This window comes from Haemophilus haemolyticus (assembly GCF_003493685.1).
Classification (GTDB): domain Bacteria; phylum Pseudomonadota; class Gammaproteobacteria; order Enterobacterales; family Pasteurellaceae; genus Haemophilus; species Haemophilus haemolyticus_O.
This window is the reverse complement of sequence record NZ_QQJW01000001.1, coordinates 173,014-288,356: the sequence shown is the minus strand read 5'-3', so window position 1 is coordinate 288,356 and position 115,343 is coordinate 173,014. Positions and strand designations below refer to the sequence as shown.

Sequence of the window (115,343 nt, the reverse complement as noted above, 5' to 3'; positions counted from 1 at the left end):
AGGCAAAACTAGCGATAAGATCATCATCAAAAACTGTGATGTAAACGCAAAAGCAACTAAAAAAGCAAATTTATAATTCATCAAAATGGCTAGCGTAATTGCTAGCCATTTTTCTATCTTAAATAGTTCTTAACTTGCATCACCTCAATAGATAAATAAAAAATTTTAACTATGAATAGAAGATTAGATTTTTATTTTTTCTTGAGATTATCCCCGATTCAAACTAGACTTACCGCCTATTTTATTTAACCTAAACTTTATTATGCGTGTTTCAGATTTTAATTTCGATTTACCTGATGAACTTATTGCTCGCTATCCAAAAGAAGATAGATCATCTTGCCGTTTATTACATTTGAATGGAGAAAATGGCGCGGTAATTGACCGCACTTTTTCAGATGTATTGGATTTAATTGATGAAGGCGATTTATTGATTTTCAATAATACTCGCGTCATTCCTGCAAGAATGTTTGGGCGTAAAGCTAGCGGTGGAAAAATTGAAATTTTAGTTGAGCGCATGTTAGATGAGCATCGTTTCTTAGCGCATATCTGTTCATCAAAATCACCCAAAGAAGGGGCGGAATTATTTTTAGGTGAAGATAAATTAGGCGAAAATAATGGAATTAAAGCGGTGATGACTGCGCGCCATGGTGCATTGTTTGAAGTGGAATTAAGTGATAAATCAACCGCTCTTTTAGATGTGTTGCAAACCATTGGACATATGCCATTACCGCCTTATATTGACCGTCCCGATGAAGAAGCCGATCAAGAATGTTATCAAACAGTTTATAGTAAAGTACCGGGTGCTGTAGCAGCACCAACAGCAGGCTTACATTTTGATGATCCCTTGCTTGAAAAACTTAAAAAGAAAGGTGTGAATTTTGAATTTGTCACATTACATGTAGGAGCGGGAACATTCCAGCCTGTTCGAGTCGAAAATATTGAAGATCATGTGATGCATGCAGAATACGTAGAAGTTTCTCAAGAAGTTTGCAATGCTATTATTGCAACAAAAAAAGCGGGTAAACGTGTTATTGCAGTAGGAACTACTTCTGTTCGTTCTATTGAAAGTGCGGCGCTTTCTGCGGAAGAATTTGGTAATCCAGATTTAATTGAGCCTTATTTTTCTGATACCTCTATTTTTATTTATCCTGGTAAAAAATTCCGAGTGGTGGATTGTTTAATTACTAATTTCCACTTACCTGAAAGCACATTGATAATGTTAGTTTCCGCTTTTGCTGGTTATAAAAATACCATGAATGCGTATAAGCATGCAGTACAAGAAAAATATCGTTTCTTTAGTTATGGCGATGCGATGTTTATTAATAAAAATTCTAATGTAAGAGGATTGGAATAAGTTGTTTGACTTGTAATTAGTCAGCACCTACAATAAAGAACAAGAGATGGCGGTAACCATCCCTTGTCGGCATCAACTACTAATAGCCAGTGCTACTTTTCAATAACAGGCAAAGTAGAATAATGATGACCAACTTAATCATAAATTTAGTCATATTTTATCCTTAGTATGATTAACAAACTCAGGATCTACGAAATAGCCCGACAGCGGCAACTGGCGGACTATCTTAGTAGATCCGCCTCTGCTCAAAGAGCATTAGAAATATGATAGCACAAAGCCTGTATTTTTTAACAGGCTTTTTTGTTTAAAAAATCTTCGAACTGTTTATTCGTTGAGGAAAGAAAATGAAATATGAATTAGATAAAACCAGCGGCAGTGCACGTCGTGGTCGCTTGGTGTTTGAACGCCCACAAGGCACGTTCAGCGTAGAAACCCCTGCATTTATGCCAGTGGGCACTTATGGCACCGTAAAAGGCATGACACCGGAAGAAGTGCGTGCGACAGGTGCAGAAATTTTACTGGGTAACACCTTCCATCTATGGCTTCGTCCAGGTCAAGAAGTCATGCGTAAACACGGTGATTTACATGACTTTATGCAATGGAATCGCCCAATTTTGACTGACAGTGGCGGTTTCCAAGTATTTAGTTTAGGTAAATTACGTAAAATCACCGAAGAAGGCGTGAAATTCCAAAATCCAATTAACGGTGAGCGCATTTTCCTTTCGCCTGAAAAATCCATGGAAATTCAATATGATTTAGGGTCTGACATCGTGATGATTTTCGATGAATGTACGCCTTATCCAGCGACTTTCGATTATGCGAAAAAATCCATGGAAATGTCTCTTCGTTGGGCAAAACGCAGCCGCGATCGTTTTGATGAATTAGGCAATAAGAATGCCCTATTCGGTATTATTCAAGGTGGCGTATTTGAAGAATTACGCAAAGTATCACTAGAAGGCTTAGTCAATATTGGCTTTGACGGTTATGCGGTGGGCGGTTTAGCGGTAGGCGAACCGAAAGAAGATATGCACCGTATTTTGGAATATATTTGTCCACAAATCCCGGCTGATAAACCGCGTTATTTAATGGGTGTGGGTAAACCGGAAGATTTAGTGGAAGGCGTACGTCGTGGTATTGATATGTTCGACTGTGTAATGCCAACCCGCAATGCACGTAACGGTCATTTATTCGTGACAGACGGCATTGTCAAAATCCGTAATGCAAAATACCGTGATGATACCAGCCCGTTGGATCCAGAATGTGATTGCTACACCTGTAAAAACTACACCAAAGCCTATTTATATCATTTAGATAAATGCGGTGAAATTTTAGGTGCACGCTTAAATACCATTCACAATTTACGCTATTATCAACGTTTAATGGCGGAAATTCGTCAAGCGATTGAAGACGATCGTTTTGATGATTTTGTGGTGGAATTTTATGCTCGCATGGGCAAACCTGTTCCACCATTACAATTAGCGGATAAATCATAATTGATGAAAGTGCGGTAGAAAAATGAAACGTTTTTTGACCGCACTTTTTAACAAAGGAAACCTTATGCAAATTCTTGAACCTCAACAATTCGCCACCTGGAATGAACCTATTGAAATGCTTTATGCCTGTCATAGTAAGGTAAAACGTTTTTGTCGCCAGTTAAGCATTTTGCCTGATTATCTAGAAAAACACGGCTATACTCAGGCTGTATTAAATGATGTTGAGCAGATTTTAACTTATTTTAATCGTGCCGCGCCGTTACATCATGAGGATGAAGAACTAGATTTTTTCCCTCAATTAGTCAAAGTGGCTCCGCAAGCGCAAAGCTCCATTGATGAATTAGAAAAACAGCATGAATATTTGCATGAAAATTGGAATGCACTATCTGCGCAGTTAGAAGAGCTTATTTCTGAACAACGTCAGAATATTGATGAACATTTAATTGAACGCTTTATTCAAGGTTATGATCGTCATATTGCGTTAGAAGAACCGCTATTTGAAATGGGGCGTGAATACTTAAGTGCGGATATTTTGGCTGAAATGGGCAAGAACATGAGTGCTCGTCGTCAAGTTAAAGAATGAAATATCAGCTCAATTTAACCGCACTTCGATGCCCCATTCCTCTTTTAAGTGCCAAAAAAGCCTTAAAAAATTTAGATAAAAATGATGAGCTAATGTTGATCTTAAACCTTGAAAGTGCGGTGGAAAATTTTTCTATTTTTGCAGAAGAAAATTCGGTTGCTTTGATCGAGCAATATTACGCTTCGGAAAAAGAATTTATAGTTATCTTGAAAAAATAAAATTAATCGCCATAACGTAGGATATTGGGCGTGGTTCATCTTTCCCAATGAGCCAATTTATGGTATTTTAAGCGCAATTTTTAACTTAAATTAACAAGGAAAACATACAATGGAAGCACAAAACCCGATGTCCACGTTATTTATTTTCGTGATCTTTGGTTTAATTTTTTACTTTATGATTTATCGCCCGCAAGCTAAACGCAATAAAGAACACAAAAAATTGATGTCTGAGCTTGCAAAAGGTACTGAAGTTTTAACTGCTGGTGGTTTAATCGGCAAAATTACTAAAGTAACCGAAGGTAGCGATAGCATCGTGATTGCGTTAAACGACACGACAGAAATTACGATTAATCGTAACTACATTGTGAGCGTTCTTCCTAAAGGTTCATTAAAATCACTTTAAGAGTAACGTTAAATTATTTTCCAGAGCCACGAATTGTGGCTCTGTGCGTTAGAAAAGAAAAGGAAAACTATGTTAAACCGTTATCCATTATGGAAGAATTTGATGGTTATTTTTATTGTAGCCATCGGGACTTTATATTCTCTTCCAAATATTTATGGTGAAGATCCTGCGGTGCAAATTTCCGGTACGCGCGGTCAAGAAGCGAATACTAGTGTGCTTGGACAAGTTCAAGATGTGCTTAAAACCAACAATCTTCCAACCAAATCTATCGTGCTTGAGAATGGCTCAATTCTAGCTCGTTTCACTAATACCGATGATCAACTCCTTGCTAAAGATAAAATTGCTGAACGTCTTGGCAATAATTACACCACCGCATTAAATCTTGCGCCTGCCACTCCAGCTTGGTTAAGTATGTTTGGTGCTAACCCAATGAAATGGGGATTAGACTTACGCGGTGGGGTTCGTTTTTTGATGGAAGTTGATATGAATGCTGCACTTGTAAAACGCCAAGAGCAATTACAAGACAGTTTACGTAACGAACTTCGTAAAGAAAAAATTCAATATACGGCAATTAAAAATACTGAGCATTTTGGTACTTCTGTCACGTTGGCCGATGCAAGTCAACGCTCTAAAGCTGAACGTATTATTCACCAGTTGCATCCAACCTTAGATATAACAGAGTTGGATAACTATAGTATCAATTTAGGTCTTTCAACTTCAGCATTAAATGAAGCACGCGACTTAGCAATTGAGCAAAACTTAACGATTTTACGTAAACGTGTTGCTGAATTAGGGGTATCTGAGGCGGTTATTCAACGTCAAGGTGCTGAACGTATTGTAATTGAATTACCAGGTGTTCAAGATACTGCTCGCGCAAAAGAAATTTTAGGGGCAACTGCAACGCTTGAGTTTCGTATTGTAAATCAAAATGTTACGGCCGATGCAATTTCTCGTAATATGTTACCAGCTGATTCGGAAGTTAAATATGATCGCCAAGGTCATCCTGTTGCATTATTTAAACGCGCGGTATTAGGTGGTGAGCATATTATTAATTCAAGTTCTGGTTTAGATCAGCATTCAAGTACCCCGCAAGTGAGTGTAACCTTGGATGGTGAAGGTGGTGAGATTATGTCTCAAACTACCAAAAAATATTACAAGAAACCAATGGCAACGCTTTATGTTGAATATAAAGATAACGGTAAAAAAGACGAAAATGGTAAAACTATTTTAGAAAAACATGAGGAAGTCATTAATGTGGCGACGATCCAAGGTCGTTTCAGTTCTAATTTCCAAATTACTGGTGTTGATAGTATCGCGGAAGCGCACAATCTTTCTACCTTGTTGAAATCTGGCGCATTAATTGCACCAATTCAAATTGTTGAAGAACGCACAATTGGCCCATCATTAGGTGCGCAAAACGTAGAGCAAGGGATTAATGCAAGTCTTTGGGGATTAGTTGCTGTTATTGTCTTTATGTTGTTTTACTACAAAATGTTTGGTGTGATTGCAAGTTTTGCACTTGTTATTAATATCGTATTACTTGTGGGATTAATGTCTATTTTACCCGGAGCGACACTTTCAATGCCAGGTATTGCGGGTATCGTTTTAACTTTAGGTATGTCGGTGGATGCAAACGTGTTGATTTTTGAACGTATTAAAGAAGAAATTCGCAATGGTCGTCCAATTCAACAAGCAATCAATGAAGGTTACAACGGGGCGTTTAGCTCTATTTTTGATGCGAATTTAACGACAATTTTAACCGCAATTATCTTGTATGCTGTGGGGACAGGCCCAATTCAAGGATTTGCGATTACGCTTTCACTTGGTGTGGCAATTTCAATGTTTACCGCAATTACAGGAACACGCGCATTAGTTAATGCGCTTTATGGCGGCAAACAACTTAAGAAATTATCAATTTAGGTAGGGAACGATGAAAATTTTTGCAAAAGATAAAGACGGACATTTTATCCGTGAAATCAATGGGATTAAACTCCCGTTCCCATTGACCGAATTTATGAAAGTGCGTAAATGGGGCTATGTTTTTTCCGCACTTTTAATGGCCGTTTCGCTATTTTTTATCGTATCAAAAGGCTTTAACTGGGGATTGGATTTTACCGGCGGGGTTGTTTTTGATACCCATTTTTCACAATCTGCAGACTTAGAAAAAATCCGTGGTAAGCTCCATGAAAATGGTATTGAAAGCCCAATTGTGCAGACAACAGGTTCTGTTCAAGATGTCATGATTCGTTTACCAGCGACGGATAATGATTCAGGCATTGGAGATCGCGTAAAAGGAATGCTCCAAGAAGTAGATTCTGGTATAAAGATTCGTAGTGTTGAATTCGTTGGACCAAACGTAGGGGAAGAATTGGCACAAGGTGCGGTGTATGCGACATTAGCGACATTAGCCATGATGCTAGTTTATGTAGGTTCTCGCTTTGAATGGCGTTTAGGTTTCGGCGGTATCGCATCCCTTGCGCATGACGTAATTATTACTCTTGGCGTGTTTTCAGCGTTACAAATCGAAATTGATTTAACCTTCGTTGCAGCGATTTTATCTGTTGTGGGTTATTCTATTAACGATAGTATCGTGGTCTTTGACCGTGTGCGTGAAAACTTTAGAAAAATAAGACGTCTAGATACGATTGATATTATTGATGTTTCTTTAACGCAAACTTTATCAAGAACTATCATGACCTCTGCGACAACGTTAATTGTTGTTATTGCATTGTTCTTTTTCGGCGGTCCATCAATTCATAACTTCTCTTTAGCGTTACTTGTGGGTATTGGATTTGGTACATATTCTTCAATCTTTATTGCAATCGCAATTGCATACGATGTTGGATTACGCCGTGAACATATGATCCCGCCTAAAGTAGATAAGGAAATTGATGAATTACCTTAGTTAAATTCTATTCTTAGAATAAACTTCAATAAAAAATAGTTAACCAAAAATTCATGGTTAACTATTTTTTTATTTGTATAGCTTTTTAATTTAGACTTTTAATCTTGAGGTAACGCATTTATCACGGATTTCACTAAAGTCGCTAAGGGAATGGCAAAAAATACGCCCCAAAATCCCCATAAACCGCCAAAAATTAATACTGAAATGATAATAATCAATGGATGTAAATTCACTGCTTCAGAAAATAAATAAGGAACGAGTAAGTTTCCATCTAAGAGCTGGCTCACAGCAAAAGCGATGATGATATACCAAAATGTTGGGCTGATTCCAAATTGGAATAATGCAACCAATGCAACAGGAATTGTGACAATTACTGCGCCAATGTAAGGAACGAGAACTGAGAGACCCACCGCAAAAGCTAATAAGAGAGAGTAATTTAGCCCGAATATTAAGAAAATAATGTAGGTGATGAGCGTAACAATCAGTATTTCTAATAATTTTCCATGGATGTAGTTGGAGATTTGCTGTTGCATTTCTTTCCATACTTTGAAAGCCAAGTTTCTATTTTTCGGTAAGAAACGGCTCACCCCTTGTAAAAGTTCTGATTTATCCTTCAGCATAAAAAACATCATTAATGGCACTAAAAAGGCATAAATCCCTAAAGAAACCAAGTTCATGATGGAGGCTAAAGAAAGTTTTACAGCAGATTCACCAAAACCAAGGATTTTTTCTCGCACAGAATTGAAAATAGAATCTACCATTGAATAGTCGATGAGCTCAGGATAATGCTCAGGTAAGTTTAGTAACCATTCATTGAGCTTATTAAACATTGCGGGCAAATCACTTAATAAGGAAATAGTTTGATTCCATAGCATTGGCATGAGGATTAAAAAGAAGATTGTCGCTAGTCCAATAAAGCCACCAAAAATGATGATTGTGGCTAGCATTCTTGGGCATTTTAAATGTTGATGCAAAAAATTGATCGGCATTTCTAGTAAATAGGATAGTACTAGAGCAATCAACAACGGCGCGATTAAATTTCCAAAAAAATAAATGGAGATAAAGCCAAATAATAATATTGCTAATAGTCCCATCGCTTGTGGATCGCTTAAGCGACGCGAGTACCAGCTTTTCAACATTTCTAGCATAATTTCTTTTCCTGTAAGTATTTTTCGCCATTATAAGTTAAAATTTATAGTGTTTATAGCTACTAAGAGGAAATCCTATGTCTGTTATTATTTATCACAACCCACGTTGCTCAAAAAGCCGTGAAACACTAGCATTATTAGAAAATCAAGGTTTTCACCCAATAGTTGAATTGTATTTGCAAAAGCAGTATTCCATTGATGAATTACAAAGCATTGCCCAAAAATTAGGGATTGATGATGTGCGTCAAATGATGCGTACGAAAGATGATTTATACAAAAGCTTAAATTTAGATAATTTAGAGCTCTCTCAAGCTGAATTATTAAAAGCCATGAGTGAACATTCAGCACTCATTGAACGCCCAATTGTGATCAATGGTAATCAGGCTAAAATCGGGCGTCCGCCAGAAAGTGTACTTGAGATTTTGTAATTTAAACGTTTGCGCGTATAATACTCCAGCCGTGGAAATCCTTCCACGGCTTTTTTAAGGAAAAATTATGGGAAAGAAACAAAAAAGTGCGGTTGAAAATGAAACCGTTTATTTGCACACTCGAGGAGTGATAAAAGATAATGCTGTGATGGCATTATTGCATGATAAATTATTTCGTCAACGTGTTGAGAAAAAACGCAAAGGGAAAGGGAGTTACCAACGTAAAGGGAAACACGCAGGGAAAATGTTTGAAAAGCCCGATTATAAATTTTTTGATTACAGAAACTTTATAATCGGGTTTTTCTTAGGCTAAAAATAGTAAAAAGGAGTATAAAAATGTCAAATCAGCCTCAAGTCCTATTTAATAATACATGGAATGTACGCATTAGCGATCCTGGTGAAGAGGGGGCTAAAAGCCATTTTTTTGAAACTATCTATCTAACTTTAACGGCATATTTTGAAGAAAATAGAATACGTTATGAGTTTGTTCGTAAAGTAGAAGATCAAATAAAAATTCAACGCTCTTTTACAGAACTAAATGAATTATTCAAATTTCTAGGTGATTATTTCGATCCTGTTTTTATTGGATTATTAGGCGTAAAAATTGGGAATCTTAGTGTGAAATCAGAATAATAACTTGACTAATCCATAAAACATTCTAGTATTCTACCCATATTTTGTTATATCGACAAAATAGGGATCGCACTTTAAATTGTATAAATAATGGCATAAAAGTGCGGTTATTTTTTCTTTACTTTTATTGGAGAGCAAAATATGTCAGGTATTTTTACTCAAAGTCCAGCAAACCGTCGTCGTTATGGTGTGGCAGTATTTGTTGGTATCGTTGCAGGGATTATTTCTGCTTTTGTTAAATGGGGTGCAGAGCATCCATTTCCACCACGTAGTCCAATCGATTTCTTTGCGGCTGCTTGTAAAGTGGATATTACAGGTTTAACACAGGATCAAGTGCTGGCAGTATGTTCCCGCGCGTTTTTAAATCCACCACATGTGTTCTTACGTGATTATTTAGGTATTGATCCAACAGATGCTGCATTTACCTTTGCGGATCATGTATTCAATTGGATTGGTGTTACGCATATAATCTTTTCTTTAGTTTTTGCGATTGGTTATTGCTTAGTCGCAGAACGTTTTCCAAAAATTAAATTTTGGCAAGGTATTGGCGCAGGGATTATTGCTAATATTTGCGTGCACTATATTACTTTCCCAGCACTAGGTTTAACCCCACCAGTTGCAGAATGGCCGCTATATGAACATATTTCAGAACTAGTTGGTCATATTTTCTGGTTCTGGACTATTGAGATTATTCGTCGCGATTTACGTAATCGCTTAACTGGCGAGCCAGATGCAGAGATTCCTTTAGCTTAAGCTAAACAGTATAAATTTTGATAAGAAACGGGTTAAGACTAATAAGTTTTAACCCGTTTTTTGTTGGATAGAGATGCTTTAATTAGCAACAAATTTCTTGTACGACAAATTGTAATGAATGTCTCGCAAATTGCTGCTGTTTACGGTGTTTCAAGCGTCTCAAACGTAGATTACGTGATAAAGAGGTTTGTTGTAAATTGGTTTTCTTTTTAAGAAAAGTTTTGCGTTTTAACATTTTATTTATCCTTTTTTTCTTTTATTTCTTCTGAATTCCCAACCGCACTTTCGTTGTTTGCATTATCATTCGTTGTTTGATTTTCTTGGACCCGATGATAATTCACTATGCTATTCATATAGCGGCGAATATTTTCTACATATTGGTGCGCTTCATAGCCTCGCGCATAGCCGTATTTCAGTTGGGAATAATAGCGTTTTTCTGCTAATAAAGGCAGATTTTTTTTCACATCTAGCCAATTATCTGGATTTCCGCCAAGATTTTTAGTTAAACGACGCGCATCAATTAAGTGGCCTAGTCCCATGTTATAGGCGGCCAAGGCAAACCAAATTCTTTCTTCTTTTTCAATAGTTTCTGGAATTTGACTAATTAGCCAATGTAAATATTCTGATCCCGCTTTAATGCTTTGTTCAGGATCTGTTCTATCGCTGATTTTCATATGTTGTGCGGTATCTTTAGTTAACATCATTATTCCACGCACGCCCGTAGGTGATGTTGCATCTGGATTCCAATGAGACTCTTGGTAAGCGACTGCTGCGAGTAATCGCCAATCTAATTCACCTTTATATTTTTCAAAGAGCGGTGAAAATTGTGGCAATATATTTTCAATCGCGTTCATATAAGAGCGCGTATCCACGTAATCAAATTGTGAAATATGCCCTAAATATTTTTCTTTTAAATTATCGACTAGCCCTGTTTCTTGTGCATTATTCATAAAATTGAGTAAGGCAGCTTGCAGATCATTGTAGGCATTACTCGGTAAATACCAGTGAATGTTTGCTTCATCAGTAATATCAAAGGCAATGGCTAATTCTGGTTTGATTTGTTGTATCGCCGCGATATCAATAGAATTAGCAATAACGTAAGGAATTTTGCCTTCAGACAGTTGTAGCAATAGTTCTTCTTGAGTAAACGCTTGATTTCTTTTCCAAGTTAATTGTGGATATTGTTTTTGTAATTCTTTTAGTGTTTCTTCCAATGATGAATTGTTAGCGATATAAATTTCTTTCTTGATATCGCCTAGATTTTTAGGGCGTTGTTCATCTTTTCGATAAGCTAATTGCCATGAAGCTGAATGATATGCTGGGCCAATTTGGAAACGTTCTACATGATTAGGATGATATAAAAGGTGAGCCGCAGCTAAATCAATATTATGCTTATCTAGCTCATTAAATAATTGTTCTTGATTATCGAAAGTTTTAATTTCGAGTTCTACACCCAGTGAATCAGCAAATGCTTTAGCCAATTCATATTCAAAGCCTCGTTCGCCGTCTTTATTTATAAAATAAGAAATAGGGTTGTTCATTGTGCCCACCATGAGTGAGCCTCGTTCTTGAATTGCTGTATAGTGGTTTTCTTCAGCATGGCGTAGAAATTGCCATGGGAATACCATATCAATAGCCCAAAGCAACAAAGCCAAGGCAGTAATAATACGTAAAAAGAGACCTTTCAATGATTTTTCCTATATAAAAAGCTTGCTGGATTGTAGCTAGAATTTAAGCAATAGACAATAAAAAGCCCCTTGAGGTTCAAGGGGCTAAGTTTTGTTCACCGAGTAGTGCTAAATTTTAAATGATGCAAAAACATTAGGAAACAGCACTATTCTTTATATCGCAAGGATCTTATCCTCGGCGATCACGGCGTGGTTTATCGCTAAAAGAGCGGTTACTTTTTTCATTAAATTTACGATTTCCACGATTGTCACCAGTGCGTTCATTACGTCCGCGTTCTCCACGGAAATCGCCACCACGGCCTTTACGTTTACCGTTAAAATCATCGCTACCACGGGAACTATCAGACTTCACAGCACCTAAGAAAGACATTTGCATTTGTTTATTCAATACGCGTGTTTTACCGAATTGTTGCAATAATTCTTTTGGCATACCTTGTGGCAATTCAATGGTAGTGTAGTCATCATAAAGTTTGATATGACCAATATAGCGGCTATTGATATCACCTTCGTTAGCAATCGCACCAACGATATGGCGAACTTCTACACCATCCGCACGACCGACTTCGATACGATATAAATCCATTGGTTGTGGATTTCCATAGCCTTTACGTTCGCCACGACGTTCAGCTGAACGTGGATTTTCACGGCGATCACCTCGTTCATTACGTTCACGACGACGTTTTTCCATTGGTGGATCAGGTGGAAGAATTAATTTTTGTTTGCCTTGTAGCAACATTAACATTGCTGCTGCAATATCTTCTTGATCCTGATCGGCTGTGAATAAGTCTTCTAATAAACTACGATATTGTTCTAAATCGTGATGCTCGAGTTGTTTCGTAATTTTTGCAACGAATTTTTTTCGGCGGCATTCTTGTAACACAAGATGATTTGGCAATTCTACTTCATTGATACCTTTTTTCATTAGGTGTTCAATATTACGAAGTAAGCGACGCTCGCGAGGCTCAACGAATAATAAAGCACGACCAGAACGACCTGCACGACCAGTACGGCCAATTCGGTGTACATAAGATTCTGCATCAAGCGGAATGTCGTAGTTCACCACAAGGCTGATACGTTCAATATCAATACCGCGTGCGGCTACATCGGTTGCCACAACAATATCTAAACTGCCGTTACGTAAGCGATCGAGGGTTTGTTCGCGGAGTTGTTGTGTCATATCACCATTAAGTGCGGCAGAACGGAAACCATTTTTTTCAAGTAGTTCTGTAATGTCTAAAGTACCTGTTTTAGTGCGAGCAAAGATAATCGCTGCATCAAAATCTTCCACTTCTAAGAAACGAAGAAGGGCTTCATTTTTACGAACGCCGTGCACATACCAACAACTTTGGTCGATATCTGGGGCATTTTCGTTATTAACCTTAATCTTCACTTCTTTCGGATCATTCATAAAACGTTTCGTAATACGACGGATCGGTTCAGGCATTGTTGCAGAGAATAATGCTGTTTGGTGATTTTCTGGTAATTCTGCCATGACGGTTTCTACATCATCAATGAAACCCATACGTAGCATTTCATCTGCTTCATCTAATACGATAAAACGAAGTTCTGAAAGATTTAATGTTCCGCGACGAATATGGTCAAGAATACGACCTGGTGTACCCACAACCACTTGTGCGCCTTGTTTTAATGCACGAAGTTGGATGTCATAACGTTGGCCACCATATAAGGTAACAATGCGAGTGCCGTGTGCATATTTAACAAATTGTTCGCACGCATCGGCAACTTGAATAGCAAGTTCGCGAGTTGGAGCCATCACTAACATTTGTGGATGTTTTTCACTTGGATCGATTTGCGCTAATAAAGGCAGTGCAAAAGCAGCGGTTTTACCACTACCCGTTTGTGCCATACCTAGCACATCATTGCCACTGAGTAAATGCGGGATACAAGCTTGTTGAATTGGAGAAGGGGTTTCAAAACCTAAGTCAGAAACAGCTTTTAAGATGAACTCAGGTAAGCCTAAGTCATTAAAAGTAATTTTGTCAGTCATTAAAATACTCGAATATAAATAAGGAAAGCTCAAAGAGGCCTTCGGTTTATTAAGTTGAGCAGAGCGAATGAATTTTTCTATTCGTTCTACTGTAAAGAGCGGTGAGTTTTGATTGATTTTTAGAAAACAATCGCTTTTGCCACCGCACTTTTCTCTTCTTTTTCGTCTTCTATTTGAACCGGTTTTAATTTCATTAGTTCAAACGCGGCAAAACGATACTCAACAAAGTTATAAACCTGATTTGCCATGGCTAGTTTAAATAAAGCTGCTGCTTCATCTACTAGCCCTACATTGAGTTTTTGTTTTGCTAGATAAAAATAGGTTTCTGTGAGAATTTCAGCATATTGTTGTGAATTTTCAGCAAATTCACTCGCACGTTGTTGTAATTCTTCTACAGAGATGTGTCCTAAGTAATATTGAACGATTTGTGTACCCCAGAAGTCCTCTGATAGCCCTTTTGCTCGTTCAACAAGGTTTGTTTGGGCTTCTTGTGGTTTTAATTTTTGTTCGTTCAAATATAGCCATAAGACACGATAGGGATCTTTTGTATCGGCTTGGTAGAACTGTAAGAAATCTTGCTGAGCAAGATGGTAGCGCCCTACATAATAAAAATTTAAACCACGATTAAGGTGGGTATAGTCGTAACCTGAATCTAATTCAAACACCGTATTGAATGCTTCCAATGCGCCGTCATAATCTTCTTCAAGCAATAAATAAAGCCCTAAGTAATTGTACACGGATGCCATTTTAGGCTGTAATGCAAGGGCTTGAGTAAAATCATAACGAGCAAGTCCCCATAATCCAAGGGAATCATAGAGTACGCCACGTTCAAAATGTAGCGATGCACGTTCTTCATTACTCATTTTTCCAACGAGTAGTACTTGGCTTAACCGCACTATCATCACTTCTTGTTCAAAGTGAGTATTCGGATTTTGTTCAGCCAACACAACATGATTTTTAGACACAAAACCGCCCCTAGACTGAACACAGCCAGCAAGGAGTAAGATCGCACATAAGCTAAATAAATAGACTATAAAATGGCGAGATAAGCGAAAACACCGCATTTGCTTTCTTTATGCCTAAAAGTTGGAAAACAACAAAACTTGGCAGCGAGTGCTACCAAGTTTTGATTCGATATTCCAAGATTATTCCTGTTCTTCTACAGAATCTTCTTGGTTAATTTCAGTTTCTTGTTTTGGAGCCAAGTCTTTCATTGTTAAACGAATACGACCTTGACGATCGATTTCAACAACTTTTACGTTTACTTCTTGGCCCACTTGGAGGTAATCGCTAACTTTTTCTACGCGCTCTTCAGCAATTTGAGAAATATGAACTAAACCTTCTTTATTTCCAACGATTGCTACGAATGCCCCGAAGTCAGCAAGACGAGTCACTTTACCTTTGTAAATTGTACCAGCTTCAACTTCTGCAACGATTTCTTCAATACGTCCCATTACGTTTTTCGCTGCATTGCTATCTACTGCAGCGATTTTCACTGTACCATCGTCATCAATATCAATTGATGTACCAGTTTCTTCAGTTAATGAACGAATTGTTGCGCCACCTTTACCAATGACATCTTTGATTTTCTTAGGATCAATTTTCATTGTGTAGATGCGCGGTGCGTAATCGGAGATATCAGCACGTGGAGCAGGGATTGCTTGTTCCATTACACCAAGAATGTGCATACGCGCACTTTTCGCTTGGTTTAATGCAATTTGCATAATTTCAGGGGTGATACCTTCAATTTTGATATCCATTTGAAGGGCGGTCACACCTTCACGTGTACCAGCTACTTTAAAGTCCATATCACCTAAGTGGTCTTCATCACCTAAGATATCTGAAAGCACCACAAATTTTTCTTCTTCTTTCACTAAGCCCATTGCGATACCTGCAACAGCCGCTTTGATTGGTACACCCGCATCCATTAATGCTAAAGATGCACCACATACAGATGCCATAGAGGAAGAACCGTTAGATTCAGTGATTTCAGATACAACACGCACTACATACGGGAATTCCGCAAGACTTGGCATAACTGCTGCTACACCACGTTTTGCTAAACGACCGTGACCGATCTCACGACGTTTTGGTGAGCCAATCATACCGGTTTCACCTACAGAGTATGGAGGGAAGTTGTAGTGGAATAAGAAGTGATCTTGACGTTCACCGGTTAATTCATCAATGATTTGTGCATCACGTTCAGTACCTAACGTTGCAACGGCTAATGCTTGCGTTTCACCACGGGTGAAAATTGCAGAACCGTGAGTACGTGGTAATACACCTGTGCAAATATCTAATGCACGAACGGTATCAACGGTACGGCCATCAATACGTGGTTCACCTGCAATGATACGGCCACGAACGATTTGGCTTTCAAGTGCGGTGAAAATATCTACGATTTTACCTTCGCTGATTTCTTCATCTTCTGCTGTGATTTGTGCAATCACATCTGCTTTAATCGCATCGATTTGTTCGTAACGAGCTTGTTTTTCAGTAATGCGGTATGCATCGCCTAAACGTGCTTCAGCAATCGCTTTTATTTTGTTGATTAAATCTGTATTTGGTTGTGGCGCAACCCAATCCCAACGTGGTTTGCCTGCTTCTTTTGCGAATTCTTTGATCGCTTCAACCACAACTTGTTGTTGTTGATGACCGAATACAACTGCCGCTAACATTTGTTCTTCAGTTAAAATGTCTGCTTCAGATTCAACCATTAATACGGCTTTGTCAGTACCCGCAACCACTAAGTCTAAACGGCTTTGTTTTTGTTCAGCCATAGTTGGGTTTAATACGAATTGGTTGTCGATAAAACCAACACGCGCCGCGCCGATAGGGCCGTTGAAAGGTACACCAGATAAGGTTAATGCTGCAGAAGCACCGATCATTGCCACTAAGTCTGGGCTGATTTGTGGATTTACAGAAACCACAGTCGCCACAACTTGGATTTCGTTGAAGAAACCTTCTGGGAATAATGGGCGAATTGGACGGTCGATTAAACGTGCAATTAAGGTTTCGCCTTCAGATGGGCGACCTTCACGTTTGAAGAAACCACCAGGGATTTTACCCGCCGCATAAGTACGCTCTTGGTAGTTTACGGTTAATGGGAAGAAGTCTTGGCCTTCTTTCACATCTTTTTTAGCAACAACAGTCACGAATACAGTGGTATCGTCCATGCTTGCCATAACCGCAGCTGTTGCTTGACGTGCAATCGCGCCGGTTTCTAGAGTAACGGTGTGTTGACCGTATTTAAATTGTTTAACAATTGGATTCACAATGTTTTCCTTAAAATTTATATTAAAAACAGTGCCTTATTTTCCAGATTGCGACTAGCAAAAGAAATCTTTTGTAAAAATAACCGCACTTTCGAGCGCTTAAAATTGCTTTTGATAGCCGCACGCTAATGTAGAAAATAAAGCTTAAGCATTATACAGAGGTTTTTGTGTGATTGGTAACTTTATTTCATTTAACCGACTTGGTATCATAGGATAACTTTTATCCACTATAAGGAAAATTCTATGATTATTAGCAGCTTAACCAGCCCGAATTTTAAAGTTGGTTTACCAAAAGTGATTGCTGAAGTATGTGATTATTTGAATACGTTAGATTTGAATGCGTTAGAAAATGGTCGCCATGATATTAACGATCAAATTTATATGAACGTAATGGAACCAGAAACTGCAGAGCCAAGCAGTAAAAAAGCAGAGTTACATCATGAATACTTAGATGTTCAGGTGTTAATCCGCGGTACGGAAAATATAGAAGTTGGCGCTAATTATCCTGATTTGTCTAAATATGAATCTTATAACGAAGCGGATGATTATCAACTTTGTGCAGATATTGATGATAAATTCACCGTCACAATGAAGCCAAAAATGTTCGCTGTATTCTATCCTTACGAACCGCATAAACCTTGCTGTGTAGTCAATGGAAAAACAGAAAAAATTAAAAAATTAGTCGTAAAAGTACCTGTTAAATTAATTTAATTTTTGAAAAAGGGCGGTTAAACATGTTTTTGTTTTTAACCGCTCTTTTTTATTATTTAATCACCGTAATTGACCATTTGGCATCATCAATTTGTTCGAAGTTTGTCACTTCATAACCTTCTTCAGCAGCCCAAGCGGGAATGGCTTCAGTGGCTTGTGTGCAGTCGAATTCAATTTCTAGGCCATCGCCTTTATTTAACTTAGCCATAGCTTCCTTGGCTTCAACGAGAGGAAATGGGCAAACAAGGCCGAGTGTTGGTAATTTAACGATCATATAAACTCCTTATGATGCTTTTGTTAATTTTAAACGTTGTGGACGGATAATGGTGAAGTAGGCGGTCACCCAAGTGCCGAGAATCATCAATGGCAATGAGACCCAACCTTGCCAAGAGAAAAAGGCAGTTTCGACTAAGCCATTACCGATAGAGCAGCCACCCGCAAGGGTTGCACCGATGCCCATGAGAATACCGCCGAGTCCGCTGCGTAGAATCGTGGTAGCATCTGGTACGCGAACACGAAATTCATTGCTTGCTTTAGCACCGATGAATGACCCAATAAAAATCCCTAAGACTAAGAATACGCCCCAGTTAATAAATTTACCATCGCCAGTAACAAGGAATTGCATAATATTAGCTGATGGACCAGTGATCCCAAGTCCAAACTCACGACCTGTAGCAACACTGAGTGGCCAAGCGGCAAGAGCGATTAATCCGATTAACACGGCTGAGAAAAATGGGTGCCAGCGTTTTTCAAATAATAAGTGGACAAGTCCCGTTTTCTTTGGTTTTAATGCCGCGACTTTTACGCTGGGTTTGCTGAGATGTTTGTAAACATAGAAAGCTGTCACTAAAGTTAATAATGCGACTAACCACCAAGGTGAAATACCGAATGTATCGTAAATATTGCGTTGTTCAATATTGATACTGCGTAAAGCTTTATTGAATTCGCCTAATGGGCCAGTACGCATGATGGCACTTAATAACATATAAGTGAATAACGCGATCCAACTGCCGACTAAGCCTTCTGCAGCTCGGTACCATGTGCCTGTTGCACAACCGCCAGCAAGAACAATGCCGACACCAAACACAAAGGCACCGATAATCACCGCTAAAAAGGCAAAGTTTTCAGCCGGATCGACATTTAATATACCGATTTCTTTTAAGAGGAAGAAACCGATGGATTGCACGGTAATCGCCAATAAAAGGGCTACAAACATTTTGTTATTTTTGGTGACATACATATCGCGAAATGCTCCAGTAATACAAAAGCGCCCACGCTGCATGACAAATCCGAGTAAAATTCCGCAAAGTAATCCGGTTAAAAGCATAAATATTCCTTCTATTTTAGAACTAAGTAGGTCGGTATTTTCTAAAAAAATAAGAAGGTAGCGCCAATAACTTTTGGCTAGAAAATATGTTTTTTTGATATAAAAAAGTGCGGTTATAAATTTATACTTTTTTACCGCACTGCTTTAGCAATATAAGTGTAGAGAATATAATGGGAAGACTTTATGGTGCTCTCAAGCGATTTAATGAGCTTCTTAATAATTAACCCCACTCAAAAGAGCGGGTTAATTGTTTTATATGCGCCAGAAATTTGGTTTATGCAGGAACGCGTTCTGCTACGAGCATTTGTAGCTTTCGTAAAATGACATTTAATACTACGCCATAGGCTGGGACGAATAAGATAATTCCTATAAATAATTTAAATAGATAATCTACAAAACCGAGTTGTGCCCAGTGTTCAGCCATGAATGGATCTGCACTTTGGTAGAATGCCACACTGAAGAAAACAAACGTATCCGCCATTGAACCGAATGTCATTGAGCTAGTTGGCGCCACCCACCATGTTTTTAACTGGCGTAAGCGGTTAAATACGATCACATCAAGTAATTGTCCTACAACGTAAGCTGCAAAGCTCGCAATAGCAATACGGAATACAAACAGATCAAAATGCGTTAATGATTCGAAACCTTGGAATTTGCTTTCAGAGAATAAAACAGATATGACGTAACTTACAATAAGTGCAGGAAACATCACCACGAAGATGATTTTTCTCGCATCTTCCGCACCGAAAATACGCACAGTCAAATCAGTAGCCAAAAAGATAAATGGGAATGTGAGCGTTCCCCAAGTGCTGTGGAAAGAAAAATTATTTGCTGCACCAAGTGCGGTTAATTTTAGCGTGATTTCAAAAGGGATTTGTACAAAGTAATTGCTCGCTGCAATGATGAATATGTGGAAAAAGCTGAGCCAGATGATTGCGCGACGTTTTTGTTGATCATTAAAGATCGGAGAGTTTAATTTCATGTTGTACCTTTTTAGTTTAAATAAATCGGGGTTAGGGAACCCGAGGTTGAATATAGGGGGCTAGATAATACGCATATTTCAAATAATTGCAAGATTCGATGTCATTTGAGTTTTATTTTATGAAAATTGACGAACGATTTCACAGACTTTATTCTATTTGCATTTTTCATCAAATTTGAAAGGAGAGAAAATGGAGTTACACAATATTCGTGATGAATATACTAAACGAGTGCTTTCACAACATGATTGCCATGAAAATCCAATCTCGCAATTTGAACAGTGGCAGAAAGAGGCTATTCATGCTCAAGTCAATGAGCCAACCGCAATGAATATTGCGACTGTTGATGAACAAGGTCGCCCAAATAGCCGAATGGTTTTGTTAAAAGAAGTCAATGAGCAAGGTTTTGTCTTTTTTACCAATTATCTTAGTCGAAAAGGCGGTTGTATTGAGCGCAATCCTTATGTCGCGCTGACTTTCTTTTGGCCTGAATTGGAACGCCAAGTGCGGATTGAAGGTAAGGCGGTTAAAATTCCAGCAGAACAATCCGATAAATATTTTGCTACCCGACCTTACACCAGTCGTATAGGGGCTTGGGCAAGTGAGCAAAGTGCGGTGATTTCTAATTATAAATCTTTGCTAGCAAAAGCCGCATTGGTTGCTGCTAAACATCCATTAAACGTGCCTCGACCAGATTATTGGGGAGGCTATTTAGTCGTGCCAGAAACCGTGGAATTTTGGCAAGGGCGACCAAGCCGTTTACATGATCGCATTCGTTATCACAAAGCAAGTGATAATTGGATTAGAGAAAGACTTTCTCCTTAGTAAATTGAGTATAAAAATAACCGCACTTTAGTTGTATCCTCAAAGTGCGGTTAATTTTTTCTAAATTTTAGCGTTTAGCTTTATTTATTAATGCGTGCTGGTACTTGTCGTTGTACGATTTGCACGTTTACGATCGTTTTCCGTTAAAAGTTTTTTACGGATACGAATCGACTCAGGTGTCACTTCCACTAACTCATCGTCATCGATAAATTCAATCGCTTGTTCAAGACTGAATTTTACAGGTGTAGTCAGCACAATCGCATCGTCTTTACCTGACGCACGCATATTGGTTAGTTTTTTACCTTGTAAGCAGTTTACGGTTAAGTCATTTGAACGGCTATGAATACCGATAATTTGACCTTCATAAACTTCTACGTTTGCATCAATCATTAACTTACCACGTTCTTGTAAGCCAAATAATGCATAACCCAGTGCTTTACCTGTTGCATTAGAAATCAACACACCATTTTTACGTTGACCGATATCTCCACCTTTGATTTCATCGTAGTGGCTAAAGCTTGAGTAAAGTAAGCCAGTACCAGAAGTCATGGTCATAAAGTCACCACGGAAGCCAATTAATCCACGGCTAGGAATGATGTATTCTAAGCGAACACGGCCTTTGCCGTCAGGCAACATGTCTCGAACCTCACCTTTACGGATACCTAATGCTTCCATGACAGAACCTTGATGTTGTTCTTCCACATCAATAGTTACTTGTTCGTATGGCTCTTGTTTTTTACCATCAATATCACGATAGATTACTTTAGGGCGAGAAACGGCAAGCTCATAACCTTCACGACGCATATTTTCAATTAATACAGAAAGGTGTAATTCGCCACGACCAGAAACACGGAATTCATCTGGGTTTGGAGTTTCTTCTACGCGTAACGCTACGTTGTGAACCAATTCTTTATTTAAACGTTCAAGAATTTGACGCGATGTGACGTATTTACCTTCTTGTCCCGCGAATGGAGAGGTATTTACACAGAAGAACATGGTGACTGTTGGTTCGTCAACAGTTAATGATGGAAGCGCTTCAACTGCGTTGATATCACAAATCGTATCAGAAATATTTAATTCACCTAAACCAGTGATCGCGACGATATCGCCTGCGTAAGCAACATCTTCTTCATAACGTTGTAAACCTAGATGACCAAGTACCTGACCGATACGACCCTGACGAGTTTTTCCTTCGCTATTGATGATAGTAACTGGTTGGTTTGGTTTAATCGAACCACGCTTAATACGACCAATGCCGATAACGCCTACATAGTTGTTATAGTCTAATTGTGAAATTTGCATTTGGAATGGCGCATCAAGTTCTACTTTTGGCGGTTCTACATGTTTCACAATGGCTTCAAATAACGGAGTCATATCTTCTGCTAATTCTTCGTGCTCAAGGCCTGCAACACCATTTAATGCTGAAGCATAGATAATTGGGAAGTCTAGCTGTTCATCTGTTGCACCAAGATTTACGAATAAGTCAAATACTTGATCCACAACCCAGTCTGGGCGCGCACCAGGACGATCAACTTTATTAATTACGACGATAGGTTTTAAGCCATGAGCGAACGCTTTTTGTGTTACGAAACGCGTTTGTGGCATTGGGCCATCAAACGCATCAACAACTAATAGAACAGAGTCCACCATAGAAAGTACGCGTTCAACTTCGCCACCGAAGTCTGCGTGCCCTGGAGTGTCCACGATGTTAATGCGGTAGTCATTCCAGTTAATCGCGGTATTTTTTGCAAGAATGGTAATGCCACGTTCTTTTTCAAGATCGTTTGAGTCCATTACGCGTTCATCAACATCGCCGCGAGTTGATTCAAATGTACCGGATTGTTGAAGAAGTTTGTCAACGAGGGTGGTTTTACCATGGTCAACGTGCGCAATAATTGCGATGTTACGGAGTTTTTTAATATCAATTTCGTTTTTCATTGTTTAATGCTTTGATTGGATGAGATGCAATTTCTTATTGCATCGTTACATAAAAAATGGTGCAACGAGTTGCACCCTACGTTTCTACATTTGTCGAAAGGGCAAAAATTATACATGCATTTTTCTTTTTCTGCTATGACTAGAATAAGAAAAATAAATCTCATGAAAAAATAGTATGGTTACGTTATAATACGCACTTATTTTAATCGGACTAATATAGAGGACTCCCTAATGCCAAACGCAAATGTAATCGCCAATGTATTTAAGCTAATTGAAGAAAATAATGTGAAATTTGTACTTCTTCGATTCACTGATATTAAAGGCAAAGAACATGGTGTATCCATTCCTGTCAGCCTTGTGGATGAAGAAATGTTTGAAGACGGCAAGATGTTTGATGGTTCCTCTGTAGAAGGATGGAAAACTATTAATAAAGCCGATATGTTACTTATGCCAATGGCTGAAACGGCAGTTGTCGATCCATTCGCGCAAATTCCAACGCTTTCTATTCGTTGTAGTGTTTATGAGCCAACGACAATGCAAAGCTATGATCGCGATCCCCGTTCTATTGCAATTCGTGCAGAAAATTATATGCGTTCAACAGGTATTGCGGATCAAGCATTCTTTGGTCCAGAACCAGAGTTCTTCTTATTTGATGATGTACGTTTTGATGTATCAATGAGCCGCGCTTCTTTCGCCATTGATGATATTGAAGCTGCTTGGAATACCAACAAAAAATACGAAGGTGGTAACAACGCTTATCGTCCATTGAAAAAAGGTGGTTACTGTGCGGTTGCTCCAATTGATACGGCTCATGATATTCGTTCTGAAATGTGTTTAATTTTAGAAGAAATGGGCTTAGTCATTGAAGCTCATCACCATGAAGTAGCAACTGCGGGTCAAAATGAAATTGCAACGAAATTCAACAGCTTAACCTTAAAAGCGGATGAAACACAAATCTATAAATACGTAGTACAAAACGTTGCATTAGAACATGGCAAAACCGCTTGCTTTATGCCTAAACCAATCACGGGTGACAATGGTTCAGGCATGCACTGCAATATGTCATTAAGCAAAGACGGTAAAAATATTTTCCAAGGTGATAAATATGCAGGCCTTTCTGAAACCGCACTTTATTACATCGGTGGTATCATCAAGCATGCTAAAGCATTAAATGCTTTCACCAACCCAAGTACGAACTCATATAAACGTTTAGTTCCGGGGTATGAAGCGCCAGTATTGTTGGCTTATTCTGCAAGCAATCGTTCTGCCTCAATTCGTATTCCAGCTGTAACCAATCCGAAAGCGATCCGTATCGAAGCGCGTTTCCCAGATCCAATGGCAAACCCATATCTTGCATTCGCTGCGTTATTGATGGCAGGCCTTGATGGTGTAGTAAACAAAATCCACCCGGGCGATGCAATGGATAAAAATCTTTATGATCTTCCACCAGAAGAATTAAAAGATATTCCAGCAGTTGCAAGCTCGCTAGAAGAAGCGTTGAATTCATTAGAAAAAGACTATGAATTCTTAACGCAAGGTGGTGTGTTTGCGAAAGACTTTATCGAAGCATTTATTAATATTAAACGTAAAGAAGTAGAACGTTTAAATATGACACCACACCCGGTTGAGTTTGAGATGTATTATTCTTAATGAAAATTTCAATAAGGATTAAATTAACATGGAAAGTGCGGGTAATATTATCCTCATTTTTCTTATGAATGTATTCTTACAAGATCTTCACATAACCCTTATTGTTAATAAGGGTTATATTCTGTAGAATTATGAAAAATAAAATATTTAAAATAAGGCATAAATATGAATGATATTAATTATTAAAATAATAATGAAATAGATTTAATCGAGCTAATAAAAGCATTATGGAATAAAAAACTTGGGGGTTTTCTATCGGCTTTTTTTTGTACGGCTATTGCGGGTGTTTATGCATTTACAGCAAAAGAACAGTGGATTTAAACTGCAGTTATTGTTGTTCCCCGTTCAACTGATCTAGGCCATTTATTACCTATACGTGCAGAATATGCTCGAATCATTGGCGATAGTGACTTTTCTGAAGGGGTTCTATCAAGCTCACTATATGGTCAATTTAAGCACTTTCTTCTTTCTAACGATTTAAAACGTAAGTTTTTAGAACAGTCTGCATGGTTAAAAAACTATACAAAGGATATGACAGAAGCGCAAAAACATGCTTATATCGAGAATGCTGTAGCTAAATATTTGATTGTTCATGAAGTTGAACCAAAGAAAAAAGATTTAACTGAGATAAATAAAATTGGTTTGAAAATCACTTTCTCAGCAGAAACTCCAAAAGATGCGCAATCTGTATTGACAGAGTATGTAAATTTTGTAAATCAATATAGTCTTAACCAAACAAACCAAGAGTTTAAACAGGGATTTAACCTCTGTTTAGATGAGCTGAGATTTAGTAAAGAACAAATTGAAGAGAATCTAACAGAAGCAAAAAAGGTTCAAGTTGAAAACTTAACAAATGCGTTAGATATTGCTAAAAAAGCGGGTATTAAAGATTTTTCAAGAGGAAATAATATCTCTGATTCTAAATTAGCAGATGGTACATATTTATTTATACTCGCTGAAAAATATTTACAGGCGCAACTAGATATTGCTAAAAACACACCTGTTGTTTACCCAGCTAATTATTATATTACAGATAGACAGTTATTTAAATTAAATAAATTAGCTTCACAATTGGAATCGGTTGAAAATGTAAAAGCGTATTATTATTTAAGCCCACCTGATTATCCTGTGGTTAAAGATAATCCTAAGAGGGCGTTGATTCTTGCTGTCGGGTTAATTATCGGTATATTGTTATCTACTTTCTTTATTTTAGGGGCTGTACTAGATAACGACTAAAAATCCCATTTAGGTTAGAATAAACCAATGAGAAAAAGTCGCTTAAGTCAGCATAAACAAAATAAACTCATTGAACTGTTTGTCGCAGGTGTCACAGCAAGAACAGCCAGTGCATTGGTTAATGTAAACAAAAATACAGCCGCTTATTACTTTCATCGATTACGCTTACTCATCTATCAAACAAGCCCCCATTTGGAAATGTTTGAAGGCGAGATTGAAGCCGATGAAAGCTATTTCGGCGGTACTCGAAAAGGCAAGCGTGGTCGCGGTGCCGTGGGAAAAGTCGCAGTATTCGGGCTTCTCAAAAGAAATGGCAAGGTTTATACCGTCGTTGTCCCTAATGCGCAATCAGCGACATTATTGCCAATTATCCGAGAGAAAGTTAAGCCTGATAGCATTGTGTACACGGATACTTTTCGTAGTTATGATGTGCTTGATGTCAGTGAATTTAGCCATTTTCGCATCAATCACAGCACGCATTTTGCTGAAAATCACAACCACATAAACGGAATTGAGAATTTTTGGAATCAAGCAAAACGCCACTTACGGAAGTTTAATGGCATTCCCAAAGAGCATTTTGAGCTATATTTAAAGGAATGTGAATGGCGTTTTAACAACAGTGAAATAAAATCTCAAATTTCCATTTTAAAACAATTAGTTAAGGGGATTTAGGTCTAGTTATCTAGTACAGCCCCTTATTTTATTAGGTTCGGTTATACAAACTAATAAAAAGCAGTCATGAAGAAAAAGGCTATTTTTATTGGTACGGGAGGAGTTATTATCTTTAATGTTAACTCTATGTTATAGCTGGTGTACTAGCAAAATTTATGATGCTTTCCGAAAATGTTTGCCTACAGTGGATAATCCATGTTTTCAAGAGATCTCATCTGAAAAGGCTTATAAACTGATTAAGGCGTTCTTAGCTGGTGAGAATAAAAATGAAACTAAATGCTTTTATGATCTGCAAGGAATAAAGAATGAGCTTAATTAAAGATAGTTCTATTTATTTAATCGGAGAGTTATTAGCAAAATGCGTGCCTTTTTTATTATTACCTTATTTATCCCATAAATTAGGCCTAGAAGGATTTGGGGAGCTATCTTATTATCAAACCTTCTTAGCGTTATTTGTTATTTTTATCGGGCTTAGTCAAGATGGGGCAGTAGCACGCTATTTTTATGTTTATGGTAAGCGTTCTTTAAACTTAGTCGTAAATATAGGTTATTCTTATACACTCTGCATTGGAGGTATAGGCTTGATTTTTTGTTGGTTTATGCAATCTGAAATTATGTTCTACTTAGTTTTAAGTGCTATATTTCAAGTATTTCTTAATGTTCAACTAAGCATTCGGCAATGCCAAAAACAAGCAATTCCATATACATTTATACAAATATCTTCTACATTTACCAATGCATTACTGACTATTTTAATGTTGGAGATTTACCAAACAGAGTTAGTAGAAAAACGAGTTTTAGCAATTTTATTCAGTAATGTTTTTGTTGGACTGCTTTCTTATCTTATTTATAAGAAAGGGAATAAAGCGAAAAAATTTAATTTGTCGGAATATAAAATCGCATTCTTTTATGTAATGGCGTTTGGCTTTCCTATGATTTTCCATCATAGTAGCTTTTTTATTAAAGGCCAATTGGACCGAATCTTTATTTTTCATCGTTTCAGTGAAACAGATCTAGGTTTATATGCTATGGGAGCTCAAATAGCTTCTATACTTGCAGTGGTGATCATGGCAGTAAATAAAGCTACGGTTCCCTATCTGTTTGAAAAATTAAAACACGGGAAAATTAAGCTTAAAGACTTGCATAAATGGGCATTAGTTTCGCTATTAATTGTACCTATCCCATCGCTGATAGCACTAGTTATTCCCGAAAAGTGGCTGCTATTTTTTCTAGGAGAGCACTTTGCTGGAGTGAGATACTATATAACAATTTTCTTATTGGCAACAAGCTTAACTATACCTTATCTCTTTTTAGTAAATTATTTGTTCTATCATGGTAAAACAAAAGAAATTTCATTTTGTTCTATTCTATCAACAGTGATTTATTTAGGAGCTTTGGGAGGATTAGCATTTACTGATGTTGTTTATATTCCTTATGCTAGTGTGTTAGGAGCATTGGGAATTTTGCCAGTATTGTATGTGATTACGAGTAGAGTTAAATAAAAATGAATTTAATAATATGTATGACACCGTTGCAAATGTTAATTGCTGAGAAAATTATAGATAAAAAAGGATTGAAAGATAATATTCTTTTTGTTGTTGCATATTCTGATAATGACAAGTTTAGATATTATTATGATAGATTAAGTCAAAAATGTGTTCAATCTTATTTTTTCAAAATAAATGAAAATAACCTTTTTACTCGGTTATTTTCTATGCTTAGGCTTAAGAAGATAGTATCTTCTCTATTCATTAAAAACTTTAATTCATGCTATTTGGCTAGTATTGACTGCTCTTATATTCAGTTAATCACAAGTAATACTAAGTTTGAAAATATTTATACATTTGATGATGGTACAATAAATCTTATTAAGACAAGTTCGTATTATTCAGATAAAAAAATTTCTTTTCTAGAGAATATGTTAAGGCTTATTTTGCGTATAAAACATACGGTTTCTTTTTATCGAAAGAATAGCCGTCTACATTACAGTATTTTTGATAATGAAAATATTATCAAAAATATTGAGAAGGTCGAGCTTATTTCTAATAATTTAACATCAAATGAAGATAAGAGCCCTTTGAATGTAGTTAGGTTCTTTATTGGCCAGACATTGTCAGAAATTCATATTCCCAAACAAAAATTAGTAGATTTTTTAAATTATGAGAATATTAATTATTATTTTCCACATCCTAGAGAAAATCTAGAGTTGGACTGTGTGAATTATATAGCTACAGATAAAATATTTGAGGAGTATATTGCTGACTATCTTTCAGATAATCCGACTAAATTAGTATATTTATATACTTTTTTTAGCTCGGTTGCTTTAAGTGTAAAAAATATCCCTAGAGTAAAAGTAATATCTTGTTATTCTAATTTAATCAACAAAAAATACCGAGATGCCTACTATATTTTTAAATCTTTAGGTATTAATATTATAGATATAGATAATATTTGAATGATAAAGTTAGGGGCTGACGTAGATTAGCAAGTACGCTAGTCTATAAAAATGAAGATAACTCATTGTAAATTAAAGATATCTATACAAAATAAGCTCCTTGAATTTTTTGTATTAGAAGTGACAGCCCGAGCAGCGGCTGATTTACTCGGTATCCAAGCCAATTCAGCGATTTTGTTTTACCGAAAAGTTCGTGAAGTCATTAGCTATCATTTAGCCCTTGAAGCCGATGAGGTTTTTGATGGTCAATTTGAGCTTGATGAAAGCTATTTCGGTGGTCATCGTAAAGGAAAACGAGGTCGAGGTGAAGCAGGAAAAGTTGCTGTATTCGGTTTGTTAAAGCGACAAGGAAAAGTATTAGTGGTAGAAAATACCAAAACAGAGACATTAATGCCTGTTATTGTGAGGAAAATCAACCCTGACAGCTGGGTTTATACTGATACTTATCGAAGCTATGATGCCCTTGATGTGAGCAAATTTCACCACGAATGAATCAATCATTCCGAACTATTTGCGGTGAAACAAAACCACATAAATGGAATAGAAAATTTCTGGAGTCAGTCGAAGAGAATCCTCCGAAAATATAATGGAATCGACCGAAAAAACTTTCCTTTATTCTTGAAGGAATGTGAATTTCGGTTTAACTTTGGAACACCAAAAGAACAGCTTAAAATATTGAGAAAATGGTGTGGTATTTAGGGCTAATCTACGTCAGCCCCTAAAGTTAAATCTCGCTCCAGTTATATTGTTATTTCAACTTTTATTATATTTTCTTTATTTGAAATTTGATAATTATTCTTTCTTGTTTTTTATTTTTGTTTTTGGGTTTTGAGTGTTTTTTTTGTATCTAAAAAGCAAGAAATCAATGATCTTATATTATTAGCCTGTTTTTCCATATTGTTTATATTATTTGGGTTGTTAAGTAGGAATGAGTCATTTTTACTTAACGTATATAATTTCTCTTTAGACTTATTTTCGCTATTATCTGCTAATTTATTACTTAAGATAGATAACTCTTATAAGTATATTAAGGTTGTTTTTTTGTTATACAGTGATGATATTTTACTATCTATTAAAATTTGGTATTTCAGATCCTGATATTATATAATGATACCTTTGAGAAAGGTAGCCGTAATTATGTAAGCAGTGTGTATATATTTATATTGTGCTTGCTTATTCTAACTTATGATAGGCATGGTTTGAAAATTCCGTTGATCTACCCTGTTTTAACTTTTTTAGGGTGTGTAATTCTTTATGGTAGAAGTGGAATAATAATATCAGGATTGATATTGGTGTATCTATACTTTTTTAATAAGAAATACTGGTTTTTAAAAATATTTTTATCTTTTCTATTATTATCTATTTTAAATTTAAATCTAGAGTTGATAACTGATTTTTTCTCACAAAAAAACAAGCTTCTCTTATGGTATTAAATCAGATAGAAGTATTATGATGGAAGAGTATCTATATGGTATCGTAGATCAACATTTCGCATTATTTCTTGGCGCAGATATTCAGCAGTGTTGTAAGATGGTCGCATCATTTAATAATAATCCACATAACTCATTTATTGCTGGGCATATAAGATTTGGTATAATACATACTTTATTTGTGCTTTTTATATTCTATAGGTCTTATTATCTCGTAAATTTTTGTATGTTTTTATATTATTTATGTTTTTATCTAGGGCATATTTGGATGATATAGTATTATTTTCTCCATTGGATATTGTTTTGTTCTATTTATCAATGATATCAAATGATATCAAATGAAGAGAGAAAGAAAAATTATGATAATTGATTGTTAAATTTTATTGTGGTTAAGTTATGAGAATACTATTTGTTATAAATTCATTGAAATGTAAGTCAGGAATGGAAAGAGTTGCTGTTCTACTTGCGAACTTATTCCAAGAAAAATTAAATTATGAAATTGTAATTGTTAATCGTGATACATCTGATTCAGATGTTGCATTTCCTCTTTTAGATAAAGTTAAGGTTATTAAGGTAGATGGAAATATTGTTTATTTTTATAATAAACTAAGAAACATTATAAACATAGAGGAACCAGATAGAATTATTATTCATAACATGGGGAAACTATCTATGTTGTGTTCTATTTTACCTAAAAAAAATATAGAGCTCTTATCTATAGAGCATGTTTCATTTGTGAGTCGTAATTTATACTTAAAAGTATTATCTAAGCTTTTTTATGCCTTAATTGATAAGGTTGTCGTTCTCACTAAAAGTGATTTAAAAAATTATTCAGGTAAAAAAGTTTTCAATATAAGTAATATATCTCCATACCCAATATCGAATAGAGTATATTCTATTAATAGTAAAAAAATTATTGCTGTTGGTCGATTAGATTATCAGAAAAATTTTGGAGATCTTATTCTAGCGTGGAATAAGATACCTAAAGACGTTATTTCTGAATGGACCTTGGAGATATGGGGCGAGGGTGACGAATATGATAATTTATTACATTTAATTAACAAGCTTGATATAAAAAATATTCATTTGAAAGGCACCGCAAATAATATGGAGGATGTTTATCTTTCATCTTCTTTTCTTGTAATGTCTTCACTTTTTGAAGGATTACCAATGGTATTGATTGAAGCTCAATCTTTTGGATTACCTATAGTATCGTTTGATTGTCCATATGGACCATCGGAAGTTATTACACATGATAAAGATGGTTTTCTTATTCCTTTAGGAGATATTGATAGTTTAGCATCTTCTATACAAAGACTGATTTCTAGCAAAGATAAAAGAATTTCTTGTTCAGATGAAGCTAAGAAAAGTGCGGTTAGATATACCAAAGAGAATATATTGAATCAGTGGAAATCACTTTTGGAGCATGAATGAGTCTTTCAGTATTAATGTCAATTTATTATAAAGAAAAACCAGAATATTTTGATCAAGCAATGAACAGTATTTGGGATAACCAAACGACAAAACCAGATCAAATAGTGTTGGTTGAAGATGGTCCTTTAACGCCAGAGTTATATGATGTCATAAAGAATTGGAAAGTGAAGCTCGGTAAGGTTTTAGATATTATTTCTTTAGAAAAAAATCTTGGGACCGGCGGTGCTAAAAGTATAGGGTTAGAAAAATGCAAAGGTGATTATATTGCAGTGATGGATACTGATGATATTTCTACTCCGGAACGTTTTGAAAAACAAGTTAAATTTCTTGAAAAAAACACGGATATTGATGCAGTAGGGTGTTTTTTGGAGGAAATAAATGAAAAAAATGAAATAATTAAGGACCAAGTTATTTATCCTCAAACACATGATGAGCTTCGAAAGTTCTTTTCTAAGAGAGATCCTATAGCTCATCCTACAACTATGTTTAGAAGACGATTTTTTGAAAAAGGAGTAAAATATCTTCCAAGTTTAGTGATGGCTGAAGATACCTTATTATGGTATCAAGGTTTTCTAAATAACTGTAAGTTAGCTAATATAGACTATATTGGCTTGAAATTCAGACGCAGTTCCGATTTTTATAAGCGCAGAGCAAATTGGAAAAAAACAATTGGGCTACTAAAATTCCGTCTATTTTATATAAATAGAGATTTAAATTATGGTATTAAAGCAGATATCTACGCAATTGCTTATTTTTTGATGTCTATTTCTCCAAGTTTTGTGAAAAAATTATTATATAAATTATTTAGATAGAAAGGATAAAAACATGAAAATTCCATTTTCTCCTCCATATGTTAATGAAGATGTAATCAATGAAGTTGTAGATTCTTTACGTTCAGGTTGGATTACAACAGGGCCTAAAGTTAAAGCGTTAGAAGAAGAAATTAAACAATTCTCAGGGGCCAAAGAAGTGCTTTGTGTAAACTCTTGGACTTCTGCAGCGATTATGATGCTTCGTTGGTTTGGAGTAAAAGAAGGTGATGAGGTGATTGTACCTGCTTACACTTATAGTGCAACAGCTTTAGCGGTGTTACATGCGGGAGCAAAACCAGTAATGGTAGATACTTCAGAAGATTTTAATATTTCTTTGGATGCGATTAAAAAAGCAATTACACCAAGAACGAAAGCTATTATGCCTGTTGATATTGCTGGGTTCCCTTGCGATTATGACGAAATTATGGATTTGGTAAAATCTTCAGAAATTCGACCGCTCTTTAAGGCTGAAAGCGAGAATCAAGAAAAACTTGGTCGTATTTTAGTATTGAATGATGCAGCACACTCTTTAGGTGCTTGGTACAAAAAGGGCATGAGAACAGGAAGTGAAACTGACATTGCTATTTTCTCATTGCATGCCGTAAAAAATGTTACAACAGCTGAAGGTGGTGCAATTTGTATTAACTTACCAGCACCTTTTGATAATGCTAAACTCTATGGTGAGCTTCGCCAAATGGCATTAAACTGTCAAACTAAAGATGCTTTCTCTAAGAGTAAAGCCGGTGGTTGGCGATACGATATTACTGGTCTAGGTATGAAAATTAATATAGCAGATGTGAATGCTGCTATCGGCTTAGCACAAATTCGTATTTATGAAGATTTGCTAAAAGAACGTAAACGTGTTTTTGATACTTATGGCAAAGCATTTAAACAATATGATTGGGCAATTTTGCCGCCATCAAAACAAGGCGAAAAAGAAACATCGTATCATTTGTATGCGCTACGTATTAAAGATTTTACTGAAGCGCAACGAGATGCGATGATTGATGAAATTGCTAAGAGTGAAGTGGCTGTAAATGTTCACTTTATCCCAATGCCAATGCTTACTTTATTTAAGAACTTAGGGTATAGAATTGAAGATTATCCGCAGGCATATAATAACTATAAGTGTGAGATTTCTCTTCCTATCTATCCTCAATTAACAGATGAGCAAGTTAAATTTGTAATTGATACTGTTGTGAATGTCTATAATAAGGTTAAGTAAAGTGATTCGTTTTTTTGATTTTATTTTAAGTTTAGTTGGACTAGTTGTTCTAGCCCCTATTTTCATCATATTAGCTATTTGGATTAAGATTGATTCAAAAGGTCCTATTTTTTATAAGCAAGTTCGAGTTGGACAGAATGGTATCGATTTTGGTCTGTTTAAGTTTCGCTCGATGATAGTTGATGCTGATAAAAATGGGTTAATCACTGTAGGTGGTCAAGATCCTAGAATTACCCGTTCAGGTTATTTTATTCGTAAATATAAACTTGACGAGTTACCACAGTTGATTAATGTACTGCTTGGTGATATGAGTTTAGTGGGCCCTCGTCCAGAAGTAAGAAAATATGTTGATCTGTATACTGATGAGCAACAAAAAGTACTTTCTGTAAAACCAGGTATTACAGATTATGCTTCAATTGAATATATGGATGAAAATGAGATTTTGGGGAAATCAAGCGATCCTGAGAAAACATATATTGAAGAGATTATGACTGAGAAGATTAAATATAATATAAAGTATATTCAGAATAAAAATGTATCAGAATACTTTAAAATAATCTTTCTAACATTGTTGAAGATTGTTAGGTAGATTGTTTAACCAATTTTACTAACTTAAGGGTATTTGTATGATTTATTCCCTAGTATTTGGAATGTCGAGAACTAAAAAGAGAGTAATTAGTCTTTTTATTGATGTGGTCTTATTAATATCTGCATTTTTTCTAGCTTACTGGACTCGACTGGGCGGAATAGTTGCATTTGACAATACTGAAATTTGGACAACTATATTATGTACAATTGCGATAACTCTTTTTACGTTTATTAAATTAGGGCTTTATCGTGCAATCTTGCGTTACATTTCTTTTAAAGCTTTAGCAATGGTAGCTGGAGGTGCTTTCGTTTCAGCTGTTAGTCTTATTTTCTTTTCTTTCTTTATCGGTTCAGATATACCTAGAACTGTACCCGTTATTTATTTTTCTTATGTATTCCTGCTATGTGGTAGTGCAAGGATGTTAGTTCGCTATTATGTTAGTTTAATTTTAGATAAAGATAATGAATCTGTTTTGATTTATGGTGCAGGAACAACAGGGCGGCAGTTAGCAGTACTGCTTAAACATACTTATCGTTATCGTATCAGAGGGTTTATTGATGATAACGTGAAGTTACATGGTACTTATCTTTTAGGTAATAAAATTTACTCATCTAATGATATTTCTAACCTTGTGAAAAAATATCATATTAAAGTTATTTTATTAGCAATTCCAAGTGCTTCTCGTCGTGAACGGAAAGCCATTATTGATAGTTTAATTCCTTTGAAAATTAAGGTAAGAACTATTCCTGATATGGAAGAGATTTTACAAGGTCACGCTAAGATTGATGAATTACGTGAAGTGAAAATCGAAGATTTATTAGGTCGTGAGCCTGTTTTACCAAACAAAGAGTTATTACAAAAAAATATTTTTGATAAAACAGTAATGGTAACTGGAGCTGGAGGGTCTATTGGTTCTGAATTATGTCGTCAGATTATTTTAAATAAACCTAATACCTTAATTTTATTTGAACTTTCTGAATTTTCACTATATTCCATTCATCAAGAATTGGTTGAAATAGTAAAGAAAAATAGTTTTAGTACTAAGATTTATCCTATGTTAGGTAATGTACAGGATATTGAGCGTTTAGATTGTATTTTAGATCATTTTAATGTCGATACAATTTATCACGCTGCCGCTTATAAACATGTTCCTTTAGTAGAATACAATATCATTGAAGGTATTCGAAATAATATTTTCGGTACATATAATGTCGCAAAATGTGCGGCTGATCATAACGTTAAATCTTTTGTTCTCATTTCAACTGATAAAGCTGTTCGTCCAACAAATACAATGGGAGCGAGTAAGCGTATGGCGGAGCTTTGTTTGCAGGCACTTTCTGAACAGCTTAAAAATTTACAAACTTGCTTTAGTATGGTGCGTTTTGGCAATGTGTTAGGTTCATCGGGTTCTGTAATTCCACTTTTTAGAAAACAAATTTTAAAAGGTGGACCAATTACTGTGACTCATCCCGATATTATTCGCTATTTTATGACTATTCCTGAAGCAGCCCAGCTTGTTATTCAGGCTGGAGCAATGGCAAAAGGTGGCGATGTTTTCATTTTAGATATGGGGGAGGCAGTTAAAATAGTGGATTTAGCTAAAAACTTAATTCAATTATCAGGGCTCTCGGTTAAGGATGAAACCAATCCGAAAGGCGATATTGAAATTACTTATACTGGGTTGCGTCCAGGAGAGAAGCTGTATGAAGAATTGTTAATTGGTGGAGATAATGTTCATAAGACTGAACATTCACGAATTATGACTGCAGAAGAATACTATTTACCATTTGATCATCTATCAAGCGTATTAGTTCAGTTAGAGCAAGCTTGTAAGCATGCGGATTATATATCTATTCGTGAGATATTGTTAAATGCGCCTATAGATTTTAATCCAACAACAGAAATTGTGGATATGTTATATAAGGATTAATCAGTGTATAGAAAAGAAAAATACCTAAAATTATTTATTAATACGTCTATATTTTGTTTTTTTACTTTACTCTTAGTTTTCCCTAAAGGATATAACTACGGATCAACAGCATTGTTAGTCGCAAGTGTTTTATTCGTTTTCTATTCTCTATATAAGAAATTTAAGATAACAGAAATTATAAAACAGAATAACCCTATCTTTTTTGTTGTTTCTCTATATTTCCTGATTGCTCTTTTTTTTATTATTTTACATGGTGATAAATTTAAGCTGATTGATAATCCTCTAAGAGCATTTTTATTTCTTTCTGTGATTATTTTCGTCAGTTATGCCAAGGTAAAATTTGATGTATTGCTTTATAGCATTCCGTTAGGATCTTTTATTGCAGGGTTAGTTGCACTTTACCAATACTATATTTTGCATTTACCCGCGGCTTTTAATGAACAAATGAAAATTCAATCTGGCGATATTGCAATGTCTTTAGGTTTATTTAGCTTAGTAATTGCTTTGTATCTCTTTGAAATAAAGCAAAATAAATTTGCTTTACTTGCTGTTATTGCTGGATTATTTGGTGTATTAGCTAGCGTGCTTTCTTTAGCTCGTGGCGGATGGGTCGGTGTTCCTTTAATATTTGTTTTTGTACTTTACATGTATAGAAATATGATATCTAAAAAATTACTTAGTGCTGTTGTACTAAGTATTCTAGTTGGGGGAATTTCATTAAGTACTAACGAGCAATTTGTCGGTAGAATATTAGATGTGAAGAATAACCTGAGCCATTATTCTCAAAATTCTAAAGATGGAAGTATAGGCGCTCGTTTAGATATGTGGAAGATGGGAGTGGATGCTTTTATTGAGCATCCTATTTCTGGTTGGAGTTTGAAAGCATTAGATGAATATAAAAAAAGCCTAGCGGATAAAGGCATTGTATCTCGTGAATTTACAGTATATTCTCACCTACATAACCAATTTATTGATGAATTAGCTAAAAAAGGTATCTTAGGCGGAGTTGCGATTTTAGGCATTTTTCTGGTCCCACTGTGTTCTTTTTATCGGAAACAGAAAAAATTTCCAAATAATAAAAAGATAAAATTACTTACTACCCTTGGTATTGTTCATGTGTTATCCACAATGAGCTATTGTTTAACACAAGCATTTCTAACACATAATTCGGGAAATATATTTTATTTCTTTTCTTTAGTCTTATTTTGGTCATTTATGCAAAAATCTATATCAGATTCTTGATCAGAATTGTCGCTATATTTTCGGTATGTTCTTCTATTCAGGAAATAAAAATGGAAATTATATTATCAATAAATCAAGCCTCTGACGCTTGGGGAAAAAATGCTATTTTGAGCTTTGAGTCTAATAAAGCTACGATTCATTTAAAAAATAATCAAAAAACTGACCGCACTTTAGTTCAACAAGCTGCACGTAAATTACGTGGACAGGGGATTAAAGATGTGGAATTAGTTGGTGAAGAATGGGATTTGGAATTTTGCTGGGCGTTTTATCAAGGTTTTTATACCTCAAAACAAGATTACGGGATTGAGTTTCCACATTTAGATGATGAACCACAAGATGAATTATTGGCGCGTATTGAATGTGGCGATTTTGTGCGTGGAATTATTAATGAACCAGCACAAAGCCTAACACCACTAAAATTAGCAGAACGTGCAGCAGAATTTATCTTAAACCAGGCGGACATTTATAATGAAAAAAGTGCGGTAAGTTTTAAGATTATTTTTGGGGAGGAACTTGATCAACAAGGCTATCATGGAATTTGGACTGTAGGTAAAGGATCTGCGAACTTGCCCGCTATGTTGCAACTTGATTTCAATCCAACGCAAGATCCGAATGCGCCAGTGTTAGCTTGTTTGGTTGGCAAGGGGATTACTTTTGACAGTGGCGGCTACAGCATTAAACCAAGTGATGGAATGAGCACAATGCGAACCGATATGGGCGGGGCTGCATTATTAACTGGGGCATTAGGTTTCGCTATCGCTCGTGGATTAAATCAACGCGTTAAACTGTATTTATGTTGCGCAGAAAATTTGGTAAGCAATAATGCATTTAAACTGGGTGATATTATTACTTATAAAAATGGCGTGACAGCAGAAGTGCTCAATACTGACGCTGAAGGGCGTTTGGTGTTAGCTGATGGATTGATTGAAGCTGATAACCAAAATCCGGGTTTTATTATTGATTGTGCGACTTTAACTGGGGCTGCAAAAGTGGCTGTAGGAAATGACTATCATTCGGTATTATCTATGGATGATGAGTTAGTGAAGAACCTTTTCCAATCAGCACAAGCAGAAAATGAACCTTTCTGGCGTTTACCATTTGAAGATTTTCATCGTTCACAAATTAATTCATCTTTTGTAGATATTGCTAATATTGGTTCGGTTCCAGTTGGAGCGGGGGCAAGTACTGCAACTGCATTTTTATCGTATTTTGTAAAAAATTATCAACAAAATTGGTTGCATATTGATTGTTCCGCAACTTATCGTAAATCTGGTAGTGATTTATGGGCTGTAGGGGCAACAGGGATTGGTGTGCAAACTTTAGCAAATTTAATGTTATCAAAATCATTGAAGTAAGGAGATATGATGACAGAAAGAACTTTTTCGATTATTAAACCTGATGCGGTAAAGCGTAATCTAATTGGGGAGATCTTAACTCGTTTTGAGCAAAATGGTTTTAAAATTATAGCCTCTAAAATGGTTCTCTTAACGAGTGAGCAGGCTGAAGGCTTTTATGCTGAGCATCAAGGCAAAGAATTTTTTGCTCCTTTAGTTGATTATATGATGTCTTCACCGATAGTGGTTTCTGTTCTTGAAAAAGAAAATGCAGTGAAAGATTACCGCACTTTGATTGGTACAACGAATCCAGAAACTGCAGCAGAAGGTACAATTCGTAAAGATTTTGCATTAAGTCAGCGTGAGAACTCGGTTCATGGTTCGGATAGTGTGGAAAGTGCAAATCGTGAAATCGCCTATTTCTTTACTGATTCTGAAATTTTTGAGCGTTGTTGATTGATAGTAAAAAGCACCTAAACAACAGTTTAGGTGCTTTTGAATTTAAGTTAGAGCTTCTTAAGGTTTATAAATGAACTCAATTCCTTCATCATCTTCTTCGGTCCAATCATCATCCCAATCTTCGTCATCATCAAATTGATGCTCAGCTAGTTGTTCTTGATGGTAATCTTCCCATTTGAATTTCACTTCTTCAGGTGCAACTTGTTGTGTTTCAGCTTCGCGTGGATTTGCTATGATAAAGTCCATAATATCACGACAAAGTGGTGGAACGTTTTTCCCTGTTGCAGCTGAAATCAGGTAATACTCTTCTTCCCAACCTAATTGTTCAGCAATTTCTTGAGCTCGCTCTTCAGCTTCTTCATCACTCATCGTATCAATTTTATTGAATACTAACCAGCGTGGCTTTTCTGATAATTTTTCGCTGTATCGGAAAAGTTCAGATTCAATAATAGCGACATTATCTGCTGGATTAGAGCCATCAATTGGAGCAATATCGACTAAATGAATAAGAACTCTGCAACGTTCTAAATGTTTTAAAAAGCGAATTCCTAGCCCAGCACCATCTGCTGCGCCCTCAATTAATCCTGGAATATCAGCGACTACGAAACTATGTGAGTCGTCCACTTTCACAACACCGAGACTAGGTACTAAGGTAGTAAATGGATAATCTGCAACTTTTGGTTTGGCTGCTGAAACGGCACGAATAAAAGTGGATTTACCAGCATTAGGTAAACCGAGCATTCCCACATCAGCAAGTAGCATTAATTCCAATAATAAATCGCGTTTTTCGCCCGGTGTTCCCATTGTTTTTTGACGCGGTGCACGGTTTACCGATGATTTGAAACGGGTATTCCCTAAACCGTGATAACCACCTTTGGCTACCAACATTTTTTGACCGTGTTGGGTTAAATCTCCCAAGGTTTCTTTGGTGTCATTATCAATAGCGCGAGTTCCTACGGGAACAGGTAAAATAATATCTTTACCACGACGTCCTGTACAATCTGAACTCCGTCCATTCTCTCCGCGCTCTGCCGCAAAGCGTTTATTAAAACGGTAATCGATTAAGGTATTGAGGTTTTCATCAGCTTGTAAATATACATCGCCACCGTCGCCACCGTCGCCACCGTCAGGGCCGCCTTTCGGAATAAATTTCTCTCGACGGAAACTTACGCAACCGTTGCCACCATCCCCAGCCTCAATTCGAATAAGGGATTCATCAATAAATTTCATTAAAACTTCTCCAAAATAAACCGCACTTTAATGAGCTTTATGCGGTAATAATTTATGTCCAATCGCGGATAAAATTGCCCCGCATACTACAACAAATGCGCCAATATAGCTAATATTATTCAATTCTGGTGCCGCAAAATCTACGGGGCTAAAATAATGGGCAATATGGGAAAATAGGATTGTGAAAAGAGGTACAAGTGTGATAACAACACTGACTTTTGATACATCCCAACGATTAAGTGCTTCCGCATAAGAGCCGTATCCAATTAAGGTATTTAAACAGCAGTAAATAAAACAAATCAGAGCTAGAGGTGTGAGTTCTTGTACTTGCGAGAATTCAGCCATCGGCATAAAAGCTATGGCACAACCTAAATACATCATTAGCAAGATTTGTTGTGAATTAAATTTACGCAACATTAATTTTTGTGCCATTCCATAAGCGACCCAAATAAGGGATCCTGCTACGCTTAAGATGACACCTGTTGAATACTGATTTAGTCCGGCAAATACATCAAAACGATCATTAAAGAATAAGCCTAAACCAATTAACAATAAGAAAAGACCGATCTTTTGGTGCAGACCCAATTTTTCTTTGAAGATCAGGACACCACAGATAAGCATTCCAAAAGAGGATAAATGAATAAAAATTTGTGCAACTGAAGGTTCAATATAATTCAGCGAACTACTAAATAATAGAAAATTGCCGGTAAGGCCAATTACCCCAATAAGAGCAAGCCAAGCATATTGGCCGACTTTCATTAGTTCGGGTAATTTCTTTTTATAAGCAAGTAGGACTAATAATGAGATTGCGGCTACAATAAAACGATACCATACGATAGTTTGTGCGTTCATTACAGACAAAGCTTGTTTTAGGGCGATAGGTAAGGATCCCCAAGCCATAGCGGTAATAAGCGCAAAGGTAAAGCCTAATAAAGGTTGTTGTTTCATTGATTGCTCGCTTATGTGAAATTAAAAAAGACAAAACGCCCCACAAAATTGTAGGGCGTTTCAATCGAATAGATTTTAAATTATTCAGTAACAATACTTACGTATTTACGGCTTTTCTCGCCTTTTACTTCAAATTTAACTTTACCATCTGCAGTTGCGAATAAGGTGTGGTCTTTACCCATACCTACGTTGCTACCCGCGTGGAACTTAGTACCACGTTGACGAACAATGATGCTACCTGCTAATACAGATTCGCCACCGAAACGTTTAACACCAAGGCGTTTAGCTTCAGAATCACGACCGTTACGAGTTGAACCACCAGCTTTTTTAGTTGCCATCTACTTGATCTCCTCTGAAATTATGCTTGAATCCCAGTGATTTTCACTTCTGTGAACCACTGACGATGACCTTGTTGTTTACGGCTGTGTTTGCGACGACGGAATTTAACGATTTTAACTTTCTCGCCACGACCTTGTGCAACTACTTCAGCCACTACTTTTGCACCAGCAACTACTGGTGCACCGATTTTAACATCTTCACCATTAACGACCATCAACACAGAATCGAACTCAACTGTTGCGCCAGTTGCAAGTTCAAGTTTTTCTAAACGAATAACTTGACCTTCGCTCACACGGTGTTGTTTACCGCCACTTTGGAAAACTGCGTACATAAATACTCCGCTTAATTGTGTTTCCCTGCTCTTTAGCAGTCCACACTTAAAAATTCATATAAATAGGTCGCAAATTCTACGGAAAAATCCTACCTATGGCAAGAATTTATTTACAATAAAATAAAAAAATTCCCTTCATTTGCGGATTGATTTCAGAAAGTCTGAAAATTCGGGTAAAATGTACCGCACTTTGACTAATAATTGATGAAAAAATGAAGAAACAAGATCTTATGAGCATAGACGAGATCCAGAAACTTGCAGATCCCGACATGCAAAAAGTGAATCAAAATATTCTTGCTCAGCTCAATTCAGATGTTCCATTAATAGGACAGTTAGGTTTTTATATTGTTCAAGGTGGTGGTAAGCGGATCCGTCCATTGATCGCAGTTCTTGCAGCTCGATCTTTAGGTTTCGATGGTGCTAATTCAATTACTTGTGCTACTTTTGTTGAATTTATTCATACTGCCTCTTTATTACATGATGATGTGGTGGATGAGTCCGATATGCGTCGTGGGCGCGCTACGGCGAACTCAGAATTTGGGAATGCTGCAAGTGTACTTGTAGGAGACTTTATTTATACGCGTGCATTTCAATTAGTTGCACGATTAGAGTCATTGAAGATTTTGGGAATTATGGCCGATGCGACTAACGTTTTAGCGGAAGGCGAAGTTCAGCAGCTAATGAATGTTAATGATCCTGAAACGAGTGAAGCTAATTATATGCGTGTAATTTATAGCAAAACTGCTCGTTTGTTTGAAGTAGCGGGGCAGGCTGCGGCAATTGTCGCGGGTGGAACAGAAGTTCAGGAAAAGGCTTTACAAGATTATGGGCGTTATATTGGAACTGCATTTCAGCTCGTGGATGATGTATTGGATTATAGTGCAAATGCGCAAGCTCTAGGTAAAAATGTAGGCGATGATTTAGCTGAAGGAAAACCAACCCTTCCTCTTCTACACGCTATGCGTCATGGTAATGCTCAACAGGCGGCTTTAATTCGCGAAGCGATTGAGCAAGGCGGTAAACGTGAAGCTATTGATGAAGTATTAGCTATTATGGCTGAGCATAAGTCTTTAGATTATGCGATGAATCGTGCAAAAGAAGAAGCTCAAAAGGCAGTAGATGCAATTGCAATGTTGCCAGAGAGTGATTATAAGAAGGCATTGATTTCTTTGGCGTATTTGTCTGTGGCTAGAAATTATTAGTCCTTAATTTAGCTTATATACTTAATACCAATTAATTTTAATTAAACTTTATGAATACAGAACTTCAATCTAAACTCGAGCAAAGTGCGGTTAATTTTCAAGGTAAAACTCGTAAACAAAAGGTACGCAAAGATCCTAATGCGCCTTTTATTCGTGAAAAACTTGAGTTGCCAGATGGACATAACAAACTTCTTTTACATTCATGCTGTGCGCCTTGCTCGGGTGAAGTGATGGAGGCAATCCTTGCATCTGGCATTGAATTTACGATTTATTTTTACAATCCGAATATTCATCCACTCAAAGAATATTTAATTCGTAAAGAAGAAAATATTCGTTTTGCCCAAAAATTTGGCATTCCATTTATTGATGCAGATTACGATCGTCAAAATTGGTTTGATCGTGCCAAAGGAATGGAATGGGAGCCAGAGAGGGGGATCCGTTGTACTATGTGTTTTGATATGCGCTTTGAAAAAGCCGCTGAATATGCTCATGAACACGGTTTCCCTGTGTTTACTAGTTGTCTTGGTATTTCTCGCTGGAAGGATATGAATCAAATCAATGGCTGTGGGCATCGAGCTGCAGAAAAATATGATGATGTTATTTATTGGGATTATAACTGGCGTAAAGAAGGTGGCTCGCAACGCATGATTGAGATTAGTAAGCGGGAGCGGTTTTATCAACAGGAATATTGCGGTTGTGTGTATTCTTTACGTGATAGTAATAAATGGCGAGAAGAGACTGGTCGTCAAAAAATTGAAATCGGAAAATTGTATTATAGTGCTGATTAATATGATGAATGCAAAAAAGGCTTGGAATTCCAAGCCTTTTTCTTTGCGAAATTATTCGCCCAAACGCTCTTTAATACGAGCTGATTTACCTGAACGTTCACGTAAGTAGTAAAGTTTAGCTTTACGTACCGCACCTTTACGTTTAACTGCGATAGAATCTACAGCTGGAGAGTGAGTTTGGAATACACGCTCAACGCCTACGCCGTTAGATACTTTACGTAAAGTAAATGCTGAGTGCAAGCCACGGTTACGAATTGCAATAACCACGCCTTCGAATGCTTGCAAACGACGTTTGCTACCTTCAACTACCCATACTTTAACTTCTAAAGTATCACCTGGGCGGAAGCTAGGTACGTTTTGTTTTAATTGTTCTTGTTCAAGTTGTTTGATAATGTTAGACATTGTTTGATCCTTTATTGATCCTAGATGTAACTGAAACTAACTGTTATGCTCGGCTTGCGCCTCTTTTAACAGTTTACGTTGTTCGTCAGTCAGAGCTAGGCCTTCTAAGAGCTCAGGGCGTCGGAGCCACGTTCTTTGTAGCGATTGTTTTAATCGCCATTTCCGAATTTCTTCGTGATGTCCCGACATCAGCACGGGTGGTACAGTTAATCCTTCTAACACTTCCGGTCTGGTGTAATGCGGGCAATCTAATAAACCATCTGCAAAAGAATCTTCTTCTGCGGAGGCTTGTTTGCCTAATACACCGGGAATAAAACGCGCAACAGCATCAATTAATGTCATTGCCGGCAACTCCCCGCCGGTTAGAACGTAATCGCCGATTGACCATTCTTCATCGATTTCAGTTTGAATCAATCGCTCATCAATACCTTCGTAACGTCCACATACCAAAATCAATTTCTGATTTTGAGCAAGTTCGGTTACGCCGTTTTGATCGAGTTTACGTCCTTGTGGCGAAAGGTAAATCACCTTTGCGCCTTCTCCTGCCGCTGCTTTCGCAGCATGAATTGCATCCCGTAAAGGTTGCACCATCATCAGCATTCCCGGACCACCACCATAAGGACGGTCATCCACGGTTTTATGCTTGTCGAATGTAAAATCTCTTGGATTCCAACATTCTACTTGCAGAAGATTATGTTTTACGGCTCTACCTGTAACCCCAAATTCCGTAATCGCTTTAAACATTTCGGGGAATAATGAAATCACCCCTATCCACATAAAAAGCCTACTACATTACGTTTGTGCATACTTGAGATTAGAAACCAGCGTCCCAATCCACTTCAATTGTTTTCGTGGTGAGATCGACTCTTTTAACTACTTGTTCATACAAAAACGGAATTAACCGCTCTTGTTTTCCAAAAGCATCTTTCGTATTGGCTTTCACCACTAACACATCATTAGAACCGGTTTCCATCATCTCTGTTACCGTTCCCATTGTATAACTTTCTAAGTTTACGACTGAACAACCGATTAAATCGTGCCAGTAATAATCGCCTTCTTCGAGTTCTGGGAATACAGATAAATCCACACCAATTTCAACATTTGCTAAAGTTTGAGCGGCTTCACGATCATCAACGCCTTTTAATTTAACGATGATTTCGTGATTATGATGACGCCAGTTTTCTAATTCTGTTGGCTGCCATTCACCTTTAATTTTTAAAAACCAAGGTTGATACTCAAAAATGCTTTCAGCTTGTTCTGTTGATGAATAAATACGTAACCACCCACGAATACCGTAGGTTGAGCCTAATTTGCCCACAACTTCAATACGTTGTTGTTCCATATTTCTCACCTATCTTAGTTTAAGAACTAAATCAAAAAGCAAAATTATGCTGCTTTTTGAGCTTCTTTTACCAAGCTCGCAACGCGATCGGAAAGTGATGCACCTTGACCAACCCAGTGGTTAACACGGTCTAGGTTGATACGAACACGTTCTGCGTTACCTTGTGCGATTGGGTTGAAGAAACCTACACGCTCAATGAAACGACCGTCACGTGGTGAACGGCTGTCAGCTACTACGATTTGATAAAATGGGCGTTTTTTAGCTCCGCCACGAGATAAACGAATGGTTACCATAACCTTCCTCTAAATGTTTAATTACTAAAAGAATATTCTCAAACTCGAAAGTGATTTAAGAATATAGCTTACTTTTTTCTCTGTATATATAGACAAAAAGCCTGCGAATTTTATACTTTTTGAGCAAAATTGCAAGTTTTGGATGCGCATTCTAATAAGTACGTTATATTCTCTTGAAAAGGTAAATATTATCATTCACATGCAATTTTGTTTTACGTATAATCTAAGAAACTCTCAAATAGTTTTAGGTCAAGTTTACGCGTTAAGCGGTATTTTATATTGATAAAATATCAGTTAAATGAGGTTTATTATGAAAATCGGTTTTCATTCTGTGTTACTTGGATTAGCGTCATGTATTGGCATTCAACAATCTGTGATAGCGAGTCCTCCTCCGTCTTCTCACCAATCAATATCAACTGAGTCCGCGGAGGCTTTAAAGCAACAATTTTCAATCGCTTTAGCTAAACAAGAAAAGCAACAAGTTTCGATTTTACAGAAAAAACTCACCGCACTTTTTTCTTTACCTCCTCAATTTCTAGATAACCAGATCCAAATAAGCGAAAAAATCCTTACTCGTATTTTTAAAACAGATAAAAATCTCACCCCTAAATTTCTTGATTACTTATACTTTGAGCCGATAAATACTGGCGATGCTAATTTAATTCAGGAAATGAAGAAAAACTTATTGGTGTCTTTTTTAGCAAATGAGCAGGCAAAAATTTATATTCGTCAAACAGATAATTCGGAGCAATTTGTTCAGGCTTTAATAGAACGAGGGGCAAAACCAGATCAAATCATATTATTGTCTTTGGATGCTAAAGGCATATTTCAAAAAATTATTGAACAGATACATCAAGATTTTCCTAATCAAACAACTTTTTCTATTACCGAGAATCGAGTGAGTTTGATAACCCCTTCTTCAGAAATTAAGCCCCGCCTCGCTTTAGCAAATATGATGTTCAATCGCCAATTTAAAGGTGTGGAAGTTGATGATTTCTCGTATTTAGATCAACCTCGAGAAAATTTACAGCACAATAATGATGCAATTCGTTACAAAACCTTTCAAGCAATGCTAGAAGGTTTAAATTAATCCCTTACCAATAGGAGTTTTTATGCTTTTATCCAAAAAATCAGCCACCTTTGCACTCAGTGCATTCGCGATGCTTTTCACTAGTGCAGCTCTTGCCAACGAGGCACCACAAGCTCACAAAGCAGTGGAATTAAGTATTTTGCATATCAATGATCACCATTCTTATTTAGAACCGCACGAAACACGGATTAATTTAAATGGTCAGCAAACCAAAGTGGATATTGGTGGTTTTTCTGCTGTCAATGCAAAACTTAACGAATTGCGTAAAAAATACAAAAATCCATTAGTACTGCATGCTGGTGATGCGATTACCGGTACGCTGTATTTCACCCTTTTTGGTGGCTCCGCTGATGCGGCTGTCATGAATGCTGGTAATTTCCATTATTTTACTTTGGGTAATCATGAATTTGATGCAGGTAATGAAGGTTTATTAAAACTACTCGAGCCATTAAAAATTCCAGTACTTTCAGCCAATGTTATTCCTGATAAAAATTCAATTTTATATAACAAATGGAAACCTTACGATATTTTTACTGTGGATGGAGAAAAAATTGCTATTATCGGTTTAGATACCGTGAATAAAACGGTTAATTCCTCTTCACCAGGTAAGGATGTGAAGTTCTATGATGAAATTGCTACTGCACAAATTATGGCAAATGCGCTAAAACAACAAGGTATTAATAAAATCATCTTACTTTCACACGCCGGTAGTGAAAAAAATATCGAAATCGCGCAAAAAGTGAATGATATTGATGTGATTGTTACTGGGGATTCACATTATTTATACGGAAATGATGAATTACGTGGTTTAAAATTGCCAGTAATCTATGAATATCCTCTTGAATTTAAAAATCCGAATGGCGAACCGGTATTTGTAATGGAAGGTTGGGCTTATTCTGCTGTGGTGGGGGATTTAGGTGTTAAATTCAGTCCTGAAGGTATTGCGTCTATTACTCGTAAAATTCCTCATGTGTTAATGAGTTCTCATAAACTTCAAGTGAAAAATGCGGAAGGTAAATGGGCTGAATTAGCTGGCGATGAACGTAAAAAATCACTTGATACTTTAAAATCAATGAAAAGTATTTCACTTGATGATCACGATGCAAAAACCGATAAGCTTATTGCTAAATATAAAAGTGAAAAAGATCGCTTAGCACAAGAAATTGTGGGTGTTATCACTGGTTCTGCAATGCCGGGTGGTTCAGCAAACCGTATCCCAAATAAAGCAGGATCTAATCCAGAAGGTTCTATTGCAACGCGTTTTATTGCAGAAACAATGTATAACGAACTTAAAACAGTGGATTTAACTATTCAAAATGCTGGCGGTGTACGCGCAGATATTTTACCAGGCAATGTAACCTTTAATGATGCTTATACTTTCTTACCTTTCGGGAATACGTTATATACCTATAAAATGGAAGGTTCGTTAGTGAAACAAGTACTTGAAGATGCAATGCAATTTGCTTTAGTGGATGGCTCTACAGGCGCATTCCCTTATGGCGCTGGCATTCGTTACGAAGCGAATGAAACACCAAATGCAGAAGGTAAACGTTTAGTCAGCGTGGAAGTCTTGAATAAACAAACCCAGCAATGGGAACCGATTGATGATAATAAACGTTATCTCGTTGGTACCAATGCTTATGTAGCTAGCGGTAAAGATGGTTATAAAACTTTTGGTAAATTATTTAACGATCCTAAATATGAAGGCGTTGATACATACTTGCCTGATGCGGAAAGTTTCATTAAATTTATGAAAAAACATCCTCACTTTGAGGCTTACACTTCATCAAATGTGAAATTTAATGCTTCAACTGATGCGTTACCTAAAAAATAAAATTGAAAACTAGACTAAAAATAGCGCGTACTTAACGCGCTATTTTTGTTATGAGTTTGCTGCTTTAAGATGTTATAGATGATTGAGAATCTTGATTATTCCACACTTGAATAGTTTCTCGTGGAAAATAAATTCCCTAGAAAGGTTGAAAAATAGGGTGGTTTATTGCGATAATCTAGACCATTTTTGGGGAGATCTTTCAAGTAGTCAAATTTGTTTTAGACAGTGTATTTTTGTTAGAAAGATCAAATTTTTATTTCACCTTTAATTTAATTAGAAAAGAACAATGGCGGAAAAACGTAATATTTTTTTAGTGGGACCAATGGGTGCAGGTAAAAGCACTATCGGTCGTCAATTAGCACAACAGCTTAATATGGATTTTATTGATTCCGATGCAGTGATTGAAGAGCGTACTGGCGCGGACATTAGCTGGATTTTTGATTTGGAAGGTGAAGAAGGCTTCCGTAAGCGTGAAGAACGCATTATTAATGAGCTTACTCAAATGCAAGGCATAGTGCTTTCAACTGGTGGGGGCGCGGTACTTTCCAAAGAGAGCCGTAATTATTTATCTGCGCGTGGCATTGTGATTTATTTGGAAACAACGGTGGAAAAACAATTCCAACGTACTCAACGTGATAAAAAACGTCCATTGCTCCAAGATGCAGAGAATCCTCGTCAAGTATTGGAAGATTTAGCAAAAATTCGTAATCCGCTTTATGAAGAAATTGCGGACATCACTTTGCCAACCGATGAGCAAAATGCCAAAGTAATGGTAAATCAAATTGTTGATTTAATTGATAATATGAATGGATTGAATGGTGCACTTTAAACACACCTAAGGATAAATTATGCTGTGCGTCAATGTGGAATTGCAAGAGCGTCGCTATCCTATTTTAATTGGTAGCGGATTGTTACAAGATGAACGTAGTTACCCGATTAAGCGTGGGGATCGCGTGATGATTGTAACGAATCCCATGGTCGCACAGTTTTATCTTGATACAGTCATCTATGCGTTGGAAAAACGTGGTTGCGTGGTCGATCATGTTTTATTGCCAGATGGCGAAAAATACAAAACGCTTGAATCTTTAAACTTAATTTTCACCGCACTTTTGCAAGGTAATCATGGACGAGATACTACGATTATTGCATTGGGCGGCGGTGTAATTGGCGATGTTGCGGGATTTGCTGCGGCAAGTTATCAGCGCGGTGTGCGTTTAATTCAAATTCCAACCACATTGCTTTCACAAGTGGATTCTTCAGTGGGCGGTAAAACGGCGGTTAATCATGAATTAGGCAAAAATATGATAGGCGCGTTCTATCAGCCATCAATGGTTATTATTGATACGCTCACGCTTAATACGCTTCCTAAACGTGAAGTAAACGCGGGTCTTGCCGAAGTTATCAAATATGGTGCCATTTTAGATTACGAATTTTTTGAATGGCTAGAACAACATATTGATGAACTTGTCGCTTTGCATCCTGAGGCGCTTCAACATTGTATTTCTCGTTGTTGTCAAATTAAAGCGGATGTGGTCGCGAGAGATGAAACAGAAAAGGGTGACCGTGCATTGCTCAATCTTGGGCACACTTTTGGTCATGCCATTGAAACTCACTTAGGTTATGGAAACTGGCTTCATGGCGAAGCTGTTTCAACGGGAATGATGATGGCAGCGGCGCTTTCGGAAGAACTTGGAGATATTTCTATTGCAGATGTGTCTCGCCTTGAAAAATTACTTGCTCGTGCCAATTTGCCCACCGTATCACCGGATACGATGCAGCCGGAGGACTATTTACCGCATATGATGCGTGATAAAAAAGTTCTAGCGGGTAAATTGCGTCTGGTGCTACTCAAATCTCTAGGCCAAGCTTATGTGGCGAATGATACTGATCATACCCTCGTGTTAAACGCAATTCGTCGTTGTACTTAAACGGATTAAGATGTTACGTCCGAAAAAACAATCTTTAAAACCTAAGTTAAAACACCGTCCATTTTTAAAGTGGGCGGGGGGAAAATTTCGTTTAACGGACGACATAAATAAGGCCTTTCCAAACAAAAAAAACTGCTTAATTGAGCCATTTGTGGGCGCTGGAGCAGTATTTCTTAATTCTAATTTCGAACGCTATATTTTGGCAGATATCAACCCTGATTTAATCAATCTATTCAATATTGTTAAAGAAAATGTAGAGGGTTATATTGAAGCTTGTAAGCCGATTTTCTTCGCTGATGATGCCAATACGTCCGATTATTACTATGCTAAACGTCGTCAATTTAATGCTTCTACGGATCCTTTCGAACGTTCGATTATTTTTTTGTATTTGAACCGTTTTGGTTTTAATGGATTATGCCGTTATAACAGCAAAAATGAATTTAATGTACCTTTTGGTGCTTACAAAACTCATTATTTTCCAGAGGATGAATTACGTTATTTCGCTCATAAAGCGCAAAGTGCGGTGTTTTTATGCTGTGATTTTCAAAAAACTTTTGAATTTGCCGATAAAGATTCGGTGATCTATTGTGATCCGCCTTATGCTCCGCTACAACAGGATACTAATTTTACTGGTTATGCGGGCAATGAGTTTGGTCTGATGCAGCAACGTGCTTTGGCAGATTTAGTGAAATCTATACAAAAAGAAAAACAAATTCCGATATTGATCTCGAATCACGATACTAAATTTACGCGTGAAATTTATAACGGTGCAAAATTTAAACGGGTAAAAGTCCAACGTTCTATTAGTCAGAATTCAGAAAAACGCGTAAAAGTGAAAGAATTGATTGCGATATTTGGAGCCCGTAAATAATAAAAATAAACCGCACTTTTGCTAGTTATCGATTAGATTACTGTTTTTCTTTAAATCATCCAGCGTATTAAAATTCTCGAAGTTACCTTCTTCTTGCGTGAATTTTACTGAAATCCCGCCATTTTCTTTCATAAATTGTAAAAGGCGTCGTTCACCCGATGCTAAATAGTGTCGCAATTTTTCTTTTAGCTGAACGGACATTAAACAAAAAACGGGATGTTCACGTTCTTCATCGCAAGCATACGCAATTAAGGTGCGGTCATTTTTAACCGCACTTTTGAGTTTATCTAAAAGATTAGTTGGGAAAAAAGGCGTATCGCAAGGCGCAAAAAGGATAAAGTCACTTTTTGTCTTTTCTAGGGCTGTTAGCATGCCACTTAATGGCCCTTGAAAATCGGGCAGTTCATCTGAAAAAACGGGAAAGCCAAATTTTGCATATTCTGTTTGACTTCGGTTAGCGTTAATTGAAATCTGATGAATTTGTGGTTGCAAGCGATAAATAACATGTTGAATTAAAGATTGTTTGCCCAAAATCTGTAATCCTTTATCTTGCCCGCCCATTCTGCGTGCTTTGCCACCAGCCAAAATTACCGCGCTTATTGTAATTGTCATATTTTAATCTATCGTTATTTCAAGTATCATTTGCTTATTTTTTACGATTAAAAAGGAAATAGCAATGAAATGTAAGCGTTTAAATGAAGTTTTGGAACTTTTACACCCTTATTGGTCTAAAGACCCGGATTTGAGCTTAATGGAAATTTTGCAAAAAATTGCCAATGAATCAGGTTTCCAAAAGCCATTAAATGAATTAACTGATGAAGTGATTATTTATCAGTTAAAAATGGATGGTACAGATAAACATGAGCCAATTCCTGGTCTCAAAAAAGATTACGAAGAAGATTTTAAAACCGCATTGCTCCGTGCTCGCGGTATCATTAAATAAGAAGGAAAGCAAATGAAAAAAGTATTACTTGCGTTAGGTTTAGGTATCAGCACGCTTATGTCTGTAAACAGTTTTGCAGAAGATTTACAAGAAGGCAAACAATATGTTCAAGTGAGCCAACAGGCTTCACAACAAAAAGAAGTGATTGAGTTTTTCTCATTCTACTGCCCGCATTGTTACGCCTTTGAAATGGAATACAAAATTCCACAACAAGTCGCAGATGCTTTACCAAAAGACGTGAAATTTAAACAATATCATGTAAATTTCTTAGGTCGCCAGTCTGAAAACTTAACGCGAGCTTGGGCGTTAGCAATGGCATTGGGGGCAGAAAGTAAGGTAAAGGCACCATTATTTGAAGCGGCTCAAAAGGATGCCTTAAAATCGATGGATGATATTCGAGCTATTTTCTTATCGAATGGTGTAACTGTCGAGCAATTTGATGGTGGCATTAATAGTTTTGCCGTGAATGGTTTGGTGAATAAACAAGTGAATGCCGCAGAACAATTTAAAGTACGTGGCGTACCTGATTTTTATGTAAATGGAAAATTCCGTGTAAACCCTGAAGGGTTAAATTACGATGATTTCGTGAAAGATTATGTGCAAACCGTAAAAGGTTTATTGCAAAAATAACGAAAAATTGGTTTAATGCCTGCCCTATTTTGTAAATATTAATGAAAGAAGAGAGAATATTATGGCTGCAAGTTTTAGCGTAACGCGTCGTTTCTTTGACGACAAAAACTACCCACGTGGTTTTTCCCGTCACGGTGATTACACAATCAAAGAATCACAGGTGCTTGAGCAATATGGCCAAGCGTTCAAAGCACTAGACCTAGGGGAACGTGAGCCAGCGACTAAAGAAGAAAAAGATTTTGTCGCTTTTTGCCGTGGTGAGCGCGCAGCAGAGACTTTCTTTGAAAAAACTTGGCATAAATATCGTACTCGTATTAACACTAAAAAACGTGTTTACACCTTATCTGGTGATGTGAGTGAGGCTGCCTCTGGCGGTGAAGATTATTCCGGCGAATAAGATACGTTAAATAAGGCAGGCGGAAGTCTGCCTTTTGTTTTTGAATATCTTGTGAAATCACGAGTAATTCACGGCTGATAACTTTATTCTCCTATCTTTGTATGAACGATTCGTCTTCATACGCCCTATGAATACTAATTTCTATGCAATTACCGATTTCTCAATACAACGAACTGCTACAAAAAAAACTTGAAAAATTAACTGCACTTTTGCGCCCTTTCAATGCGCCTGATATTCAAGTTTTTGACTCTCCAACAAGTCATTATCGCATGCGTGCGGAGTTTCGTATTTGGCATGAGCAAGATGATTTTTACCATATTATGTTTGATCAAGCGACGTTGCAGCGTTATCGCGTGGATGAATTTCCAATCGCTAGCACGCTGATTAATCGCATGATGCAAACCTTATTACCTTTGTTAAAACAACAAGAAGTGCTACACAAAAAATTATTCCAAATTGATTACCTTAGCACCTTGAGTAATAAGATTATTGTGAGCTTGCTTTATCATAAAACACTCACTGAGAAATGGGAAAGTGCGGCTAAAAATTTGAAAGATTTACTCGAAAAGCAAGGTTTTGATGTGCAAATAATCGGGCGTGCAAGTAAACAAAAAATCTGTTTTGAGCAAGATTATGTGGATGAAGTTTTACCTGTGAATGGCAGAAATTATGTCTATCGCCAAGTCGAGAATAGTTTTACCCAGCCAAACGCAACGGTAAACTGCAAAATGCTTGAATGGGCAATTGATTGTACCCAAAATAGTGAAGGTGATTTATTAGAACTTTACTGCGGAAACGGTAATTTTTCTATTGCACTTGCACAGAATTTCCGCAAGGTATTGGCAACAGAAATCGCCAAACCTTCCGTAGCCGCCGCACAATTTAATATTGCTGAAAATAAAGTCGATAATTTACAAATTATCCGTATGTCGGCAGAAGAATTTACGCAGGCAATGAATGGGGTTCGAGCCTTTAATCGCTTGAAAGGGATTGATTTAAAATCTTATGAATGTAATACCATTTTTGTTGATCCTCCTCGCGCTGGGCTTGATCCTGATACAGTGAAACTCGTACAAAATTATGATCGTATTTTGTATATTTCCTGTAATCCACATACGCTGTGCGATAATCTTGTTGAACTTTCAAAAACGCACCGCATTGAAAAAGCAGCGTTATTTGACCAATTCCCTTACACTGACCACATGGAAAGCGGCGTATGGCTCATTCGCAAGTAGGTATTCAACTGATTTCTGAATCGACAGAAAAAACATTAGCAGAATTAACCGCACTTTGTGCTGAACACAACATTATTCATAATGAACAAAGCACACTTGCACTTGTTCAAACCGATGAACGTTTAGAGCTTCGTAAATTAGACGAACCTAAACTCGGGGCGGTTTATGTTGATTTTGTAGGAGGCACAATGGCTCACCGCCGTAAATTCGGTGGTGGTCGCGGTGAAGCCATAGCAAAAGCGGTAGGAATTAAAGGTTCGGAATTGCCAACGGTTATTGATGCAACAGCAGGTCTAGGGCGTGATGCCTTTGTGCTAGCCTCGATTGGCTGCCAAGTTCGTTTAGTGGAACGCCATCCTGTTGTTTTTTTACTTCTACAAGATGGTTTAAATCGTGCTTATCAAGATGAGGAAATCGGTGAGATGTTGCAACAAAATTTTCGCTTGCTGAATGTTCACCATATTAATGAACTTGATCCTAATGCTGATTATGCCGATGTGGTTTATCTCGATCCAATGTATCCGCATAAACAAAAATCTGCGTTAGTAAAAAAAGAAATGCGCGTATTCCAGCATTTAGTTGGATCAGATTTAGATGCCGATGAATTACTTTTACCTGCACTACAACTCGCTAAAAAACGTGTGGTCGTGAAGCGTCCTGACTATGCGGAATTTCTTTGTGGAAAACAACCGCACTTTAGCCGTGAAACGAAAAATCATCGCTTTGATATTTATATGGGAGCATCACAATGCTAAGAGAAAGTGCCGTTGTTATTAGCTATGAAAATGGTATTGCCAAAGTGAAATGCCAATCCCAAAGTGCCTGTGGCCAATGCGCAGCTAAAAACAGTTGTGGAACATCAAGCCTTTCCGAATTAAACGGCAAACGTGGCGAGCATATTTTTAATGTGGGCACATTAATGCCATTACGCGAAGGTCAAATTGTTGAAATTGGATTAGAAGAAAAGTCAATGTTGTTGTCGGCATTATTGATGTATGTTGTACCGCTTTTGACCTTATTGATTGCGACGATGTTGTCTGATTACATCAGCCACAATGAAATCTTGCGTGCAATTTTAATCTTTGGATTAATCGCACTTTCTTTCATTTTTGTAAAATCTTCTAGCAGAAAATTAGGGCAACAAACAGAATTTCAACCAGTTTTATTGCGCGTATTGTCTTAAGTTTTTTATTCGCTTTTTATTATTTCTGCGATCTAGATCGCAAACTATAAAGCTAGTTGAGAAATTCCCTTTCTATTTCAGCAAAATTTCTCTTTTATTCATCGGAGAAACTATGCTGAATTTATTTAAATTACCCATTGAGAAAAGTTCTTTAGAGGCTTGGTCAGAACTTAGTGATGATGTGGCAAAAGTTGCTATTCTAGCAATGCCTGTTATACTTTATGGCGAGCAACCGCTTTTCCTAAAAGGATTAAATATTAGTTTTTTGCTCATTATTACTTATGTTTGTCTCGTAATGGGGCGTAAATTTCGTCAATTAGTGGAGGGAAAATAATATGTGGCTTACTATAGGGCTTGGCATTGTTGCTCTTCTTGCTATCGGTGGACTTATTTTTGCCAATTATGTAGCAAAACATTCTTAATTTATTAACCCCGATCTTTCGGGGTTTTCCGTATCTAAAGTGCGGTGATTTTTAAGGTTATTTTTATGAACAATCAGATTCCTTTACTTGGAATTACCGGTTATAGTGGTAGTGGTAAAACAACATTGTTAGAAAAACTTATCCCAGAACTTATCGCTCGTCACATTCGCGTTTCAGTGATTAAACATAGTCATCACAATATGCAAGTTGATAAGGAAGGAAAAGATAGTTGGCGTATGAAAGAGGCTGGTTCTTCTCAAGTCATTTTAGCGAATGATGAACGCTGGGCTATCATGACGGAAACACCAAAACCTGTTTCATTGGATTATTTAGCACAACAATTTGACCGCACTTTAACGGATTTAGTGTTGGTGGAAGGCTTTAAACAAGAGCCAATTCCAAAGATTTTGCTTCATCGTCAGGAAATGACAAAACCTTTACCCGAAATTGACGAATATGTGCTCGCAGTTGCAACGAATTATCCCCTTGAAATTGACCGCACTTTGTTGGATATTAACCGCATTCCGCAAATTGCCGATTTTATTGAAAATTGGTTGCACCATTTTCACGGAGCACGATGACTGAATCCAATGCCTATCGCGGTTTAGCTTGGGTAGCAGCAATGGCGCTTTTTATGCAAAGCCTAGATGCTACCATTCTTAATACTGCCTTACCAGCGATATCCTCCGATTTACATAAGCCCGCCTTTGAAATGCAAATGGCGATTATTGCTTATTCTTTAGCCGTTGCATTATTTATTCCTCTTACCGCTTGGGCTGCGGCAAAATTTGGGACATTGACCGTTTTTCGCACTGCAGTTTTTACGTTTATTTTAGGATCTATCGCTTGTGCTGCTGCCCCTAATTTAGAAAATTTAATTTTAGCTCGAGTGATTCAGGGAATAGGCGGAGCATTTATGATGCCTGTTGCGCGTTTAGCTATTATTCAAGCTGTCCCGAAACAACAATTAGTGAATGCTTGGAATTTAATGGCAACTGCAGGTTTGATCGGACCAATTCTAGGGCCTATTTTAGGTGGATGGTTAGTCATTCACGCCAGCTGGCACTGGATTTTTTTAATTAATATTCCAATTGGTGCACTAGGGATTTTGGCATCGGGCAGCGTGATGAGTAACATTAAAGGCGAAGCAGAGAAACTAGATTGGACAGGTTTTTTACTGTTTGCATTAGGGTTAGTCGGCATCACACTTGGTTTGGATTTACTCGGTGAAAGCCAGCATAGTGTAATTACAACCTATAGCGTATTAGTTGTTGGTGTTCTGTTACTCGTGGCTTATTGTAGCTATGCCAAAAACAATGGAGATGCCATTTTACCTTTATCCCTTTTCCGCACTCGTACATTCAGATTAGGCATTATTGCCAATATTTTTATCCGATTATCTGCATCTGGCGTTCCCTTTTTATTGCCTTTGATGTTCCAATTATCTTTCGGTTACAGTGCTGAAATGTCAGGCTGGCTATTAGCACCGATTGCGTTAATTTCGGTGATTTTGAAAATATTAATTGGACGAATTTTAAATCGTTGGGGCTATAAAACAACGCTAATTTCATCCGCACTTTTGATGGCTGGCTCTGTGATTTCAATGGCTTGGTTAGATCAACAAAGTTCTCTGACTTGGATTATTTGTAATCTTATGTGGTACGGTGCTTGCATGTCGATAATTTTCACTTCAATTAATACGTTGACTGTAGGCGATCTTTCAAAACAACAGGCAGGCACAGGTTCTACAGTATTAAGTATTGTGCAGCAAGTTGGGATTGGATTTGGTATTGCTATTTCATCGATAATTCTAAATCTCTATAGACATTTCTTTAGCACAAGTGATGGTTTACAACAGGCTTTTAGCTATACTTTCTTAACCTCATCACTTTTTGCAATCGCCTTAGTTTGGTCGCTTATGAAATTACATAAACATGATGGCGATCATTTACGGAAGAATCCTTAGATTAATTTGTTATAATCCATAGGATTTTTTTATTTAAAAAAAACGACATTTGCTTATATCTTATTAAACATTTATTTTAGATAGGATTTATCTAGCATCTTGGTTATATGACAATGCTCGAATAAATCCCTGCCAACAAAGTGAGGAACTATCATGAAGCTAAAAGCAACACTAACTCTTGCAGCTGCAACACTTGTATTAGCAGCTTGCGATCAATCAGGTTCAGCAAATAAACCGACCGCACAAGCTGAAACCAAATCTGCATCTAACAATACTTTCGTTTACTGTACAGCAAAAGCACCTTTAGGGTTTAGCCCTGCACTTGTGATGGAGGGAACATCTTATAATGCCAGTTCACAACAAGTGTATAACCGCTTAGTTGAATTTAAAAAAGGCTCAACGGATATTGAACCTGCTTTAGCTGAAAGCTGGGAAATCAGCGATGATGGTTTAACTTATACATTCCATTTAAGAAAAGGTGTTAAATTCCATACAACAAAAGAATTTACCCCAACACGTGATTTTAATGCGGATGATGTCGTGTTTTCATTCCAACGTCAGTTAGATCCAAATCATCCATATCACAATGTATCTAAAGGGACTTATCCATATTTCAAAGCAATGAAATTCCCTGAGTTGTTAAAATCTGTGGAGAAAGTGGATGACAACACAATTCGTATTACCTTGAACAGGAAAGATGCGACTTTCTTAGCAAGTTTAGGCATGGATTTTATTTCTATTTATTCCGCAGAATATGCGGATGCAATGCTGAAAGCAGGTAAGCCAGAAACAATTGATAATCGCCCAGTGGGAACGGGGCCATTTGTTTTTGTTGATTACAAAACGGATCAAGCCGCTCAATATGTCGCAAATGAAAATTATTGGAAGGGTAGAACGCCATTGGATCGTTTAGTTATCAATATTGTGCCAGATGCGACAACACGTTATGCAAAATTACAGGCTGGCTCTTGTGATTTAATTTTATTCCCGAATGTAGCGGATTTAGCCAAAATGAAAACAGATCCAAAAGTACAACTTTTGGAACAAAAAGGTTTGAACGTAGCGTATATCGCATTCAATACCGAAAAAGCACCGTTTGATAATGTCAAAGTTCGTCAGGCGTTGAATTATGCAGTGGATAAAAAAGCGATTATTGACGCGGTTTACCAAGGCGCAGGTACACCAGCTAAAAATCCACTTCCTCCAACAATTTGGAGTTACAACGATGAAGTTCAAGATTATCCGTACGATCCAGAAAAAGCAAAACAACTTTTAGCAGAAGCGGGTTACCCAAATGGTTTTGAAACTGATTTTTGGATTCAACCTGTTGTACGTGCATCTAACCCAAATCCAAAACGTATGGCTGAACTTATTATGGCGGACTGGGCGAAAGTAGGTGTAAAAACCAACCCTGTTACCTATGAATGGGCGGATTATCAAAAACGTGCAAAAGCGGGTGAGTTAACTGCTGGTATCTTTGGTTGGTCTGGTGATAATGGTGATCCTGATAACTTCTTATCTCCATTATTGGCAAGTTCTAATGCGGGTAATTCCAATATGGCTCGTTTTAAAAATCCAGAGTTTGATGCATTACTAGATAAAGCAATCGGATTAACAAATAAGGAAGAACGCACCGCACTTTATAAACAAGCGCAAGTTATCATTCATAATCAAGCACCTTGGATTCCAGTGGCGCATTCCGTAGGTTTTGCACCACTTAGTCCACGCGTAAAAGGCTATGTACAAAGCCCGTTTGGCTATGATGCGTTCTATGGTGTGAGTGTTGATGGTAAATAATTAATACCATTTCAGTTTTTTAGGCCCTTATTTCGTAAGGGCCTTTTTATTTATATGATTCTAATTTAACTAATTTAAAAGATTAACCTGCTCTAAAAATTCTTCTTCTGTTAATACTGTAATACTTAGTTCCTGCGCTTTGGTGAGTTTAGAGCCAGCTGAGTCACCCGCGATGACAAAGTCCGTTTTGCTGGAAACAGAGCCACTTACTTTTGCACCTAGCTGCTGTAGTAATGCTTTTGCTTCATTGCGACCCATTTGAGTGAGAGTGCCAGTGAGGACGACGGTTTTATCTTTGAATAAGTTCTCACTTACTTCTTTCACTTCCACGGTTTCCCAATGTACGCCTTGTGCGATTAAATCATCAACGACGGCAACATTATGCGCTTCACGCCAGAATACAAAAATTCTGTTTGCCACGACTTCACCTACATCAGGTACTTGTTGAAGTTGCTCAAGATCAGCGGCTTTAAGCGCATCTAAGGTTTTGAAGTGATTAGCAAGATTCAATGCTGTGGCTTCACCCACTTCACGAATGCCTAAAGCAAAGATAAAGCGAGCAAGCGTCGTGCTTTTGGCTTTCTCAAGACTATTGAGCGCATTTTCTGCAGATTTTGTGCCCATTCTTTCTAAGCGTGTGAGCGTAGTTAAATCCAGTTTAAATAAGTCCGCTGGTGTATGAACCAGTTCGCGATCGACTAATTGTTCTATTAATTTTCCACCCACACCATCAATATCCATGGCTTTACGAGAGACAAAATGTTTTAACGCCTCTTTGCGTTGTGCTGCACAGAATAATCCTCCTGTACAGCGAGCCGCTGCCTCGCCTTCAATACGAATAATTTGAGAGTCGCACACAGGGCAGTTTGTCGGGAAAATGATTGGTTTAGCATTATCAGGGCGATGTTCATGTAATACGCCGATAATTTGTGGAATCACATCGCCTGCTCGACGAATGACAACAGTATCGCCAATGGCAATATTTAAACGTTCAATTTCATCACCATTGTGTAGGGTGGCATTGCTTACTGTAACACCTGCAACAAATACTGGCTCTAATTTAGCGACTGGTGTAATTGCACCCGTTCGACCTACTTGGAATTCAACATCATTCAGCACAGTTAATTCTTCTTGGGCGGGGAATTTATAAGCAATCGCCCAACGAGGTGCTTTAGAAATAAATCCTAGCTCATTTTGTAAGGCTATATCATTGATTTTTAATACCGTTCCATCAATGTCATAACCCAGCGAGCTTCGTTTATTTTGAATATCTCGGTAAAAATCTAAAACTTCATTTGTACCATTACATAAACGAATTTCTGGATTCACTGGAATACCGATAGATTTTAGCCATTGCAAACGAGCATAATGAGTGTTTGGCAGTTCAACGCCTTCAGCAATTCCAATACCATAAGCATTTAATACCAATGGGCGTTTACTTGTAATATTTGGATCAAGCTGGCGCAAAGAACCTGCCGCAGCATTACGAGGGTTAGCAAAAGTTTTTTCACCATGTTCTAGCGCATATTCATTTAAACGCTCAAATCCGGCGTGTGGCATAAAAACTTCGCCTCGCACTTCTAAACGTGCTGGAGGATTGTCCGTTAGAAGTTGTAATGGAATATTACGAATAGTACGGATATTGGCTGTAATATCTTCGCCTGTGGTGCCATCACCACGAGTGGCTGCTTGGGTGAGCACGCCATTTACATATAAAATACTCACGGCTAAACCATCAAGTTTAGGTTCACAACAGAAGGTAAGTGGTTTAGGTAATACGATTAAACGATCTTCAATGCGTTTTACAAAGGCATTGAATTCTTCATCGGAAAAAGCATTATCTAAAGAGAGCATGGGAATTTCATGACGAATTTGGCTAAACCCAGAAAGTGGTTTTGCACCCACACGTTGAGTTGGGGAATCTGAAGTAAGAAATTCAGGATGTTCTAGTTCTAACGCTTTTAGCTGATGAAATAGACGATCATATTCACTATCAGGCACGGTTGGATTATCTAGAACGTGATATTCGTATTCATATTGGCGCAAGGTTTTGCGTAGATTGTCTATTTGAGTTTGAATATTTGTCATAAAATTCTCGGGGAAAAATGACCGCACTTTTTGCTTGTTTAGAGTGAAAATAGACAGGCATAAAGCCTGTCTCAATAAAGATAAAAGTGCGGTAAATTTAAGGTATGAATTTACACGCGAGCAAGATATGTTTGCTCTGCATCTTCATCAAAGATTTCTTGTTCTTCAGTAAGCACTATGCCTTGTAAATCTTCGGCTAATGTATGAGCAGCGCGGATCATCATTCGTAAATTAGCGAGATTATTACCTGGTGATGGCAGTTGCATAAAGAATACAATTCCCATCGTGCTAAAATCCACTAAGTTGTAAGCATCGAATGTTCCTGGTTGCTCTAAATTTGCCACGCTAAAGAGAACGGGGCTTGCCACACTTAAATCTAAGTGACGGTGATACATCTCATCCTCACCCAAGATAAACCCTAAGTTTTCAAGTGCTTGTACTAATTTTGCACCGTTAAATTGGTCGCTAGATTTTGGAATAAGATAAAGTTGAATATAGCCAGTTTTTTGTTTAGGTTTAGTTGTAGTTTCTGCTTTTGGTTCATTAAAAGATACGTTGTAGTCCACTTGACGTTCTTCGTGAGCTAATTCCGCAAGTTGCGCTCTTAATTCTGGTGATGATGAATTAATTCCATCGAAACTAGCATTTTGGCTTTGTTCTTCAATTTGTTCCAATGTCATATTCGCAACGCTATTTGATGTCGGCATATCATATTGTGGTTGAGTCGGCTTTAACGGCTCAGAACGACGATTTCCCATATCATAAACAGGTTGAACATTTGGAATCGAAATCTTAATGTCATCGACGCTTTTTTCACTTTGTCTATAATCAACAGGTTCTTGATTTACTGCTACATTAGGCATGACTTGATGACGAATTGGTGCGTTTGCTTGCGCTGTAGTGGCGTGAGACAAATTAGCATTTGTTGGTATCGTTTCTTCTTGCGTATGGGATCTTTGCACATGAGAAGTGCGGTCAAATTTATTGGCTTTATTAAAATATTTTGATTTCTCACGACGATTTGACCATAATCCGTGCACGATTAAGGCAACAAGTGCCAAAATGCCTACAATAATCAAAATTGTATTTAAATCCATCTTTATTCCTTACGCGTGATAGTCCAGCGAGAATGCTATTAATGGCGCTAATCCTACCATATTTCAGTAGGTGAAAAAATACTTCGATGCGTGGAATTTTAAGGGAAAAGAGCGGTCTGTTTCAGGCGTATTTTTATTGAAAGGAAAGAAAAATGTTGAACCCCAATGAATTAAAATCTGGTTTCCATTATTTTGTAATGGGCTGGCATTACATCACACAAAAAGGTTTGCGTCGGTTTGTTATTATTCCAATTTTGCTCAATACTATTTTGCTCTGTGGTTTGTTTTGGCTTTTTATTAGCCAAATCACGAGTGCTATTGATTGGGTGATGAATTTTATTCCAGACTGGCTTAGTTTTCTCAGTGTAATTTTGTTAACCCTGTCAATTTTAACGATTTTATTGCTCTTTTATTTTACCTTCACTACGCTTTCTGGTTTTATTGCCGCCCCTTTTAATGGGTTGTTGGCGGAAAAAGTAGAAAAAATGCTGACAGGTGAAAATATTAATGATGATAGTCTCGTGGATGTAATGAGAGATGTGCCTCGTATACTTGCTCGAGAGTGGCAAAAATTACGTTATAGCCTACCAAAAATTATCGCCTTGTTTTTACTGAGTTTTATTCCTTTGGTTGGGCAAACCATCGTGCCTGTACTTACTTTCTTGTTCACTTGTTGGATGATGGCAATTCAATATTGTGATTATCCTTTTGATAATCATAAAGTTTCTTTTGATATCATGAAAAATGCGCTTGGTAATCAACGAACTCAAAGTCTAACTTTTGGTGGATTAGTAACTTGTTGTACATTTGTGCCTGTGATTAATTTATTAATTATGCCTGTTGCAGTATGTGGTGCGACGGTGATGTGGGTGGAAAATTATCGTAATGACTTACGCTTTAATATGAATAGACCTTCCTCCGCTCAAACAGGGCTTGAAGTTCGTTCAGAAAATACAGGGATTGTTAAATAGCTTGCGGTTATAAAATAGATCAAATAACTATTTTTTTAATCAAAAGTGCGGTGCTATAAATAAACCAACACTAACGAAGTCCAACAAAAGGGAAATATTATGACAATTTATGCAGACAATTCTTATTCTATCGGAAATACGCCACTTGTGCGTTTAAAACACTTTGGTCATAACGGCAATGTTGTCGTGAAAATTGAAGGTCGTAACCCAAGCTACAGCGTAAAATGCCGCATTGGGGCGAATATGGTGTGGCAAGCAGAAAAAGATGGCGCACTCACAAAAGGGAAAGAAATTGTAGATGCAACGAGCGGTAACACTGGTATTGCTTTGGCCTATGTTGCAGCCGCTAGAGGTTATAAAATCACGCTCACCATGCCGGAAACAATGAGCCTAGAAAGAAAACGCTTATTGCGCGGATTGGGTGTGAATTTAGTGCTTACCGAAGGCGCAAAAGGAATGAAAGGCGCGATTGCGAAAGCGGAAGAAATTGTTGCTTCTGATCCAAACCGCTACGTCATGCTTAAACAATTTGAAAATCCAGCTAACCCACAAATTCATCGAGAAACAACAGGCCCTGAAATTTGGAAAGATACGGATGGCAAAGTCGATGTTGTTGTTGCTGGTGTAGGAACAGGCGGCACCATTACGGGTATTTCTCGCGCGATTAAATTAGATTTTGGTAAACAAATCACTTCTGTTGCGGTTGAACCAGTGGAATCACCGGTTATTACTCAAACTTTAGCGGGCGAAGAAGCAAAACCAGGCCCACACAAAATTCAAGGCATCGGTGCTGGTTTTATTCCAAAAAATTTAGATTTATCTATTATTGATCGTGTCGAAACTGTTGATAGTGATACCGCACTTGCCACAGCTCGTCGCTTAATGGCGGAAGAAGGCATTCTTGCAGGTATTTCATCTGGTGCAGCTGTCGCGGCTGCAGATCGCCTAGCTAAATTACCAGAATTTACTGATAAACTCATTGTTGTTATTTTGCCTTCTGCTTCAGAGCGCTATTTAAGCACAGCACTATTTGAAGGGATTGAGGGATAAATAAAAAAATAAAGTGCGGTGAGTTTTCACCGCATTTTTGTATTTGGCATATCTGAAAACAAAAAAGCCTAGCGTTTGCTAGGCTTCTTCAATATTGATTATTTTGCGCAGTTGCAGTGTGCTGTTTTTTGTTCAAAACGTTCTGCAACGAAATTCCAGTTTACCACGTTCCAGAATTCTTTAATGTAGTCTGGACGGCGGTTTTGGAATTTTAAGTAGTAAGCGTGTTCCCAAACGTCTAAACCTAAAAGTGGGAAACCTTCACAACCAGCTACTTCTTTACCCATTAATGGGTTATCTTGGTTTGCTGTTGATACCACTGCCAATTTACCTTCAGCAGTTAATACTAACCACGCCCAACCTGAACCGAAACGAGTTGCTGCTGCTTTTTCAAATTCTGCTTTAAATGCATCTACAGAACCGAAATCACGTTCAATAGCATCTTTTAATGCTCCCTGTAAGGTTGTGCCTTTTTTCAAACCTTTCCAGAATAAGCTGTGGTTTGCATGACCGCCTGCGTTATTGCGTAATACGCCACGTTTTTCTGCAGGAATTTTGTCAAGGTTAGAAACTAATTGACCTGGGCACATTTCCACTAATTCAGCCGGTAAACCTTCTAATGCTGCGTTTGCATTGTTTACGTACGCTTGGTGGTGTTTGCTATGGTGGATTTCCATTGTTTGCGCATCGAAATGTGGTTCTAATGCATCATAGGCATAGCCTAATTCAGGTAGAGTGTAAGCCATAATTTATTCCTTCTATGTAAAGACAAATTTCGTTGAGGGTTTTGGTCTATAACCAAAATTGGGCAAATAATAGCAAAAATTTTGATTTAGATCATTAAATGTTTTTCCTTTTGCATTAATAGACGAATTTATTAAACCTTGTTTTAAATCAATAAACCTATCGATCTACACCTAAATGGTTATTTGTTTTGGGGGCTAAAATCTCGTCAAATATTTCTCTTGTGATAGAATACCGCCACTTTTTATTTTCCCTTTGCAATTATGTTTGAACCACACAAGTTATCTCTGCAAAATTTATCCTGCCAACGTGGTGAGCGCGTACTTTTTCGTGCTTTGACTTGCGATTTTAATAGCGGTGATTTTGTGCAAATTGAAGGGCATAACGGCATAGGTAAAACCAGTTTATTACGTATTCTTACGGGTTTAGCCCAACCTTTAGAAGGCGAAGTGCTGTGGAATGCTGAAGCAATTTCTAAACAACGCGAACAGTATCATCAGAATTTGCTTTATTTAGCTCATCTTTCAGGCGTAAAACCAGAATTAACCGCGTGGGAAAATTTGCAGTTTTATCAACGAATTAGTCAAGCGGAACAAAATACTGATATTTTGTGGGATTTGCTTGAGAAAGTGGGATTGTTAGGTCGTGAAGATTTGCCCGCCGCACAACTTTCTGCAGGGCAACAAAAACGTATTGCATTAGGTCGCTTATGGCTGTCTCAAGCGCCCTTATGGATTTTAGATGAGCCGTTTACTGCGATTGATAAAAAAGGCGTAGAAATTTTAACCGCACTTTTTGATGAGCATGCTCAACGAGGTGGTATTGTGTTGTTGACCAGCCACCAAGAAGTACCTAGTTCTCATCTGCAAAAATTAAATTTAGCGGCTTATAAAGCGGAATAACTTAATGATTTTTTTAGAGATAATTAAACGAGAACTTCAAATTGCGATGCGCAAAAATGCGGAAATTTTAAATCCGCTATGGTTCTTTTTGCTTGTGATTACCTTGTTTCCACTTGTTATTGGGCCGGATCCTAAATTACTTTCTCGTATCGCACCGGGTATCGCATGGGTAGCCGCATTACTTTCAGCATTGCTTTCTTTTGAACGTTTGTTTCGTGATGATTTTATTGATGGTTCTCTTGAACAATTAATGTTAACCGCACAGCCTTTGCCGATGACGGCTTTGGCTAAAGTCGTTGCACATTGGTTGCTCACTGGCTTGCCACTTATTTTGCTATCACCTATTGCTGCTTTGTTGCTTTCTCTTGAGGTCAATATTTGGTGGGCATTGGTTTTGACATTGTTACTGGGCACTCCTGTATTGAGTTGTATCGGTGCAATTGGCGTCGCTTTAACGGTGGGATTGCGAAAAGGTGGCGTGTTGTTGAGTTTGCTTGTTGTTCCGTTGTTTATTCCTGTTTTGATTTTTGCGTCATCAGTATTAGAGGCTGCAGGCTTAAATGTACCTTATGGGGGACAACTGGCGATTTTAGGTGCCATGATGGTTGGCGCTGTAACGCTTTCGCCTTTTGCCATCGCAGCGGCACTGCGAATTAGTTTAGATAATTAATTTCATTCTACCGCATAAAAGTGCGGTGGTTTTTCTCTTTAATTTTTAAGGATTTTTTTATGTGGAAGTGGCTACATCCTTATGCAAAACCCGAAACTCAATATCGTATCTGCGGTAAATTGAGTCCGCTATTCGCATTTTTAACGCTTATTTTACTCGGTGTCGGCATTGTATGGGGCTTAGCATTCGCCCCAGCAGATTACCAACAAGGTAATAGTTTCCGAATTATGTACGTGCATGTACCGACAGCGATTTGGTCAATGGGGGTGTACGGTTCAATGGCGATTGCAGCTGTGGTTGCCCTTGTGTGGCAAATTAAGCAAGCTCATCTCGCAATGATTGCAATGGCGCCAATTGGTGCATTGTTTACTTTCTTATCGCTTGTTACGGGTGCAATTTGGGGTAAACCAATGTGGGGCACTTGGTGGGTGTGGGATGCTCGCTTAACTGCAGAATTGATTTTATTCTTTCTTTATCTTGGGATTTTAGCGCTTTATTCTGCTTTTTCAGATCGTAACGTAGGGGCAAAAGCGGCTGGGATTTTATGCATTACAACGGTCGTGATTTTACCGATTATTCATTTTTCTGTGGAATGGTGGAACACGTTACATCAAGGTGCGAGTATCACTAAACTGGAAAAACCATCCATTGCAATTCCAATGTTGGTTCCATTAATTTTGTGTATCTTCGGTTTTTTAACCTTGTATATTTGGCTTACCTTAGTTCGTTATCGCGTGGAATTATTGAAAGAAGATGCGAAACGTCCTTGGGTTAAAGAACTTGTAAAGAATATCTAATTCCGTGGGTAGGTATACCCACGGTTAATATAAAATGATTCCCCTTTGGGGAACGTTTAATCTACCTTAAAAGGGTAGTACTTTTACTAACCTAGGGTATACCTACCCTAGGGTAAAAATAAGGAATATTTTATGTTTTTCCAAACTTGGAGTGATTTTTTTAATATGGGTGGCTACGGTTTTTACGTATGGTTATCCTATGCAGTAAGTTTAGTGGCAGTTATTGCCTTAATTGTTCAAAGTGTAAAACAACGCAAGACAGTGTTACAAAATGTATTGCGTGAGCAACAACGCGAAGAACGTTTACAACAAGCAAATAAAGGGAACACACTATGAATCCAAGACGTAAATCCAGATTTAAATTAGTCATTTTTGTTGTGCTCGGCATTGCTATTGCAAGTGGATTAATGCTGTATGCGTTACGTCAAAATATCGACTTGTTTTATACGCCATCTGAAGTGATTCAAGGTAAGGATAATAACCCGAATCAAAAACCTGAAGTAGGGCAGCGTATTCGTGTTGGCGGTATGGTGGTTGAAGGCACGGTAGTGCGTGATCCAAAAAGCTTAAAAGTGCGGTTCGATTTAAATGATATTGGCCCTGCGATCACTGTTGAATATGAAGGCATTTTGCCGGATCTTTTCCGCGAAGGACAAGGTATTGTGGCTCAAGGTGTATTAACTCAGCCAACTGTTTTAACCGCGACAGAAGTATTGGCTAAACACGATGAAAATTATGTGCCACCAGAATTAGGTGAAAAAATGCAAAAAGTGCATAAACCGATGGGGATTGGTGATGCGGATTTAAAAGGCGAAAGTACACGTGATCGTCAAGAAAAAGAAGGCGCAAAATGATTGCTGAATTAGGAAATTATGCGCTGGCTTTAAGTTTAGCCGTATCGCTTATGTTGGCGATTTTCCCTTTGTGGGGGGCAGAAAAGGGCAATGCACAATTAATGGCATTAGCTCGCCCAATGACTTATGGTTTATTTGCAAGTTTAAGCATCGCTTTTGCTGCGTTATTTTATTTATTCGCAGTAAATGATTTTAGTGTGCAGTATGTGGTGAATAACTCTAATACGGCTTTACCTATTTATTATCGTTTATCTGCCGTATGGGGTTCTCATGAAGGTTCTTTATTGCTGTGGATTTGGTTACTTGCTGTTTGGTCATCTGCCGTTGCTTTATTGAGTAAACATTTACCTCAAGAAGCGGTTGCTCGCGTGCTTGGTATTATGGGGATTATTAGCGTCGGTTTTGTGTTGTTCGTCTTGTTCACTTCAAACCCTTTTACGCGTACTTTCCCTGATTTCCCAGTGGACGGAAAAGAGCTCAATCCAATGTTGCAAGATGTAGGCTTGATTTTCCACCCTCCATTACTTTATATGGGCTATGTTGGTTTTTCGGTCGCATTTGCGTTTGCGATAGCATCCTTAATGACGGGAAAATTAGATTCAGCTTGGGCGCGTTGGTCACGTCCTTGGACGCTTGCTGCTTGGGTGTTTTTAACTTTAGGTATCGTACTCGGTTCTTGGTGGGCTTATTATGAACTTGGCTGGGGTGGCTGGTGGTTCTGGGATCCAGTGGAAAACTCCTCGTTTATGCCTTGGCTTGCGGGAACAGCATTGATTCACTCTCTTTCTGTGACAGAAAAACGTGGTTCTTTCAAAGCTTGGACGGTATTACTTGCGATTTTAGCCTTTTCACTTTGTTTACTCGGTACGTTTTTAGTTCGTTCCGGCATCTTAGTTTCAGTTCACGCATTTGCATCGGATCCAACTCGTGGTTTGTATATTTTGGCTTACCTCGTTGTGGTGATTGGCGGTTCGCTTGCGCTCTATGCGTATAAAGGCAGTCAAATTCGCTCTCGTGATAATGCAGAACGCTATTCACGCGAAAGTATGTTGTTATTAAATAATATCTTCTTAATGACCGCACTTTGCGTTGTATTCTTAGGAACGTTGTTACCACTTATTCACAAACAACTTGGTTTAGGCTCTATTTCCATTGGTGCGCCATTCTTTGATCAAATGTTCTTAATTATTATGACACCATTTGCATTATTGCTTGGTATTGGACCTTTGGTGAAATGGCGTAGAGACCAATTTTCTGCAATTCGTACGCCTGTTGTTATCAGCGTATTTGTTATGGTGATTGCAGGTTTTGCGTTACCTTACTTCTTGCAAGATAAAATTACCGTGAGTTCGGTGCTTGGCTCAATGATGACGGTGATTATCGCGTTACTTGCGCTTTACGAATTACAACAACGTGCGACACATCGTGAACCATTCTTTGTGGGCGTACGTAAACTATCTCGTTCTCATTGGGGAATGATGTTAGCTCACTTAGGCGTAGCAATGACTGTTTGGGGTATCGCATTTAGCCAAAACTTCAGCGTAGAACGTGATGTTCGAATGAAAGTCGGCGAAAGTGCACAAATTGGTCGTTACGATTTTAAATTCGCCGGAGTGACGGATGCGAATGGTCCAAATTATGTTGGTGGAAAAGCGCAAATTGATATTTCGAAAGATGGGCAACCAGAGGCAAGTTTATTCGCAGAAAAACGTTTTTACACAGTAAGTCGGATGTCTATGACGGAAGCCGCCATTGCTGGTGGTTTAACTCGTGACCTTTATGTGGCACTTGGTGAAAAACTTGAGGATAATTCTTGGGCGTTACGCTTATATTACAAGCCATTTATTCGCTGGATTTGGATTGGCGGCTTGTTTATGGCGTTAGGTGGATTGTTGTGTATGTTCGATCGACGCTATCGGTTTAATGCGTTGTTGAAGAAATAATTTTATTCTTGCCTTCCCCTGCTTGCGGGGGAAGGTGCCCGAAGGGCGGAAGGGGGATTACGATATCCCCCCTCAGTCACTTCGCGACAGCTCCCCCCATAAATGGGTGGAGCAAAGTTAATGAAAAAGTGCGGTAAAAAATGAAAAAAAAATTACTCGTTCCTCTTATTCTCTTTTTATCGATAACAATTGCCTTTTTAGTGCAATTAAAACGCAATGCGCAAGGTGAAGATATTAAAGCATTAGAGTCTGCTTTGGTTGGAAAGCCTGTGCCAGCAAAAAATTTAACGGAGTTGTTTGAGAATAAAGCTTACACGACTGAATTGTTTCAACAAGGTAAGCCAGTTTTGCTTAACGTATGGGCGACTTGGTGTCCGACTTGTTATGCCGAACATCAATATTTAAACAAACTTGCTAAAGACGGTGTGCGAATTATCGGTTTGGATTATAAAGATGAATCACCTAAAGCAATGAAGTGGTTAAAAGATCTTGGCAATCCTTATCAAGTTGTTTTAAAAGATGAAAAAGGTTCTTTCGGTTTGGATTTAGGAGTATATGGTGCGCCAGAAACGTTTATTGTAGATGGAAAAGGCGTGATTCATTATCGTTATGCCGGTGATGTAAACGAGAAAGTTTGGACTCAGACTTTAAAACCAATTTATGACAAACTTTCGGAGCAACAATAATGAAAAAAACATGGCTATTTTTGACCGCACTTTTGTTTAGCTCAGTGGCGTTTTCGGCTATTGATGCATTAAATTTTAGTTCTCCACAACAAGAGAGTGATTACCACCAATTAACACAATCTTTGCGTTGCCCTCAATGTCAAAATAACAATATTGCGGATTCCAATGCGACTATCGCTGTGGATATGCGTGGCAAAGTATTTGAGCTTTTACAAGAAGGCAAATCGAAAAATGATGTAGTGGATTATATGGTGGCACGCTACGGCAATTTTGTAACTTACGATCCACCTATGACAGCGAGCACATTAGTGCTATGGATTGCGCCATTATTGCTTGTGTTGTTAGGCGTGGTATTTTTATTAAGACGTAAACCAAAAGCTCAAAGTGCGGTGAAATCCCAAGATGTTTTAACTGATGAAGATAATGCGCGTTTGGCAGAATTATTAAACAAGGATAAATAGATGAATTTTGCATTAATTTTTATATTAACCACTTTAGTTGTGGCGTTAATTTGTTTTTATCCTTTATTGCGTCAATTCAAAGCGAAACATGGGCAAAAACGTGATGATTTAAATAAGGCATTATATTTCTCACGTTTGGAAGAAATTGAGCAAGATAATTCCCAAGGTTTAGTTGAAAATGTTGAGCAACTCAAACAAGAATTACAGAAAACCTTGCTTGATGATGTTCCGAGTAAGGTTCAAGAGAATATGGATTATTCTGGCAAATCTTATGGAAAAGTGTGGTTTGTGTCTGGCGTGTTGGCGCTAGGAATTATCGCGGGCTCTTCTTATTTTATGGTGGGCTCTTGGCAAGCTGAATCGATGTTAGAGCAAACTTATGCGAAATTGCCCTATTTCTTTGATCGAATGAAAGATGAAGATAAAAATCCATTTTCTGATGCAGAAATGCAGCAATTTTCTACCGCACTTCGAATCGACTTGCAGAAAAATCCAACTGATGCAAAAAAATGGTGGATGCTCGGCCAAATTGGGATGAATTTAGGTGACGCACGTTTAGCATTCGATAGCTATCAAAAAGCTAACAAACTTGAACCAGATAATGTGCAATATAAATTAGGCTATGCTCGCATATTGATGTTCTCTGAAGATGCGACTGATAAACTTAAAGGTGGCGATTTATTGCGTCAAGTGATCCGTCAAGATCATACTAATGTTGAGGCGTTAAGTCTGCTCGCATTCCGTTATTTTGAAACGGAAGATTATAAAATGGCAGCGGTGACTTGGGCGATGATGCTACGCTTAATGCCGAAAGATGATGAGCGTGTGCCACTAATTGAAAAAAGTATTCGTGCCGCGCGTGATGCTTTAGAAGCTCAAAACGAAGAAAAATCAAAAAGTATAACTCCTGAAAAATAACCTAGTATCATATAAGTCTTTTTGATATAGTTCAGTAACACTATTAATTGGCAAATAGCTATTTTAATATTAGAAATTACTTTAAAGGACGTTAAGGAGAACTGGAGATGAATTACAAAAATTGTACTTCTTTTTCTTTATTTTGTAGCATGCTGGTTAGTTTGTTTATACCGCATTTATCTATTGCTAAAGACATATCTAGTTCAGTAACTTATGTTGATGAAAAAGATAAAAAGGCTTTTAACTCGAATGTTTCTGATAATGATGTGCAGAAACTTGCACAAAGTATTGAGTTAAAAGTTTATAAAATTAACGAGATGAGTTCATCGGAGAGTGTTTTTGAGTCTCCAGCTGGCATTTGTCAAGGATTTAAAGTTAAAAGAGGTGTGGATTATACAAATTCAACCCACAATTATCTTTCGCCAAATGATAAAAGTGAATATTACGGTAGTGTAACGGGTGCGACGATTTATAATCAAAAAGATCCTCAAAATTTAAGTTATGTGCCAGTTTATTCAATTACAGACAAAAATGTGTCTAAGCGTATTCAATCACAAGAAAATAAAAAACTAAAGGAAAATGCAGCGAATTATGTATCAGAAGGTAGAGCAGTATTAACTGACGTAATTTGTAAATAGGATGTATTTAATGAGAAAAATAGTCTTTGTTAGTTGTGCAATTTTAGGTTTAGCAGCATGTTCATCTCAACCAGAGCAAACTGGTGGCGGTGTTTATGATATGAAGGCTGTGCAAGAGTATAATGCTCGTGTAACAAGTGGTAATACGGTTACACAGGCTCAGAAAGATAAAGTGGCAAGTCAAGTTGATACTAACTTAAAATTGAATGCGAGCGATAATAAGGTTAAAACTCGAGTGAGAAGTTCGCTACCGGTTATCCCTGTAGTCCCAAGTATCGGGTATCATTATAATTACCATCATTTTTGATAGAAAAACTAAAGCCTTGATTATCAAGGCTTTAGTTTTATATACGATAAATAGAATTGAGATTTTTATATTTAAGTACAAACAATTTTAACTGCTAGTCCGCCTTGAGATGTTTCGCGATACTTGGCGTTCATATCTTTGCCTGTTTCATACATGGTTTCAATCACTTTATCTAAAGTTACTCTTGGATTAGTGGTACGGCGTAAAGCCATACGTGATGCATTGATTGCTTTAACTGAAGCAATCGCATTGCGTTCGATACAAGGTACTTGAACTTGACCGCCGACAGGGTCGCAAGTTAATCCTAAGTTATGTTCCATTGCAATCTCAGCTGCGATGCATACTTGCAGTGGATTCCCACCCAGAATTTCAGCTAGTCCTGCAGCCGCCATTGAACAGGCTACACCCACTTCACCTTGACAACCCACTTCTGCGCCAGAAATCGAAGCATTCATTTTATAAAGTGAACCAATCATACCTGCTGCTAATAAATAGCGTTCAATAATTTCAGGTGTTAATGGCGAAATGAATTTTTCGTAGTAAGCTAATACCGCTGGAATAATCCCGCACGCACCGTTAGTTGGTGCCGTAACCACGCGCCCACCCGCTGCATTTTCTTCATTGACAGCAAGCGCAAACATATTGACCCAGTCGATTACGCGCATTGGATCGTTAGATAAATTCGTATTGGCTTGCAACACACGATAAAGTGAAGCTGCACGACGTGGCACGCGTAATGGCCCAGGTAAAATTCCTTCAGTGTGAATACCATGTTCGATACAAGCCTGCATCGTTTTCCAGACATTCTCTAGATGAGCACTAACAGCCTCTTTGCCATTTAATGCGATTTCATTTTCCAACATCACAGTGGAAAGCATTAAGCCGTTATCACTACAATGTTTCAAAATATCTTCGGCATTTTTGTAAGGATAAGGCACTTGGACTGTGTTTTTTTCTTCTTGACCAAAATGGGCTTCATCGACAATAAAACCACCCCCGATCGAATAATAGGTTTGGCGATAAAGCTCTGTGCGATTTTCATCAAGAGCGGTAATTGTCATGCCATTTTCGTGCAATTTTAAAAAAGTGCGGTGGAAAATGAGATTATTTTCAAAATCAAATTTTACTGTCTTTTGACCAACATTAATTGGTAAAAGCGCAGTTTGTTTCACTTTCTCGATGAAACCTGAAATAATATCGATATCCACATTATGTGGTAAATAACCCGCTAATCCCATAATGATAGCGATATCCGTACTATGACCTCTCCCTGTCATCGAAAGAGAACCATACACATCCACATGAATTTCAGCGGTTTGTTCAAACTGATTTCGTTCAATTAAGTCGTCTATAAATTGTTTGCCGGCTTTCATCGGACCGACAGTATGGGAACTGGAAGGCCCAATTCCCACTTTAAACATATCAAATACGCTAATCATAAATTTCTCAAAATTCGCTAAACTTTAAAGGGCGCTTATAATAATCCATAAACAACCGCAGAGATAGCGATTAATCCCATAATCGTTACAAAAACATTACTGAAACGTCCGCTGTAGCGTTTCATCGCTGGGATTTTGCGAATCGCGTACATTGGCATGATAAATAAAATCATCGCAATGATTGGGCCGCCAAGAGATTCGATTAAGCCTAAGATACTTGGATTAATAATCGCAACGCCCCATAACGTTAATAAGAAGAAAAGTGCGGTTGCATAATTGAGTTTTTTACGATTTACAGATTCGCCTTTCATTTTTAAATATAAGCCTTCTAAGCCTTCACGTGCGCCCATATAGTGGCCGAAGAATGAGCTAGTAATCGCTAAGAATGCAACAAGCGGGCCAAAATAAGAGATATATGGATTATCAAATTTATTCGCTAAGAAAGACAAGATACTGATATTTTGTGCTTTTGCTGCCACTAATTCTTCAGGTGTTAATGTTAATACACAGCTAAATACGAAGAACATTACGAAGAATAACAAAATCGTTGAGGTGCCTTTTTCTGTATGGCCGATATGGCGTTCTGCATCATCGAAAGTTTTGTATTCACGGAATTGTGAGCAAGTGAAAGATGAAATTGCCGGTGAATGGTTAAATGAGAATACTAACACAGGAATAGTAAGCCACAATGTTGTGATGAAACCGCCTGCTGTTGGGAATTCATGTAACATCGCACCATTCCATTCTGGAATTAAGTAAATAGAAAGTGCGAATAAAATTAATACTAATGGGTAAACAAGCCATTCCGTGATTTTTAACATCACTTTTTCATTAAATAGCATGACGGAAATCAATACTGCAATTAATACAAAAGAGAGAACGGCTCGGTTTGGCGATGCCATGCCAAGTTGATTCACAATGAAAGAATCGACTGTGTTAGTAATACCGTTACCGTAAATTAAAAGAATGGGGAAAATCGCGAAGAAATAAAGTAGGGTGATAAGTTTACCCGCTGTTTTACCAAAGTGTTCTTCCACTACTTCAGTAATATCGCTGCCAGGATTTTTTGATGAAAGTACAAAATAGGCTAAGCCACGGTGAGCAAAATAGGTCATTGGTCCGACGATAATTGCCATTAAAACTAACGGCCAAAATCCACCCATCCCTGCGTTAATCGGTAGGAATAAGACGCCAGCGCCAACCGCCGTACCGAAAAGGTTTAACATCCATGTTGCATCAAATTTGTTCCATTTGAGTTTTTCTGTTGGTTTCATAGTTTGCTCCAAAGCATAAATTATTTAAATTTGTCAATTTGCAGAGCAAAATATGCCCTAACAAATTTTGAGTATTATGTTATGCCGATAAATAGAGAATCTCAAAGAGCAAATTCTAAAATTGTGATCAAGTTAAAACTTTTTTTATAAAAAGTGCGGTAATTTTTAGCGACAAAAAATCGGTGCGTTCACGACACCGATTGCGTATAAAAATAAATGAAGGGGCTGTACTAGATAACGACTAAAAATCCCATTTAGGTTAGAATAAACCAATGAGAAAAAGTCGCTTAAGTCAGCATAAACAAAATAAACTCATTGAACTGTTTGTCGCAGGTGTCACAGCAAGAACAGCCAGTGCATTGGTTAATGTAAACAAAAATACAGCCGCTTATTACTTTCATCGATTACGCTTACTCATCTATCAAACAAGCCCCCATTTGGAAATGTTTGAAGGCGAGATTGAAGCCGATGAAAGCTATTTCGGCGGTACTCGAAAAGGCAAACGTGGTCGTGGTGCTGTGGGAAAAGTCGCAGTATTCGGGCTTCTCAAACGAAATGGCAAGGTTTATACCGTCGTTGTCCCTAATGCGCAATCAGCGACATTATTGCCAATTATCCGAGAGAAAGTTAAGCCTGATAGCATTGTGTACACGGATACTTTTCGTAGTTATGATGTGCTTGATGTCAGTGAATTTAGCCATTTTCGCATCAATCACAGCACGCATTTTGCTGAAAATCACAACCACATAAACGGAATTGAGAATTTTTGGAATCAAGCAAAACGCCACTTACGGAAGTTTAATGGCATTCCCAAAGAGCATTTTGAGCTATATTTAAAGGAATGTGAATGGCGTTTTAACAACAGTGAAATAAAATCTCAAATTTCCATTTTAAAACAATTAGTTAAGGGGATTTAGGTCTAGTTATCTAGTACAGCCCCTAAATGAAATTAGAACCGCACTTTTTTCAATCTTAAGGCGTTCATCAATACGGAAATTGAACTCATCGCCATTGCAGCTCCAGCAATCACTGGATTTAGAAAACCGAAAGCGGCAAGGGGGATGCCGAGAATATTGTAAATCAAAGCAAAAAATAGATTTTGTTTGATATTTTTCAAGGTTGCTCTTGCAATAAAAAGCGCATCCACAAGTTGATTCACCGAATGTTGCATAAGCGTTGCAGAAGCCGTTTGTTCTGCAATATCTGAACCTGATTTCATCGCAAAACTGACGTTTGCTGCGGCTAAAGCAGGCGCATCATTTATCCCATCACCTACCATTGCTACAACATGACCTAGAGCTTTCAGCTTTTGGATTTGTTCCGCCTTATCTCTAGGGCTGAGTCCACCAAAGGTTTTGTTAATGCCGAGCTGTTTCGCTATGTAATCTACCACAGATTGTTGATCGCCACTCATAATTACGACATCGACATTTTGCCGTTGTAAGCGTTGAATAGCGTGCAAGCTATCGTTTTTTAAGGTATCCGTCAGCGCAAATGCACCAATGGGTTTATCATTTATAGATACTGCGACAATGCTCGCAATTTGCCAGATATCCTCTAAATTTTTAGGCAAGATTAAACCGCAATAATCGGGTTTACCGACTTTTATTGTTCCCACTTGTTCTAATTCAGCTTGAATACCTTGACCCACTTCCATCTTTGAAAAAAGTGCGGTGGGAATGTCTAACATTTTTTGTTCCGCTGCTTGCACAATGGCTTTTGCAATTGGGTGGTTAGCTTGTCGTTCAACTGCTGCGGCAAAACGATACAAATCCTCTTCAGAATACACCGCACTTTGTGGCTGCCATAGTGCTGAAATTTCAAGCTCGCCTTTTGTTAGTGTGCCAGTTTTATCAAGTACAACGGTATCTACGTGGGCGGTTTCCTCCATTGCTGCCGCATCTTTAAACCATACGCCAGCATTAACCGCTTTACCTAAACCAACCATTATGGCAGCTGGTGTGGCTAATCCCAAGGCACAAGGGCAAGCAATCACAAGCACGGATACCGCGTGAATGAGTGAAGACACACTATCATTAGTCAGAACGTAAGTGAACGCGAAAGTAACAAGTGAAATCACTAATACAGCAGGCACAAATACTGACGCAACTTTATCGGCAAATCGTGCAATAGGTGCTTTTGAGCCTTGTGCATCTGATAATGCATTCATCATATCGCCAAGTAAGGTTTGGCTACCAAGCTGATTTGCTCGATAGATAATAGAACCTTCTGTTACCATCGCCCCCGCTAATACTTTTCCACCTTTCTGTTTTTCTTCTGGACGAGATTCACCCGTTAAATGACTTTCATCACACCATCCATTTCCACTTTCAATTATGCCGTCTGCTGCAATACGTTCGCCTTGATTCGCACGAATGATTTCGCCGATATTTACTTGGTCAAGAGCAATTTCAGTCCATTTTTCATTACGTAAAACAGTGACTTTTTTCGGTGTCAGTTGCAAGAGCACACTTAAGCTATTTAGGCTGTGCTTTTTAGTGCGATCTTCAAGAAATTTTCCAAGACTGACAAAACCAATTACCATAACAGAAGCTTCAAAATACACCTGCCCCATTGCATGATTGGCGTGGTAAAACAACATGAAAGCAGAATAAAGATAAATGGTGAGTGTTCCTATACTTACAAGCACATCCATATTGGCAAGTCTACCACGAATACTACCGATTGCTCCGCGATAAAATGGAATGGCTAACCAAAGTTGCACAATGCTAGCTAATGCAAATTGCCAAATAGGGGGCAACATCAAATGATGTGAGCCACTCATCATGCCAAGCATACCAATCAGAAATGGAATATTGATTATCCAAAGTATGATTAATCGCCAAGGGAGTGATGTATTTTTTTCTTCTATTGGCAATTCATTGGCTTGTTTGATATGAGCAGTGAAACCTGTTTTATGAATAATCTCTATAATTTGAGTTTCGCTTGCTTGCGTAGAGTCAAATACCACTTGTGCTTCTTCGGCGGCAAAATTTACCCCCGCTTGTTGCACAAATGGTTTTTTATTTAAAACTTTTTCAATACGATTGGCACAAGATTGGCAGGTCATCCCACCAATCTGAATCGAAATTTTTTTACTCTGTGGCGTCAAATCCGGCATCTTCAATTACCTCAATCAACTGTGCAACATTGACTCTATTTTCATCAAAAGTAATATTTGCTTTCCCTTCTAGTTGCACATCAGCAGATTGTACGCCATCTAATTCAGTTAAAACTTGAGTAACGCTTTTTACGCAACAGCCGCAATGTATGCCTTCTATGTTTAATGTGATGGTTTTCATTTTTACTCCTTGTTAGTGGTTTTATTGATGAATACGATTGGTACAAGATTGGCAGGTCATCCCACCAATCTGAATCTAAATTTTTTACTATGTGGCGTCAAATCCGGCATCTTCAATTACCTCAATCAACTGTGCAACATTGACTCGATTTTCATCAAAAGTAATATTTGCTTTCCCTTCTAGTTGCACATCAGCAGACTGTACGCCATCTAATTCAGTTAAAACTTGAGTAACGCTTTTTACGCAACAGCCGCAATGTATGCCTTCTATGTTTAATGTGATAGTTTTCATTTTTACTCCTTGTTAGTCGTTTTATTAATGGCTACACTATAAACCTTTACGTAAGGTTAAGGTCAAGAAATTTTTTATGAATATTAGTGACGTCGCAAAATTAGTAGGTTTATCTACGAAACAAATCCGTGATTATGAAAAAATAGGTTTAATTAAACCCGCTGTGCGCAGTTTGTCAGGCTATCGAAATTATGGAGAAAGTGATTTAGAAAGATTGCATTTTATTCGTCACTCACGCGATGTGGGTTTTTCATTACATCAAATCGCACAATTATTAGAACTACAAGATAATCCTAAGCGTAGCTGCCGAGAAGTGAAAGCACTAACGGCTCAACATATTACGACATTAAATCAACAAATAGAACTGTTACAAAAAATGGTACAAGAATTGCAGCGTTGGCATGATAATTGTCAGGGCAATGACTACCCTGAATGTTCAATTTTGAATGGATTAAAAGGATAAATGAAAAGTGCGGTTAATATTCCCAACTTTCTGGATCGACGCCTAATTCACGCATAAGCACTTTGGCATCTTCGGGAATTTCATCATTACGCTCTTTCATTAAATCTGCATCGGTGGGCAAAGGTTGACCGGTGAATGCATGCAAAAATGCTTCGCAAAGTAATTCACTGTTGGTTGCATGACGTAAACTTTTTAATTGACGGCGAGTGCGTTCATTTGTCAAAATTTCTAGTACTTTGATCGGAATAGACACAGTGATTTTTTTTACTTGCTCGCTTTTTTTGCCATGTTCTGCATAAGGGCTGATATATTTTCCGTCCCAATCCGCCATAATTTACCTTAGTGCTTATTGATAACCTTACAAATTGTCCGTATTCTAATGAAAAATCAAATAAATAACAATCTAGACGGCTAAACTTCTATGTTAAAAAGAGAAAGAAAAGTGCGGTAATTTTTTAGATTAAATATAAAGAAACGCTAGACAGTACAGGGTTTTAGTGGTAACTTACGCGCCATTCAAAGAGCATTGGCTCACCATTCGAATCATCAATTCTTATTAATTCCAATATTTATTCATTATGCATTTAACTGAACTTAAAAATACGCCTGTTTCTGATCTTGTGAAACTTGGCGAAGAACAAATGGGCTTAGAGAATTTAGCTCGTTTGCGTAAACAAGATATTGTCTTTGCAATTTTAAAACAGCACGCCAAAAGCGGTGAAGATATTTTCGGCGGTGGCGTGTTAGAAATCTTACCGGATGGTTTTGGTTTCCTTCGTTCTGCTGACAGTTCCTACCTTGCAGGCCCCGATGATATCTATGTTTCCCCAAGTCAAATTCGTCGTTTTAACCTTCAAACTGGTGATAAAATCGAAGGCAAAATCCGTCCACCCAAAGAAGGCGAACGCTATTTTGCACTTTTAAAAGTTGATCAAGTTAATGATGACAAACCTGAAGTTTCTCGTAGCAAAATCTTATTTGAAAACTTAACACCATTACATGCTAATTCTCGTTTAAGAATGGAGCGAGGCAATGGCTCAACAGAAGATTTAACCGCACGTATTTTGGATTTAGCATCACCAATTGGTAAAGGTCAACGTGGTTTGATTGTTGCTCCGCCAAAAGCAGGTAAAACCATGTTGTTGCAAAATATTGCGCAAAGTATCACGCATAATTATCCTGATGTAGAGCTTATCGTATTATTGATTGATGAACGCCCAGAAGAAGTGACAGAAATGCAACGTTCAGTAAAAGGCGAAGTCATTGCTTCTACTTTTGATGAGCCTGCAACTCGTCACGTTCAAGTGGCAGAAATGGTAATCGAAAAAGCGAAACGTTCAGTAGAGCATAAAAAAGATGTGGTGATTCTGCTTGACTCTATTACACGCTTAGCGCGCGCTTACAATACGGTAACCCCAGCTTCAGGTAAAATTTTGTCTGGTGGTGTGGATGCTAACGCGTTACATCGTCCAAAACGTTTCTTTGGTGCTGCACGTAACGTGGAAGAAGGCGGCAGTTTAACGATTATTGCGACTGCGCTAGTTGATACCGGTTCAAAAATGGATGAAGTTATTTTCGAAGAATTTAAAGGTACAGGTAATATGGAATTACACCTTTCTCGTAAAATTGCAGAAAGACGTGTATTCCCAGCCATTGACTTTAAACGCTCTGGTACTCGTAAAGAAGACTTACTCACAACATCTGATGAATTACAAAAAATGTGGATTCTTCGTAAGATTCTTAATCCAATGGATGAAGTGGATGCAATGGAATTCTTGATTGATAAACTCATGATGGCGAAAACTAACGAAGAGTTTTTTGAAGTGATGAAACGTTCGTAAAAGCAACCGCACTTCTATGAAGAACAAGGGGAAAATATTATGTTTTCCCCTTTTTAATATCCGTAATATTTGACGAAATAAATTACGGCGGCTGATAAGTTCATAAAAGGGGCAAAAGGTAAAAATTCTTTTTTCTTCCTATGAATAAGCGAAAAACATATTCCAAGAACTGAGGCTAATAACAAAAAGTGCGGTAAAGTTTCTAAATGAATAAAGCTTCCTAATGCCATTGCTAGCCAATAGTCTCCCCGTCCAAAGGCTTCTTTGCCGTAATAGAATTGTGCAATCCAATAGATTGCGTAGAAAACAATAAAAAAACTTGCCGCACTTTTTATGCTTTCAGATAACGTAAGCAATGAAAGGTTATTGTCTGCTCCAAATAAACCGAGAGTAAGTAACCATAAACAGGGGGGCGTAGAAATAAGTTGATAATCCCAATCAAGATAACTAATTGCCCAAAGGATAAGAAGTGTGAGCCCTAGCCATATAATGAAAGTAGAGTCCTTGAAGGCAATTTGTAAAAATATAAATCCTACTCCAACACTTAAAAAATACCTCAAAATATGACCGCACTTTTTTTGTTGAATAGAGGCAAAGTGCGGTTGAAATGGAGAACTATTTTGTGGAAATAATTCAACGTAAGTCGCATAAATCTCTTGCTGTAAACGCGTAATAAAACCAGATAGGTAGAACCACAGTGCGATCCCTAAGATACCGCCTAATAAAAACATTGCGAAGTAAATCATTGAATAACAGAGCCCATATTAAAGATAGGTAAATACATTCCCATCATAATAATTCCAATCAGACTGCCGATGATCACCATCATTAATGGTTCTATCATTTGTGAGAGTAAGTCAATTTGATGGTTAAGTTTTTCTTGGTAATTATCCGCTATGTGCTCTAGCATCAAAGCGAGTTTTCCGCTTTGCTCACCAATTTGTAACATTTGTTGTGCTTCCATCGGGAAAAGATCGCTACTTACACTATTAGAAAACGCATAGCCTTGAGAAATCCATTGTAAAATTGACCGCACTTCTTTATCTAATACGATGTCATTTACGAGAGTTTTTTGGGTTTGCCACGTTTGTGTACGAGGGAGAAAACTGTCTAGTGCTTGATTAAGCGGTACGCCGGCTTGCAACATAATTTGTAAACTTTGACTAAAGTTCACTAAACGCGAAAGCTTTTGAATTGTTCCAAAAATAGGCGCGATAGAAATAAGTTGATTTTTCTGTTGATGAAACCAGGCCTGGCGTTTTAGATAGAAGTAATAAAATAGAAAAAAACTAAAAGATAAAAATAGCAAAATCCCAATATTTTGCTTAATAAAATTGGATATAGAGAGCAATATTGCGGTTATTGTTGGTAACTCAGCATTATTACCACTGTACATTTCAGCAAATTGAGGCACGATAAAAAGCAATAATGCGAGTGTTAGTAATAGTGAAATTCCTAACACTATTGAGGGATATAACATAATTTTCTGTAATTTACGTTGTAATGCTAAAGATTGGCTACGATAGGTGGCTATTTTTTTACAAACAACGGAAAGTTTTCCCGTCATTTCTCCCACTTGAATCAGTTGAATTTCTTGTTGTGTGAGATATTTTCCTTGTTGTTCAATGGCCTGTGAGAATGCTAAACCAGATTTAATAGATTGAAGCAGTCGTTCAAGCCATTCATTGAGCATAATTTGAGTGCAATTTTGTTGCAAAATTTGCAGACTGTTTTTTAACGGAATAGCGGATTGTAGCAATGTCGCTAATTGATTGAGTAATTCACTGATTTCTGAATTTTTGGGCTTTGCCCAAAATTGCCAGTTTTGTTGTAATTTGATGTGAGTAAGCCCGCGGCTTATTAATTGAAAGTGTGCTTGTTGTTTTGTATCCGCAATAATTGAGCCTTTTTGTTTCTGATTTAATGCGTTACTACCTTGATAATAAAAGAGTTTTTTAGTCATGAGTTTTTACCTAACACACGTTCAATTTCTTTATCATCGGTTATTCCTTGATTAACTTTTTCTAAACCACTCGCATGTAAATTTTTAAAATCCGTTTGATAACCATTCTGCTGCCAATGTAAAAATTGATACACGCCAATTCGACCTCGATAACCTTGATGGCAATCACAAGAATTTACTAAATTTCCACTGCACTTTGAACAAAGCTTTCGTACAAGACGCTGTGCAATAACGAGCAGTAAACTGTTTTCAATTTCATACTGTTGAATACCGAGTTGTTGTAATCGAGAAATGGCAGAAATTGCATCATTGGTATGTAAAGTTGAAAGCACCAAATGCCCCGTTTGTGCCGCACGTAATGCAATCCTTGCACTTTCTTCATCGCGAATTTCTCCTAGCATAATGATGTCGGGATCTTGACGTAAGAAAGTACGCAATAGACGGCTAAAATCTAATCCAATCTGTGGATTAATTTGGCTTTGAATAATGCCATCAAGTTCAATTTCAATGGGATCTTCCGCTGTCATAATATGTTTATCAGGCGTATTTAGCCATTGAAGTGCGGTGTAAAGTGAGATACTTTTTCCACTTCCTGTTGGGCCAGTGACTAAAATTAATCCTTGTGGCTGGCTAAGCGCACGTTGAAATGCTTGTTGCTGATTTTCTGTCATACCTAATTCAGAAAAGCTAAGTTCTACTGGTTTATTTTGTTGCGCTCGCAACACGATTTTTTCGCCCCAATGGGTTGGTAAGGTTGAAAGGCGAAAATCAAGAATATCGGAAAAAGTCGTTTTAAATTGAAATCGCCCATCTTGTGGAAGTCGATTTTCACTAATATCTAATTTAGCCAGTAATTTTAAGCGTGAAATAATACGATTGGCGAATATTTTGCTTATTAAGGGTTGTGGTTGTAAAACACCATCAATTCTAAACCGCACTTGAAATTGATCAGCCAAGGTTTCTAAATGAATATCAGAGGCATTTTTTTGTAAGGCGGATTCAAAAATCTGATTAAGTAAGCGGATAACAGGTTCATCATCTTCTTGTTCAAAATGGGTTTCTTGATGTTGATAGAATTTAACTTGTTCTTCCACTTGCATTTGGCACGGAGTAAGTTGCTGTAACAGTTCTTTTAGTTGGCTGCTTTCTAACAAAATTGGTTCGACAGGTTTTCCTGTTATAAACGCAATGGTTTCACAGGCTGAAAGATTGGAAAGAGAATCAACCCCTAGCCAAAGACGATTATTTTCTTCTTTAAGTGGCAAAGCAAAATACCGCAAAAGCAAGGATTGTTGCTGCTGATTGCGTTCCCATAACTCTGGCGAGATCGTAAATACTTCGCCATTTTTAGCGGTTACACGCTGAGTATGAAGTAAAGCATAGCTCGTCATTGTGTGATACTTCCGCAAAAATTTGCTGGAAATAAAGAGGCATCCGTTCCTTTGCAGGTTGTTGTCCAAGTTATACCTGCTGCAGCATTACCTGTAGCTTGCAAAATATATTCCATATTTTCCAATATGCCATCCCCTTTTACGGTAATGCCACCCGATTGAGTTTTCACTGAGGCTACATAGCCTTTTGCTGTTGTAATATCCGCTGCAATACCATTTTTTCCACCTGTACAGTTTGTTGTTTCATTTGTGCTATATACACATAATTCCACATCAGCCTTATAAGGCGCAGATGCTTGCAGTAATTCGGATACCGCTGCTTTTTTGGTATAATTTTGGTAAGAGGGAATTGCGATAGTGGCTAAAATAGCAATAATTGCAATCACAATCATTAGCTCGATTAATGTAAAACCTTTTTTCAAGGTTTGCTGTGTTGTTAGTTTCATTCATTTTCCTTTTATTAAGCCTTTGTTGGCGATGACATTGTGAAAAGGAAAAATTTGTTTGTAAAATTGACCGCACTTTTTCTGCGATCCTGATCGCAAAAAAAGGGAAAAAGTATGCAAAAACTAAAAGATATTGAACAAGGTATATTGACCGATTGTCGGCAAATTCCATCTCCGCATTTTGATGAACGCCCAGATTTACAAGATATTTCACTTCTGGTAATCCATTACATTAGCTTACCACCAGAACAATTTGGCGGCGGATATGTGGATGATTTTTTTCAAGGGAAATTAGATCCTAAGATCCATCCTTATTTTGCAGAAATTTATCAAATGCGTGTTTCTGCCCATTGTTTAATCGAACGAAATGGGCGAATTACTCAATATGTCAATTTTAATGATCGCGCTTGGCACGCAGGCGTATCGAATTTTCAAGGACGAGAAAAATGTAATGATTTTGCCATTGGAATTGAGTTGGAGGGGAGTAATGAACAGCCTTTTACCGACGCTCAATATTTTTCATTGCAAGAACTTACCAATGTAATAATGAAAAGTTACCCGAAGATTACGAAAGATCGAATTGTTGGACATTGTGATATTTCGCCGAAACGTAAGATCGATCCTGGTCAATATTTCGATTGGGAACGTTATTTTGCCTGCCTGAAATAATTTGTTCAAAAATTAGACATTAAAATTTAGAGACTTCTGTGTATTACAAATATTGTTATGTTTTGTTTATAAACCTTTGAATTTAAATGGAAAAATTTTTTCTAGGGATCGTCTAGGAAAGTTTTTTTTGAGTTATACAACATTATGGATTTTCTCAATCACAATTTTATCCACAGAAATATTGAATAACTCAAAGAGCTAGCTAAAAGATCTTTGGTGAATGGCGTCCCTTTAAAAATTGTATTTTTTTACCGCACTTTCTTCCATTTTTATATGTGAAAAGTGCGGTTTATTTTTTCTTTAGATTTTTAGATCGAAAATAACTCAATTTATTTTTAAGTTCGATGTGATAAGGATCTCACCCTGTTTTTACGTGATCAATTCACAATCAGAAATCCGTTATTCACAATGTTATCCACAATCTGTGCATTTTATTGTGTAACCAGCCCTTTGGTTGATAAAAACACTGATTTATGAAACAATCTGCAGACTATTTTTATATGAAAAATTTAAGGTAAAACGATAGTGATCGATTTTGATGGCTACCGTCCAAATGTGGGTATTGTGATTTGTAATCGCAACGGGCAAGTGCTTTGGGCGAAGCGCTGTGGGCAAAATTCGTGGCAGTTTCCGCAAGGTGGCATTAATGATAATGAAAGTGCCGAGCAAGCGATGTATCGTGAACTGTACGAAGAAGTGGGTCTACAGCCTAAAGATGTGCGCATTTTATATGTATCTAAGCATTGGTTGCGTTATAAATTACCAAAACGTTTGTTGCGTTATGACAGCAAACCGATGTGTATAGGGCAAAAACAACGCTGGTTTTTGTTGCAGCTTGTTGGCGATGAAAAAAATATCAATATGCAAACAACCAAATCACCAGAATTTGATGGATGGCGTTGGGTGAGTTTTTGGTATCCTGTTCGTCAAGTCGTGTCGTTCAAAAAAGAAGTATATCGCAAAGCGATGAAAGAGTTTTCTGGCGTGTTGTTCTCAGAAAATCCTCCTGTGTATCAACCTGCACGAGAATTGGAGCAAAAATCTTATACTCATCCTAAAAAATATAATGGTTCAAAATTTCCAAAACGTTCTTTTAATAAAACAAGGAATTCATAATGTTTAGCTTTATTTTACTTTGTTTGCTTGTGGGGGCTGTGGCTGGCTTTTTTGCGGGGCTTTTTGGTATCGGTGGTGGATTAATGATTGTTCCTGTGTTGGTGTATTTATTACCAATGGTAGGCGTGCCAGAACCTTTGTTAATGTCTACCGCACTTGGAACCTCTTTTGCAACGATTGTTATTACTGGCTTTTCTTCGGCTCAACGACATCATAAGTTAGGTAATGTTGTGTGGAGTGCGGTGAAGATCCTTGCTCCGAGCATTATGGTTAGCGTGTTTATTTGCGGTTTCTTTATCGGAAAACTTGATCGCGATATTTCTAGTAAATTATTTGCCTGTTTAGTGGTTTATCTCGCGGTAAAAATGGTCTTATCTATTAAACCTAAGACAAATAAAACAGTTAAACCTTTGACGACTCAATCGTCTATTATCGGTGGCATTTTAATTGGTATGGCATCTAGTGCTGCAGGTATCGGTGGAGGCGGATTTATTGTGCCGTTTTTAAATTCTCGCGGTATCGATATGAAAAAGGCTATTGGTTCTTCGGCTTTCTGTGGCATGTTACTCGGAACTTCTGGAATGTTCAGTTTTATGTTAAGTGGCTGGGGGAATGTTGCAATGCCAGAATATTCTTTAGGTTATATTTATTTCCCTGCGGTGTTATGTATTACTGCCACATCCTTTTTTACATCAAAACTTGGTGCGACAGCCACCTCAAAACTACCCGTGTCCACTTTAAAGAAAGGATTTGCACTTTTATTAATTACCATTGCTGTTGATATGTTTATTAGATAGAGAAAATTATGAATTCAAATTACTTGCTTCTGCCTCATTTTGATCCAACTATTTTTACTCTTGGTGATAGCAATATCGGCTTACGTTGGTATGGATTGATGTACCTTTTAGGTTTTATTTTTGCACGCTGGCTTGCGGTTCGTCGTGCTAATCGCCCAAATAGCGGTTGGACAGTGGATCAAGTTGATACCTTGCTTTTCAATGGTTTTATGGGCGTATTTATTGGCGGACGTGTTGGCGATGTATTTTTTTATAATTTGGATCGTTTCTTACAAGAGCCGCTTTATTTATTCCGTGTTTGGGAAGGTGGAATGTCTTTCCATGGCGGCTTAATAGGCGTCATTGTTGCCATGATTTGGACATCTTATTCACAAAAACGTAATTTTTGGCAAACGGCTGATTTTGTTGCGCCTTTGATTCCGTTTGGTTTAGGTTTAGGTAGAATTGGTAATTTCATTAATCTTGAGCTATGGGGACGCGAAACGGATGTGCCTTGGGCAATGATTTTTCCAAATGATCCGCTCTTACTGCCTCGTCATCCATCACAACTTTATGAAGCCTTTTTAGAAGGCATAGTGTTGTTTGCAATTCTGAATATTTTTATTAAAAAGCCACGTCCAATGGGCTTTGTTGCAGGCTTATTCTTAGTTGGCTATGGTATCTTCCGTTTTATTGTGGAATATGTGCGTGAACCTGAAGTTGAAAATTTCTTTGGCGTCATTACAAGAGGACAAGCACTTTGTTTACCGATGATTATTGGTGGTGCCTTAATTATGGCTTGGGCTTATTCACGCAAAAGTGCGGTAATAAAATAGGAGATTTTTATGAAGCAATATCTTGATCTTTGTCGTCGCATTGTTAATGAAGGTGAATGGGTTGCCAATGAGCGTACAGGTAAGCGCTGTCTCACCGTTATTAATGCTGATTTAGAATATGATGTGGCGAATAATCAATTTCCGTTGATAACTACGCGTAAAAGTTATTGGAAAGCGGCCATTGCTGAATTTTTAGGTTATATTCGTGGATATGACAATGCTGCTGATTTTCGCGCACTTGGTACTAAAACTTGGGATGCTAATGCGAATGAAAATGCCGCATGGCTCGCGAATCCTCACCGTAGAGGCATTGATGATATGGGACGCGTATATGGTGTGCAAGGCAGAGCGTGGCGTAAACCTAATGGTGAAACCATCGATCAGCTACGCAAAATTGTTAATAATTTGACCAAGGGCATTGATGATAGGGGGGAAATTTTAACCTTCTTTAACCCGGGGGAATTTGATCTCGGATGTCTTCGTCCTTGTATGCACACGCATACTTTTTCTCTTGTGGGCGATACTTTACATCTTACTAGTTATCAACGTTCCTGTGATGTTCCGCTTGGATTGAATTTCAATCAAATTCAGGTGTTTACCTTCTTAGCGCTTATGGCTCAGATTACGGGCAAAAAAGCAGGCAAGGCATATCATAAAATTGTGAATGCGCATATTTATGAAGATCAGCTTGAGTTAATGCGTGATGTACAACTTAAACGCGAGCCTTTCCCGTTGCCAAAATTAGAAATCAATCCAGATATAAAAACGCTTGAAGATTTGGAAACTTGGGTCACGATGGATGATTTCAAAGTCATTGGCTACCAATCCCACGAGCCGATTAAATATCCTTTTTCCGTCTAATGGATGCAACAAAAGTGCGGTCAGAATTTGACGAGAAAATGATGTGCTATGCCCTTAATCTTGCGGATAAAGCGGAAGCGTTAGGTGAGATTCCTGTGGGGGCGGTTTTGGTTGATGACGCTGGAAATATCATTGGAGAAGGTTGGAACCTCTCCATTGTTCAAAGCGATCCTACCGCCCACGCTGAAATTATCGCTTTACGTAATGGCGCGAAAAATATTCAAAATTATCGCCTACTGAATACCACGCTTTATGTGACATTAGAGCCTTGCACAATGTGTGCTGGGGCAATTTTGCATAGCCGTATTAAACGCCTTGTGTTCGGCGCTTCTGATTATAAAACCGGTGCGGTCGGATCGCGTTTCCATTTTTTTGATGATTATAAGATGAATCATACTCTGGAGATTACATCTGGTGTATTGGCAGAAGAGTGTAGTCAGAAATTAAGCGCATTTTTTCAGAAGAGACGCGAAGAGAAAAAAATAGAGAAAGCATTGTTAAAAAAGTCTGATTAATATTAAATCTCCATTTTCTTTTATTCTTAGCTTTTAAAAGCCAGGGTTTATTGTTATCTCAAGTCGTTTTACATGCGGAAATTCTTCTTGAATGAGTTTCAACAATTCTGTCTGTCTGAATAAAATTCCTTGGCGAACGATGGCATTTGCTGTCTCAATAAAAATTGAGTTATCTATCATATTACCAATACGAAATTTGCCGTGAAATTCCTGTGGAAAAATGCGGTTAAATTTTTGATTAAGTTCATTGATGGCGAGGCCTTTTTTCATTATTTTGGCAAAGGGCGATTGCTCAAGTACGTCCATAATATTGACTGCTTTTTGATAACGCTCAGCCTTGTTTTCCATAAAGTCTGCCCCCAGTAAATGACATTAATTTAGATTTCCGCTACAATACACGCAATTTTCATAATAAACAACGAGACGATGATTTCAGGCACTGTCAAACCGAATTTTTGGTCGCGATTACTTTTAAGTATTATCGCGATTTTTGCTTTGCCTAACGCACAAAGTTTTGAAAATCAAAATAATGCGGAAAATTATTCCTCGAGTGTTTCCATTCAACAAGCGTTGGAAACGGTAAAAGTAGCACGTGAAGTGCAACGACAAGCCATTCCTCAACCTTTAATTTCCCGTCAAACTGAAAAACAACCTAAAATTCAACCGCACTTTTTAGCGGATGTGTTGAATCTTAGTGCGCCAATTCGAGCTGGTCCCTTGCTTATTTAATTTTCTGTTTTCTGTGAAGAATATTGCTATTGAAATAGCGATATTTTAAAAAAGAATTATTGTGCATGAAATAAAGTATTTCATACGCATTTAGCTATTTAACTTATATATTTAAAAAGAGAAATTATGAGCATTTTAACAAAAATTTTTGGCAGCCGTAACGACCGTATTTTACGTAAATTAAGAAAACAAGTTGCAAAAATCAATAAATTAGAACCTGAGTTTGAATCCCTCACAGATGAACAACTTCGTGCAAAAACAGATGAATTCCGTCAACGTTTAAGTGCGGGTGAAACTTTGCAACAAATTTTACCAGAAGCATTCGCAACGGTACGTGAAGCAAGTAAGCGCGTGCTTGGTATGCGCCATTTTGATGTGCAGCTTATTGGTGGGATGGTCTTGACTAACCGCTGTATCGCAGAAATGCGTACTGGTGAAGGTAAAACATTAACTGCGACTTTGCCTTGTTATTTAATCGCACTTGAAGGTAAAGGCGTTCATGTTGTTACGGTGAATGATTATCTTGCTCGCCGAGATGCAGAAACAAACCGTCCGTTATTTGAATTTTTGGGCATGAGTGTAGGCGTAAATATTCCTGGTTTACCGCCTGAAGAAAAACGTGCAGCTTATGCAGCAGATATTACTTATGCAACCAATAGTGAACTTGGTTTTGATTACTTACGTGACAACTTAGCTCACTCAAAAGAAGAGCGTTTCCAACGTACTTTAGGCTATGCGCTGGTGGATGAAGTGGATTCTATCTTAATCGATGAAGCACGTACGCCGTTGATTATTTCTGGTCAAGCTGAAGACAGTTCTGCGCTTTATATTGCAGTCAATAAACTGATTCCAAACTTAATTAAGCAAGAAAAAGAAGATACAGAAGAATACCAAGGTGAAGGTGATTTTACTTTAGATCTTAAATCTAAACAGGCGCACTTAACTGAACGTGGACAAGAAAAAGTGGAAGATTGGTTGATTGCGCAAGGTTTAATGCCCGAGGGTGATTCTTTGTATTCTCCAGGTCGAATTGTATTACTTCACCATGTTATGGCTGCCTTGCGTGCGCACACATTGTTTGAAAAAGATGTCGATTACATTGTGAAAGATGGTGAAATCGTGATTGTTGATGAGCACACTGGTCGAACAATGGCAGGGCGTCGTTGGTCAGATGGTTTACATCAAGCCATTGAGGCAAAAGAAGGGGTTGAAATTAAGAGTGAAAACCAAACTGTTGCGTCAATCTCTTACCAAAACTATTTCCGTTTATATGAGCGTCTTGCCGGTATGACGGGAACGGCGGATACCGAAGCGTTTGAGTTCCAGCAAATTTACGGCTTGGAAACAGTTGTGATTCCAACAAACCGTCCAATGATTCGTGATGATCGTACCGATGTGATGTTTGAAAATGAACAGTATAAATTTAATGCAATTATTGAAGATATCAAAGATTGTGTAGAACGCCAGCAACCAGTGTTAGTGGGGACGATTTCAGTAGAAAAATCAGAAGAATTATCTAAGGCTTTAGATAAAGAGGGCATCAAACATAATGTATTGAATGCGAAATTTCACCAACAAGAAGCGGAAATCGTGGCAGAAGCTGGTTATCCTGGTGCGGTGACTATCGCAACGAATATGGCGGGTCGCGGTACGGATATTATCCTTGGTGGTAACTGGAAAGCGCAGGCTGCTAAATTAGAAAATCCAACTCAAGAACAAATTGAAGCGCTTAAAGCTGAGTGGGAAAAGAACCACGAGATTGTAATGAAAGCAGGTGGTTTGCATATTATCGGTACAGAGCGTCATGAATCTCGCCGTATCGATAACCAGTTGCGCGGTCGTTCTGGTCGTCAAGGTGACCCAGGATCTTCTCGTTTCTATCTTTCTTTGGAAGATGGCTTAATGCGCATTTATTTGAATGAAGGTAAACTCAATTTAATGCGTAAAGCGTTCACCGTGCCTGGTGAGGCTATGGAATCGAAAATGTTGGCGAAAGTGATTGCATCTGCTCAAGCAAAAGTTGAGGCCTTCCATTTCGATGGTCGTAAAAACCTACTTGAATATGATGACGTGGCAAATGACCAACGTCATGCCATTTATGAGCAACGCAATTATTTGCTTGATAATGATGATATTTCTGAAACTATCAACGCCATTCGCCACGATGTATTTAATAGTGTGATTGATCAATATATTCCACCGCAATCTTTGGAAGAACAATGGGATATTAAAGGGCTTGAGGAACGTTTAGCTCAAGAGTTTGGTATGGAATTACCAATTTCTCATTGGCTGGAAGAAGATAATAATCTGCATGAAGAAAACTTGCGTGAACGCATTGTAGAAGTCGCCGAAAAAGAATATAAAGAAAAAGAAGCACTGGCTGGTGAAGAAACCATGCGTAACTTTGAAAAAGGTGTCATGTTGCAAACTTTAGATGAGCTTTGGAAAGAACACTTAGCTGCGATGGATTATTTACGCCAAGGTATTCATTTACGCGGTTATGCGCAAAAAGATCCAAAACAAGAGTATAAAAAAGAATCTTTCCGCATGTTTACGGAAATGTTAGATTCTTTAAAACATCACGTTATCACGACGTTAACGCGTGTACGTGTGCGTACTCAAGAAGAAATGGAAGAAGCTGAACGAGCTCGTCAAGAAATGGCTGCTCGTATCAATCAAAATAATTTACCTGTGGATGAAAATGGTCAGGCAATCCAAAATTCAGATTCTGAAGATTATTCAGATCGTCGCATTGGACGCAATGAGCCTTGTCCTTGTGGTTCTGGTAAAAAATATAAGCATTGTCATGGCAGTCGTGCTGCTCGCCATTAATGATTAGCCAAAGTGCGGTGATTTTTCACCGCACTTTTTTCATATGTGCTATTGGATAGAAGAAATGGATAAAAAAATTATACAAGTTGCTGCGGGGATTATTCGTAATGAGTTTGGGCAGATCTATTTAACGCAGCGTTTAGAAGGACAGGATTTTGCCCAATCTTTAGAATTTCCTGGTGGAAAAGTGGATGCGGGAGAAACTCCAGAACAGGCTTTAAAACGTGAATTGGAAGAGGAAATTGGCATTGTTGTATTAAATGCTGAACTTTACGAACGCTTCCAATTTGAATATCCAACAAAGATTATTTCTTTTTTCTTTTATGTCGTAGATGAATGGATTGGTGAGCCTTTTGGGCGAGAAAGGCAAGAAGGTTTTTGGGTTGAGCAACGCGCATTGGATGCGGGACAGTTCCCACCAGCTAATGCTAAATTAATTCATCGCTTATTGAATGAAGCTCTCCATTCCATAAAATAAAACCCTAGTCAGACTAGGGTTTATATAACATCTATTGATTTTTTCAAATTATTTCGGCATTGCGGCTTTCATTTGTTTAAGTTGCTCTGCCGCTTGATTACAAGCCTGATCCTGTGCCGCTACGGGCATTGATGCAAATTGTTGTTTGCTTGATTCATATTGAGCTTTCATCGCATTTGCTTGCGCAACTGGCATTGATGCTAAGAAAGAATCAATTTCAGCAAAATAAGTTTTACAACTTGCAGACAAATCAGCTGCAGAAGCTGAAAAACCAAATCCCATTAAAATAAGTGTAGCTAGTGTTTTTTTCATCATGATATCCTCACGAAAGTTAATTAATAAGTCATTGCCGATGTGGCATTTTATTATACCATTTTAGTGCAAAAAAAACAATAGCGATTACAAACAAATTTTCACAGACAAATCAGCGAGTTTAATCCACACTTCATCGCTAAATTCTTGTTTAGCAAGACGTTCAATATTGGCGAGTTCTTGGATAATTTCGTAGAGCTTTTGGTAGGTTAAACGTTGAATCGCACTTAAAAAGAGCGGTCGGCGATTTTGCCAGATTTTTAGACGGTCAAATTCAGTCTTAATTTGTTGAATTGGAAGTTTTTCCGTTGTCATAATTCGTTGCTGTGGTTTTGTAAGTTGAAGCAACGTAAATAATTCTCGCTGTAGTGTGCGTAATAAAATAACAGGTTGCACATCTTCAGCTTGTAAACCTTTTAAAATACGTTTAGCGCGATTTGGTTTTCCCATTAACAAAGCATCAATCCATTGAAATGGTGTAAAAATTGAGGATTGTTCGACTACGCTAATTACTCGATTGTAGTTAAGTTTATGATCGGGATGAAGTAAATCTAAAAGCTGCAAAGTTTGCTTGAGTGCGAGCAGATTGTTTTCATAACAATAACAAAGTTGTTGGATTGCTTCATCATCAGCTTCTAATCCCATCATTTTGGTACGATTTTTTACCCAACGAGGGAGATTTTCAGCTGTAGGCGTTTGGCAATTTACAAGAATCGCACTGGTTTCATATTGGTTTAGTTCAATAAACCATGCTTGGTTTTCATTTACTTTTGCTAGCTTTGCAATTTGTAAAATCAGCAAGATATCGTCATGTAGAACCGAAATAAATTCTTGCAGATTTTTCTGTAAAAGTGCGGTGAAATTTTCAGGTAAATTTAATACCATGACTTGTTTATTAAAAAACAATCCCATGGACTGACAGGATTCTATGAGTTGTGCCCAGTCAGTTTGGCTATCAATTTGAATGTTATTTTTCTCATTGAATCCTTGTTGGTTGGCTGTTTTATAAATGGCATCTTCACTTTCACTCAGTAACAATGGATCTTGCCCTACCAAAAAGTAAACTTTGGCTAAACGTTGGGAAAGATGTTGATTAAGTTGCTCTGGGAAGATGCGATTCATTATTTGTTTTTCACTTGTTTTTCTAATGCAACTATTTTAGTAATGAGCTGACGTGCAGCTTGTTCTCGCATATCATTCCAAATTACTTCTCGTTCGGCGGATTTCGCTAATGCTGCGCGAGAGTTATCAAAGAAAGTGCGGTTGACTTTTGCCGTGATTGGGTGGCTTTCACCATTCGCTAAACGAATGCTTGCTTCCACTTCTAACATCAATACTTTTTCAGCTTCGCGTCCGCGTTTAAAGACGGAGGCGACTTCATCATTTTCGCGGAATTTATTGATGCGTAAAACAGGAATGCCTTGAGTCGAATTTACGAGTTGAATGTTGTTTGCTTGTAGTTGATTACGCATCGCCACTGACATTTCGCTGTATGGATCAGGGCTTTCAAAGGTAAGGGTACGTAATTCTTGTGGGATTAATGTACCATTTTGAAAATGCCAGCCGCAAGCAGAAAGCGCGGTAATGCTTGCTACAATAAACAACGCTTTGATTGATTTAATCATAAAAATTACCTTTATTGTGGAGTGTATGAATTTAAAATCCATACACTAATAAAGATAGAATCTGTGAAATATCAATATTCCACAGATTCTACGGATTATGGTTTAACCACAAAATTCAACATTTTTAATGGAATATAGATTTCTTTAAGAATTTCTTTTCCATCAAGGAATTTTGCAACATTAGGATCTGCTTTAGCTGCTGCTTTAATTTCTTCTTCTGAAGATGTTGCAGGAACAGTTACTTTTCCGCGAACTTTGCCATTTACTTGCACAACAATGAGTTTTTCATCTTCTACCATTGCGGCTTCATCAGCTTTCACCCATTCAGCGGTATCGATGTTGCTTTCATTTCCTAGCGCTTGCCATAATTCAAAGCAGATATGTGGCGTAATTGGATAAAGCATACGAACAACTGCACTTAATGCTTCCGCCATGACAGCACGATCTTGATCGCTTTCTAAAGATGCTTTGGTCAATTTATTCATCAATTCCATTACGGCTGCAATCGCAGTATTAAATGTTTGACGGCGACCAATATCATCGCTCACTTTCGCAATGGTTTTATGTACTTCACGACGAAGCGCTTTTTGCGCGGCTGAAAGTGCGGTGAGATCTAGGCTAGTTTTTGCTGGATTTTGTTGATATTGATATACCAAATTCCAAACACGCCCTAAGAAACGTTTCGCACCTTCTACGCCAGATTCTTGCCATTCCAAGGTCATTTCTGCTGGAGAGGCAAACATCATAAACAGACGAACAGTATCGGCACCATATTTTTCTACCATTTCTTGTGGGTCAATACCGTTATTTTTGGATTTCGACATTTTTGTCATGCCACTGTGGACTAATTCACGTCCTTCAGGATCGGTGGCTTTAACAATTCTGCCTTTTTCATCACGTTCAAGAGTCACCTGTGTTGGACTTATCCAAATACGCTCATTGGTTGGACTTGTGTAGTAGAAGGCATCTGCAAGCACCATACCTTGACACAATAATTTATCGGCTGGTTCGTCACTAGTTACAAATCCTGCATCGCGTAATAATTTGTGGAAGAAACGGAAGTAGAGCAAGTGCATTGTTGCGTGTTCAATACCACCGATATATTGATCCACTGGTAACCAATAGTTTGCTTCTTCCGCATCTAGCATGCCATTTTGATATTGTGGACAAGTGTAGCGTGCGTAATACCAAGAGGATTCCATAAAGGTATCAAAGGTATCCGTTTCTTTTAACGCTGGTGCGCCGTTAAAGGTTGTTTTTGCCCAGTTAGGATCTGCTTTAATTGGACTTTTTACGCCATCCATTACCACATCTTCAGGCAGAATAATGGGTAAATCTTCCATTGGTGCAGGTACTACATCGCCATTTTCAAGGGTTAGCATCGGAATTGGCGTACCCCAATAACGTTGGCGAGAAACGCCCCAGTCACGTAAACGGTAATTAACTTGACGTTTTCCAACGCCTAATTTTTCTAATTTATCTGCAATGCCGTTGAAAGCGCTATCAAAATCTAAACCATCAAACTCAGCTGAGTTCACTAATTTACCGTGCTCAACGAAAGCTTGTTTGGTTAAATCAATTTCTTCATCTGAAAGCGGTGCGATCACTTGTTTAATTGGCAAACTGTATTTTTGAGCAAATTCAAAGTCACGTTGGTCGTGAGCTGGAACCGCCATTACCGCGCCAGCACCGTAATGCATTAACACGAAATTCGCAATCCAAATTGGTAATTTTTCACCTGTCAATGGATGAATGGCAAATAAGCCTGTTGCCATTCCTTTTTTCTCCATTGTTGCAAGATCAGCTTCTGCTACTTTGGCGTTTTTCGCTTCTTGGATAAAGGCGGCTAATTCAGGATTATTTTGAGCCGCTAAACTTGCTAATGGATGTGCTGCCGCAATCCCTAAATAACTTACGCCGTAAAAGGTATCTGGACGCGTGGTGTAAACCGCTACTTTTTCGTTGGTATCTGCAACATCAAAGGTAATTTCTACCCCTTCAGAACGACCGATCCAGTTTCGCTGCATGGTTTTTACCATGTCAGGCCATTGTGGAAGGGTATCTAAACCACCTAATAATTGCTCTGCATAGTCAGTAATTTTGATAAACCATTGTGGGATTTCTTTTTGTTCCACAGGTGTATCACAACGCCAGCAACAACCTTCGTGTACTTGCTCGTTTGCGAGTACGGTTTCATCGTTCGGACACCAGTTTACGGTTGAGGTTTTTTTATACACCAAGCCTTTTTTGTAAAGCTCAGTGAAGAACCATTGTTCCCATTTGTAGTATTCTGGTTTACAGGTTGCGATTTCACGATCCCAGTCGAAACCAAAGCCTAAAAGCTGAAGTTGTTTTTTCATGTAGGCAATGTTTTCGTACGTCCATTTAGCAGGCGCAGTTTTATTTTTGATTGCGGCCCCTTCCGCCGGTAAGCCGAAAGCATCCCAACCAAATGGTTGTAATACGTTTTTGCCTAGCATGCGTTGATAACGAGAAATTACATCACCAATAGTGTAGTTGCGCACATGCCCCATATGCAGGCGACCAGAAGGATATGGGAACATAGAAAGACAGTAATATTTTTCTTTAGATTCGTCTTTGATTGCTTTGAAAACTTTATTTTCTGCCCAATATTGTTGAACCTTTGGTTCGATCATATCGGGGCGATATTGTTCTTGCATAAAATCACCTTAAATTTTAACCGCACTTTTGCAGCATTTTGACAATAGAAAATGTGGCATAGAATACCGTAAAACGGCATAAATTGATAGGGTATGAGACCAAAGTACGGTGATTTTTTTCTTTGTTTTTACAATAGATTTTGAATTTCTTTTGGAATTAATTTGGGTTCAGGAATCCAAACTTGTTTGTGTCGGCTCAATTCCCCTTTTTCTAAAATAATACTGCTTTTGGGCACTTTGAAGGATTTACTTAAAAATTTCAATAAATGAGCATTTGCTTGACCATCAATGGGTGGCGCAGTAATGGTAATTTTTAATTCATCATCGTGAATGCCAGCAATATGATCTTTACTGGCTTTTGGCTGTAAGAATATTCTTAATCTAATACCGTCTTTATTTTGTTCAATCGCAGACATAAATTCTTCGTTTTGTTTATTTTTCTTTATTATAAAAATGAATTATGTAAAAAATAAAGTGTGGATTAGGGCTCGCTAATCCATAGCAAGCAAATACAACTTATGATATAGTTCACAGCCGAATTTATAGGGATCTTTTTATAATAAAAATAATGATAGAACTCGATCAAAACAATATTCCAAAACACGTTGCCATTATTATGGATGGTAATGGGCGGTGGGCAAAACAGAAAAATAAAATGCGCATTTTTGGCCATACCAATGGCGTATCTGCAGTTCGCCGTGCGGTAAGTTATGCTCGCCAAACTGGAGTAAATTTTCTTACACTTTATGCCTTTAGTAGTGAAAATTGGAATCGACCTGAGCAAGAAGTCAGCGCGTTAATGACGCTTTTTATGCAAGCTTTAGATCGTGAAGTGAAAAAATTACATAAAAATAATATTCGTTTGAAAATTATTGGTGATGTATCTCGTTTTAGTGAATCTTTACAAGAAAAAATTGCAAAAGCGGAAAATTTAACAGAAAAAAATACCGCACTTACCCTTAATATTGCTGCAAATTACGGCGGTTGTTGGGATATTGTTCAAGCGACAAAACAACTCGCAGAAAAAGTAAAAAATAATGAAATGAGCGTTGAAGAGATTGATGAAATTACTTTTCAGCGTCATTTGGTTACACAAGATGAACCACAAGTGGATCTATTGATTCGTACCAGTGGTGAACAACGAATTAGTAATTTTTTATTATGGCAAATTGCATATGCGGAACTTTATTTTTCCGATGTGCTGTGGCCAGATTTTGATGAGGCGGAATTTAACCGCGCCATCGCCTGTTATCAACAACGTCATCGCCGTTTTGGTGGGACAGAATAATTCAATAAATGGATTAAAATTATGCTTAAACAACGAGTTTTATCTGCCATTGTGTTAATCGCAGCGGTGTTATGTGCGCTATTTTTATTCACGCCTTTTTATTTTGCCCTCGCGTTAGGTGCTGTGGCGACTTTAGGCGTTTGGGAATGGACTCAGTTTGCTCGCCTTAAACAGCCTTTAGCGCGTTTTTGTGTTGCTGCTTTTTTAGGTGCCTTTATTTTTTTATGGCTCTATACTGAGGGCAACTATTTAGATGCAGGTCGTGTGTTTGAACAGCATCTTCAGCTTTTATTGATGAATGCTGTTGGTTGGTGGATTTTAGCTTTATTGCTTGTAGTGAGTTATCCTAAATCAGCTAAATTTTGGTCTAAAAATCCTCTTTTACAGCTTTTATTTGCCTTTTCTACTTTAATTCCATTTATCGCGGGTGTATTACGTTTACGTTTAGAACACTATAACAATGATCCTTATCACGGCTTATTTTTATTACTTTACGTGTTTGTGCTTGTTTGGGCGGCTGATTCTGGTGCTTATTTTAGCGGACGCGCATTTGGTAAACGTAAACTTGCGCCAAAAGTTTCACCAGGTAAAAGCTGGGAAGGCGTTGTTGGTGGCTTAATTACTGCGTTAGTGCTTGCTTTTGTATTTATTCATTTCTCTGGCGATGCTTTAGTTGGTGAGCGAAATATCACTGGATTCGTTATTCTTTCCGTTGCAACAGTTGCAATTTCGGTATTGGGTGATTTAACTGAAAGTATGTTTAAACGTGAGTCAGGAGTTAAAGACAGCAGTCAATTAATTCCGGGGCATGGTGGTGTATTAGATCGCATTGATAGCTTGACTGCCGCAGTACCTTTTTTCAGCTACTTCTATTTCTTTGTGTTATAAGGATTTTGAATGTCATTTTTGTGGTCGCTAGGTTCTTTTATCATTGCTATTGCGGTATTAGTATCCGTTCACGAATATGGTCACTTTTGGGCTGCTAGAAAGTGCGGTATAAAAGTCCATCGTTTTTCAATCGGCTTTGGTAAGGTAATTTGGAAACGTATTGATAAGCATGGTACAGAATTTGCGGTTTCAATGATTCCTTTAGGCGGCTATGTAAAAATGCTTGATGGACATAATGAAGCGGTTCCAGCTGAACAAAAGCCACAAGCATTTGACAGTAAAAGCGTATTACAACGCGCATTTGTGATTATTGCAGGCCCTTTGGCGAATTTTATTTTCGCGATTTTTGCCTATTGGGTCATCTACCTTTATGGAATGCCAAGTGTTAAACCTGTAATTGAATCGATAACGCCAAGTTCAATCGCGGCACAAGCGCATATTGAACCCAATACACAAATTCTAGCGGTTGATGGCGAAGAAACTCAAGATTGGGAAACCATCAATATGCTACTTGCCACAAAAATGGGAGAGTCTAATGTTGAGATTACCCTTTCTCCTTTCGGTTCTAATGTTGAACAACAACGTACTTTAAATTTGACAAATTGGACTTTTGATCCTGAAAAAGAAAGTGCGTTTGAGGCATTAGGGATTATGCCTATGCGTCCTAAAGTTGAAATGGTGCTTTCTAAAGTTGTTCAAGATTCTCCAGCTGAGAAAGCAGGTTTACAAATCGGTGATAAAATTTTAAAAGAAAATTTAACCGCACTTCCTTGGCAAGATTTTATAAAACAGGTCGAACAAGGCGAATCTTTTTCTATTAAAGTTGAACGTAATGGGGAAACGCTTGACAAAATTATTACTCCAGTGCGTAATCAGAGTGGAAAATGGTTTGTAGGTTTAAGCCCAACTTTCGTAAAATTATCTGATGAATATCGTACTGAATTAAAATATGATATTCTTAACTCTTTGCAAAAAGGCATTGAAAAGACTGGCCAACTTTCTGTGTTAACCTTGAAGGTGTTAGGAAAGTTAATCACGGGTGATTTGTCATTAAACAATTTAAGCGGTCCGATTTCTATTGCAAAAGGTGCTGGTGCATCCGCTAATATTGGATTGGTGTATTTTTTAAGTTTTATGGCATTGATTAGTGTTAATTTAGGCATTATGAATTTATTCCCATTGCCTGTATTAGATGGTGGTCATTTAGTTTTTTTAGCAATGGAAGCTGTTAAAGGAAAACCTGTTTCTGAGCGGGTGCAAAGCATCTGTTATCGAATTGGCGCAGCACTGTTATTAAGCTTAACGGTGTTTGCATTATTTAATGATTTTTTACGTCTATAATTTATATAGGATACAATCGATGAAAAAACTTCTAATCGCAAGTTTATTATTCGGTACGACAACGACTGTGTTTGCCGCACCTTTTGTGGCAAAAGATATTCGTGTGGATGGTGTTCAAGGCGACTTAGAACAACAAATCCGAGCAAGTCTACCTGTTCGTGCCGGTCAGCGTGTGACTGACAATGATGTGGCTAATATTGTCCGCTCTTTATTCGTAAGTGGTCGATTCGATGATGTGAATGCGCATCAAGAAGGCGATGTGCTTGTTGTTAGCGTTGTGGCTAAATCGATCATTTCAGATGTTAAAATCAAAGGTAACTCTGTTATTCCAACTGAAGCACTTAAACAAAACTTAGATGCTAACGGTTTTAAAGTTGGTGATGTTTTAATTCGAGAAAAATTAAATGAATTTGCCAAAAGTGTAAAAGAGCACTATGCAAGTGTAGGTCGCTATAACGCAACAGTTGAACCTATTGTCAATACGTTACCAAATAATCGTGCTGAAATTTTAATTCAGATCAATGAAGATGATACTGCAAAATTAGCATCATTAACTTTCAATGGTAATGAATCTGTTAGTAGCAGCACGTTGCAAGAGCAAATGGAATTACAACCTGATTCTTGGTGGAAATTATGGGGTAATAAATTTGAAGGCGCTCAGTTCGAGAAAGATTTACAGTCAATTCGTGATTATTATTTAAATAATGGTTATGCCAAAGCACAAATCACTAAAACTGATGTTCAGCTAAATGATGAAAAAACGAAAGTGAATGTAACCATTGATGTAAATGAAGGTTTACAGTATGACCTTCGTAGTGCTCGTATAGTTGGTAATGTGGGCGGTATGGCTTCTGAACTTGAACCTTTGCTTTCTTCATTACATTTAAATGACACTTTCCGTCGTAGCGATATCGCAGATGTTGAAAATGCGATTAAAGCAAAATTGGGTGAACGTGGTTACGGTAGTGCAACGGTGAATGCTGTACCTGATTTTGATGATGCGAATAAAACCTTAGCAATTACTTTTGTTGTTGATGCTGGTCGACGTTTAACTGTTCGTCAACTACGCTTTGAAGGAAATACTGTTTCAGCAGATAGTACTTTACGTCAAGAAATGCGCCAACAAGAGGGGGCGTGGTATAACTCGCAATTAGTTGAGTTAGGTAAAATCCGTTTAGATCGTACAGGATTCTTCGAAACCGTAGAAAATCGAATTGATCCTGTAAAAGGCACTGATGACGAAGTAGATGTGGTGTATAAAGTTAAAGAGCGTAATACAGGTAGTATCAACTTTGGTATTGGTTACGGTACAGAAAGTGGTATTAGCTATCAAGCTAGTGTTAAACAAGATAATTTCTTGGGAACAGGGGCAGCAGTAAGTATAGCTGGTACGAAAAATGATTATGGTACGAGTGTCAATTTGGGTTATACCGAACCTTATTTTACTAAAGATGGCGTAAGTCTTGGTGGAAATGTTTTCTTTGAAAACTATGATAACTCTAAAAGTGATACATCTTCTAATTATAAACGTACGACTTACGGTGGTAATGTCACTTTAGGTTTCCCTGTAAATGAAAATAACTCTTACTATGTTGGATTAGGTTATACTTATAATAAGATTAGTAACTTTGCTCCAGAATATAACCGTGAGTTATATCTTGATTCCATGAATTTTAATGGAAATTCAATCAAAACCAGTGACTTTGATTTTTCTTTTGGTTGGAACTATAACAGCCTTAATAGGGGATATTTCCCAACTAAAGGGGTAAAAGCAAGTCTTGGTGGACGAGTTACAATTCCAGGTTCGGATAACAAATACTACAAACTAAGTGCAGATGTACAAGGTTTCTATCCATTAGACAGAGATCACCGTTGGGTTATATCTGCAAAAGCATCTGCAGGATATGCAAATGGTTTTGGAAACAAGCGTTTACCGTTCTATCAAACTTATACAGCTGGTGGCATTGGTTCATTACGTGGTTTTGCTTATGGTAGTATTGGACCTAATGCAATTTATGCCGATCAACATGGTAATTTTAATAAGATCAGTTCTGATGTGATTGGTGGTAATGCAATCACAACTGCGAGCGCAGAACTTATTGTACCAACACCGTTTGTGAGCGATAAGAGCCAAAATACAGTCCGAACTTCCTTATTTGTTGATGCGGCAAGTGTTTGGAATACTAAATGGAAATCGGATAAGAGTGGGTTAGATAACAATGTATTGAAAAGCTTACCCGATTATGGAAAAGTTAGTCGTGTTCGTGCCTCTGCGGGTGTAGGCTTCCAATGGCAATCCCCTATTGGGCCATTGGTATTCTCTTATGCCAAACCGATCAAAAAATATGAAAATGATGATGTAGAACAGTTCCAATTTAGTATTGGTGGTTCTTTCTAATTAGATTGAACTTTTTTCATCATTCGAATGTCAAAGATAGCATTCTCTGCCTAATTTTGTTAGGCAGAGAAAATACTAAACTAACCACAATTTAATTAAGGATCTTTATCAAATGAAAAACATCGCAAAAGTAACCGCACTTGCTTTAGGTATCGCACTTGCTTCAGGCTATGCTGCAGCTGAAGAAAAAATTGCTTTCATTAATGCAGGTTATATTTTTCAACATCACCCAGACCGTCAAGCTGTAGCGGATAAACTCGATGCTGAATTTAAACCTGTAGCTGAAAAATTAGCAGCAAGCAAAAAAGAAGTTGATGATAAAATTGCAGCTGCTCGTAAAAAAGTAGAAGCAAAAGTTGCGGCTTTAGAAAAAGATGCACCTCGCTTACGTCAAGCAGATATTCAAAAACGCCAAGAAGAAATTAATAAATTAGGCGCGGCTGAAGATGCTGAATTACAAAAATTAATGCAGGAACAAGATAAAAAAGTTCAAGAGTTCCAAGCGCAAAATGAAAAACGTCAAGCAGAAGAGCGTGGTAAATTATTAGATAATATTCAAACTGCTACAAATAATTTAGCAAAAGCGAAAGGTTATACTTATGTGCTTGATGCAAATTCAGTTGTATTTGCGGTAGAGGGTAAAGACATCACAGAAGAAGTGTTAAAATCTATTCCTGCTAGTGAAAAAGCAGCACCTGCTAAAGCAGAAGAGAAAAAATAATAGGTTCTCATAATGCAAAAATCCTATTCTTTACAAGAATTGGCAACTCAAATCGGCGCTACCGTTCGCGGTAACGCCGATGTTGTTGTTGAGAATATCGCTCCACTCGATAAAGCCCAATCAAATCAACTTACTTTTATTTCTAACGCAAAATTTCGTGCATTATTGAAAGATTCTAAAGCAGGAATTTTGGTTGTTTCTGAAGAGGATGTCGAACATTGTTCTTCAGAAAGCAATTTACTTATTGTGAAAGATCCTTATGTAGCTTACGCCATTTTAGCGCAATATATGGATAGCACGCCAAAAGCAGCGCAAGGCATTGCAAAAAGTGCGGTAATTTCTGATAGTGCTTCTTTAGGTGAGAATGTTTCAATTGGTGCGAATGCTGTGATTGAAGAAGGTGTTGTACTTGGTGATAACGTGATCATTGGTGCAAATTGTTTTGTTGGTAAAAATACTAAGATAGGTTCAGGCACTCAACTTTGGGCTAATGTAACTGTTTACCATAACGTTGAGATTGGCGCTAATTGCTTAATTCAATCAGGAACAGTCATCGGTAGTGATGGTTTTGGTTACGCAAATGATCGTGGTCGTTGGATTAAAATTCCACAAGTAGGGCAAGTAATAATTGGTAATAACGTTGAGATTGGTGCGAATACCTGTATTGACAGAGGCGCATTAGATGCCACGATTATTGAAGATAACGTTATTATCGATAACCTTTGTCAAATTGCACATAATGTTCATATTGGCACTGGTACAGCGGTTGCGGGTGGCGTTATTATGGCAGGTAGCTTAACTGTTGGTCGCTATTGCTTAATTGGCGGTGCGAGTGTGATTAATGGTCATATGGAAATTTGTGATAAAGTAACCATTACTGGAATGGGAATGGTTATGCGTCCAATTACAGAGCCTGGCGTATATTCCTCTGGTATCCCATTACAAACGAATAAAGAGTGGCGTAAAACGGCAGCTCTAACATTAGGCATTGATGGCATACATAAACGCCTAAAAGCATTAGAAAAGAAAATTTCTTAATTGATACCCCATCATTTAATCTGCATTTTACAAGTTTAATAACTGATTAAAATGCAGATTTTTATGTGTATAAAATTTACTTAACGAAATAAGTTGAAATTCTTTTAAAAATAAATAAGCCCAACTTTAAATTGGGCTTACAAGCATACATTTTTTATCGTTAAAGAATTATGCGTTACCGCCAGTGATTTTTGCAACTTCAGCAGCAAAATCTTCTTCTTTTTTCTCAATACCTTCGCCTACTTCTAAACGAATGAAGTTAGAAACTGAAGTGTTTACTGATTTTAAGAAGTCACCTACAGATACAGAAGGATCCATTACGAATGGTTGGCCAGTTAATGAAACTTCACCAGTGAATTTCTTCATACGACCTTCAACCATTTTCTCTGCGATTTCTTTTGGTTTACCAGAGTTAACTGCGATGTCGATTTGGATTTGGCGTTCGTGTTCAACTATTTCTGCTGATACATCTTCTGGATTTACGAATTCAGGTTTAGATGCAGCTACGTGCATAGCTACTTTTTTAAGTTCGTCAGCTGAACCTTGACCTGCAACTAATACACCGATTTTCGCGCCGTGTAAGTATTGAGCAATTACTTGACCATCTAAGTAAGCAACACGACGGATGTTCATGTTCTCACCGATTTTAGCTACTAATGCAGCACGTTTTTCTTCGAATTGTGCTTGTAATGCTTCGATAGTTGTACCTTTGTTTGCTGCTGCGAAATCAGCTACTTCGTTTGCTAAACCTAAGAAACCAGCATCTTTTGCTACGAAGTCAGTTTCACAGTTCATTTCAACTAATACACCGAAAGCATTTTCTACACGAGCAAGGATAACACCTTCAGCTGCAACACGGCCTGCTTTTTTAGCTGCTTTGGCTTGACCAGATTTACGCATATTGTCGATTGCTAGCTCGATATCACCGTTTGCTTCAACTAATGCTTTTTTACATTCCATCATACCTGCGCCGGTACGTTCACGAAGTTCTTTTACTAATGATGCTGTGATTTCAGCCATTTTTAAAATCCTCTGTCGAAAATGCGGTTTATTTTGACCGCACTTTTAGATAAAAATATAGGGGCTAAATTTTAGCCCCTATGCCAATTAATCGCTTGATTATTAAGGGCTTCGCCTTATTGCAAAACTTAAATTATTCTGCGTCAGCTGCTAATTCTTCAGCAACTTGAGCTTCGTTACCACGACCTTCTTTAACCGCTGCTGCAGCTGCAGAAACGTAAAGTTGGATAGCACGAGTTGCATCATCGTTACCAGGGATAACGAAATCTACGCCAGCTGGTGTTGAGTTAGTATCAACGATAGCAAATACAGGAATACCTAGGTTATTTGCTTCTTTAACAGCGATATGTTCGTGGTCCGCACCGATAACGAATAACGCATCTGGTAAGCCGCCCATATCTTTGATACCGCCAAGGCTTAATTCAAGTTTTTCCATCTCACGGCTACGCATTAACGCTTCTTTTTTGGTTAATTTATCAAAAGTACCGTCTTGAGATTGGGTTTCTAAATCTTTTAAACGTTTAATTGATTGACGAACGGTTTTCCAGTTAGTCAACATACCACCTAACCAACGGTGGTTTACGTAATATTGCTGACAATCTAATGCTGCTGCTTGAACTGCTTCAGACGCTGCACGTTTTGTACCAACGAATAATACTTTACCGTTGTTGCTAGCAATGCGAGTTAATTCCGCTAAAGCTTCGTTGAATAAAGGTAAAGTTTTTTCAAGATTGATGATATGAACACCGTTACGAGCACCAAAAATGAAAGGTTTCATTTGTGGATTCCAGTAACGAGTTTGGTGTCCGAAGTGTACGCCCGCGTTGATCATGTCGCGCATTGAAACTTGTGCCATAATATTTTCCTTTTGTTGGGGTTGAGCCTCCACATATCAGCTAATCGACCGTTTGGCACCCCGATTAAGCCTTGTTGATATGTGTGTGTTGTTAGTAATTAAAAAGCTGCTTTTGAAAGGCAAAACAGCGGGGCGATTTATACCATAAAGTGCGGTTAAAAACCAGTTTATTTTGTTTATTTCTCCACTTTTCTTGCTTTGATAAATAACAATGGTGGGCGGTGTGATAAATCTTTAAATTCATTATGCCATTGCGGTTGGTCGGCAAGCATTGGTTCTTCCATTTGCTCAATTTGAAACCCTGCATGAATTAAATTATTGATAATTGTCGCTGTTGTTCGATGATAGGTTTGAAAAGGTTGTTTGAACCAATTTCTATTGCGTTCGCCCTCTTCTCGGTAATGATTTAAACGATAAGCAACTTGCTGTTTTTTGTCATTTTTTTCCCAGCGTTCCCCTTCTTTGTGGCAAGTGGTTATCGGATGTTCTTGTGAGAAAACCAATATGCTATTAGACGAGAGTTTGTCATAGATAGTTGATAATAATGCCGGAAAATTTTCAATATAATGAAAGGCAAAAGAGCTAGTAATCACATCAAAATGATGTTCTGGTAACTCAGCTAATTTTTCCATTGGTAAGTGATATAAGGAAAAACGCTCTGAAAATTGACCGCACTTCTGCAGATCTTTTTCAGCTTGTTCAAGCATTTTTTCTGAAAAATCGATTCCAATTACTTTAGCTGCTCCTCGTTCTAAATAAAGTTGTAAATGTCCTCCTGTACCACAGCCTAAATCGAGTAATTTTTTCCCTTTTAAATCAGGCAACAGTGAGAGCATGGTCGGCTTTTCGACAATTTCATTGAGACTAATTGGATTTGCGCGGAGTTTCTGATAAAGCTCAAAGAAGTTTTCTTTGTCATAAACGCTAGTTTTATTATTCATCTCATATCCTATATTACAAATAAAAAGGGCGCATGATATACGCCCTTATTGTATCGAGTAAAACTTATCCTGTGAAATTGGCAAACCATCCTAAGTTTGCGCCGACTTGTGCCACAATGTTTAACACACCGAATAAGATCATAAAGCCAATCATAAAATTGCCACCGTAAACTTTATAACTCGCTTGAGGGAATTTTTGACGGCTTGCTTTAGCAAGAAGTGCTGGTACGATTGCAGCCCAAATGGTTGCTGCTAATCCTGCATAACCAATGGCAATCACAAAACCATAAGGGAATTGTAAACTTAATAATAGCGGTGGTAAAAATGTCACTATTGTGGTTTTTGTTCGTCCTAACAAGCTGTCGTCAAATTTGAACAGATCCGCAATATAGTCAAATAAACCTAATGTTACGCCTAAGAATGATGTGGCAATCGCCATATAAGCGAAGAAATTTAATGCGACGGCAAGATATTCCACTTCAATATATTTATGTAATGCCTCTAGTAATGCGGAAACATCGCCGCCTTTTTCAATCACGGGGGCAAATTCGGTGCGAGGTAAATTACCTTGCACAGCAAGTTGCCATAAAATATAAATTACGAGTGCTAATCCCGTACCGATGAAGATTGATTTCATGACTCGGAGACCATCACGGTTGTAATATTTTACTAAGCTCGGCACATTTCCATGGAAACCAAAAGACACTAAGCAAACTGGAAGTGCGGTGAATAAATAAGGTAAATATGTTTGTTCGCCTTCAGCAACGGTATTGAATAAAACTTCTGTTTTTACAGAGCTTAATAAACCGGTAGTAGAAAGGAAAAAAGCGACCACCATCCCGACAATTAACACAGTTGTGAAACGATCCACAGCTTTGGTTGAAAGCCACACGAAGGCGGCAAGGATAAAGCAGAAAATTAAAGATCCTGAAGTTCTTCCAATATCCACCGCACTTTCAGCAGAACTGAATGCTTGGTTGAGCAGATTTTGTGTAATGCCTCCGCCTGAGGTGATGTAGGCATAAGTCAAAATATACAAGACGAAAGCAACGGAAAGACCATTGATAATATTCCAACTTTTTCCTAATAAATCTTTAACGATGGTGTCAAAACTCGAACCTGTTGGATAATGTAGATTAGCTTCTAGGATCATTAATCCTGATGTTGTCATACAAAACCAAGTATAAATTAAAGCGAGAATCGAACCAATAAACCATACACCAGCCGTTGAAGTTGGGTTAGCCAGCATACCTGCACCGATAGCTGTACCAGCGATGATCATCGCACCACCTAAGAGAGAAGGTAATCTTTGTTGTGTCATAAAATGCCTCTAAAATAAATTTGCACTATTATAGTAGTGCAAGAGGAAAGTGCTATATATTTATATCGATAAAAAGGGGATATTTAGCCCCCTTTGTAATGTTGCCAAAGCATTCATTATTGACGGTAATCCGACAAAAATCTTGCTAATTTTGTAATGGCTTCTTCAAGTTGATTTACATAAGGAAGAGTAACAACACGGAAGTGATCTGGTGAATGCCAATTAAATCCTTTACCGTGCACAAGTAATACTTTTTCTTGGCGGAGTAAATCAAGCACCATTTTTTCATCACTGTGAATATGGAATTTTTTCACATCAATTTTGGGGAACATATACATCGCCCCCATTGGTTTCACGCAAGTAATGCCTGGAATTTGAGTGATGAGATCGTAGGCTTTATTTCGTTGCTCAAGTAATCGACCGCCCGGTAAAATAAATTCATTAATACTTTGATAGCCACCAAGTGCGGTTTGAATTGCATGTTGCATTGGTACGTTGGCACATAAACGCATTGATGCCAGCATATCCAAGCCTTCAATATAACCTTTCGCATTATGTTTTGGTCCGTTCAAAATCATCCAGCCTTGGCGGAAGCCTGCAACTCGATAAGCTTTTGATAAACCATTCAGTGTAACCGTTAATAAATCAGGAGCAAGTGCGGCAATATGATGATGCACCGCGCCATCGTATAAAATTTTGTCGTAGATTTCGTCTGCGAAGATAATCAAATTATTTTGGCGCGCGATTTCCACAATTTCTTGTAATAACTCCTTGCTATACACTGCGCCAGTTGGGTTGTTCGGGTTGATGATGACAATCGCTTTAGTCTTCGCATTCACCTTGGCTTTAATATCATCAATAGCGGGAAACCAATTCGCGTTTTCATCACAGAGATAATGCACTGCTTTACCGCCAGAAAGTGTTACCGCAGCAGTCCAAAGCGGATAATCAGGCATCGGCACGAGTACTTCATCGCCATCATTGAGTAATGCTTGCATGGCCATTGTGATAAGCTCAGATACGCCGTTACCAATATACACATCATTGACGGTCGCGCCGTGAATCCCTTTTGATTGGTAATATTGAACAATGGCTTTACGAGCAGAATATAACCCTTTTGAATCACAGTAGCCTTGCGCTGACGGCAAATTACGTAGCACGTCCACTAAAATTTCATCTGGTGCTTCAAAGCCGAAAGGTGCGGGATTACCGATATTTAGTTTTAAAATTTTATTGCCTTCTTCTTCTAAGCGTAGTGCTTCTTTGTGTACTGGCCCGCGAATGTCATAACATACGTGTTCTAATTTGTCGGATTTTGGGAATAATCTCATAGTGAAATCCTTTTGTTTCTAATAAATTTTTCGAGAAAAGTGCGGTTAATTTACGCTGAATTTTCAATATTGAAAAGATTTTGTAAAAAAATTTTTTGTCACTAACAATCTGCGGTAGAATACGGCTAATTTTTGTGTATTTAAAACAAAATCTAATGAGTTATTTAGCGCAGGCAATAGGCGAGTTAAAATCGCAAATTCACGCATATTTACAGCAATCAACGAATGAACTTGTCCGTTTTCAGGTGAAACTGGACAAGGTCGATTTGTTGGCGTGGCTGAAAGGTCAATTTGCGTATCCACAATTTTATTTACATTTTCGTGATGAAGCAAAAGCATTGGCAGCTCTTGGTGAAGAGCGGTCATTTTCACAGTTAAATTTAGCGCAAGAGTTTATTGAAGAAAGTGGTTTTCCACTGGTAGGCGGTTTGCAATTCCAAGGTACCGCACAATTTGTATTGCCAAAAATTCTTGTTGAACAGGATGAGAAAGGTGCATTGGTATCATTTTTTGTGAAAGATAAGCAAAGCGCGAATGATACTTTAGCCCACCTCAAAACTTTTGAAAATATCACCGCACTTTCTGCTTTGCCAAAACAAATTCCTTTGCATACAGAGCCTCGAGCTAACGAAAGAACTTGGTGTGATTGGGTCAATCAGGCTTTGGTAGAAATTAAAAGTGGGGAACTGACAAAAATTGTATTAGCCAATGAAACCACTTTTCATTTAAAGCAAGCGATTAATGCGTACGATTTTTTAGTAGAAAGCGAAAAACAAAATCAAGGTTGTTATCATTTTTTGTGGGCTGAAAATCCTTATTCGGTTTTTGTCGGTTCTACGCCAGAACGCCTATTTGCTCGTGAGTATAACTTGTTGCTAACCGAAGCTTTGGCGGGGACAGCATCGGTTTCTGAAAGTGAGGAAGAAACGCAATCTCAAGCCAATTGGTTATTAAATGACGAGAAAAATTTAAAAGAAAATTGGTTGGTTGTAGAAGATATTTCGCAGAATTTACGTAAGCAAGTAGAAAGTTTTGATGTAAGCAATGTGGAATTGAAACCGTTACGTAAAGTACAACATTTGATTCGTAAAATTCGTGCAAATTTGACCGCACATTATGCAGATGTAAATATATTAAAAGCGATTCATCCTACAGCAGCAGTATCGGGGTTGCCACAGCAACAAGCCAAAATGATTTTGTCAGAAATTGAAACCTTTGATCGAGGCTGGTATGCGGGAACATTGGGTGTGATGAGCGATGCATGTTCAGAGTTTTGTGTGGCGATTCGTTCTGCCTTTATTGAAGGTCATCGTATTCGAGTATTTGCTGGCGCAGGTATTGTGGCAGGCTCGCATCCATTGGAAGAATGGAAAGAAATTGAACGTAAAGCAGCAGGGTTGATTTCCTTGTTTGCAGAAGAAAAATGATAACGGAGAAAAAAATGTCGGTAAGCGTGTTTAATCGTTGTTGGTCGAAAGTGATTTTAGAAACCTTGGTGCGCCAAGGCGTTTCTCACGTTTGTATCGCGCCAGGTTCGCGTTCGACACCTTTAACTCTTGAAGCCGTACGTTTGCAAAATGCGGGTTCAGTCACTTGTCATACGCATTTTGATGAACGTGGTTTAGGTTTTTTTGCACTTGGTATTGCCAAAGCAACTCAATCACCTGTTGCCATTATTGTGACATCAGGCACGGCGACTGCAAACCTTTATCCAGCAATTATTGAAGCACGCCAAACGGGTGTGAATTTATTGGTTTTAACTGCTGATCGTCCACCAGAACTTTGGGAGTGCGGTGCAAATCAGGCCATTTTGCAGCAAAATATGTTTGGTCAGTATCCAGTTGCAAATGTTAATTTACCTAAACCGAACGCAGATTATTCTGCGCAGTGGTTGATTTCTTTACTTGAACAGGCAGTTTTCCAAC

The 115,343-nt window shown here is 37.8% G+C and carries 121 protein-coding genes and 1 pseudogene (2 of these 122 only partly in view); 79 read left to right on the top strand and 43 right to left on the bottom strand.

The window, feature by feature from the left end; all coding sequences use genetic code 11:
- The 8 genes from DV434_RS01490 to secF form a co-directional block, all read left to right on the top strand.
- Positions 1-76 carry the 3' end of a hypothetical protein gene (locus DV434_RS01490; protein WP_118785428.1) on the top strand. It extends 368 nt beyond the left edge of the window, so 76 of the gene's 444 nt are visible here — the last part of the coding sequence; its start codon lies beyond the left edge, outside the window; the stop codon is at positions 74-76.
- A gap of 186 nt (positions 77-262) precedes the next feature.
- Positions 263-1,354 carry a tRNA preQ1(34) S-adenosylmethionine ribosyltransferase-isomerase QueA gene (gene queA / locus DV434_RS01485; RefSeq protein ID WP_118785427.1) on the top strand — a complete coding sequence of 364 codons (1,092 nt, stop codon included), beginning with the start codon at positions 263-265 and terminating at the stop codon, positions 1,352-1,354.
- 344 nt (positions 1,355-1,698) lie between these two features.
- The gene (gene tgt, locus DV434_RS01480; protein ID WP_118785426.1) at positions 1,699-2,847 is read left to right on the top strand and encodes a tRNA guanosine(34) transglycosylase Tgt; all 1,149 of its coding nucleotides are present in this window, start codon (positions 1,699-1,701) and stop codon (positions 2,845-2,847) included.
- 64 nt (positions 2,848-2,911) lie between these two features.
- Positions 2,912-3,430 carry a hemerythrin domain-containing protein gene (locus DV434_RS01475; RefSeq protein ID WP_118785425.1) on the top strand — a complete coding sequence of 173 codons (519 nt, stop codon included), beginning with the start codon at positions 2,912-2,914 and terminating at the stop codon, positions 3,428-3,430.
- A complete protein-coding gene (locus tag DV434_RS01470) occupies positions 3,427-3,648 on the top strand; it encodes a sulfurtransferase TusA family protein (RefSeq protein ID WP_118785424.1) in 222 nt (73 codons plus the stop codon). The genes DV434_RS01475 and DV434_RS01470 overlap by 4 nt, the downstream gene beginning before the upstream one ends.
- Before the next feature lie 109 nt (positions 3,649-3,757).
- Complete coding sequence (gene yajC / locus DV434_RS01465) at positions 3,758-4,051, top strand: preprotein translocase subunit YajC (protein ID WP_005631054.1); 294 nt, start codon at positions 3,758-3,760, stop codon at positions 4,049-4,051.
- 69 nt (positions 4,052-4,120) lie between these two features.
- A complete protein-coding gene (secD, locus tag DV434_RS01460) occupies positions 4,121-5,971 on the top strand; it encodes a protein translocase subunit SecD (RefSeq protein WP_118785423.1) in 1,851 nt (616 codons plus the stop codon).
- 10 nt (positions 5,972-5,981) lie between these two features.
- Complete coding sequence (gene secF / locus DV434_RS01455) at positions 5,982-6,956, top strand: protein translocase subunit SecF (protein ID WP_118785422.1); 975 nt, start codon at positions 5,982-5,984, stop codon at positions 6,954-6,956.
- A 98-nt stretch (positions 6,957-7,054) separates the two neighbouring features.
- On the opposite strand, the gene DV434_RS01450 is transcribed toward secF, so the two are convergent.
- Positions 7,055-8,104 carry an AI-2E family transporter gene (locus DV434_RS01450; protein WP_118785421.1) on the bottom strand — a complete coding sequence of 350 codons (1,050 nt, stop codon included), beginning with the start codon at positions 8,102-8,104 and terminating at the stop codon, positions 7,055-7,057.
- A 77-nt stretch (positions 8,105-8,181) separates the two neighbouring features.
- On the opposite strand from DV434_RS01450, the gene arsC reads away from it, so the two are divergent.
- The 4 genes from arsC (at position 8,182) to DV434_RS01430 (ending at position 9,918) form a co-directional block, all read left to right on the top strand.
- The gene (gene arsC / locus DV434_RS01445; protein ID WP_118785420.1) at positions 8,182-8,532 is read left to right on the top strand and encodes an arsenate reductase (glutaredoxin); all 351 of its coding nucleotides are present in this window, start codon (positions 8,182-8,184) and stop codon (positions 8,530-8,532) included.
- 67 nt (positions 8,533-8,599) lie between these two features.
- Positions 8,600-8,845 carry an alternative ribosome-rescue factor A gene (locus tag DV434_RS01440; RefSeq protein WP_118785419.1) on the top strand — a complete coding sequence of 82 codons (246 nt, stop codon included), beginning with the start codon at positions 8,600-8,602 and terminating at the stop codon, positions 8,843-8,845.
- Between the two features lie 23 nt (positions 8,846-8,868).
- On the top strand, positions 8,869-9,165 hold the full coding sequence (locus tag DV434_RS01435) for a DUF5377 family protein (protein ID WP_118785418.1): 297 nt from the start codon (positions 8,869-8,871) through the stop codon (positions 9,163-9,165).
- A 141-nt stretch (positions 9,166-9,306) separates the two neighbouring features.
- Positions 9,307-9,918, top strand: a complete 612-nt coding sequence (locus DV434_RS01430) for a YagU family protein (protein WP_118785417.1) — start codon at positions 9,307-9,309, stop codon at positions 9,916-9,918.
- Between the two features lie 82 nt (positions 9,919-10,000).
- Here the strand turns inward: DV434_RS01430 and DV434_RS10745 are convergent, their stop codons facing one another.
- From DV434_RS10745 to pnp, 5 genes are all read right to left on the bottom strand, one after another.
- Positions 10,001-10,153 carry a hypothetical protein gene (locus DV434_RS10745; RefSeq protein WP_005631066.1) on the bottom strand — a complete coding sequence of 51 codons (153 nt, stop codon included), beginning with the start codon at positions 10,151-10,153 and terminating at the stop codon, positions 10,001-10,003.
- A 1-nt stretch (position 10,154) separates the two neighbouring features.
- The gene (mltF, locus tag DV434_RS01425) at positions 10,155-11,606 is read right to left on the bottom strand and encodes a membrane-bound lytic murein transglycosylase MltF (protein ID WP_118785416.1); all 1,452 of its coding nucleotides are present in this window, start codon (positions 11,604-11,606) and stop codon (positions 10,155-10,157) included.
- 169 nt (positions 11,607-11,775) lie between these two features.
- Positions 11,776-13,614 carry a DEAD/DEAH box helicase gene (locus tag DV434_RS01420; RefSeq protein ID WP_118785415.1) on the bottom strand — a complete coding sequence of 613 codons (1,839 nt, stop codon included), beginning with the start codon at positions 13,612-13,614 and terminating at the stop codon, positions 11,776-11,778.
- A gap of 119 nt (positions 13,615-13,733) precedes the next feature.
- Positions 13,734-14,678: a lipoprotein NlpI gene (nlpI, locus tag DV434_RS01415; protein ID WP_118785414.1), complete on the bottom strand. Its 945-nt coding sequence runs from the start codon at positions 14,676-14,678 to the stop codon at positions 13,734-13,736.
- Positions 14,679-14,759: 81 nt separating this feature from the next.
- On the bottom strand, positions 14,760-16,889 hold the full coding sequence (gene pnp, locus DV434_RS01410; RefSeq protein ID WP_118785413.1) for a polyribonucleotide nucleotidyltransferase: 2,130 nt from the start codon (positions 16,887-16,889) through the stop codon (positions 14,760-14,762).
- Positions 16,890-17,132: 243 nt separating this feature from the next.
- On the opposite strand from pnp, the gene nanQ reads away from it, so the two are divergent.
- Positions 17,133-17,600, top strand: a complete 468-nt coding sequence (gene nanQ / locus DV434_RS01405) for an N-acetylneuraminate anomerase (RefSeq protein WP_105887880.1) — start codon at positions 17,133-17,135, stop codon at positions 17,598-17,600.
- Between the two features lie 52 nt (positions 17,601-17,652).
- Here nanQ and DV434_RS01400 read toward each other — a convergent pair whose 3' ends face one another.
- The 3 genes from DV434_RS01400 to DV434_RS01390 all read right to left on the bottom strand — a co-directional run bounded on the left by DV434_RS01400 (position 17,653) and on the right by DV434_RS01390 (position 19,909).
- Positions 17,653-17,874: a sulfurtransferase TusA family protein gene (locus DV434_RS01400; protein ID WP_005631077.1), complete on the bottom strand. Its 222-nt coding sequence runs from the start codon at positions 17,872-17,874 to the stop codon at positions 17,653-17,655.
- A gap of 9 nt (positions 17,875-17,883) precedes the next feature.
- Positions 17,884-18,927 carry a YeeE/YedE family protein gene (locus DV434_RS01395; protein WP_118785412.1) on the bottom strand — a complete coding sequence of 348 codons (1,044 nt, stop codon included), beginning with the start codon at positions 18,925-18,927 and terminating at the stop codon, positions 17,884-17,886.
- Between the two features lie 274 nt (positions 18,928-19,201).
- On the bottom strand, positions 19,202-19,909 hold the full coding sequence (locus DV434_RS01390) for a 7-cyano-7-deazaguanine/7-aminomethyl-7-deazaguanine transporter (RefSeq protein ID WP_118785411.1): 708 nt from the start codon (positions 19,907-19,909) through the stop codon (positions 19,202-19,204).
- Between the two features lie 190 nt (positions 19,910-20,099).
- Here DV434_RS01390 and pdxH point away from each other — a divergent pair, with 190 nt between their 5' ends.
- A complete protein-coding gene (pdxH, locus tag DV434_RS01385) occupies positions 20,100-20,732 on the top strand; it encodes a pyridoxamine 5'-phosphate oxidase (RefSeq protein WP_118785410.1) in 633 nt (210 codons plus the stop codon).
- 87 nt (positions 20,733-20,819) lie between these two features.
- On the opposite strand, the gene typA is transcribed toward pdxH, so the two are convergent.
- The gene (gene typA, locus DV434_RS01380) at positions 20,820-22,670 is read right to left on the bottom strand and encodes a translational GTPase TypA (protein ID WP_118785409.1); all 1,851 of its coding nucleotides are present in this window, start codon (positions 22,668-22,670) and stop codon (positions 20,820-20,822) included.
- A 231-nt stretch (positions 22,671-22,901) separates the two neighbouring features.
- Here typA and glnA point away from each other — a divergent pair, with 231 nt between their 5' ends.
- From glnA to ndk, 15 genes and pseudogenes are all read left to right on the top strand, one after another.
- Positions 22,902-24,320, top strand: a complete 1,419-nt coding sequence (gene glnA, locus DV434_RS01375) for a glutamate--ammonia ligase (RefSeq protein ID WP_118785408.1) — start codon at positions 22,902-22,904, stop codon at positions 24,318-24,320.
- Positions 24,321-24,518: 198 nt separating this feature from the next.
- Positions 24,519-24,641: a Wzz/FepE/Etk N-terminal domain-containing protein gene (locus DV434_RS11055; protein ID WP_275045292.1), complete on the top strand. Its 123-nt coding sequence runs from the start codon at positions 24,519-24,521 to the stop codon at positions 24,639-24,641.
- 210 nt (positions 24,642-24,851) lie between these two features.
- The gene (locus DV434_RS01370; protein ID WP_239992761.1) at positions 24,852-25,556 is read left to right on the top strand and encodes a hypothetical protein; all 705 of its coding nucleotides are present in this window, start codon (positions 24,852-24,854) and stop codon (positions 25,554-25,556) included.
- Between the two features lie 27 nt (positions 25,557-25,583).
- On the top strand, positions 25,584-26,228 hold the full coding sequence (locus tag DV434_RS01365; protein ID WP_118786135.1) for an IS1595 family transposase: 645 nt from the start codon (positions 25,584-25,586) through the stop codon (positions 26,226-26,228).
- Between the two features lie 305 nt (positions 26,229-26,533).
- Positions 26,534-27,730 carry a flippase gene (locus tag DV434_RS01355; protein ID WP_118785899.1) on the top strand — a complete coding sequence of 399 codons (1,197 nt, stop codon included), beginning with the start codon at positions 26,534-26,536 and terminating at the stop codon, positions 27,728-27,730.
- A gap of 35 nt (positions 27,731-27,765) precedes the next feature.
- Positions 27,766-28,683 carry a glycosyltransferase family 52 gene (locus tag DV434_RS01350; protein WP_192881515.1) on the top strand — a complete coding sequence of 306 codons (918 nt, stop codon included), beginning with the start codon at positions 27,766-27,768 and terminating at the stop codon, positions 28,681-28,683.
- Positions 28,684-28,734: 51 nt separating this feature from the next.
- A pseudogene (locus DV434_RS01345) lies at positions 28,735-29,382 on the top strand (IS1595 family transposase).
- A gap of 1,127 nt (positions 29,383-30,509) precedes the next feature.
- Complete coding sequence (locus DV434_RS01340; protein ID WP_118785901.1) at positions 30,510-31,547, top strand: glycosyltransferase family 4 protein; 1,038 nt, start codon at positions 30,510-30,512, stop codon at positions 31,545-31,547.
- Entirely contained in the window at positions 31,544-32,359 is an 816-nt protein-coding gene (locus DV434_RS01335; protein ID WP_118785902.1) for a glycosyltransferase, read from the top strand. The genes DV434_RS01340 and DV434_RS01335 overlap by 4 nt, the downstream gene beginning before the upstream one ends.
- 13 nt (positions 32,360-32,372) lie before the next feature.
- The gene (locus DV434_RS01330; RefSeq protein WP_118785903.1) at positions 32,373-33,584 is read left to right on the top strand and encodes a DegT/DnrJ/EryC1/StrS family aminotransferase; all 1,212 of its coding nucleotides are present in this window, start codon (positions 32,373-32,375) and stop codon (positions 33,582-33,584) included.
- Between the two features lies 1 nt (position 33,585).
- Positions 33,586-34,173 (top strand): sugar transferase, encoded by a 588-nt coding sequence (locus DV434_RS01325; protein WP_275045290.1) that lies wholly within the window; start codon positions 33,586-33,588, stop codon positions 34,171-34,173.
- A 37-nt stretch (positions 34,174-34,210) separates the two neighbouring features.
- Complete coding sequence (locus DV434_RS01320; RefSeq protein ID WP_118785905.1) at positions 34,211-36,103, top strand: polysaccharide biosynthesis protein; 1,893 nt, start codon at positions 34,211-34,213, stop codon at positions 36,101-36,103.
- A 3-nt stretch (positions 36,104-36,106) separates the two neighbouring features.
- Positions 36,107-37,345 carry an O-antigen ligase family protein gene (locus DV434_RS01315; RefSeq protein ID WP_118785906.1) on the top strand — a complete coding sequence of 413 codons (1,239 nt, stop codon included), beginning with the start codon at positions 36,107-36,109 and terminating at the stop codon, positions 37,343-37,345.
- A gap of 50 nt (positions 37,346-37,395) precedes the next feature.
- Positions 37,396-38,700: an aminopeptidase PepB gene (gene pepB, locus DV434_RS01310; protein ID WP_118785907.1), complete on the top strand. Its 1,305-nt coding sequence runs from the start codon at positions 37,396-37,398 to the stop codon at positions 38,698-38,700.
- A gap of 9 nt (positions 38,701-38,709) precedes the next feature.
- Entirely contained in the window at positions 38,710-39,135 is a 426-nt protein-coding gene (gene ndk, locus DV434_RS01305) for a nucleoside-diphosphate kinase (RefSeq protein ID WP_192881516.1), read from the top strand.
- A 60-nt stretch (positions 39,136-39,195) separates the two neighbouring features.
- Here the strand turns inward: ndk and cgtA are convergent, their stop codons facing one another.
- The 4 genes from cgtA to rplU all read right to left on the bottom strand — a co-directional run bounded on the left by cgtA (position 39,196) and on the right by rplU (position 41,986).
- Positions 39,196-40,368, bottom strand: coding sequence for an Obg family GTPase CgtA (gene cgtA, locus DV434_RS01300; RefSeq protein WP_118785909.1), 1,173 nt, complete (start codon positions 40,366-40,368; stop codon positions 39,196-39,198).
- A 27-nt stretch (positions 40,369-40,395) separates the two neighbouring features.
- Positions 40,396-41,316 carry a DMT family transporter gene (locus DV434_RS01295; protein WP_118785910.1) on the bottom strand — a complete coding sequence of 307 codons (921 nt, stop codon included), beginning with the start codon at positions 41,314-41,316 and terminating at the stop codon, positions 40,396-40,398.
- A gap of 80 nt (positions 41,317-41,396) precedes the next feature.
- On the bottom strand, positions 41,397-41,654 hold the full coding sequence (gene rpmA, locus DV434_RS01290; protein WP_005626413.1) for a 50S ribosomal protein L27: 258 nt from the start codon (positions 41,652-41,654) through the stop codon (positions 41,397-41,399).
- A 20-nt stretch (positions 41,655-41,674) separates the two neighbouring features.
- Positions 41,675-41,986 carry a 50S ribosomal protein L21 gene (gene rplU, locus DV434_RS01285; RefSeq protein WP_077422789.1) on the bottom strand — a complete coding sequence of 104 codons (312 nt, stop codon included), beginning with the start codon at positions 41,984-41,986 and terminating at the stop codon, positions 41,675-41,677.
- Between the two features lie 212 nt (positions 41,987-42,198).
- Here rplU and ispB point away from each other — a divergent pair, with 212 nt between their 5' ends.
- Together ispB and DV434_RS01275 are read left to right on the top strand one after the other, a co-directional pair.
- Positions 42,199-43,188 carry an octaprenyl diphosphate synthase gene (gene ispB, locus DV434_RS01280; protein WP_118785911.1) on the top strand — a complete coding sequence of 330 codons (990 nt, stop codon included), beginning with the start codon at positions 42,199-42,201 and terminating at the stop codon, positions 43,186-43,188.
- A gap of 50 nt (positions 43,189-43,238) precedes the next feature.
- Positions 43,239-43,976 (top strand): epoxyqueuosine reductase QueH, encoded by a 738-nt coding sequence (locus DV434_RS01275; RefSeq protein ID WP_118785912.1) that lies wholly within the window; start codon positions 43,239-43,241, stop codon positions 43,974-43,976.
- Positions 43,977-44,027: 51 nt separating this feature from the next.
- On the opposite strand, the gene rplS is transcribed toward DV434_RS01275, so the two are convergent.
- The 4 genes from rplS to rpsP are packed head-to-tail and all read right to left on the bottom strand — an operon-like array spanning position 44,028 to position 46,013.
- Positions 44,028-44,378 (bottom strand): 50S ribosomal protein L19, encoded by a 351-nt coding sequence (gene rplS, locus DV434_RS01270; protein WP_005626422.1) that lies wholly within the window; start codon positions 44,376-44,378, stop codon positions 44,028-44,030.
- A 36-nt stretch (positions 44,379-44,414) separates the two neighbouring features.
- Positions 44,415-45,155: a tRNA (guanosine(37)-N1)-methyltransferase TrmD gene (gene trmD, locus DV434_RS01265; protein WP_118785913.1), complete on the bottom strand. Its 741-nt coding sequence runs from the start codon at positions 45,153-45,155 to the stop codon at positions 44,415-44,417.
- A gap of 37 nt (positions 45,156-45,192) precedes the next feature.
- Positions 45,193-45,720, bottom strand: coding sequence for a ribosome maturation factor RimM (gene rimM, locus DV434_RS01260; RefSeq protein WP_118785914.1), 528 nt, complete (start codon positions 45,718-45,720; stop codon positions 45,193-45,195).
- Positions 45,721-45,764: 44 nt separating this feature from the next.
- Positions 45,765-46,013, bottom strand: a complete 249-nt coding sequence (gene rpsP / locus DV434_RS01255) for a 30S ribosomal protein S16 (protein WP_053465607.1) — start codon at positions 46,011-46,013, stop codon at positions 45,765-45,767.
- A gap of 310 nt (positions 46,014-46,323) precedes the next feature.
- Between rpsP and DV434_RS01250 the strand changes: the two genes are divergently transcribed.
- From DV434_RS01250 to DV434_RS01230, 5 genes are all read left to right on the top strand, one after another.
- The gene (locus DV434_RS01250) at positions 46,324-47,103 is read left to right on the top strand and encodes a hypothetical protein (protein ID WP_118785915.1); all 780 of its coding nucleotides are present in this window, start codon (positions 46,324-46,326) and stop codon (positions 47,101-47,103) included.
- 22 nt (positions 47,104-47,125) lie between these two features.
- Entirely contained in the window at positions 47,126-48,937 is a 1,812-nt protein-coding gene (gene nadN, locus DV434_RS01245) for an NAD nucleotidase (protein ID WP_118785916.1), read from the top strand.
- Between the two features lie 286 nt (positions 48,938-49,223).
- On the top strand, positions 49,224-49,766 hold the full coding sequence (gene aroK / locus DV434_RS01240) for a shikimate kinase AroK (protein ID WP_005626436.1): 543 nt from the start codon (positions 49,224-49,226) through the stop codon (positions 49,764-49,766).
- Positions 49,767-49,785: 19 nt separating this feature from the next.
- Positions 49,786-50,865, top strand: a complete 1,080-nt coding sequence (gene aroB, locus DV434_RS01235) for a 3-dehydroquinate synthase (protein WP_118785917.1) — start codon at positions 49,786-49,788, stop codon at positions 50,863-50,865.
- Between the two features lie 10 nt (positions 50,866-50,875).
- Positions 50,876-51,736 (top strand): Dam family site-specific DNA-(adenine-N6)-methyltransferase, encoded by an 861-nt coding sequence (locus DV434_RS01230; protein ID WP_118785918.1) that lies wholly within the window; start codon positions 50,876-50,878, stop codon positions 51,734-51,736.
- Between the two features lie 21 nt (positions 51,737-51,757).
- Here DV434_RS01230 and mobA read toward each other — a convergent pair whose 3' ends face one another.
- On the bottom strand, positions 51,758-52,348 hold the full coding sequence (gene mobA, locus DV434_RS01225) for a molybdenum cofactor guanylyltransferase MobA (RefSeq protein ID WP_118785919.1): 591 nt from the start codon (positions 52,346-52,348) through the stop codon (positions 51,758-51,760).
- Between the two features lie 64 nt (positions 52,349-52,412).
- Here mobA and DV434_RS01220 point away from each other — a divergent pair, with 64 nt between their 5' ends.
- The 10 genes from DV434_RS01220 to DV434_RS01175 all read left to right on the top strand — a co-directional run bounded on the left by DV434_RS01220 (position 52,413) and on the right by DV434_RS01175 (position 60,309).
- Complete coding sequence (locus tag DV434_RS01220) at positions 52,413-52,679, top strand: YihD family protein (RefSeq protein ID WP_118775509.1); 267 nt, start codon at positions 52,413-52,415, stop codon at positions 52,677-52,679.
- Between the two features lie 12 nt (positions 52,680-52,691).
- Positions 52,692-53,309 carry a thiol:disulfide interchange protein DsbA gene (gene dsbA / locus DV434_RS01215; protein ID WP_118785920.1) on the top strand — a complete coding sequence of 206 codons (618 nt, stop codon included), beginning with the start codon at positions 52,692-52,694 and terminating at the stop codon, positions 53,307-53,309.
- A gap of 61 nt (positions 53,310-53,370) precedes the next feature.
- On the top strand, positions 53,371-53,706 hold the full coding sequence (locus DV434_RS01210) for a MaoP family protein (protein WP_118785921.1): 336 nt from the start codon (positions 53,371-53,373) through the stop codon (positions 53,704-53,706).
- 143 nt (positions 53,707-53,849) lie between these two features.
- Entirely contained in the window at positions 53,850-54,941 is a 1,092-nt protein-coding gene (gene trmA / locus DV434_RS01205) for a tRNA (uridine(54)-C5)-methyltransferase TrmA (RefSeq protein ID WP_118785922.1), read from the top strand.
- Positions 54,923-55,696: a class I SAM-dependent methyltransferase gene (locus tag DV434_RS01200; protein ID WP_118785923.1), complete on the top strand. Its 774-nt coding sequence runs from the start codon at positions 54,923-54,925 to the stop codon at positions 55,694-55,696. The genes trmA and DV434_RS01200 overlap by 19 nt, the downstream gene beginning before the upstream one ends.
- A complete protein-coding gene (locus DV434_RS01195; protein ID WP_118785924.1) occupies positions 55,690-56,124 on the top strand; it encodes a SoxR reducing system RseC family protein in 435 nt (144 codons plus the stop codon). The genes DV434_RS01200 and DV434_RS01195 overlap by 7 nt, the downstream gene beginning before the upstream one ends.
- 112 nt (positions 56,125-56,236) lie before the next feature.
- A complete protein-coding gene (locus tag DV434_RS01190; RefSeq protein ID WP_118785925.1) occupies positions 56,237-56,458 on the top strand; it encodes a hypothetical protein in 222 nt (73 codons plus the stop codon).
- A 153-nt stretch (positions 56,459-56,611) separates the two neighbouring features.
- Positions 56,612-57,127: a molybdopterin-guanine dinucleotide biosynthesis protein MobB gene (mobB, locus tag DV434_RS01185; RefSeq protein WP_032828329.1), complete on the top strand. Its 516-nt coding sequence runs from the start codon at positions 56,612-56,614 to the stop codon at positions 57,125-57,127.
- A complete protein-coding gene (locus tag DV434_RS01180; protein WP_118785926.1) occupies positions 57,124-58,512 on the top strand; it encodes an MDR family MFS transporter in 1,389 nt (462 codons plus the stop codon). Before mobB ends, DV434_RS01180 begins: the two co-directional genes overlap by 4 nt.
- A gap of 153 nt (positions 58,513-58,665) precedes the next feature.
- The gene (locus tag DV434_RS01175) at positions 58,666-60,309 is read left to right on the top strand and encodes an ABC transporter substrate-binding protein (RefSeq protein WP_118785927.1); all 1,644 of its coding nucleotides are present in this window, start codon (positions 58,666-58,668) and stop codon (positions 60,307-60,309) included.
- Positions 60,310-60,378: 69 nt separating this feature from the next.
- On the opposite strand, the gene ligA is transcribed toward DV434_RS01175, so the two are convergent.
- A complete protein-coding gene (gene ligA / locus DV434_RS01170) occupies positions 60,379-62,397 on the bottom strand; it encodes an NAD-dependent DNA ligase LigA (protein ID WP_118785928.1) in 2,019 nt (672 codons plus the stop codon).
- Between the two features lie 110 nt (positions 62,398-62,507).
- Complete coding sequence (gene zipA / locus DV434_RS01165) at positions 62,508-63,494, bottom strand: cell division protein ZipA (RefSeq protein WP_118785929.1); 987 nt, start codon at positions 63,492-63,494, stop codon at positions 62,508-62,510.
- A 152-nt stretch (positions 63,495-63,646) separates the two neighbouring features.
- On the opposite strand from zipA, the gene cysZ reads away from it, so the two are divergent.
- Both cysZ and cysK read left to right on the top strand, forming a co-directional pair.
- Positions 63,647-64,465 carry a sulfate transporter CysZ gene (gene cysZ, locus DV434_RS01160; RefSeq protein ID WP_118785930.1) on the top strand — a complete coding sequence of 273 codons (819 nt, stop codon included), beginning with the start codon at positions 63,647-63,649 and terminating at the stop codon, positions 64,463-64,465.
- 99 nt (positions 64,466-64,564) lie between these two features.
- On the top strand, positions 64,565-65,515 hold the full coding sequence (gene cysK, locus DV434_RS01155) for a cysteine synthase A (protein WP_118785931.1): 951 nt from the start codon (positions 64,565-64,567) through the stop codon (positions 65,513-65,515).
- A 98-nt stretch (positions 65,516-65,613) separates the two neighbouring features.
- Here the strand turns inward: cysK and sodA are convergent, their stop codons facing one another.
- Positions 65,614-66,261 (bottom strand): superoxide dismutase [Mn], encoded by a 648-nt coding sequence (gene sodA / locus DV434_RS01150; RefSeq protein ID WP_118785932.1) that lies wholly within the window; start codon positions 66,259-66,261, stop codon positions 65,614-65,616.
- Positions 66,262-66,522: 261 nt separating this feature from the next.
- On the opposite strand from sodA, the gene ccmA reads away from it, so the two are divergent.
- From ccmA to DV434_RS01095, 11 genes are all read left to right on the top strand, one after another.
- Positions 66,523-67,161, top strand: coding sequence for a cytochrome c biogenesis heme-transporting ATPase CcmA (ccmA, locus tag DV434_RS01145; RefSeq protein ID WP_118785933.1), 639 nt, complete (start codon positions 66,523-66,525; stop codon positions 67,159-67,161).
- 4 nt (positions 67,162-67,165) lie between these two features.
- Positions 67,166-67,831, top strand: a complete 666-nt coding sequence (gene ccmB, locus DV434_RS01140; RefSeq protein ID WP_005637214.1) for a heme exporter protein CcmB — start codon at positions 67,166-67,168, stop codon at positions 67,829-67,831.
- A 59-nt stretch (positions 67,832-67,890) separates the two neighbouring features.
- Positions 67,891-68,628, top strand: coding sequence for a heme ABC transporter permease (locus DV434_RS01135; RefSeq protein ID WP_118785934.1), 738 nt, complete (start codon positions 67,891-67,893; stop codon positions 68,626-68,628).
- A 132-nt stretch (positions 68,629-68,760) separates the two neighbouring features.
- Positions 68,761-68,964, top strand: a complete 204-nt coding sequence (gene ccmD / locus DV434_RS01130) for a heme exporter protein CcmD (protein ID WP_005634314.1) — start codon at positions 68,761-68,763, stop codon at positions 68,962-68,964.
- Positions 68,961-69,482 (top strand): cytochrome c maturation protein CcmE, encoded by a 522-nt coding sequence (gene ccmE / locus DV434_RS01125; RefSeq protein ID WP_005631161.1) that lies wholly within the window; start codon positions 68,961-68,963, stop codon positions 69,480-69,482. Before ccmD ends, ccmE begins: the two co-directional genes overlap by 4 nt.
- Positions 69,479-71,425 carry a heme lyase CcmF/NrfE family subunit gene (locus DV434_RS01120; RefSeq protein ID WP_118785935.1) on the top strand — a complete coding sequence of 649 codons (1,947 nt, stop codon included), beginning with the start codon at positions 69,479-69,481 and terminating at the stop codon, positions 71,423-71,425. Before ccmE ends, DV434_RS01120 begins: the two co-directional genes overlap by 4 nt.
- 140 nt (positions 71,426-71,565) lie before the next feature.
- Positions 71,566-72,111 (top strand): DsbE family thiol:disulfide interchange protein, encoded by a 546-nt coding sequence (locus DV434_RS01115; protein ID WP_118781791.1) that lies wholly within the window; start codon positions 71,566-71,568, stop codon positions 72,109-72,111.
- Positions 72,111-72,572: a cytochrome c-type biogenesis protein gene (locus tag DV434_RS01110; RefSeq protein ID WP_105904222.1), complete on the top strand. Its 462-nt coding sequence runs from the start codon at positions 72,111-72,113 to the stop codon at positions 72,570-72,572. Before DV434_RS01115 ends, DV434_RS01110 begins: the two co-directional genes overlap by 1 nt.
- Positions 72,573-73,490 carry a c-type cytochrome biogenesis protein CcmI gene (ccmI, locus tag DV434_RS01105; RefSeq protein WP_118785936.1) on the top strand — a complete coding sequence of 306 codons (918 nt, stop codon included), beginning with the start codon at positions 72,573-72,575 and terminating at the stop codon, positions 73,488-73,490. It begins immediately after the preceding gene.
- Positions 73,491-73,597: 107 nt separating this feature from the next.
- Entirely contained in the window at positions 73,598-74,128 is a 531-nt protein-coding gene (locus tag DV434_RS01100) for a DUF8095 domain-containing protein (RefSeq protein WP_118785937.1), read from the top strand.
- Between the two features lie 10 nt (positions 74,129-74,138).
- Complete coding sequence (locus DV434_RS01095) at positions 74,139-74,435, top strand: hypothetical protein (protein ID WP_192881517.1); 297 nt, start codon at positions 74,139-74,141, stop codon at positions 74,433-74,435.
- A 71-nt stretch (positions 74,436-74,506) separates the two neighbouring features.
- On the opposite strand, the gene DV434_RS01090 is transcribed toward DV434_RS01095, so the two are convergent.
- Positions 74,507-75,874, bottom strand: a complete 1,368-nt coding sequence (locus DV434_RS01090) for an L-serine ammonia-lyase (RefSeq protein ID WP_118785939.1) — start codon at positions 75,872-75,874, stop codon at positions 74,507-74,509.
- Between the two features lie 35 nt (positions 75,875-75,909).
- Positions 75,910-77,148 carry an HAAAP family serine/threonine permease gene (locus tag DV434_RS01085; protein WP_118785940.1) on the bottom strand — a complete coding sequence of 413 codons (1,239 nt, stop codon included), beginning with the start codon at positions 77,146-77,148 and terminating at the stop codon, positions 75,910-75,912.
- Positions 77,149-77,420: 272 nt separating this feature from the next.
- On the opposite strand from DV434_RS01085, the gene DV434_RS01080 reads away from it, so the two are divergent.
- Positions 77,421-78,065 carry an IS1595 family transposase gene (locus tag DV434_RS01080; RefSeq protein WP_118786135.1) on the top strand — a complete coding sequence of 215 codons (645 nt, stop codon included), beginning with the start codon at positions 77,421-77,423 and terminating at the stop codon, positions 78,063-78,065.
- A gap of 32 nt (positions 78,066-78,097) precedes the next feature.
- On the opposite strand, the gene DV434_RS01075 is transcribed toward DV434_RS01080, so the two are convergent.
- The 3 genes from DV434_RS01075 to DV434_RS01065 form a co-directional block, all read right to left on the bottom strand.
- Positions 78,098-80,269 (bottom strand): heavy metal translocating P-type ATPase, encoded by a 2,172-nt coding sequence (locus DV434_RS01075; RefSeq protein ID WP_118784872.1) that lies wholly within the window; start codon positions 80,267-80,269, stop codon positions 78,098-78,100.
- The gene (locus DV434_RS01070; protein WP_118784873.1) at positions 80,244-80,450 is read right to left on the bottom strand and encodes a heavy-metal-associated domain-containing protein; all 207 of its coding nucleotides are present in this window, start codon (positions 80,448-80,450) and stop codon (positions 80,244-80,246) included. The genes DV434_RS01075 and DV434_RS01070 overlap by 26 nt, the downstream gene beginning before the upstream one ends.
- 87 nt (positions 80,451-80,537) lie before the next feature.
- A complete protein-coding gene (locus DV434_RS01065) occupies positions 80,538-80,741 on the bottom strand; it encodes a heavy-metal-associated domain-containing protein (RefSeq protein WP_118784874.1) in 204 nt (67 codons plus the stop codon).
- Between the two features lie 76 nt (positions 80,742-80,817).
- Between DV434_RS01065 and DV434_RS01060 the strand changes: the two genes are divergently transcribed.
- Positions 80,818-81,204, top strand: coding sequence for a Cu(I)-responsive transcriptional regulator (locus DV434_RS01060; RefSeq protein WP_118784875.1), 387 nt, complete (start codon positions 80,818-80,820; stop codon positions 81,202-81,204).
- Positions 81,205-81,217: 13 nt separating this feature from the next.
- Here DV434_RS01060 and metJ read toward each other — a convergent pair whose 3' ends face one another.
- The gene (gene metJ, locus DV434_RS01055) at positions 81,218-81,535 is read right to left on the bottom strand and encodes a met regulon transcriptional regulator MetJ (RefSeq protein ID WP_005634287.1); all 318 of its coding nucleotides are present in this window, start codon (positions 81,533-81,535) and stop codon (positions 81,218-81,220) included.
- 247 nt (positions 81,536-81,782) lie between these two features.
- On the opposite strand from metJ, the gene rho reads away from it, so the two are divergent.
- Positions 81,783-83,045: a transcription termination factor Rho gene (gene rho, locus DV434_RS01050; RefSeq protein WP_005629550.1), complete on the top strand. Its 1,263-nt coding sequence runs from the start codon at positions 81,783-81,785 to the stop codon at positions 83,043-83,045.
- Between the two features lie 53 nt (positions 83,046-83,098).
- On the opposite strand, the gene DV434_RS01045 is transcribed toward rho, so the two are convergent.
- Genes DV434_RS01045 through DV434_RS01030 form a run of 4 tightly spaced genes read right to left on the bottom strand, consistent with a single transcriptional unit; the run spans position 83,099 to position 86,845 of the window.
- The gene (locus DV434_RS01045; RefSeq protein WP_118784876.1) at positions 83,099-83,791 is read right to left on the bottom strand and encodes a prepilin peptidase; all 693 of its coding nucleotides are present in this window, start codon (positions 83,789-83,791) and stop codon (positions 83,099-83,101) included.
- On the bottom strand, positions 83,788-85,008 hold the full coding sequence (locus DV434_RS01040) for a type II secretion system F family protein (protein WP_118784877.1): 1,221 nt from the start codon (positions 85,006-85,008) through the stop codon (positions 83,788-83,790). Before DV434_RS01040 ends, DV434_RS01045 begins: the two co-directional genes overlap by 4 nt.
- Complete coding sequence (locus DV434_RS01035) at positions 85,005-86,399, bottom strand: GspE/PulE family protein (protein WP_118784878.1); 1,395 nt, start codon at positions 86,397-86,399, stop codon at positions 85,005-85,007. The genes DV434_RS01040 and DV434_RS01035 overlap by 4 nt, the downstream gene beginning before the upstream one ends.
- Positions 86,396-86,845 carry a prepilin-type N-terminal cleavage/methylation domain-containing protein gene (locus tag DV434_RS01030; RefSeq protein WP_118784879.1) on the bottom strand — a complete coding sequence of 150 codons (450 nt, stop codon included), beginning with the start codon at positions 86,843-86,845 and terminating at the stop codon, positions 86,396-86,398. Before DV434_RS01030 ends, DV434_RS01035 begins: the two co-directional genes overlap by 4 nt.
- A gap of 114 nt (positions 86,846-86,959) precedes the next feature.
- Here DV434_RS01030 and ampD point away from each other — a divergent pair, with 114 nt between their 5' ends.
- From ampD to tadA, 6 genes are all read left to right on the top strand, one after another.
- Entirely contained in the window at positions 86,960-87,514 is a 555-nt protein-coding gene (ampD, locus tag DV434_RS01025) for a 1,6-anhydro-N-acetylmuramyl-L-alanine amidase AmpD (protein ID WP_118784880.1), read from the top strand.
- A 525-nt stretch (positions 87,515-88,039) separates the two neighbouring features.
- Positions 88,040-88,630, top strand: a complete 591-nt coding sequence (gene rppH / locus DV434_RS01020; RefSeq protein ID WP_005631202.1) for an RNA pyrophosphohydrolase — start codon at positions 88,040-88,042, stop codon at positions 88,628-88,630.
- Positions 88,630-89,427 carry a sulfite exporter TauE/SafE family protein gene (locus DV434_RS01015; RefSeq protein ID WP_118811390.1) on the top strand — a complete coding sequence of 266 codons (798 nt, stop codon included), beginning with the start codon at positions 88,630-88,632 and terminating at the stop codon, positions 89,425-89,427. Before rppH ends, DV434_RS01015 begins: the two co-directional genes overlap by 1 nt.
- Before the next feature lie 8 nt (positions 89,428-89,435).
- A complete protein-coding gene (lgt, locus tag DV434_RS01010; RefSeq protein ID WP_118811389.1) occupies positions 89,436-90,242 on the top strand; it encodes a prolipoprotein diacylglyceryl transferase in 807 nt (268 codons plus the stop codon).
- Between the two features lie 9 nt (positions 90,243-90,251).
- On the top strand, positions 90,252-91,103 hold the full coding sequence (locus DV434_RS01005; RefSeq protein WP_118811388.1) for a thymidylate synthase: 852 nt from the start codon (positions 90,252-90,254) through the stop codon (positions 91,101-91,103).
- Positions 91,103-91,618: a tRNA adenosine(34) deaminase TadA gene (gene tadA, locus DV434_RS01000; protein WP_118784882.1), complete on the top strand. Its 516-nt coding sequence runs from the start codon at positions 91,103-91,105 to the stop codon at positions 91,616-91,618. Before DV434_RS01005 ends, tadA begins: the two co-directional genes overlap by 1 nt.
- 33 nt (positions 91,619-91,651) lie before the next feature.
- Here the strand turns inward: tadA and DV434_RS00995 are convergent, their stop codons facing one another.
- On the bottom strand, positions 91,652-91,966 hold the full coding sequence (locus DV434_RS00995) for a DUF721 domain-containing protein (RefSeq protein WP_118775335.1): 315 nt from the start codon (positions 91,964-91,966) through the stop codon (positions 91,652-91,654).
- Positions 91,967-92,044: 78 nt separating this feature from the next.
- Here DV434_RS00995 and secM point away from each other — a divergent pair, with 78 nt between their 5' ends.
- From secM to mutT, 3 genes are all read left to right on the top strand, one after another.
- Complete coding sequence (secM, locus tag DV434_RS00990; protein ID WP_118784883.1) at positions 92,045-92,347, top strand: secA translation cis-regulator SecM; 303 nt, start codon at positions 92,045-92,047, stop codon at positions 92,345-92,347.
- Between the two features lie 126 nt (positions 92,348-92,473).
- Positions 92,474-95,179: a preprotein translocase subunit SecA gene (gene secA / locus DV434_RS00985; protein WP_118784884.1), complete on the top strand. Its 2,706-nt coding sequence runs from the start codon at positions 92,474-92,476 to the stop codon at positions 95,177-95,179.
- Positions 95,180-95,243: 64 nt separating this feature from the next.
- Positions 95,244-95,657: an 8-oxo-dGTP diphosphatase MutT gene (gene mutT, locus DV434_RS00980; RefSeq protein WP_118784885.1), complete on the top strand. Its 414-nt coding sequence runs from the start codon at positions 95,244-95,246 to the stop codon at positions 95,655-95,657.
- A 48-nt stretch (positions 95,658-95,705) separates the two neighbouring features.
- Here the strand turns inward: mutT and DV434_RS00975 are convergent, their stop codons facing one another.
- From DV434_RS00975 to yggU, 5 genes are all read right to left on the bottom strand, one after another.
- Positions 95,706-95,969 carry a DUF5339 domain-containing protein gene (locus DV434_RS00975; protein WP_239992746.1) on the bottom strand — a complete coding sequence of 88 codons (264 nt, stop codon included), beginning with the start codon at positions 95,967-95,969 and terminating at the stop codon, positions 95,706-95,708.
- Positions 95,970-96,056: 87 nt separating this feature from the next.
- The gene (gene holA, locus DV434_RS00970; protein ID WP_118784887.1) at positions 96,057-97,091 is read right to left on the bottom strand and encodes a DNA polymerase III subunit delta; all 1,035 of its coding nucleotides are present in this window, start codon (positions 97,089-97,091) and stop codon (positions 96,057-96,059) included.
- On the bottom strand, positions 97,091-97,594 hold the full coding sequence (locus DV434_RS00965; RefSeq protein ID WP_118784888.1) for an LPS-assembly lipoprotein LptE: 504 nt from the start codon (positions 97,592-97,594) through the stop codon (positions 97,091-97,093). Before DV434_RS00965 ends, holA begins: the two co-directional genes overlap by 1 nt.
- A gap of 95 nt (positions 97,595-97,689) precedes the next feature.
- Positions 97,690-100,275, bottom strand: coding sequence for a leucine--tRNA ligase (gene leuS / locus DV434_RS00960; RefSeq protein ID WP_118784889.1), 2,586 nt, complete (start codon positions 100,273-100,275; stop codon positions 97,690-97,692).
- A 128-nt stretch (positions 100,276-100,403) separates the two neighbouring features.
- Positions 100,404-100,691, bottom strand: coding sequence for a DUF167 family protein YggU (gene yggU / locus DV434_RS00955; RefSeq protein ID WP_046942215.1), 288 nt, complete (start codon positions 100,689-100,691; stop codon positions 100,404-100,406).
- Between the two features lie 152 nt (positions 100,692-100,843).
- Here yggU and uppS point away from each other — a divergent pair, with 152 nt between their 5' ends.
- From uppS to lpxD, 6 genes are all read left to right on the top strand, one after another.
- Positions 100,844-101,563, top strand: a complete 720-nt coding sequence (gene uppS / locus DV434_RS00950) for a polyprenyl diphosphate synthase (protein ID WP_114908709.1) — start codon at positions 100,844-100,846, stop codon at positions 101,561-101,563.
- Positions 101,564-101,584: 21 nt separating this feature from the next.
- On the top strand, positions 101,585-102,451 hold the full coding sequence (locus tag DV434_RS00945; RefSeq protein ID WP_114908708.1) for a phosphatidate cytidylyltransferase: 867 nt from the start codon (positions 101,585-101,587) through the stop codon (positions 102,449-102,451).
- Positions 102,452-102,460: 9 nt separating this feature from the next.
- The gene (gene rseP / locus DV434_RS00940; RefSeq protein WP_114908707.1) at positions 102,461-103,792 is read left to right on the top strand and encodes a sigma E protease regulator RseP; all 1,332 of its coding nucleotides are present in this window, start codon (positions 102,461-102,463) and stop codon (positions 103,790-103,792) included.
- Positions 103,793-103,811: 19 nt separating this feature from the next.
- Positions 103,812-106,190: an outer membrane protein assembly factor BamA gene (gene bamA / locus DV434_RS00935; protein ID WP_114908706.1), complete on the top strand. Its 2,379-nt coding sequence runs from the start codon at positions 103,812-103,814 to the stop codon at positions 106,188-106,190.
- Between the two features lie 112 nt (positions 106,191-106,302).
- Complete coding sequence (locus DV434_RS00930; protein ID WP_118784890.1) at positions 106,303-106,911, top strand: OmpH/Skp family outer membrane protein; 609 nt, start codon at positions 106,303-106,305, stop codon at positions 106,909-106,911.
- Positions 106,912-106,923: 12 nt separating this feature from the next.
- Entirely contained in the window at positions 106,924-107,949 is a 1,026-nt protein-coding gene (lpxD, locus tag DV434_RS00925) for a UDP-3-O-(3-hydroxymyristoyl)glucosamine N-acyltransferase (protein ID WP_118784891.1), read from the top strand.
- Between the two features lie 168 nt (positions 107,950-108,117).
- On the opposite strand, the gene tsf is transcribed toward lpxD, so the two are convergent.
- The 5 genes from tsf to DV434_RS00900 form a co-directional block, all read right to left on the bottom strand.
- Complete coding sequence (tsf, locus tag DV434_RS00920) at positions 108,118-108,969, bottom strand: translation elongation factor Ts (RefSeq protein WP_118784892.1); 852 nt, start codon at positions 108,967-108,969, stop codon at positions 108,118-108,120.
- A 133-nt stretch (positions 108,970-109,102) separates the two neighbouring features.
- Entirely contained in the window at positions 109,103-109,825 is a 723-nt protein-coding gene (gene rpsB, locus DV434_RS00915; protein ID WP_005645552.1) for a 30S ribosomal protein S2, read from the bottom strand.
- A 176-nt stretch (positions 109,826-110,001) separates the two neighbouring features.
- A complete protein-coding gene (locus DV434_RS00910) occupies positions 110,002-110,766 on the bottom strand; it encodes a class I SAM-dependent methyltransferase (protein WP_118784893.1) in 765 nt (254 codons plus the stop codon).
- 64 nt (positions 110,767-110,830) lie between these two features.
- Positions 110,831-112,087: a tryptophan permease gene (mtr, locus tag DV434_RS00905; RefSeq protein WP_118784894.1), complete on the bottom strand. Its 1,257-nt coding sequence runs from the start codon at positions 112,085-112,087 to the stop codon at positions 110,831-110,833.
- A gap of 116 nt (positions 112,088-112,203) precedes the next feature.
- Positions 112,204-113,418, bottom strand: a complete 1,215-nt coding sequence (locus tag DV434_RS00900) for a pyridoxal phosphate-dependent aminotransferase (protein ID WP_118784895.1) — start codon at positions 113,416-113,418, stop codon at positions 112,204-112,206.
- Positions 113,419-113,573: 155 nt separating this feature from the next.
- Here DV434_RS00900 and DV434_RS00890 point away from each other — a divergent pair, with 155 nt between their 5' ends.
- Together DV434_RS00890 and menD are read left to right on the top strand one after the other, a co-directional pair.
- Positions 113,574-114,845 (top strand): isochorismate synthase, encoded by a 1,272-nt coding sequence (locus tag DV434_RS00890; protein ID WP_192881454.1) that lies wholly within the window; start codon positions 113,574-113,576, stop codon positions 114,843-114,845.
- A 14-nt stretch (positions 114,846-114,859) separates the two neighbouring features.
- A protein-coding gene (gene menD, locus DV434_RS00885) for a 2-succinyl-5-enolpyruvyl-6-hydroxy-3-cyclohexene-1-carboxylic-acid synthase (protein WP_118784897.1) crosses the window boundary here: on the top strand, positions 114,860-115,343 show its 5' end (the start). Its footprint extends 1,223 nt past the window's final position; only the first 484 of its 1,707 coding nucleotides appear in the window; the start codon lies at positions 114,860-114,862; its stop codon lies off the right edge, out of view.

Bases quoted from the DNA above. Each gene is read 5' to 3' on its own strand.
- bamA (WP_114908706.1), top strand. From the start codon at position 103,812: ATGAAAAAACTTCTAATCGCAAGTTTATTATTCGGTACGACAACGACT.
- DV434_RS01275 (WP_118785912.1), top strand. From the start codon at position 43,239: ATGAATACAGAACTTCAATCTAAACTCGAGCAAAGTGCGGTTAATTTT.
- ampD (WP_118784880.1), top strand. From the start codon at position 86,960: ATGCAAAAACTAAAAGATATTGAACAAGGTATATTGACCGATTGTCGG.
- DV434_RS00910 (WP_118784893.1), bottom strand. From the start codon at position 110,766: ATGAATAATAAAACTAGCGTTTATGACAAAGAAAACTTCTTTGAGCTT.
- tsf (WP_118784892.1), bottom strand. From the start codon at position 108,969: ATGGCTGAAATCACAGCATCATTAGTAAAAGAACTTCGTGAACGTACC.
- DV434_RS01470 (WP_118785424.1), top strand. From the start codon at position 3,427: ATGAAATATCAGCTCAATTTAACCGCACTTCGATGCCCCATTCCTCTT.
- uppS (WP_114908709.1), top strand. From the start codon at position 100,844: ATGATAGAACTCGATCAAAACAATATTCCAAAACACGTTGCCATTATT.
- DV434_RS01420 (WP_118785415.1), bottom strand. From the start codon at position 13,614: ATGACTGACAAAATTACTTTTAATGACTTAGGCTTACCTGAGTTCATC.
- mutT (WP_118784885.1), top strand. From the start codon at position 95,244: ATGGATAAAAAAATTATACAAGTTGCTGCGGGGATTATTCGTAATGAG.
- DV434_RS00975 (WP_239992746.1), bottom strand. From the start codon at position 95,969: ATGAAAAAAACACTAGCTACACTTATTTTAATGGGATTTGGTTTTTCA.
- DV434_RS01100 (WP_118785937.1), top strand. From the start codon at position 73,598: ATGAATTACAAAAATTGTACTTCTTTTTCTTTATTTTGTAGCATGCTG.
- dsbA (WP_118785920.1), top strand. From the start codon at position 52,692: ATGAAAAAAGTATTACTTGCGTTAGGTTTAGGTATCAGCACGCTTATG.
- sodA (WP_118785932.1), bottom strand. From the start codon at position 66,261: ATGGCTTACACTCTACCTGAATTAGGCTATGCCTATGATGCATTAGAA.
- DV434_RS01120 (WP_118785935.1), top strand. From the start codon at position 69,479: ATGATTGCTGAATTAGGAAATTATGCGCTGGCTTTAAGTTTAGCCGTA.
- glnA (WP_118785408.1), top strand. From the start codon at position 22,902: ATGCCAAACGCAAATGTAATCGCCAATGTATTTAAGCTAATTGAAGAA.
- DV434_RS01200 (WP_118785923.1), top strand. From the start codon at position 54,923: ATGGCTCATTCGCAAGTAGGTATTCAACTGATTTCTGAATCGACAGAA.
- DV434_RS01195 (WP_118785924.1), top strand. From the start codon at position 55,690: ATGCTAAGAGAAAGTGCCGTTGTTATTAGCTATGAAAATGGTATTGCC.
- DV434_RS01180 (WP_118785926.1), top strand. From the start codon at position 57,124: ATGACTGAATCCAATGCCTATCGCGGTTTAGCTTGGGTAGCAGCAATG.
- rpmA (WP_005626413.1), bottom strand. From the start codon at position 41,654: ATGGCAACTAAAAAAGCTGGTGGTTCAACTCGTAACGGTCGTGATTCT.
- tgt (WP_118785426.1), top strand. From the start codon at position 1,699: ATGAAATATGAATTAGATAAAACCAGCGGCAGTGCACGTCGTGGTCGC.
- DV434_RS01450 (WP_118785421.1), bottom strand. From the start codon at position 8,104: ATGCTAGAAATGTTGAAAAGCTGGTACTCGCGTCGCTTAAGCGATCCA.
- DV434_RS01070 (WP_118784873.1), bottom strand. From the start codon at position 80,450: ATGAAAACCATCACATTAAACATAGAAGGCATACATTGCGGCTGTTGC.
- rho (WP_005629550.1), top strand. From the start codon at position 81,783: ATGCATTTAACTGAACTTAAAAATACGCCTGTTTCTGATCTTGTGAAA.
- DV434_RS00945 (WP_114908708.1), top strand. From the start codon at position 101,585: ATGCTTAAACAACGAGTTTTATCTGCCATTGTGTTAATCGCAGCGGTG.
- DV434_RS01190 (WP_118785925.1), top strand. From the start codon at position 56,237: ATGCTGAATTTATTTAAATTACCCATTGAGAAAAGTTCTTTAGAGGCT.
- trmD (WP_118785913.1), bottom strand. From the start codon at position 45,155: ATGTGGATAGGGGTGATTTCATTATTCCCCGAAATGTTTAAAGCGATT.
- DV434_RS01005 (WP_118811388.1), top strand. From the start codon at position 90,252: ATGAAGCAATATCTTGATCTTTGTCGTCGCATTGTTAATGAAGGTGAA.
- metJ (WP_005634287.1), bottom strand. From the start codon at position 81,535: ATGGCGGATTGGGACGGAAAATATATCAGCCCTTATGCAGAACATGGC.
- secM (WP_118784883.1), top strand. From the start codon at position 92,045: ATGATTTCAGGCACTGTCAAACCGAATTTTTGGTCGCGATTACTTTTA.
- ndk (WP_192881516.1), top strand. From the start codon at position 38,710: ATGACAGAAAGAACTTTTTCGATTATTAAACCTGATGCGGTAAAGCGT.
- rpsB (WP_005645552.1), bottom strand. From the start codon at position 109,825: ATGGCACAAGTTTCAATGCGCGACATGATCAACGCGGGCGTACACTTC.
- mobA (WP_118785919.1), bottom strand. From the start codon at position 52,348: ATGACAATTACAATAAGCGCGGTAATTTTGGCTGGTGGCAAAGCACGC.
- secF (WP_118785422.1), top strand. From the start codon at position 5,982: ATGAAAATTTTTGCAAAAGATAAAGACGGACATTTTATCCGTGAAATC.
- DV434_RS01045 (WP_118784876.1), bottom strand. From the start codon at position 83,791: ATGATTTACTTCGCAATGTTTTTATTAGGCGGTATCTTAGGGATCGCA.
- cysK (WP_118785931.1), top strand. From the start codon at position 64,565: ATGACAATTTATGCAGACAATTCTTATTCTATCGGAAATACGCCACTT.
- DV434_RS01230 (WP_118785918.1), top strand. From the start codon at position 50,876: ATGTTACGTCCGAAAAAACAATCTTTAAAACCTAAGTTAAAACACCGT.
- DV434_RS01115 (WP_118781791.1), top strand. From the start codon at position 71,566: ATGAAAAAAAAATTACTCGTTCCTCTTATTCTCTTTTTATCGATAACA.
- aroK (WP_005626436.1), top strand. From the start codon at position 49,224: ATGGCGGAAAAACGTAATATTTTTTTAGTGGGACCAATGGGTGCAGGT.
- pepB (WP_118785907.1), top strand. From the start codon at position 37,396: ATGGAAATTATATTATCAATAAATCAAGCCTCTGACGCTTGGGGAAAA.
- rplS (WP_005626422.1), bottom strand. From the start codon at position 44,378: ATGTCTAACATTATCAAACAACTTGAACAAGAACAATTAAAACAAAAC.
- DV434_RS01355 (WP_118785899.1), top strand. From the start codon at position 26,534: ATGAGCTTAATTAAAGATAGTTCTATTTATTTAATCGGAGAGTTATTA.
- DV434_RS01475 (WP_118785425.1), top strand. From the start codon at position 2,912: ATGCAAATTCTTGAACCTCAACAATTCGCCACCTGGAATGAACCTATT.
- queA (WP_118785427.1), top strand. From the start codon at position 263: ATGCGTGTTTCAGATTTTAATTTCGATTTACCTGATGAACTTATTGCT.
- arsC (WP_118785420.1), top strand. From the start codon at position 8,182: ATGTCTGTTATTATTTATCACAACCCACGTTGCTCAAAAAGCCGTGAA.
- ccmI (WP_118785936.1), top strand. From the start codon at position 72,573: ATGAATTTTGCATTAATTTTTATATTAACCACTTTAGTTGTGGCGTTA.
- DV434_RS01440 (WP_118785419.1), top strand. From the start codon at position 8,600: ATGGGAAAGAAACAAAAAAGTGCGGTTGAAAATGAAACCGTTTATTTG.
- DV434_RS01030 (WP_118784879.1), bottom strand. From the start codon at position 86,845: ATGAAACTAACAACACAGCAAACCTTGAAAAAAGGTTTTACATTAATC.
- DV434_RS01395 (WP_118785412.1), bottom strand. From the start codon at position 18,927: ATGCTTTTAACCGGATTACTTTGCGGAATTTTACTCGGATTTGTCATG.
- DV434_RS01040 (WP_118784877.1), bottom strand. From the start codon at position 85,008: ATGACTAAAAAACTCTTTTATTATCAAGGTAGTAACGCATTAAATCAG.
- yajC (WP_005631054.1), top strand. From the start codon at position 3,758: ATGGAAGCACAAAACCCGATGTCCACGTTATTTATTTTCGTGATCTTT.
- DV434_RS00900 (WP_118784895.1), bottom strand. From the start codon at position 113,418: ATGAGATTATTCCCAAAATCCGACAAATTAGAACACGTATGTTATGAC.
- holA (WP_118784887.1), bottom strand. From the start codon at position 97,091: ATGAATCGCATCTTCCCAGAGCAACTTAATCAACATCTTTCCCAACGT.
- DV434_RS01390 (WP_118785411.1), bottom strand. From the start codon at position 19,909: ATGAAATTAAACTCTCCGATCTTTAATGATCAACAAAAACGTCGCGCA.
- rpsP (WP_053465607.1), bottom strand. From the start codon at position 46,013: ATGGTAACCATTCGTTTATCTCGTGGCGGAGCTAAAAAACGCCCATTT.
- DV434_RS01320 (WP_118785905.1), top strand. From the start codon at position 34,211: ATGATTTATTCCCTAGTATTTGGAATGTCGAGAACTAAAAAGAGAGTA.
- cysZ (WP_118785930.1), top strand. From the start codon at position 63,647: ATGTTGAACCCCAATGAATTAAAATCTGGTTTCCATTATTTTGTAATG.
- DV434_RS01430 (WP_118785417.1), top strand. From the start codon at position 9,307: ATGTCAGGTATTTTTACTCAAAGTCCAGCAAACCGTCGTCGTTATGGT.
- DV434_RS01060 (WP_118784875.1), top strand. From the start codon at position 80,818: ATGAATATTAGTGACGTCGCAAAATTAGTAGGTTTATCTACGAAACAA.
- rseP (WP_114908707.1), top strand. From the start codon at position 102,461: ATGTCATTTTTGTGGTCGCTAGGTTCTTTTATCATTGCTATTGCGGTA.
- ispB (WP_118785911.1), top strand. From the start codon at position 42,199: ATGAAGAAACAAGATCTTATGAGCATAGACGAGATCCAGAAACTTGCA.
- DV434_RS01110 (WP_105904222.1), top strand. From the start codon at position 72,111: ATGAAAAAAACATGGCTATTTTTGACCGCACTTTTGTTTAGCTCAGTG.
- DV434_RS01210 (WP_118785921.1), top strand. From the start codon at position 53,371: ATGGCTGCAAGTTTTAGCGTAACGCGTCGTTTCTTTGACGACAAAAAC.
- typA (WP_118785409.1), bottom strand. From the start codon at position 22,670: ATGAAAAACGAAATTGATATTAAAAAACTCCGTAACATCGCAATTATT.
- DV434_RS01370 (WP_239992761.1), top strand. From the start codon at position 24,852: ATGACAGAAGCGCAAAAACATGCTTATATCGAGAATGCTGTAGCTAAA.
- DV434_RS01400 (WP_005631077.1), bottom strand. From the start codon at position 17,874: ATGATCGTTAAATTACCAACACTCGGCCTTGTTTGCCCATTTCCTCTC.
- rimM (WP_118785914.1), bottom strand. From the start codon at position 45,720: ATGGAACAACAACGTATTGAAGTTGTGGGCAAATTAGGCTCAACCTAC.
- DV434_RS00930 (WP_118784890.1), top strand. From the start codon at position 106,303: ATGAAAAACATCGCAAAAGTAACCGCACTTGCTTTAGGTATCGCACTT.
- DV434_RS01135 (WP_118785934.1), top strand. From the start codon at position 67,891: ATGTGGAAGTGGCTACATCCTTATGCAAAACCCGAAACTCAATATCGT.
- DV434_RS01435 (WP_118785418.1), top strand. From the start codon at position 8,869: ATGTCAAATCAGCCTCAAGTCCTATTTAATAATACATGGAATGTACGC.
- cgtA (WP_118785909.1), bottom strand. From the start codon at position 40,368: ATGAAATTTATTGATGAATCCCTTATTCGAATTGAGGCTGGGGATGGT.
- DV434_RS00890 (WP_192881454.1), top strand. From the start codon at position 113,574: ATGAGTTATTTAGCGCAGGCAATAGGCGAGTTAAAATCGCAAATTCAC.
- trmA (WP_118785922.1), top strand. From the start codon at position 53,850: ATGCAATTACCGATTTCTCAATACAACGAACTGCTACAAAAAAAACTT.
- DV434_RS01090 (WP_118785939.1), bottom strand. From the start codon at position 75,874: ATGATTAGCGTATTTGATATGTTTAAAGTGGGAATTGGGCCTTCCAGT.
- DV434_RS01080 (WP_118786135.1), top strand. From the start codon at position 77,421: ATGAGAAAAAGTCGCTTAAGTCAGCATAAACAAAATAAACTCATTGAA.
- DV434_RS00995 (WP_118775335.1), bottom strand. From the start codon at position 91,966: ATGGAAAACAAGGCTGAGCGTTATCAAAAAGCAGTCAATATTATGGAC.
- mobB (WP_032828329.1), top strand. From the start codon at position 56,612: ATGAACAATCAGATTCCTTTACTTGGAATTACCGGTTATAGTGGTAGT.
- DV434_RS01330 (WP_118785903.1), top strand. From the start codon at position 32,373: ATGAAAATTCCATTTTCTCCTCCATATGTTAATGAAGATGTAATCAAT.
- DV434_RS01175 (WP_118785927.1), top strand. From the start codon at position 58,666: ATGAAGCTAAAAGCAACACTAACTCTTGCAGCTGCAACACTTGTATTA.
- DV434_RS01075 (WP_118784872.1), bottom strand. From the start codon at position 80,269: ATGCCGGATTTGACGCCACAGAGTAAAAAAATTTCGATTCAGATTGGT.
- secA (WP_118784884.1), top strand. From the start codon at position 92,474: ATGAGCATTTTAACAAAAATTTTTGGCAGCCGTAACGACCGTATTTTA.
- ccmB (WP_005637214.1), top strand. From the start codon at position 67,166: ATGATTTTTTTAGAGATAATTAAACGAGAACTTCAAATTGCGATGCGC.
- aroB (WP_118785917.1), top strand. From the start codon at position 49,786: ATGCTGTGCGTCAATGTGGAATTGCAAGAGCGTCGCTATCCTATTTTA.
- DV434_RS00965 (WP_118784888.1), bottom strand. From the start codon at position 97,594: ATGATTAAATCAATCAAAGCGTTGTTTATTGTAGCAAGCATTACCGCG.
- DV434_RS01250 (WP_118785915.1), top strand. From the start codon at position 46,324: ATGAAAATCGGTTTTCATTCTGTGTTACTTGGATTAGCGTCATGTATT.
- DV434_RS01350 (WP_192881515.1), top strand. From the start codon at position 27,766: ATGTTAATTGCTGAGAAAATTATAGATAAAAAAGGATTGAAAGATAAT.
- ccmE (WP_005631161.1), top strand. From the start codon at position 68,961: ATGAATCCAAGACGTAAATCCAGATTTAAATTAGTCATTTTTGTTGTG.
- DV434_RS01295 (WP_118785910.1), bottom strand. From the start codon at position 41,316: ATGAAACAACAACCTTTATTAGGCTTTACCTTTGCGCTTATTACCGCT.
- DV434_RS01335 (WP_118785902.1), top strand. From the start codon at position 31,544: ATGAGTCTTTCAGTATTAATGTCAATTTATTATAAAGAAAAACCAGAA.
- tadA (WP_118784882.1), top strand. From the start codon at position 91,103: ATGGATGCAACAAAAGTGCGGTCAGAATTTGACGAGAAAATGATGTGC.
- pdxH (WP_118785410.1), top strand. From the start codon at position 20,100: ATGGAGTTACACAATATTCGTGATGAATATACTAAACGAGTGCTTTCA.
- DV434_RS01220 (WP_118775509.1), top strand. From the start codon at position 52,413: ATGAAATGTAAGCGTTTAAATGAAGTTTTGGAACTTTTACACCCTTAT.
- ccmA (WP_118785933.1), top strand. From the start codon at position 66,523: ATGTTTGAACCACACAAGTTATCTCTGCAAAATTTATCCTGCCAACGT.
- nlpI (WP_118785414.1), bottom strand. From the start codon at position 14,678: ATGCGGTGTTTTCGCTTATCTCGCCATTTTATAGTCTATTTATTTAGC.
- DV434_RS10745 (WP_005631066.1), bottom strand. From the start codon at position 10,153: ATGTTAAAACGCAAAACTTTTCTTAAAAAGAAAACCAATTTACAACAA.
- nanQ (WP_105887880.1), top strand. From the start codon at position 17,133: ATGATTATTAGCAGCTTAACCAGCCCGAATTTTAAAGTTGGTTTACCA.
- DV434_RS01340 (WP_118785901.1), top strand. From the start codon at position 30,510: ATGAGAATACTATTTGTTATAAATTCATTGAAATGTAAGTCAGGAATG.
- ccmD (WP_005634314.1), top strand. From the start codon at position 68,761: ATGTTTTTCCAAACTTGGAGTGATTTTTTTAATATGGGTGGCTACGGT.
- mtr (WP_118784894.1), bottom strand. From the start codon at position 112,087: ATGACACAACAAAGATTACCTTCTCTCTTAGGTGGTGCGATGATCATC.
- zipA (WP_118785929.1), bottom strand. From the start codon at position 63,494: ATGGATTTAAATACAATTTTGATTATTGTAGGCATTTTGGCACTTGTT.
- ligA (WP_118785928.1), bottom strand. From the start codon at position 62,397: ATGACAAATATTCAAACTCAAATAGACAATCTACGCAAAACCTTGCGC.
- DV434_RS01085 (WP_118785940.1), bottom strand. From the start codon at position 77,148: ATGAAACCAACAGAAAAACTCAAATGGAACAAATTTGATGCAACATGG.
- leuS (WP_118784889.1), bottom strand. From the start codon at position 100,275: ATGCAAGAACAATATCGCCCCGATATGATCGAACCAAAGGTTCAACAA.
- nadN (WP_118785916.1), top strand. From the start codon at position 47,126: ATGCTTTTATCCAAAAAATCAGCCACCTTTGCACTCAGTGCATTCGCG.
- lpxD (WP_118784891.1), top strand. From the start codon at position 106,924: ATGCAAAAATCCTATTCTTTACAAGAATTGGCAACTCAAATCGGCGCT.
- rplU (WP_077422789.1), bottom strand. From the start codon at position 41,986: ATGTACGCAGTTTTCCAAAGTGGCGGTAAACAACACCGTGTGAGCGAA.
- DV434_RS01095 (WP_192881517.1), top strand. From the start codon at position 74,139: ATGAGAAAAATAGTCTTTGTTAGTTGTGCAATTTTAGGTTTAGCAGCA.
- secD (WP_118785423.1), top strand. From the start codon at position 4,121: ATGTTAAACCGTTATCCATTATGGAAGAATTTGATGGTTATTTTTATT.
- DV434_RS01065 (WP_118784874.1), bottom strand. From the start codon at position 80,741: ATGAAAACTATCACATTAAACATAGAAGGCATACATTGCGGCTGTTGC.
- DV434_RS01015 (WP_118811390.1), top strand. From the start codon at position 88,630: ATGTTTAGCTTTATTTTACTTTGTTTGCTTGTGGGGGCTGTGGCTGGC.
- DV434_RS01365 (WP_118786135.1), top strand. From the start codon at position 25,584: ATGAGAAAAAGTCGCTTAAGTCAGCATAAACAAAATAAACTCATTGAA.
- lgt (WP_118811389.1), top strand. From the start codon at position 89,436: ATGAATTCAAATTACTTGCTTCTGCCTCATTTTGATCCAACTATTTTT.
- yggU (WP_046942215.1), bottom strand. From the start codon at position 100,691: ATGTCTGCGATTGAACAAAATAAAGACGGTATTAGATTAAGAATATTC.
- DV434_RS01035 (WP_118784878.1), bottom strand. From the start codon at position 86,399: ATGACGAGCTATGCTTTACTTCATACTCAGCGTGTAACCGCTAAAAAT.